The organism is Enterobacter cloacae complex sp. P42RS (assembly GCF_014930595.1).
Classification (GTDB): domain Bacteria; phylum Pseudomonadota; class Gammaproteobacteria; order Enterobacterales; family Enterobacteriaceae; genus Enterobacter; species Enterobacter bugandensis.
In genome coordinates, this window is sequence record NZ_JADBRK010000001.1 from 401,361 (window position 1) to 516,703 (window position 115,343).

Sequence of the window (115,343 nt, forward strand, 5' to 3'; positions counted from 1 at the left end):
CGTTCTCTCTTGCGCTGCGGCTGACCTTTTTTATCAGCCTCTCCACCATACTGGCCTGCTTCGCCTTTACCTGGTTCATGCTGCACTCCGTTGAGAAGCACTTTGCAGAGCAGGATATCAGCGACCTTCAGCAGATCAGCACCGCGATGCACCGCATTCTGCACTCACCGGCAGATCCCGACCAAAAGAAAATCAGTAAGATCAAAGAGTCGATCGCCAGCTACCGCAACGTGGCCGTCCTGCTTCTGGATCCGCAGGGCAATACCCTGTTCAGCTCGGCGCAAGGCGCGGCATTGCGCCCGGCGATGAACACAGCGAACTTTAGCGAACACCGTCAGGCACAGGATGTGTTTCTCTGGACGGTAGAAGACCCGGCCAACCCCATGCATGCCGGGTCTGACATGAAAATGGAAACGTACCGGATTATCGCCTCTTCGGGCACGGCGACGCTGCAGGGCAAAACCCAGGACTACGTCATGCTGATCGGGCTCTCCATTAATTTTCATCTCCACTATCTTGAGGCGCTGAAAAAAAACCTTCTGGCGATTGCAGCGGTTATCAGCCTGCTGATTATTCTTGTCATCCGCATCGCGGTGCGTCAGGGACATTTGCCCCTGCGTAACGTCAGCAACGCCATTAAAAACATCACCTCCGAAAACCTGGATGCACGACTGGAGCCGTCCCGCGTCCCCGTTGAGCTGGAACAGCTGGTCATCTCCTTCAACCAGATGATCGAGAAGATTGAAGATGTTTTTACCCGTCAGGCTAACTTTTCCGCCGATATCGCGCACGAAATCAGAACCCCCATCACCAATCTGGTGACGCAAACCGAAATCGCGCTGAGTCAGAACCGTTCTCCGAAGGAGCTGGAGGATGTGTTGTACTCCAGCCTGGAAGAGTACAACCGGATGACCCGCATGGTCAGCGACATGCTGTTCCTGGCACAGGCCGATAATAATCAGCTCATCCCGGATCGGGTGATGTTTGATTTAAGCGCCGAGGTCATGAAGGTGTTTGATTTCTTCGAGGCCTGGGCGGAAGAACGCCACATCACGCTGACATTCAACGGGATGCCCTGCCTGATAGAAGGCGATCCGCAGATGTTCAGAAGAGCCATCAATAATCTGTTATCTAACGCCCTGCGCTATACGCCAGCGGGCAAAACGGTGACGGTCTCACTGCGAAAACAGGATAATGACGTTGAGCTGGTGACAGAAAACCCCGGTACGCCGATCCCGCAGGCGCATTTGCCGAAGCTGTTTGACCGTTTTTATCGCGTCGATCCGTCCAGGCAGCGTAAAGGCGAAGGCAGCGGCATTGGGCTTGCCATCGTGAAGTCCATCGTCACGGCACACCACGGAAAAGTCCGCGTGGAATCGGATGCGGTGTCGACGCGCTTCATCCTCACCGTGCCGGGGAAAGTGCTCTGAGCGTCAGCAAACAGCGCGGCACACTTCAAGGACCTTTTCCCTGAGCCAGCGATGCGCCGGGTCCCGTTCCATGCGCGGATGCCACATCTGGGATACCGTAATAGTGCGGGTCTTAAAGGGCAGTTCAAAAGCGTGCACGCGCTCGGTCATCGCCTGATTGAGCAGGTATAACGCTGGCACCATGGCAATCAGATCGGAGGCCAGCGCCACGGATAACGCCGTCGGAAAGCCGGGCACCACGCTGGCGATCTTGCGTTTCATCCCCCGTTCTGCCAGCGCGTCATCGACAGCCCCATGTAACGATCCGTTCGGAGAGGCCACCACATGGCCCCAGGCGACATAGTCACTCAGGCTGACCTCCGGCTGCTCTGACAGGGGATGCCCCTTGCGCACCGCGCCAACAAACCGATCCTGAAAGAGCCTTTGCAGCCGTATTTCAGGCCCCATGTTGCCCTGCACGCCGATCTCCAGATCGACAAGTCCCTCACGCAAGTAGCGCGACGTTTTTTCCGGTTTTGGTGAGAAGCGGATGCACACCCCAGGCGCAACGCTCGCCACCGCTGCAATCAGCAGAGGCCCAAACGCCACTACAAAACCGTCGTTGGCCCGGATGGTGAACAGCCGCTCAAGATTTTCCACCTTCAGCGTGTCGGTGGAGGGCTGCAGCACCGCCCTCGCCTCATGCACGGCGCTTCTGGCCCGATCCCGGGTGGCTTCGGCCCAGGGCGTCAGCACCATCTGCCGACCGGCCCGCACCAGGATAGGATCGCCAGTCACCTCCCGCAGCCTGCTCAGGGTGCGGCTCATGGCGGAGGTGCTCAGGTTTAAGCGCCGCGCCGCGCCAGCCACGCTGGCTTCGGCCAGCAGAACGTCGAGCGCAACCAGAAGGTTAAAGTCAGGATCGGACACGATGGCTCCTCAGATAAGGCGTCTTATGCAACGATAAAGTGCAAGTACTGCGTCTTCCGCCCTGTATACCTCATGATTATAGTTTCGTCATCACTATTCTTATGCGGAGTAACGACGATGACGCTCTTTTCAAACCAGCCCGGCGATGAAGGCTTACCCGGTCATGAACGCGCCCGGGTGATGGCCGCCGTCATGACCACCACGCTGATGGGCGTCTTTGACGGCACCATGATCAACATCGCGCTGCCCTCCATGGCAAGGGCGATGCAGGTCCCCGCGAACGTTGCGGTGTGGTTTGCCAACGGTTATCTCCTATCGGCGGCAATGACGCTGGCCATCTTCGCGGCGCTGGCGGCGCGCGTGGGCTTTCGACCGGTTTTTCTTTCCGGGCTTGCCACCTTTACGCTCACCTCGCTCGGCTGCGCGCTGGCGAAAACGCCCGACATGCTGATCGGGATGCGTATTCTGCAGGGCATCGGCGGCGCGGCTACCCTGAGTATCGCCCCGGCGATCCTGCGTTCCGTTTTTCCGGGTCGACTGCTTGGCCGCATTCTGGGGCTGCACGCCCTGCTTATCGCCGCCAGCACGGCAATTGCCCCTGTGCTGGGCGGGACGATACTGGACGCGCTGAGCTGGCAGTGGCTGTTCGCCATTAACCTTGTTCCGGGCAGTATTGCCCTGTTGCTGGCATGGCGGGCGTTGCCGCGTCAGTCGGACGTTGACCGCTCCCCCTTTGATGCGCCGGGCGCCGTGCTCTCCGCCGTCCTGTTAGGTTCGGCGATCATGATGGCCGACAGCCTTCAGCACGTGACGGAGCACATTAACCGGCAGGCCGTCTGCTGGGGCGTTCTCGCGCTGGTCAGCGCCTTCGCCTTTACCTGGCGTATCCGGCGCGCGCAACATCCGTTACTGCCACCGGTGATGTTCAAAAACGGGCGCTTCACCCTTGCCGCGCTGACCTCGCTGGCCTCGTTTGTGAGCCAGGGGATCACGTTTGTCGCGCTGCCGTTCCTGTTTCAGGGCGTGTATGGCTACAGCCCGGTGGTGTCGGCGCTGCTGTTTACCCCGTGGCCGATTGGCATCGTGCTGATCGCGCCGCACGCGGGTCGCTGGGCGGATACGATCTCCGCGCCGCTGATCTCGACCCTCGGGCTGATCGTCTTTGTCGGTGGGTTGGTCCTGCTGGCCACGTTGCCGGAGAATCCTTCCGTGTGGAATATCTGTCTGCGCAGTCTGGTATGCGGTATTGGATTTGGCTGCTTCCAGAGCCCCAATAACCGGGAAATGCTCGCTAACGTCGCGCGGGAATATGCCAGCTATGCTTCCGGCGTGTTGTCGATTGTGAGGACATTCGGCCAGTGTCTCGGCGCCGCCGTGGTGGGGGTTCTGCTGGGAGCAGCGGCAGGATGGGACCATCAACATGCTATCCAGGTTGCACTGTGGCTAGCCGTCATCGCCTCGACGGGTTCGGTGGTATTCAGCCTGAGCAGGCTGCGCCCTGCGGTTCGGGCATCCGCGTAAATTGTTGCAGCGCCTCTCGGCGCTGCTCGTTTTTACGCCTACGCTGCAGGGCGTTCGTTCCACGCATCAGTGTACTGAATATTTCCGTCCAGAATTTTCCATGTGATTTTTGCATATCGCAAAGATACATTTTCCATGTGACCAGTACCGGGACAATCTCTTGTATCATGCATTATTGGAGTTATTGAAATGACCTTCACCCCTTCCATAAGGATATTGAAGTATTCCACTTCCTGACCAGCATCATTGATGTGGTAGAACTTTAATTCAGCACTATGAAGCGTTTGACCTGTAGCCACAGCTTTGTATAGATAGGGTGAAGATGAATCAATTGCTTTTGTGAGACTGAAAGCAGAGTGTTGCCTTGTACCTGTGAGTTTACCCGTTGCATCATCTGTTGGAATGCTCAGGTTATGAATCAGATCTCTGAGCTCTATACTTCCTTCACGGTCTGCAACATCAGAACCGCCACGGATCATTGCTCCGCCATCGTCTTTCAAAAAGAGGTGTACTGGTACAGCCATTTCTATAACTCCTTATGTTACTTAATCTCTTATTCCATTGGCTATGAGGTTAATTACAGGCATGATCGCTACACCATCTGCATAGAACAGATCAGAATTAGTGAATGAATAAACCTTGCCGGTGATTTTTACATTTACCGTGTTCCCATAAGCTGAAGCAGTAACATTGCTTGTATTGGCTTCAAGGAATGGTGATCGATCTTCAAGGGCTTTCATAATGTTCCCGCTGTTGTCTTTATCTAAATAGAAGCGGTAAACATCCGACACCGTAGCGCCTCCATCATCATACTTAGTTATGTACAGTGTGACGGAATCAGAGAGTTTCTGTTTGCTGACAAAACTATCGTGAGAAGGTGCGTTAAAATAGTATTGATATGTCAGAAACCCACAAACAACGAGCAATAGAATCGTTGTGAGTAAGCAATGAAGCCGTTTAATAACCGTATTTCTTTGCATATTCTATACCTTGCCTTATCCAAAACTGATCGTGAGGATCATCCCCATAAGGCGGTTTTTGATACCAGTGTCCCCATTTCTTTTTGGAGGTTTTAGCTCTTTCCTGCGCCCATCCAGCACCCATCAATAGCGTTTCTGATGGTATCCCGGCAGCATAGCCAGCCGAACCATAATTGAAGTTCCCAAAATTTGCTAACTCCGGGTGTCCTTGCTTGTAATCCCACGGCCCCTTATTTCTTACTTTTTGATAAAACCAAAGATAGGTCGTAGGGATAGCCATGTTTCTACTCATACCATGCGCTCTTGCAATCCTCATGTTTGCCAACACAAGTGCGATTCCTTCTTTAGGCAACAAAGGTATAACAGCCATATTAACCATCCATCCACTGTGGGTATTGGGTATGTGGCCGCGTATCGTACACTTTTGAGATGGTAAAAAAGATATCTGTTTCCAGAGAAATGACGGGAAAATATCCGACTAAGGTATTAATCGCATTAAAAACCAAAGAAATGTTGGCTGCGCCCGGCAAGGCCTACAGGCAAGCGTTGCACAATGTAGGCCGGGTAAGCGCAGCGCCACCCGGCAAGAAAGACGGCGCGTTTGTTTACTCCAGCGCCAGCAGCGCAAAACTCGCCAGCCAGTGCCCGCCGCTATAGTGGCTGCCGACCACATGCCCGACGCTTGCGGCCAGATGTTTCGTCACCGCCTCGCGCAATGCCGGTTGCGCCGGGTGGCTGGCTGGAAGCGCTTTCGCAATATGCTTCATACACCAGGCGCGGCTGAGGTTTAACCCATCCAGATGGGCAATTTTCGGGTCGGTACGGTCGCTCACTTCCGCCGGGTTCATCAGCGCCGCAATGGAGCCGATACTCGGCAGAAACGCGTCAAACCAGGCCGGGAAGTCTTCAGCCACCTTGCTCATCAGCAGCGCCTCCGTCAGCGCGCCGGAAATATACTCGTCTCCGCCGGGCTCATAATGAGCCGGATAGCGCGTGTCGGCGAGATAAAACCGCTCCGCCGCTGCCACAATCGCCTGTTCAAGCGCCTTGTCTCCGACTGCGCGACCGTAATCGAGCCCCAACGCGAGGGCAAACGCCGTGTTGTAGTGCGTTCCGACGCGGATCGGATAGGTTAGCTTGCAGAGGTAATCCACCAGCCGGTTGCGAATGTCCTGGGTGAGCGGCTCCAGCGTCTGGTACCAGACTGTGGCCTGCGGCAGCGACGATTGTTTCAGCTCCTGGGCCAGCGCCAGCAGCCATCCGTAGCCATACGGCCGCTCAAACGAGGCGCGAAACGGCGCGGTGAAATAGGCCAGCTCCTTCGCCACGTTCTCGTCGGTCAGATGCTCGTCGAAAAGCGCGACGATGTCATTCCGACACGGTAGATCAGGATAGAGGCGCACGCAGCGCAGCAGCAGCCAGTAGCCGTGCACCGCCGAGTGCCAGTCGAAACAGCCGTAGAAAATCGGGTGCAGCTCGCGAGGCGGCAGAACGTCATCGTCATCATTCAGCAGATGCATGATGTGGTTCGGGTATTCCTGGCGCAAATAGGTTAAAGGCATGCGGGCAAACGCGTCAGCCTGATGTTGCGTCAATTCCATAACAGCTCCTTAGCGAAACACGAGGAAATACATGAGGAACACGTTCACCACCAGCAGGGTTAACGCGGTCGGGATCTGGATCTTGATCACCTGATATTTGTCTTTCAGCTCCAGCAGCGCGGCGGGAACGATATTGAAGTTCGCGGCCATTGGCGTCATCAGCGTGCCGCAGTAGCCCGCGTACATGCCGATCGCCAGCAGCGGCGCCGGGTTGCCGTGATGCACGTTAATCAGGAACGGCAAGGCGATCCCCGCGCTCAGAACCGGGAAGGCCGCAAAGGCGTTACCCATGATCATGGTAAACAGCGCCATCCCCACGCAGTAAATGACCACCAGCATGAAGCGGCTGTCCGGGTTCACGAACAGGCTCACCACCTTCTGCACCGAATCACCGGTATTGGCCGCCACGAACACGCCGCCGAGCATGGCCAGCATCTGCGGCAGGATCACCGCCCAGCCGATGGTATCGACAAGACGACGGGACTGGCGAATGGCGTGCAGCGGCGTGCCTTTGGTCAGCCACCAGCCGGTGAGGATCGCCGCGACGCAGGCCACGCACAGCGCCGCCAGAGTGAGCTGTTTCTGGTCGAGAAGGTAAACACCGCCAATCGACACCCCCTTCAGGAACAGCGTCCCGATTACCGTCACCACCGGGATCATCAGTGCGGGCAGGAACAGCCAGTTTTTAAGGCGGTTTGACGAGGCAATGCGCTCCTCGTCGGAGGCCATTTTATAGTGGCCTTTCCCGACCAGGCCAAAACCCGCCAACAGCGCGATAGCGATAACGCAACCGCCAACGATCCGGTACGCCAGCGATTTGCCCAACTCCTGAACCATCAGGTCACCGAACAGGAAGATCCCGCCGAATAAAAACCAGAACAGCGCGGTGGTAAAACGCTTCGGATTAGCGCGGTCGCGCAGGGTCATGACAACCAGCAGCATCACAACAAAACCGATCAGGTAATACACGCGGTTAATGGTAATAAGCGTCATCATTGCGCGGCCCCCTGCGTACCCTGCTCTGCACGCCAGGCCATGACGTCGCGGCGGATGCTGGCATCCAGGCGCAGCAGGCGCGTCATATGAATAATCAATGCCGCAATGGCGGTGGGAATGGCCCACAGGCCGATGTGCAGCGGCTCGATCCCTTCGATCCCGTTTTCCTTCAGAAACGCGTCAATCAGCAGCACCGCACCGAAGGCGATAAAGATATCTTCCCCAAAGAAGACCGCAATGTTGTCGCACGCCGCGGCATGGGCCTTGATTTTGTCGCGAATGTGCTGCGGCAGTTCGCCGTATTCGTTCAGCGCTGCCCCTTCGGCCATCGGGGCCAGCAGCGGGCGTACCGTCTGGGCATGGCCGCCCAGCGACATCAGCCCCAGCGCGGCGGTGCCTTCACGCGCCACGAAGTAGAGCATCAGAATACGCGCCGAGGTGGCGCTGGCGATCTTCGCCACCCAGGCCTGGGCGCGCTCTTTAAGCCCGTAATATTCCAGCAGACCAATTACCGGCAGGATCAGGATGAAGGTCGCCAGCGATCGGCTATTGACGAACTTCTCGCCAAAGGTCTCCAGCAGCATCCCGAAATCCATCCCGACCAGCAGGCCCGTCGCCAGACCCGCCACCACGACGACCAGCAGCGGGTTGAAGCGCAGTGCAAAACCAATGACCACGATCGGTATCCCGATCAGCGGCAACAGCGTAGTACCGTCCATAACGTTTACCCTATCGAAAGTGAGCGTTGCGCGCCGACGGCTATTTTTTTAATTTGCGGCGAGCGATGTTGTGTTTTTCGCCAGGCTTCACAAAACCTGCGCTAAAAAGCTATATCTGAACCTCAAAAACATGTAAACAAATTATCAATAAAATGTTCTTATTTTATCGACGAGTTTACATTTCTGGCTAAGGAACGTTATGACCTCGAAAAAGAGTGCTTCACCAGATTGCAACGATATCAACGATGGCCGGATCGTCTCCTCCCGCCATCTGGTGTCGGAGCGCTGCGCGGAACTGTCAGAGCTGGAGTACGCGCTGATCATGACCGGCAACGCGTTTAACAAGTGGATGGTGCGCTGCATGGCCGCAGCCGGAGAGCCGGATATGGGCGCTTTTGACGTCTCGCTGCTGCATCACGTGAACCACCGCGACCGCAAGAAAAAGCTGGCCGATATCTGCTTTGTTCTCAACGTGGAAGATACGCATGTAGTGACCTATGCCCTGAAAAAGCTGGTTAAAGCGGGCTACGTGACGAGCGAGAAAGCGGGTAAAGAGCTCTTTTTCTCCACCACGGAGGAAGGGAAAGCGTTGTGCATGAAGTACCGGGACGTGCGCGAAGCGTGTCTGATCGCCATTCATGCGGAGAGCGGCATTTCCGGGAAATCCATCGGCGAAACCGCGCAGCTGCTACGCGCGATCTCCTCCCTGTATGACACCGCCGCCCGCGCGGCGGCATCACTCTGAATTACGGACGTCTGAACAGGGTAATGCTGCGTCCGGCCAGTTCGTACTCTACGGTTTCGGTGAACGCTGTCCCGGCGGCAGCGTCATCCGCCGTAGACAGCTCCAGCACCCATCCCCCTTCGCCAAACTGCGGGATCTGGAACGGCACGGTGCCTTCAAACGGATTGAATAGCATCAGCACGTCGTGCCAGATGCCGTCCTCCTGCTGAAGATCCGGCCTGCTGATTGAGACCCCGAGCGTTGAGCCTTCATCCCACTGCTCGGCCTGCTGCGGACCGCCTCCGGCATTGAACCAGCGGATCTCCAGCCCGTCGCGCCAGCTCTCACGACGCAGCAACGGCTGCTGCGCGCGCAGGGCAATGAGCCGGCGGGTGAACTCGCGCAGCGCCGTGTCGTTTTCGGACAGCCCCTTCCAGTCGATCCATGAGATCTCGCTGTCCTGGCAGTAGCCGTTGTTGTTGCCCTTCTGCGTACGGCCAAACTCGTCCCCCGCCAGCAGCATCGGTGTACCGTGGGAGAAAAGCAGCGTGGTCAGGAAATTACGCTTCTGCCGTTCGCGGGTGGCGATAATGTCCGGGTTCTCCGTCGGCCCTTCTTCGCCATAGTTGTACGACCGGTTATCGTTATGCCCGTCGTTATTGTCCTCGCCGTTGTCGGCATTGTGCTTCTCGTTGTACGACACCAGGTCATTCAGCGTAAAGCCGTCGTGGGCGGTGATAAAGTTGACGCTGGCCCACGGGCGTCGCCCGCGCAGGTCGTACAGATCCCCGGAGCCCAGCAGACGCGCGGCAAAGTCCGACGAGACGTTGTCCCCCTTCCAGTACTCGCGCACGGTATCGCGGTATTTGTCGTTCCACTCTCCCCAGCCTGGCGGGAAGCCACCGACCTGATAGCCGCCGGGGCCAATATCCCAGGGCTCGCCAATCAGCTTGAGCTTAGAGAGCACCGGATCCTGGGTAACGGCGTCGAAAAAGCCCCCGCGCGGATCGAACCCCTCAGGTTCGCGGCCCAGAATCGTCCCCAGGTCGAAACGAAAACCGTCAATGTGCATGGATTCGGCCCAGTAGCGCAAGGAATCCATCACCATCTGCAGCACGCGCGGGTGCGAGGTATTCACAGTGTTCCCCGTCCCAGTATCGTTAATGTAATACCGGTGCTGGTCCGGCAGCGTGCGGTAGTAGCTGTAGTTATCAATGCCCTTGAATGAAAGCGTTGGCCCCAGCTCGTTACCTTCCGCCGTGTGGTTGTAGACCACGTCCAGAATCACCTCAATGCCCGCGTCATGATAGGCGCGCACCATGTCGCGAAAGCCCTGGATCCCCGCCGGGCCATAGTAGCGCGACGCCGGAGCAAAAAAGCCGAGCGTGTTATAGCCCCAGAAGTTCTTCAGGCCACGGTCGAGCAGATGCTGGTCGTCCGGGAACCAGTGAACGGGCAGCAGCTCCACTGAGGTAATACCGAGGCTTTTGATGTAGTCGACCGAGGCTTTGTGTCCCATCCCCTCGAACGTCCCGCGCAGCTCGGGCGGGATGGCCGGGTTCATCTGGGTAAAGCCCTTCACGTGGCTTTCATAGACGACGGTATGTGGCCAGGGCACGTTTGGCCGGTTGTTGTCCTGCCAGTCGAAAGCGTTCGGGTCGATAACCTTGCATTTCGGCGTGAACGGCGCGCTGTCCCGCGTATCGAAGCTAAGATCAAGTTCGTCATGCCCCAACTCATAGCCGAAATGGGCGTCGTTCCAGTCGATATCGCCCACCAGTTCACGGGCATACGGGTCAATAAGCAGCTTATGCGGGTTAAAGCGGTGACCGTTTTCCGGATCGTAGGGGCCGTAGACGCGATAGCCATACAGCGCACCGGGTTTCAGGTCAGGCACATAGCCGTGCCAGACCTCATGGGTATACTCCGGCAGCTCCAGCCGGGCGATTTCTGTTTTCCCGGACGGGTCAAACAGACAGAGCTCCACCCGCTCCGCGTGCGCGGAGAACAGCGCGAAGTTAACGCCCTTCCCGTCATAATTCGCCCCCAACTGCTGGCCATGACCGGCCCGAATTTCAAACGTAGTTTCCTTTGCCATTTTCGTTCTCCACGATTATTCGCAGGTAAGCAGAACCAGTACACATCCCTTTTCTGACGTTAAACCCAGCGTCTCTTGCAGAATGCGGCTTTCACCGCTGAAGAGATCCCGATAGCGCTTCCCGGCCAGTTCGTCGGGTATCGCTACCGTGGTATTGACCCACAGCTGATGATTATCGGTGATGCCAAAAACCAGACGCGGCACGGCAACGATCAGCGCCTCCTCGTCTTTAACGCGAGCATAGACAATCAGGTTCTCCTCGCGCTCGCCGGAAACTTTGAGCGGCAGCCAGTCGCCGTAGCGGAAAAGCGCGTCGTAATGCGGTCGAAGCCGCAGCAGCGTGGCGGTGACAAACTGCTTTACCCTGCCGTCCCGCCAGCACGCCGGGTGTTCAAACACTGAAGCATCCGCCGCACTGAGGTTTTGCACCAGCGCGTTGAAGTCCGGCTCCCGCCGGTTATCCGGGTCGACGAGGCTAAAGTTGAGCGCCTCGCTGCCCTGATAGATATCCGGCACGCCGGGCGCCGTCAGCTTGATGACCGTCTGGCTGAGGCTGTTCATCAGCCCGGCGCGGATAAAGGGCTGCATCGCCTCGCTGAAATCGTGCAGGAACGGGGCGTTATCCGGTGAAAGCAGATGCCGCGCATAGCTCAGCAGCACGCTCTCATAGCTCTCGTTGCTGTCGATCCAGTCGGTACGCTGCTTTGCCTCGCGAAGCGCTTTCTCAAGGAAGCCGAGGAAACGCGTCTCCAGCGATGCAAGCCCTTCGGCATCGTCAGGCGACAGCGTGGCGGGCCAGACGCCCGCCAGCGCCTGATAGATCATCCAGGTATCGGCGGCGTTCGGCGCGGTGCCGTCGTTGAGAAAACGCACCTGGGTCTGGTTCATCTGCCGCCAGCGGGCGAGATTTTCTCCCCAGCGTTCCGGCGCCTCCGTCAGGGTGTAGAGCCGCGCCCGGGCGTCTTCTCCGCGCTTGGTATCGTGCGTGGAGGTGCCCAGCAGCGCGTCGGGCTGACGGGCGAGACAAATGCGCATCTCCTGGTGAAAGCGGGATAACGAGAACGCGCGCGGCGTCGGGTCAGCGCCCACTTCATTGAGCGCAAGCTCAAGGTTCAGACGGAAAAACAGCGTATCTTCCACCGACTTCGCCATCAGCGGCCCGGTCAGCTGCTGGAAGCGAGTTCTGAAAAGCGCGGCGCAGTCGCGGCAATCTTCCGGCAGATCGCCGGTAAGAATGCGCACAATCAGGCTCAGGGCCGCTTCGGAGGTATTTACGCCAGCGACCACGCGGCTAAGCAGCGCCACGTCAGGCGGGGTTAATCCCTCGCGAGTGCCGTAGGTGCGGTACACCGGAAAAGCGATAAGCAACTCGCGCAGCGCGTGGCGGATCTCCTCGCGCGGTAGCGCAACGTCATTGCGGCGGGCCAGATCGTCCGCAAGATTTAGCAGCGTGGTGAACTCGCCCTCAAAATTACGATCGGTCATCAGACCCTTGGCATCGCGCAGTTCGGCGTGGCGATCGACCGTGACGCCCAGCGTCTCGTCGTGGATTGTCTCCAGGCGCGAGAGGTTATCGTCGTCGACCAGCACCTCTGCCAGCGAGGCGATAAACTCGTAGCCGGTGGTGCCGGAAACCGGCCAGTCGGTAGGGAGCTGCTCTCCCTTCGCGAGAATTTTTTCGACCGTGATGTAACAGTCAGGTCCAGCTGCCTGCCGCAGCTTCTGCAAATAACCCAGCGGATCGGCCAGGCCGTCAATATGGTCAATGCGCAGGCCGTCAACCACGCCCGCGTGAACCAGCTCAAGAATGAGACGGTGCGTATCGTCGAAGACCGCCTCGTCTTCAACCCGTACGCCTACAAGACCGGTGATCTCGAAGAAGCGCCGCCATGAGAGCTGCTTCGGCGCTTCCCGCCAGGACATCAGCCGCCAGCTCTGCGCCTCATGCAGTTCGGCGATGCTTTTATCCTCGCTGTACGTGCCCGGATTAAGCGGGTACGCCGTGTCGTAATAGACCAGAGAGGCTTTATTCGTGACAGGGTCACGTTTTAACGTAATGGCACCCTTCTCCAGCTCCGCATCAAAGGTGTCGCCGAGAAATGGCAGCGTAAGCGGGCGCGACGCGTCGATATCGAAATAGCGGAAATAGCGGCTCTGCTGGCCATATTCAATCACGTCCCGCCACCAGGCGTTTTCCAGCGAGGTGGACATATGGTTCGGGACAATATCCAGAATCAGCCCCATGCCGGCCTGCCTGAGCGCCGCGGCCATGCGGTCAAACCCTTCCCGACCGCCAATCGCGGGGTCAATTTCATTCGGGTTGGTCACGTCATAACCGTGGGTGGAACCCGTTGTGGCGGTAAACACGGGCGAGGCGTAGAGGTGGCTGATGCCGAGGTCTTTCAGATACGGCACCAGCTCGACAGCGCGGTCAAACGTCATGCCGTTGCGGAACTGAATACGGTACGTGGCGAAAGGGATCATAACGATGCGTCTCCATCAGCAAAGCGAACGACAATACTGTTCGGCGGCAAAACGTCGTTTACCTCCGGCCAGGCGAAGCGCGTCTCCCCTGCAAGCGCGGGCAAGTCGACAGGCTTAGGGCCGATATTGAGCGCCAGAGAGAGCGTCCCGGACGGGAAGCGCCAGCTCACCGCCACCATGCCGGGCGCGGTCTCGATCGCCTTGCCTTCAACGATGCCGCCCTGATGCAGAAGCGGAACGATATAGCGATGGCGCAACGTCAGCAGGTGGCGGGTGAAGCGCAGCCACGTTTTCCCTTCGTCGGTAGCAATCTTATGCCAGTCGAGCTTTGAGCGAACGAAGGTGTTAACGTCGTTCGGGTCCGGGACGGCTTCATCGTGCCCGGCGTGGCCGGTAAACTCTTTCGCGCGCCCTTCCCGCACTGCTTTTGCCAGGTCGCCGTGAAAATCGGTGAAGAACAGGAACGGATGCGTTTCACCGAACTCCTCGCCCATAAACAGCAGCGGGATATGGGGAGAGAGCAGCAGCGCGGCAAGCAGCACCCGCGTTTTATCAGCCCCCGCGAGGGTGATGAGCCGTTCGCCCTGGGCGCGATTGCCGGTCTGATCGTGGTTTTGAATGAAATCGACGAAGAACTGCGGCGGCTGGGTACGGCACTCCACCCCGCGAGATTCCCCGGTTTGCAGCGAAATCTCGCCCTGGTAGACAAACCCTTCCGCCAGCGCACGGGCGAACTTTTTCTCCGGCTCATACGCAAAATCCTGGTAGTAGGCGTGCGTTTCGCCGGTGGCAAACACGTGGGCAGCATTGTGGAAGTCATCATTCCACTCGGCGGTGAACAGCGGCGTGTTGCCCTGTTCATCGCGCGGATGCAGGAAAATCACGTTGCGGCTGTCTTCCGTGGTCAGGTGAACGTGACGGTGCGGGATCGCCTCGCGGATCTTCGCGGCAATCTCCTCCAGAATGTGCGTCCCGGAGCTGTCTTTAATCTGGTCGATGGCATCAAAGCGCAGGCCGTCCAGACGGTACTCCGTCAGCCAGTAGAGCGGTGCGTCGGTGATGTACTGCCTCACCGGCTCGCGCTCGTAAGCGATGCCGTTGCCCCACGGCGTCATTCGATCCGCATCAAAAAACGCGGGCGACAGCAGAGGGAGATAGTTCCCCTCCGGGCCGAAGTGGTTGAGCACGATATCCAGCACCACGGAAAGCCCCAGCCCGTGCGCGGCGTCGATAAACGCGTGAAAATCCTCCGGCGTACCATAGGCAGCGTGCGGGGCATACAGCAGCACGCCGTCGTAGCCCCACCCGCGGGTTCCGCCAAACTGGGAAACGGGCATCACTTCAAGCTGGGTGATACCGAGCTCCGCCAGATAGGGCAGCTTGTCGATGGCCGCCCGGAAGGTGCCCTCCGGGGTAAAGGTGCCGACGTGCAGCTCGTAAATGACCGTCTCTTCCCACGGCCGCCCTGCCCAGTCCCGGTTAACCGGCTGAAAGCGTCGGGAATCGATAACAACCGATGGCCCGTTAACGTCGCCCTTTTGCGCGCGCGATGCCGGGTCGGGTACCGACATGCCGTCCTGCAGGACAAACTGATATTCTGCACCGTGCCTGACGCCGGGGACGTCCGCCTGAAACCAGCCGTTGCCGGTTGGCGTCATCGGCACGTCGGTGGCGGCCAGACGTAGCGTAAGTTCTTTCTGTCCTTCTGCCCAGACGCGAAAGCGTACCACGTCATCGGAAATAAACTCAGCACCCCACTGCTTTTGAAATGTCCTGAATTCCATTCATTGTCCTCGAATGACCCACATTTTACGCGGAACGAAGTACAAGCTTAGTTCAGGATCTCAAGTGCGTGAGCTCAGCGGATTTAACCGCGTCGTCTATTCTGTATTAAATAACTCACTACCGGGAATACTATGCAGATTCGAAAAGGATTAAATACGGACCTCGTCCGTCTTGAATGTTGTGACTTTTCTTTCACCATTAGCCACATTGCGCGAGAGCCCTTTATCCATTGTGATTTGCATATTGAAGCCGTCGCCGAACCCTGGATAAAAACCTACGAACTCGACATCCAAACGCTTGAAAACCATTGCGTTAATCCGGACGCCATATTTCTTGTTGCGGAAACCGATGACGGTGAATTAGCCGGATTTATTACCGCGTCAATCGGCTGGAATAAATTTATTTCAGTGGATTATATTGCCGTTGATCGCACCAGACGCAGAACCGGCGCTGCGCAAAAATTAATGGCTGCCGCGCACGTGTGGGCCCGCAGCGTAAACGCGCCGGGATTACGGCTTGAAACACAAAATGTGAACGTCTCCGCCTGTCTGTTTTACCGTAACTACGGGTTCACCCTGGGCGGGTACGATCGGTATCTCTACAACGCCTTACCGGAAAAAGACGAGGTCGCCTTGTTCTGGTATTACATGCTGGTGTAGCGACGCTGCCTTCATATTTCTGTCATTGAACTTCATTACGCTTTCGGGATTTTAACCACGGTGTTGAGGAAAGAAGTGTGAATTCAATGGCTAAGGCATTACTGCTGGCATTACCCGTTTTGAGTGCAGCGGCGACGGCCGCTGAGCGCGAGCTGTGTGAACCCAAAGCGTACGAAATGGCGCTGCGCTATCAGCAGAAATCGGCAGAGATTCTGGCCCTTCAGCTGCAGACGTATCGGTTTGCCACCGAGCGTTTCAACGAAAAATTAAAAGATCTGAAAACACCTGAAAATTACGCCGTGGTGATGGACCTGGATGAAACGGTGCTGGATAACACCCCTCTGCTGGTGCGCGACATGGCGCAGTGTCACGACTATACGAAATGGGATACCTGGAGCGACTGGGAAAAACAGGGAAAACCCGGCTTAATTCCGGGAGCTAAGGCGTTTCTTGATCATGTGAATCAAAGCAAGGTCCGTATCTACTATGTCTCGGACCGTATGCAGGAAAACAAAGCCGACACGCTGAAGACGTTAAACGCTCTCGGCCTGCCGCAGGTGTCTGACGAAAGCGTGCTGCTGGATACGGTCAGCAAGGAAGAGCGCCGTCAGAGCATCCTCAAAAAGCAGCAGATCGTGATGCTGTTCGGCGACAGCCTGCCGGATTTCGCCGTGCAGTTTAAAAACAAAAAGCCGAGCGAACAGCAGCGTGAACTGGTTGAGGCCAGCGCGGAACACTTCGGCAACGACTGGATTATGCTCCCAAATGCCGCTTATGGTGCCTGGTCCAGGGCCACGCTGGATAGCTGGAACGCACCGCTGAAAAAATAACGCTTTACGGGCCGGGAAAGGCTTCACCACCACCCGGCTGTTGCGCTGTGCTATTTATCTCGTTTATAGGTCCTATCATTTCTGAGCAGGTTCTTATAATTTTACGGAGCAGTAAGATGAGCACTTTCAAAGGAGACTCGTATGCTTACCGTGAAAAAACTTGCTATTTCCACGCTGATTTCCAGTTCATTGCTGTTCTACCCTGCGCTGCAGGCCTCGGCAGAAACGCCGCAGCACGTCGTTAAACAACCGGCGGGCGGTTACAGCGTGCAGGTCGGTGACGTTCTGGTAACGTCGTTTACGGACGGGACCGTTGCGCAGGATCTGCACAAGCTGCTGCGCCGGACAACGCCGCAAAACATTGATGCACTGCTCGCGAAAAACTTTCAGACCAACCCGGCGGAAGTGTCCATCAACGCCTTCCTGATTGCGATGCCCGGACACAAAATCCTGGTGGATACCGGTTCCGGGCAGCTCTTTGGCCCCGGCAACGGCGGACGTCTGATTGAGAGCCTCGCCACCCAGGGAATCAAACCCGAGCACATCACTGAAGTTCTGCTGACCCACGCCCATTCCGACCACGCGGGCGGCCTGGTGAAAGACGGCAAGGTGGTGTTCAGCAACGCGCGCGTTTTCGTTGGCAAACCGGACATCGACTTTTTCTTTAACGACGACAATCAGAAGAAAACCGGCTACGGCAAGAACTACTTCGATGTCGCACAGAAGACCTTAAAACCCTATCTTGACGCGGGTAAAGTGGTGCCGTTTAGCGGCACATCGGAGATTCTTCCGGGGCTGACCGGCACGGTTCATCCCGGACACACGCCGGGATCGGCCTTCTACACGCTGACAAGTAAAGGCGAGAAGATCACCTTTGTCGGCGACATCATTCACGCAGCGGCGGTCCAGTTCCCGCAGCCTGCGGTGACCATCACCTACGATGAAGATGAGAACAAAGCGGCAAGCGTACGCGAGCATGCGTTCGCTGACTTTGTGAAAAATAAAGACCTTATTGCCGCGCCCCATCTGCCTTTCCCGGGCATCGGCTATGTGACGAAAGGTGAGAAAGGCGGCTATGCCTGGGTCCCTGTCACCTATACCAACCGGGACGCCAGCGGCGCGAAGTAGAGTGATGTCGCGTATATCTGACATGGACATCGACCTGCTCCTGGCGCTGGACGCCCTGCTTCAGGACAGCAACATCACTCATGCGGCCACGCGGCTGGGCATCAGCCAGCCCGCGCTCTCTGCCCGCCTGGCGCGTCTGCGCACGCTCTTTGGCGAACCGCTGTTTATTCCCTCCCCACATGGACGTGGGGTGTTACCCACACCGAGAGCGGAGGCGTTGAGGCCACAGGTTGAAAGCGTGCTACGCGGCATCCGCGCGATGTTCGCCCCCACCACGTTTGAGGCGCACACCAGCAGCCGGACCTTTGTTATCGCGCTGCATGAAAACCCAGCGCTAATGCTCGGCACCGCGCTGCTTAACCAGGTGAGTTCCGATGCCCCCGGCATCCGCCTGCGCTTCGCCCTGCCGGAGATGGTAGACCTGCCGCAGCAGCTGGAAAACGGTGATGTGGATCTCTACATCGGCGTGAGCGCGGGCGCTCATGACGGCTGGGTGAGACGCAAACTTCTCGAAGACGCGTTTGCCACCGCCCAGCGCAAAGCTCATCCGCGTGGAACAGGTCCGTTAGATTTGGAAAGTTACTGCGCGCTTTCCCATCTGGTGGTGTCGTCGGCGGGAGATCCCTTTACCGGATTTGTCGACCAAACCCTCGCCGGGCTGGGCTATCAGCGACACGTTGCCATGTCCACCCAGAGCTACGCTATGGCGCCTGCGCTGGTTGCCGGTACCGACCTGGTATGTACCCTGCCGGAACGGATGCTGAAGCAGTTTGCCAGCACGCTGGATATTTTCCCACCTCCGCTGCCGCTCCAGCCCATTACCATCAACATGTACTGGCACCCGAAAAACAGCCAGGATCCGGCGAACGCCTGGCTGCGCGGGCAGCTGCTGCGGGCCGCCGGACGTCAGGTGTGATCGAGCGTGACCAGAAACTTTTTAAGCACTTCTGAACGAATAATCCGGTGGCAAACCAGGGTGAGTTCGCTCTCCCGCAGCCGGTCGAGGATGTCCACGTAGACGACATTCTCAACGCTCACTGCCTTTGCCGACGCGGGCAGCAACGCCAGCCCAAATCCGGCCGCAACAAGGCTTATCACCGTGGGCACGTCGGTCGCATTTTGCACCACGTCCGGCTGAAAGCCCGCCCCGCTGCAGGCGTCATAGAAGTACTGCTCCAGCCCCATTCCCTCCGGATCGCGCAGCGAGATCCATTTTTCGTCTTTCACCGACGAAAGCGTCAGCGCGGACGATCCGGCGAGCGGATGCTGACGAGAGAGCGCCAGCACCGTTTTCTCCGAGGTGAACGGCCGGCTTTGCAGATCGTCCGGCAGCGACGGCAGCGGCGCGCGGATGATGGCCACGTCCAGCTGGTTGCTCTGCACGGCGGCGTAGAGCGTCTGCACATTTCCCGTCATCAGAGACATGGTAATGGCTGGCCAGCGGCTGTGCATCTGGCGCAGCGCGGCGGGTAGCCTGCCGTCAAACATCGCACTCGACACGCACCCCAGGTTTAACTCCCCCTGCTCGCCCCGTGCCGTTTGTCTTGCATCCAGCACCGCCTGCTCGGTCAACGAGATGGCAAGCCGGGCTTTGACCAGAAACGCTTCGCCCGCGGGCGTCAGGGTTAAGCGGCGGTTCGCCCGGCTGAAAAGCGTGACGCCTAAACGTTCTTCCAGCGCCTTTATCTGCTGGCTCAGCGCCGGTTGGGCGATGTTCAGACGCTCGGCGGCCCGGTGCATGTGGAGCTCTTCGGCAACGACAATGAAGTGGCGCATCTGACGAAACTGCACGAGACGCCTCCCTGTATTGATATAAATTTACTTATCAATTTAACAGAAATGATGAAATTGATGCTATTGGTCTTTGCCATAAAAATGGAGGTATTCAACCGAGGGAGGAAAATATGGAAAACCAAGTCAACGATCTCCGCAGCGCCATCGCCTTACTGCAGCGCCACGAAGGGCAGTATATTGAAACCGATCATCCGGTCGATCCCAACGCGGAACTGGCGGGTGTCTATCGCCATATCGGCGCAGGTGGCACGGTCAAACGTCCGACCCGCACGGGTCCGGCCATGATGTTCAACAGCGTTAAGGGCTATCCGGGCTCCCGCATTCTGGTGGGCATGCACGCCAGCCGCGAGCGCGCGGCGCTGCTGTTAGGTTGCGAACCGTCTGAACTGGCAAAACACGTTGGCCATGCGGTGAAAAAGCCGGTCGCACCGGTTGTCGTTCCGGCCTCGCAGGCCCCCTGCCAGGAACAGGTCTTCTACGCTGACGATCCTGACTTCGATCTTCGCAAATTGCTTCCGGCACCGACCAATACGCCAATTGATGCCGGTCCGTTTTTCTGCCTGGGGCTGGTGCTGGCAAGCGATCCGGAAGACAGCTCGCTGACGGATGTCACCATTCACCGCCTCTGCGTGCAGGAGCGCGACGAGCTTTCCATGTTCCTCGCCGCCGGGCGACATATCGAAGTCTTCCGTAAAAAAGCGGAGGATGCCGGAAAACCGCTGCCGGTGACGATCAACATGGGTCTCGACCCCGCCATCTATATCGGCGCATGCTTTGAGGCCCCTACCACGCCGTTTGGCTACAACGAGCTGGGCGTCGCCGGGGCGCTGCGCCAGCAGCCGGTCGAGCTGGTGCAGGGCGTGGCGGTCAAAGAGAAAGCCATCGCACGGGCGGAAATCATCATCGAAGGCGAACTGCTTCCGGGCGTGCGCGTAAGAGAGGATCAGCATACCAACACTGGCCACGCGATGCCGGAGTTCCCGGGCTACTGCGGTGAGGCGAATCCCTCCCTGCCGGTGATCAAAGTGAAAGCCGTGACCATGCGCAACCACGCGATCCTGCAGACGCTGGTGGGACCGGGGGAAGAACATACCACGCTGGCCGGACTGCCGACCGAGGCCAGCATCCGTAATGCCGTTGAAGAGGCAATTCCGGGCTTCCTGCAAAACGTCTATGCCCATACCGCGGGCGGCGGTAAGTTCCTCGGCATATTGCAGGTGAAAAAACGCCAGCCGTCAGACGAAGGACGCCAGGGCCAGGCGGCGCTCATCGCCTTAGCCACCTATTCGGAGCTGAAAAACATTATTCTTGTCGACGAAGATGTGGATATTTTCGACAGCGACGACATCCTGTGGGCGATGACGACGCGCATGCAGGGCGATGTGAGCATCACCAATATTCCGGGGATCCGCGGCCACCAGCTGGATCCGTCCCAGTCGCCGGATTACAGCACCTCGATTCGCGGCAACGGCATTTCCTGCAAGACGATCTTCGACTGCACGGTGCCGTGGGCGCTGAAGGACCGCTTCGAGCGCGCGCCGTTTATGGAAGTGGATCCACGTCCGTGGGCGCCGGAGCTGTTCTAATCACTTTGTAGTCAAAGGCCGCGTTGATGTGCGCCCTTTGGCTACACCCATTTCAGTTACGGATCAGGGTTTCATTTTATTCTGCTTTTGTTTCTTCTCCCAGGGGTCGTCGTAACCGGACAATGGTGCTTTACGCACAAGTCCACCCCATGGCGACCTATGCTTCCTTACAGATTCGGACAATGCTTTTTCTAACCGTTCGTCTTCCTGACAAAAATCATTTGCCATCCCCGACAACCCGAGATACTCTGAGAAGAGATGTAAGGTTTCTTCATAAGGAAGTTTCTTCTTCAGCAAAGGGGTTAAAAATGACATAAACTTGCGCGATGAGTTAGTACGCTTAAAAAAATGAGATAATTCCTTTTCAATTTCCTCAGTTGCGGGGAATTCATTATTTTCAATTAGCGCACTGTCAATTATCTCTTTCAGAGCCAAATACACCCCAACATTACTCACTGAAATTTTATTTAAGTTAAGGTACTTTTCCGGAATGCCGAGTTGAATACCATCAAAATGATGGGTGCTGATAAAAATCCATTCTTCCATGCCAGCCACTTTAAATATCCCCGCAGGATTTTCCTCTACGAGAGTATCAAAAAGATTGATTAATGCTATTTTAGTGAGAAGAACACATACAGCATGATTAAGTATAATTGACTGGGGATACACTGGGTCAGGATCCACAACGTTAATCGAAATCTCTTTTCCTGTATCCATAGAGGCATGCGTACAGACGAAGGTACTTACAGGGATACGTTGTTTACCTTTCCAGCCAACCTCAGTCACGCTTTCAAGCTGTGCAATACCCTCTTCTATCCTTTGCCATCTGCTGGAGCTTTCACCTCCCTTGCTTTCAAAAGTATGCCACTTTCCCTGTGTTGTCTCGATAAGGTAATCAGGAGTAGTCTTCATGTCCTTTTTTCGCGTAAAGCTTAGTGAAGCTTTTTCCGCAAGTCCTGCATGAATAAAATTTTTTATTTTTTCATGTCTGGAGTTTAACCAGAAAGTTGCAGATTGATAACAAAAAAATCCGCCAATGATAAAGGAAATAGTAGACTTTTCTGAACTTTCTACACACTGATAGAAATTCTTAACTTTAAAAGCGCGGCTATTACTAATACCAATACAAGCACTGGCCAATTTCAACCTCGCAATGGTATATCGCCCAATATTTCTTCGGATTTGCGCATTTAATAAACTTTCCGCAGTCCAGTTTATACATTGTGAATATCCACACTCTAGCGCCCCAGGAATAGCATAAAGGTGAGTTTTGGCGACAAGAGTATCTTCAAGTAACAACATGTTCTTTAGCGGGACATAATCAATACAGACTTCACTGTATGACGGGTTATTTTTCTTTTTTGTATAACCTTCGTGTTGACAGAGTGAATTATACAACTTAATTTTTTCTATTTTGTCGTTCCTGATCTGGACAAGCCCAGGCGAAACCTTCTTATATGTAAATTTATTGCCGTTGTTGCTCATAATCGTTTTTCTCGTGAAAGGTTAGAATCTTTGAACGTTTAGCTCCTGACGCTATTATACGTACATGCGCAACACACTTAACGCATAAATAAGGGGGTTTACTTTTTCACAGTCACCTGGATGCATATCCCATCTGGATTGCATTGCCGCTTCCCCTGCTTTCTTGTACCCTTTCACCGGTAAACCCACCCCCACTAAAACTGAGACCTTCGACACCTATGACTGCACACATTTCCAAAGATCCTTTACATGGCGTAACGCTGGAGATGATGGTCAACGCCCTGGTGGCGAAGTATGGCTGGAGCGAATTGGGCGACCGCATCAAAATTAACTGTTTCAGAAAAGATCCCAGCGTTAAATCGAGCCTGAAATTCCTGCGCCGCACCCCGTGGGCGCGCGCGGAAGTTGAAGCCCTGTATCTGGACTCCCTCAACGATGAGGAAAGCGCAGAACAGGCGGCGCCCGCCTTTAATCCCTGGGCTAACAGTCGGATTATCAAGAGCTAATACGCAAATGACGCGACACGTAAAACGGAACGGTGCGCTGGCTGCCTGCGCGCTTTTACTTGTAAGCTGCTCCTCAAAACCACCTAAATCATTGGTTACCCCTCTTCCCACCGCCAGCAAACCGACGCAGCAGGCAAACGAGCCGATGCGCGGGGTCTGGCTGGCGACCGTCTCTCGTCTCGACTGGCCGCCGGTGGCCTCGGTGAACGGCCGCAGCGCCGACCAGCGCATCTCCATGCAAAAGCAGGCGCTGATCGGCAAGCTCGACAACCTTAAGCGCCTCGGGATTAACACCGTATTTTTCCAGGTGAAGCCGGACAGCACCGCGCTCTGGTCATCAAAAATTCTGCCGTGGTCAGATATGCTGACGGGCAACATCGGCGAATATCCGGGTTACGACCCGCTGCAGTTTATGCTGGATGAAGCGCACAAGCGCGGCATGAAGGTTCATGCCTGGTTCAACCCTTACCGCGTGTCGACCAATACTAAGCCCTCAACCATCGCCGCCCTGAACCGGACTTCATATCTGACCCCGTCCAGCGTTTATGTTCAGCACCCGGAATGGGTACGCGTCTCCGGAGATCGTTTTGTTCTCGACCCGGGCATTCCCGAAGTGCGCGACTGGATAACCAAAGTGGTGACCGAAGTGGTGGCAAACTACCCGGTAGACGGCGTGCAGTTTGATGATTACTTTTACGCTGAATCGCCGGGATCCGCGCTCAACGACGCGCAAACCTGGCGGCAGTACGGCCAAGGATTTGCCTCAAAAGCCGACTGGCGCAGACACAATACGCAGCAGCTGATCGTGCAGGTCTCCCGCGCGATCAAGCAGACCAGGCCCAACGTGGAGTTTGGCGTCAGCCCGGCGGGCGTGTGGCGGAACCGCTCCTTTGACCCGGCGGGTTCGGACACGCGCGGCGCCGCGGCCTACGATGAATCCTACGCCGATACGCGTCAGTGGGTGCAGCAGGGCCTGCTGGACTACATTGCCCCGCAGATATACTGGCCCTTCTCCCGGGACGCCGCGCGCTACGACGTGCTGACCAAATGGTGGGCCGACGTCGTCAAGCCGACCCACACCCGCCTGTATATCGGTATCGCGTTTTACAAGGTGGGCGAACCGTCGAAAAATGAGCCGGACTGGACGGTACAGGGCGGCGTGCCGGAGCTAAAAAAACAGCTCGACCTTAACGATTCGCTGCCTAACGTGAACGGCACCATCCTGTTCCGGGAAGATTACCTGAACCAGCCGCAGACCCAGCAGGCGGTGAACTACCTCAAAGGACGCTGGGGTAGCTAAGTGACTATCAGGCAGAAACACCCCGTTTCTGCCTGATTTCTTACGGCTTCGGCCCGAACATTGCCTCAAGCTGCTGCGCGTCCGGCATACCGACCACCTGCTGCAGCTCGTTTTCCGCATTCAGATAGTAAATGGCCGGCGTGGCGTTTGCGCCCAGGCTGTCCATCAGCGCCTGATGCTTTTGCAGGATCGCTACCGTTTCGCGGGAAGCGTCCCCTTCAGGTTTTGGCAATTTTTTCCCACCGGAAAGCTCGTATTCGCGCCAGGCCGAAACCGGATCTTTCGCATTCAGGATCGCAGAGGCGTTACGCCCGCTGTTGGGGTTAAGAAACGCCACCAGCAGCGTGTTGAGCTGAACCTTGCCCGCCTTCACCCACGGCTGCGCTTCAGACCAGAACTGCTTGCAGTACGGGCAGAACGGATCGGCGAAGACGAAGACCTTACGCGGAGCGTTATCTGCCCCTTCCTTCAGGGGATGCGCCGCGTTGAGGTTCTTCCACATCTCGCGCCCCATCGGAGCGTAGATCTCTTTCTGGAAATAGCCTTCGCTGAGGTTTTTTCCTTTTTCATCGTACAGATAGCCCGAGATGACGTGCTTGCCGTCCGGCGTTAAAAACAGCGTCACGCCCATGTCCTGATATTGCCCCAGCCAGGCCGGTGCGCCGCCGGGGGCATCCAGTTTCTTAATGATTTTGATCTGCTGCTGCTCGCTGAACTGCTTCACCACATCCGGTATGGCATCAGCGGCCTGGGCCAGCCCTGAGGTCGCCAGCGCCGAAAGTAACAGTAATTTTTTCATTTCCCTCTCCGGTTTGTCGGGGGCATTCCGCCCCCTTCAGGTTAGCGGTTTTTCAGTGCGTCACTGACCATTTCGTCGAACTGTTCAAAAGGAACCCAGCCGGGCAGCAGCCCTTCGCCGATAAGCGTGGCGGGCGTGCCCTGAATTCCCATTTTTTCCGCGACGATCAGGCTGCGTTTGATCGACACCATGCTCTCGTCATCCGGCGCGCTGACGCTCACCCCCGCGCGCTTTTGCGCCTCCTGAATGCTGGCGTCATCGTGGTATCCCTTTTTGGCCATCAGGGTATGGTTAAATTTCATAAACTGCTCGGGATGCGCGCGCCAGACGGTTAACGCGTCGCGCGCGGCGGTCAGCGAACTTTCCGAGCGGAAAGGTAAAAACTTAAAGACCACCGCCACATCAGGATGTTTTTCGACGATCTTCTCCAGGTAAGGATCGAATTTCTTACAGTACGGGCAGTTATAGTCGGTAAACACCACCAGGGTAAGCTTTGGATTTTTCGCGCCAATACGCGGCGAATCCGGATCGTTAAACAGGAAATCAGCGATCATCTTCTGCGCGCGCTGTTCCTGGTCCGGCGTCAGCGGTTGGGCTGCCATGACCTGAGCCGAGGCCAGCAGGAGCATAAGCGTAATAAAGAATTTTTTCATAATGCATCAGCCTTTTGCGTTGTTCAGGGTGGTGACCAGGGTGCGCTTGTCCAGCAGCGGCGAGAGGATGTCCCCCTCAGGCGTGCCAGGGCCATAGACCTCATTAAAGGGAATGGCGTAGCGGTTTCGCTTCGCGAGAAACTCTGCGATCAGCGCGGAGGGCTGGCTCCAGTCTCCGCGCAGGGCCACCACGTCCGGCTGGCTCAGCGCGGCAATAACGTCCGGCTGACGCAGTACCCGGTGCTCGTTAACTTTGCAGGTCACGCACCAGTCCGCCGAGATATCCACAAACACCCGTTTCCCCTGCGCCAGCGCCTGCTCAATGGCCTCCTCGCTGAGCGGCTGCCACGGGATGGTCTGTGCGACGCTTTGCGTGGTGGCGTCAGACGGTGTGTTGAGCAACCCGCGCAGCTGATACCCGCCGAACACCGACAGCGCGATGACCACGACCAAGATTAACGGCGAGGAGGTTTGCCCCTTCTTCGCGAACAGCGCCAGCGCGATAGCGATCAGCACCAGCATCACGATCTGGCTGACCGCCTCACCGAGATGCAGGCTCAGCAGCGTGACCAGCCAGAGGCTGGAGGCCAGCATCATCAGGCCCAGGATCGTTTTGAGCGTGTTCATCCAGCGGCCGGGTTTTGGCAGCAGCATGGCCGTTTTCGGCACCAGGGCAACGAACAGCCACGGCAGGCTCATGCCCACGCCCAGCATCAGGAAGATCAGCCACAGGGCGTGCAGCGGCGCGCCAAGGGCAAAGGCAACCGCCGTGCCGAGGAACGGCGCGGAGCACGGCGTGGCAAGCAGCGTGGCGAACATCCCTTCGCAGAAGCTGCCGCCAAGCCCTGTGCCCCCTGCCGTTGCCAGCCGCCCGGCGGCAGCTGAAGGCAGCAGCATCTCAAACGCCCCTAACAGGTTCAGCGCAAAGAGGAAGGTCACGGCAACCATCAGGCCGATAAACCACGGGTTCTGGAACTGAATGCCCCACCCCAGCGACGCCCCGGTCAGCTTAAGCGCGGTCACCATCGCGGCGAGCAGCGCAAAGGAGGTGAGGATCCCGGCGCTGGTGGCCAGGAAGCGCAGCCGGATGGCGCGCCTGTCCGATCCCGCCTGCAGGATGCTGTTAAGCTTCATGCCCATTACCGGCAGCACGCAGGGCATCAGGTTCAGGATCAATCCGCCCAGCAGGGCAAAAAGTACCATTTTACCCGTTCCTTCAGGCGCGGAAGGCTCTGCGGGAGTTGCCCCAACGGTCATGGTGGTTTGCTGCGCGTTACCGCCATTGGTCAGCACAAACGACAGCCTCTTGCCTTCCAGCGAGGCGGGTTTATCGCCCCATTCGTCGGTCATGGGTACCGTCACACGAAGCGTGTTGCCGTCATGCTTAATGGCCGGCTCGCCGGGGAGAATGTCACCCTCCAGCGGGTCAAAGTAGATCCCCGGATTGTCCCACTTCCCGTCCGTCGTACCGGTAATCACCAGCTTGTCGCCGGATAGCCATGCGGAAAGATCTGCGGATACGCCTGACGTACCGGGCACGGCGCGCATCGCTTGCTCGAACTCGCTACGGAAGCCCTCATCCACCGGCTGGGTAAAATCGAGATGCAGCGGGTAGTCCGTCAGCAGGCAGACGTTGCTGCAGGTGGAGAGCGTGAGCGTTCCATTGAGCGCGTCGTTCTTCACCCCGTCGAGAACGATCGGAATCGTGACCTTATCGTGATACCCCTGCGTCGTCATGCCGGAGATATCGAAGCGCGACGGAACCGGCCAGGACCAGCTGTCCGTTACGCCGTCCGGCCAGCTGATTTTTGGCGCGACGCCGCCCTCGCCCGGCGATCGCCAGTAGGTTTTCCAGCCGGGCTTTAGCTCAACGGTGAGCAGGCCTTTAACGTGCGTTTGTTCCCTCTCCGCCTGAAAGCGGATGCGGGCGTGATCGTTTTGTGGGGAGACCAGCCAGCCGGTGTCTGCCGCATGGGCAACGCCGATGCAGGACAGCCACAGGAGGACGAATCCCCTGAAGAGGTTAACCATGTATTACTCCGTGAACAGTGAAAAATTATCGTGTGGTGACGATGATTTTCATTCACGGAAAACGCAGTTTTTAAGGTGTATTCGGGGAGGCGGTGCCTGAACGGGCTGTTCCGCGGGAGCATAGGCCCGCCCTTGCGTCAGCAGCTGTAACAGCGCGAAGAAGATAATGATAGCCGGCAGCGCGCCGTCGAAGAACAGCGGCTGGGCACAAAGAAGCGACTGGGCGCCCAGTTGGCAGGGCGATGGCCCGGACTGCTCGGTGCTGCTTTGGGTTGGGGCATCTGCACTCAGTGAAATCTGCGGATCCAGTCCCTGTAAAAAATGGTTGAGCATCACCGCACGCTGCACGAGGCAAATCGCCATCGCGAGACAGGTGACGATCAGAAGCCATTTTCCGAGGAGCTGACGGTTGCGCATAATATTCCAGAGTAGCAAGACGCCCCGATCATAAACGATAGTGATGAATCTACAAGTGCCGGAAGTGTAAGGTTTTGTCTGTCGCCGCTATTCCCCCGTCAGCGCGTCGTAGATATCCCGCAGCCGCGTGCGCAGAAACAGCACCGCCTTGTGCTTGCGGGATAGAAGCGCCTGCTCGCTGGCCCCTGTCTCCTCTGCCAGCATTTTAATGCTGTACCCGTGCAGCTCGGTCTTTTCAAACACCTCCCGCTGCGGCGGCGACAGTTCAGACAGCGCCTGCCCCAGCTCTTCCCACAGCAGCGTTTTGAGATACTCCTCCTCCGGCGTTTGCGGTACGCCGAACAGGGTTTCGGCCAGCTCGTCCTCGGGAAAACCCTCTTCGTCTTCGCCCGTAAAATAGCCGGAGAGCGGCACCTCGCGCTTTTTACGCGCCCGGTCTGTCATCTCGTTACGCGCCGCGCGGAACAGCCAGGCCGCGACGTTTTCGACCGGCTGCTCCACTTTCATCAGCTGATACGTGACTTCCTGCAAAATGTCGTCGGCATCATCGCGAACGGACGTCCGTCCGCGAATGAAGGCTTTCAGCCGGGCGCGGCAGGCGTTGAGCGCCGACATCAGCATGGATCCGCCCGCCTCCCCGGCTTTCATTTCGCTCACTCTGCTTCCGGGGTTTTGGGCGCGGCGTCATCGCGCTTATCGTCACGATGGCCGTGCCAGCCGCAGTGACCGCGACCGTGACGACCAAAGCCTTCGCGACGCTGCTGAATAAACGCCTCGCGCTGCTCGGGCGTCATGTTCATCCAGCGCTCGTGCATCCGCCGGTGCGCGCCAAACATCCCCGGGCGGAAACCTAATCCGCCAAACAGAATGCGGCTCAGCACCAGAATGCCCAGCGCCTGCCAGAATCCGATGGCCTTCACGCCGAGGATCGCCGGAAGCAAGGCATTCCACAGGGACATCACCAGCAGGCCGAGCACGATGAAAATCACCGCGCCGATGATTAAACCCTTGCCCATACGGTGGCGACCGAATCCGCGCCCGTGACCTCTGCCGTGCATTTCAAAATCTCTCATGGTGTTTACCTCGTTTACAGTAACTGATTATGGCTTGTGGTGAGGTAGACGGATGAGGGAAGGAAATATTGCTGGGGTGAATATAAAATTTTCGAGTGATACGAAATTTACGTGACGTACAAATTGTAGAACCTTGCAAAACCCGTGCAAGAAGATGGGGTCTTGTCGATGGGACCTGTTCCTTGATTTCTTCCAAAATATCATGTTCTATGACTAATGACCTTAGTCGCAGGATTAACGCAAGTGCTAGGATTCATGCGAGTTAATGCGCTAGGATACAACTATGCAAGAAGGACGGTCAGTCCACTTTTTTTTCAAATCACAGTGATTTAGTATCGTTCGCATGTTCAATGCTGCAGCAGATAAGGAATGTTATGAGCAATGCAATTGAAGATATCATAATGATATCAAGAAGACTTGATCTAGCCGATGCAAATGAAGCTGAAACACGACTCAAGGTCATCGATAAAATTCTTTTTGACGTTCTAAAATGGGAATTAGACGATGTTACTGTTGAGGAAAGAGTAAGTGAAGATGGGACTACCACATATTCAGATTATGTAGTAAGAACGGCAAGTACAGCATTCATAATAGAAGCAAAAAAAATCGGTGTGCCTTTTGCTACTCAGCAATATGACAGAAGATTGAAGTTATCAAATAACGCTCTTATTGGTCCGTTCGGTGATGCTATAGTTCAAGCAAGGGATTACTGCAGAAAACTAAGCATACAATTCGCAGTAGTAACCAATGGCGTACAATGGATAATTTTCCCAGCAAATAGAACCGATCAAGTTGCGTTTAACTCTTCCTACGCCAGAGTTTTCAATAGTTTGCAAAGTGCATTAAGGGACGACTTCACCGAGTTCTATGATCTACTATCTCGAAAAGCAGTTATAAACTCAAGTTTAGAATTGTATCTTTTAGGCAACATTGAAGATCAAATTGAAGAAAGAAGATTAAAAAATGTTATTAGAAAAAATAACACTTATGATGGGCGAAACCCTATCTATCCTTTAATTGAACAAGCTATAACAACAGCTTTTTCTGACTCTATTACCGATATTGAACCTTCTCTTTTCGAAAAATGTTATGTCAACTCACCTGATCGTATGAAATTCGACAGAAGAATTAACATGAACATATCTAAAAGCCAGCATCTTTTTAATACACAGCCGGTAAGGCCGATGCAAAAAAGAGATGCAAATGTTTTCAGAGATGCTTTATCTAAAGCTCATAAGAACTCCAACCCTTTAGCAATTGTCATTCTTGGAACTGTTGGCGCAGGAAAGACAACTTTTTTACACTATACAAGAAACATTTCTGCTGCAGCAGTATTTGAAAAGAAAAACGGGAGCCCATATCCTCATTGGATAAGAGTTGATTTTCTTGCTCATACAAACGATGAAACTTCAATAGATTTCATCTACAAAACGATGAAAGAATACATTATTGAAGACCCATATTTTTCTGATTTTAAATTATGTGTAGAGCATGCTTATAAAAAAGAAATCGATGCAATTAAAAAAGGACCAGCCTTCTTAATAGCCAATAATAAAGAGGCAATAGACAAAGTAATTACTGATAAATTACAAGAGGATTACAACAAAACAAAACCTTACATTGATAATTTATTTTCCTACGCAACACGGCACGCACCTGTATTTTTAGTTGTTGATAATGTCGACCAATTAGATCAAAAAACTCAATCACAAATATTCACTGATTGCGTCGCGTTTTCAAAAAGACTGAAAATAAATTTAGTTATTTCTTTAAGAAATTCAACATATGTTGAACATCGAAACTCTGCTGCATTCAATGCTTATGATTTTGATCCTATTTTAATCGAACCACCACAGGTTGAGGCTGTTTTATCTAAAAGATTCTTCTTGGCTAAAAATATGGCTCAAGGTCAAAGCGGAGATTTTGAAGCGGAAAACGGCATGAGGGTCCATGTAAGTAATAATGCAGATATAATTTCTCTTGTTCAAAGTTCTGTGTTAGGTACAGAAGTTGGGAGTTTACTCGAAGTGCTTGCTGCAGGTGATATTCGTAATGCTTTAAGGATGACACGAGAATTTCTTGAACATGGTTACACTAACGTCGGTAAAGCATGGCAAACCTACAAAAGCACAGGAAATTATGTACTACCACGGCACGAAGCTCTTAGAGCTATACTCTTAGGGAATCAAGCATTATATTCTGAAGACTATTCCCTTGTAGGTAATCCTTTTGATGCCAGAAAAGGTAAAACCAACTTACAGTTATTAAGATTATTCATACTCTCAGCGCTTGTTCAATATAGCAGTGAAGCTTCATTCCAATACATTGATGGTTCTGAGATGAAAAAACATTTAAGAAGCGTAGGTATTGGTGACGACATATCAATCGCAGTTTTAAAGGATTTGTGTAGGCTGCGATTTGTAAACACGGCTTCACACGATGAAGCTGCTTTTAGTTCCAGTTTCTATCCAACACGACTAGGCGGATATATTACCAGAGACCTCATCTCAAATTTCATGTTCGTAGAATCTCTAATGGTTGATACATTTATCGCAGATGATGCAAGCTGGGAAGAATTAAAAAGGCTTGAAAGGGCTATAGCTAACAGCTCAAGTGATGTTGTGAATCGTATAAAATTAAGAATTGAGAGGGCAACACTTTTCTTTGATTATATGGTTAAGCTGTATTCTCCCTTACAAGAAGAAGCAAACAGGCGCGCTTTGCCAAAGGAATGGCGAGTTAATCCACTGACAGCAGTAAGAAGTACATTTATAGAGAATTTAAATAAGGCATTAGCTTCGGCAGAAAGAAATTACGGGCGTTAAGAAAAAAGCCACACTTTCGCGTGGCGAATAGTAATTTAAATGGAGCAAGTCATACAAAGATTATTCATATGAATGCTAGTAGTAAAAAGTAAGCCTTATCTGACACATCTTCCCTGTTACATCCACCACAAAAAAAGGCCCCCTGAGGGGCCTTACACCATCTATCAAGCCTGCACCGGCAACCTAAAACTCGCAATACTCCGTGAAAGCTGCTGCGCCTGCTCCTCCAGCGAGGCAGCTGCCGCCGCGGACTGCTGCACCAGCGCGGCGTTCTGCTGGGTCACGCCATCCATCTCGGTTACCGCCTGCCCGACCTGGCCGATCCCGCGGCTCTGCTCTTCAGAGGCGACGGAGATTTGCTCCATCAGCGTATTCACCTTATTCACCGACGAAATAATCGAATCAATCACCTCGCCCGAGCGGCTCACCAGCTCCGCACCGTTTTTGACGCTTGAGACCGACTGCGCAATCAGGCTCTCGATGTCTTTAGCCGCCACCGCGCTTTTCTGCGCGAGAGTGCGCACTTCGCTGGCCACCACTGCAAAACCGCGGCCCTGCGTACCGGCGCGCGCCGCTTCAACCGCCGCGTTAAGTGCCAGAATGTTGGTCTGGAAGGCGATGCTGTTGATCACGCTGGTAATGTCTTCGATGCGCTTCGAGTTCGCCGCGATGGTGTTCATCGTTTCGATGACTTCACGGGTCACCGCTTCCCCGGTGTGGGCATTATTCACCGCGTCCTGCACCAGTTTTCCGGCCTGATAGACATTATCGGTATTGTTCGCCACCGTCGCGCTCAGCTCCTCCATGCTCGCCGCCGTCTGGGTCAACGCGGAAGCCTGCTGCTCGGTACGAGAAGCCAGATCGATATTTCCGGCGGCAATCTCCTGCGCCGCGTGCGTCACGGTATGGCTCGCATCGCGCACCTGGGCGATGGTCGCCAGCAGTGCCTGACGCATCTGCTCCATCGAACCCATCAGGTGGTCGATTTCGTTGCTTGAACTCCCCTTCACAGGCACCGGAACATCCAGCTTGCCCGCTGCAATCTGGCTGCAGTGCTCGCGCGCCAGGTTGACCGGGGCAAAGACAAAGCGCTTCATGAAGAAGCTGACTGCAACGATCACCACCACAAACAGGCTGGCAATAACGGCAATCATCACCAGGCCGGAGACGAAATTGCTGCTCGCATCCTCGTTCAGGCTTTTAGCGTATTTCTGGTGGACCGAAAGCACCTGGTCGAGCACGATTTCGTACTGACGATCGAGACGGGAAACTTCCGGGATCAGCGCGTCAAATTTGGCGACATCGTGCGCCGCAGCGGCATCGATCAGCGGCGCCAGCCCCTGGTTGCGATAGTTTTGCCAGGCGTCCTGATAGGCACTCACCATCGGTGCTTCATCCGTCAGACGCGGCGAAGCCATAAACGCCGCAAAGGCATTGTCCGCTTTGGTCAGCGCCTCTTTCACTGCGGCAAGCTTTGCAGACTCGTCCGCCGCGTTGCCCGCTTCCACCATCTTCACGTACTCCATCACGCGCACGCGCAGCGTACGGCTGTGGTTGATGGGGTCAATAATCGACAGCACCACCTGGATCTCTTTGTTTACGTTATCCAGCGAGTTATTACTTTTAATGATGAGGCCAACGCTCGTCACGGTGCTGACGATAAAGAACAAAAGCAGCGAGAACAGGACAATCAGGGACGACTTTTTCAACGACATAAACCAATACCTCAAGGAGAATTATTCCTTATGGTTATCGGCGCTTCCAAAACTTAAATTAATTAAAGTTATTGATGTATCGAACGACGCTATACCCCTGACTTATAGCGCCGCTGCAGGGTGGCATCCAGCTTGCGCTGCAATGGCTGCGGCGTCTCCCCTTCGATCAATTTGCCAATCAGATCAAAGCAGTGCCACGCCAGCTGGCGGTTGTCCTGACGAATGGTATCCACCGGGATCGTCAGTGAATCGTAGAGATAGTGATCGTCAAAGCTGGCTAATCTGATATCGCTTTGCAACAGGTTATGCTGGCCCATATAGCGCAGCACCCCTTCCAGCAGCCCGCAGGCGGCGGTGAAAAGCGCTTTTGGCGGACGCCCCAGGCGGGCGCAAAGTTCGGCAAACATCTCGTACCCGGAGCTCGGGTGGTAGTTACCGTGAATGATCCACTCGGGGCGAAGCTCCACGCCGGCCTCTCGCAGACCTTGCTTAAAACCGTCCAGACGGTCGCGCGTCGGAGACAGGCGCGGCTGGCCGCCGAGGAAGTAGAATTCATCCGGATGCTGGCGCGCAATGTCCGCTACCAGCGCCGCTGTCGGGGAAATGGAGTCGGTGATCACCAGCGGCAGCGCGCTGTCGTTCATGTGCCGGTCAAAAAGCACCACGGGCAGCTGCTCACTCAGTTTCAGGTAGTCCGCATCGGTCAGCATGCTGGAGGCCACAATCAGCCCGTCCACCTGACGCGCCACCATGTTGTTCACCACCACCGTCTCCTGCCCTGGGTTTTCATCGCTGCAGGAGATAAGCAGCTGAACGCCGGCCTCGCGGCACAGCGTCTCCAGCTCGTGAGAAAAGACGGCGAAACCGTAGTTGGTAATCTCGGGAACGACAAGACCAATGGTGTGGCTGCGGTTATCGCGCAGCGAGCGGGCGTGAATGCTGGGCTGATAGTGGTGCTCTTTTGCAATCGCCAGCACGCGCTCGCGCGTCTCTTCCGCCACGCGAAGCTCTTTGCTGCGCCCGTTCAGGACCAGGCTGGCGGTGGCTTTTGACACACCCGCCAGCTCCGCGATGTCTTTAATGGTGACGCGTTTTGTTTTTCTCACAACGACTTAGATCCGGCTGCCAAAACCCTCATTCTATCATGCAGGCGCGCAGCGACCAGTAGCGTAATGTGATGTCGGACGCACCTTCGAATCGCACCCGGGCCGGATGGTCAGGAAAATAGCGGCTGCTCATCACCCCTTCACCGTGATTGATGAAAATTTCAACGCTGGAGCAGTCGCACAGAACGCGTAAATGACGAACCTCACCCTGCCAGTAGCGGGTCAATGTTTCACCGGTTTTCAGGCTCGCGCGTTCAAGGCGTAAACCCTGCTCATCGACCGTGAGGCGCAGCGCGCCTGCGAAATCGACATTCACCTGCGATGCGCCCAGCTCAAACTCCAGGCGCGTCGCGTCCAGTTCCGGCGCCTCGCTGGCGCGCCCCTGCCAGCGCTGCTCATCTTCACGCAGCGCCGCCAGCTCGCGCGCCGGGGTCTGCCAGAGCCTGCCGTCGCGATAGCTGAGTTCGCGCGGGCAGGTCATCTGGTGCATCCAGCCGTGCGCCCGCGTCGGCTGAAGCATCTCTTCCCCGTCCGGTACGCCCATCCAGCCGATCAGAATGCGGCGTCCATCCTCCGCCAGCGTGGTTTGCGGCGCGTAAAACTCAAAGCCCGCGTCCAGCTCGTGAAGCTCGCCGTGATCGAATGCGGCGCTGGCATAGTCAAATGCCCCGCTCATCCAGGTGGCCGGATAGGTATTGAGGTAGCGATGCGGCTCGCGCGCCATCCCCTGCGGGCAGCAGATCAGGACGTGCGTTCCGTCGAGGGCGAACAGGTCCGGGCACTCCCACATATACCCCGCTTCCGTCAGGCCGTTGACGCCGTGACCAGCGATCTCCCCGCAGGACGTCCAGGCATGCAAATCGGCTGATTTAAACAGCAGCACCTTGCCGCGCTTTTGCACATCCTGCGCACCCAGCACCATGTACCACTCCCCGTCGTGCTGCCATACCTTCGGGTCACGCACGTGGCCGGTGTAGCCTTCCGGCAGTGCCAGCACCGGCCCCAGCTTCGTAAAGATTCCGTCCGGCTGCTCCACGGCGAGGCACTGCCAGGCGGTGCGGCTGCCGTCATCAAACTTAACGTTGCCGGTGTAGCACAGTGTGAGGACACCGTGGTTGTCCACGGCGCTACCGGAGTAGCAGCCGTTGCGGTCATACTCTTCGTCGGGCATAAGCGCCAGCGGCTCATGCTGCCAGTGCACCAGGTCCGCAGAGCTCCAGTGCCCCCAGCATTTAAAGCGATGCTCGCAGGCCAGCGGGTTCCACTGATAAAACAGGTGGTAGCGTCCGGCAAACCAGATAAACCCGTTCGGGTCGTTCATCAGCCCCGTCACCGGCGCGGGGTGCCACTGCGGGTAATGGCTGTCCGCCTGCGCGCGCGGCTGCCCTTTCATAACGGCCTGCAGGATCGCAGGCCAGCGGGAAAGTTGCGTCATTATTCAGAGTCCGTTTTATATTTCAGCAGCAGCGAGACGGTAAACGCCACGCCGAAGGCAATCACCATGCCGATAATATAGTTAAGGAGCGAGCTGGCCTGAACGATAGCCATGCCCGGAATAGCGGTCAGCCCGACGGCGGTCATGTAGACATGCACTGACACCACCCAGGCTCCGCCCGCTGCGCCGCCGATCAGCGCCGCGATAAACGGCTTCACGAAGCGCAGGTTGATACCAAAAATGGCCGCTTCGGTAATGCCCAGCATCGCAGAAAACGCCGACGGTAAGGTAATGGCTTTGATTTTGGCGTCTTTGGTTTTAAACCACACCGCCAGACAAGCGCCGCCCTGCGCCACGTTCGCCATGGCCCAGATCGGCAGCAGGAAGTTTACGCCAATCGACGGGTTACCCAGCAGCCCGGCTTCAATCGCGTGGAAGCTGTGGTGAATACCGGTGATCACAATCACCGAGTACAGCCCACCGAACAGCAGCCCGGCCAGCCAGCCCGCGTGTTCAATCAGCGTGCTCAGAATAAAGGAGATGCCGTCGCCCAGCGCGCGCCCTGCCGGGCCGATAATCAGCAAGGCGATGAAGCCAGAGATAACGACGGTAAGGAACGGCGTCAAAATCAGATCCAGCGCGTCCGGGATCGCGCGGCGCAGGTTTTTCTCGACGATGCTCATAAACCAGACGGCCAGCAGCACCGGGAATACCGTGCCCTGGTAGCCAATCATCGCGATCTCAAGGCCGAAGAAGTTCATGGTGTGGAAGCCGGAGGCCACGCCCCAGGCGTTGGTCAGCGCCGGGTGGGTCAGAATGCCGCCCAGCGTCGCGCCCAGATACGGGTTCCCGCCAAATTCCCGCGCCGCGGTAAAGCCGATCAGAATTGGCAGAATGATAAACGCCGCCGAGCTGCACATGTCCAGCATGATGTAGAGGGCGTTATCCGCATTGACCCAGCCGTAGGTTTTCACCATGCCGAGCAGGCCCATCAGCAGGCCGGACGCCACAATGGCGGGAATGATCGGGACAAAGATATTGGAAAGCAAACGCGCAATGCGCTGGAACGGGTTCAGCTTGCGCGCCGCGATATCCGCCGCTTCAGACTTGCTGGACTCGCTAATCCCCGCCGCCTGAATAAACGCGGCGTAGACCTTATTCACCACGCCCGTGCCGAAAATGACCTGCATCTGCCCGGCGTTATGAAAACAGCCCTTCACGCCCTCGACCTTGCCAATCGCCTGCCGATCGGCAAGCGCGTCGTCGACCAGCACCAGACGAAGACGCGTAGCGCAGTGCGCGGCGCTGGCGATATTTTCCTTGCCGCCCAGCAGCGGAATAAGCTCGCGGGCGATTTGATTAACATCCATAGATACCTCTGCCTGACTTCTTTTTATGATGTGCGAAACGCCCCCGCCAGGCGGGAGCGTGATGGGTTAAAACCAGGTTTCCATCTGGACCCCAAAGTTCCATTCCCCGCCGGCGTTGAAGCCGCTGCTGCCAAAGGCATCATCGCTGGCGTAATTATCCAGTTTGCTGCTCCAGTCCATCCAGGTGGCAAACAGGCGCAGCTCCGGGCGGCTGAAGAAATCGCCGATTTTGCTCGCTTTTAAGGTTGGCGCAAAGGTCAGCTTGTAGAAACTGCCGTTAACGGCGTTCCGGTCCTTATAGCCTTCCGGATGTAAATCCATGTACTGATAGCTTCCCTCAAACGCCAGCGCGAAGTTCTGGGTCACCTCTTTAATCAGGCGGGTGTTGAGCGTCACCCACTCATAGCTGTCGCCCTTGACGTAGCGATCTTTGCTGCTCTGCGCCAGCACGGCAGGCGCGATACTCCAGCCACCGCCAACAGGCGTGACACCGTAACTTGCGAAGCGCCAGGTATCGGCATCAGACAGCAGCGCCCCGTCGGAACCGATGCTCTTAACTTCTGCGCCCAGGCCGTGACCGTACAGCAGCGCCGTTTTGGCACTCCCTTCCCGCAGGCCGTAGAAGCTCTCGTTGTGCAGCCCCACCAGGGCATGAACGCCGTTATTGGCCGCGTCGGTTTTGATGAGATCGCCGTTAGCGTCTTTACGGTCGTCGTTATCCTTCGCCCGCAGGCCGCTCACCATTATCTGCAGCGGCCCGGCGAAGTGGTTCATGCTGAGGATGTAGTTCTGAACGTTATTGTCGGTCTGCTCCACGCTGCCGAAGTTGCGGCCGTAGATCGAGAAGTTGCTGCGCAGCGAGTCGTTCCACTTCACGTCGTAGACACCGCCGCCGGTACCGGCCAGGAATACCACGTCGGAATCCAGCCAGTGAATGTCAAAGTTGTCGCGGTCGAAGCGTTTACCCGCCCAAAAGGTGCTGCCCTTCAGCGCGCCGGTAAAATCAGGCAGGTTACCCAGCTCCGCAAAGGCCTGGCGAATATTGAGATCGCTGGTATCGGCTGACCAGTCGTTATAGGTTCGCTGACCGTCGGCCAGCATCGCCTTGAAGCGCGTGGTCGCCCCGTTATCCAGGGTTTGCTTGTGCTCCAGGTTCAGCTCGACGTAGGTGTCGGCTTCGTTACCCAGACGCCCTACCGCACCGCCGGTTTCCCCGGCTGGCGTCAGGTACGGGCCGCTTTTGCTGCTGGAGGCCGCGTCGTTCATCAGCAGGCCGGAACGGGCGTAGCCGTGGAACTCAAATCCGCTGCTCTGATCCGCTTTTTTCTCCAACGCGGTGGTACGCTGCGCCACCGCCTGGGTTGTGGTTTGCGTCTGCTGCTGGGCGGCGACCAGCTGCTGCGTTTTTTGTTCGGCTTCGGTGGCGCGTTTTTCGGCGACCTGCGCACGCGCTTCAGCAGCCTGAAGGCGCTGCTCCATCGCGGCAAGGCGCGCTTCGATACTCGTCATATCCGTCTGGGCAAAAACAGAGGTACTGCCGGCCAGCATGCCTATCATCACGGCAAGTCTGCGTTTTTTATACATTTTGTCGCATCCCTAAAAGTATTAATCGAACGTGCTAAATTGCTAAACCGGTTTAGGCTGCTGATACTAAACCTGGGAATTTTGGATCGGCAATCTTTTTTGCTAAACCGTTTTAGTAAGTGTGATCGAGGCGACAATTCAGGCCGCCGGACGGCGGCCAGTGAAGGAAGGATTACAGATCGTGCTGCCAGGGTAACGCGGTCATCGCCCCCTTTGCCGTGGTGGCTAACGCGCCACAGCGCTGGGCTAAGGCGATTGCCGGGACCAGATCCTGACCGGCGGCCAGCCCGTAGAGCAGCCCGGCGACGAAGGCATCGCCCGCGCCAGTGGTATCGACACATTGCACAGGGGTAGCCGGATAGTGTTTCACCGCGCCCTCATGCCAGGCGATAACGCCCTCTTTTCCCTGGGTGACCAGCACCAGGCGCGCCGGGCAGCGCTGCATCAGCGTGTTCAGACCTTCTCGTACATCCGCATCGCCGGTTAAAAATGCCAGTTCCTCAACGGAGAGCTTGACCACGTCGGCGCTTTGCAGGGCCTGTTCCAGGCAGCGACGCAGCGCGTTCTCATCCGGCCAGAGATCCGGGCGAATATTGGGGTCGAAGCTCACGTTACCGCCCGCCTTCCGGATGGCGTCCATCGCCTGAAAGGTCGCCGAGCGGCTCGGCTCTGCGCTTAGCGCGATGGAACAGACGTGCAGCCACTCGCCCGCGCTGAACGTCGGCAGGTCAGCGGGTTCAAGAAACAGATCGGCGCTCGGGCGCACCATGAAGGTAAACGAGCGTTCGCCGTGGTCGTCCAGATCCACCACCACCGTAGAGGTGCGGTGCGCCGGGTCAAGGCGCATATGCTTCACGTCGACCCGCTCGTCAGCGAGCGTTTTCGCCATAAAGCGCCCGAAAGGATCGTCCCCAACCCTGCCGATAAACGCGCTTTTGCCCCCCAGCCGGGCAATGCCCACCGCGACGTTTGCCGGTGCACCGCCGGGGCACTGCAGTAATTTCCCTTCGCCATCGGGCAATAAATCCACCACCGCATCGCCAAGTACCCAGATTTTTTCCATGTGACCCTCTTAGCTAAACTATGTTAAACCGTTTTAGCTATTTAAGCACAGGCAGGGAAAAGGGGAAATAACGCGGGAGGAAAATTGCCTAACGCTTCAGATGCGGCCAGCGAATATCGCCAACGCCGTTAAGCTGCGGACGGGCAAACAGGAAGCCCTGGAAGCGGCGGATCCCGGCAGATTCTAGCCAGCACCACTCCTCTATTTTCTCGATCCCTTCGGCCACCAGGGTAATTTCAAGATCGGAGCAGCAGCTGATGATGGAGCGCACAATCGCCTGCTTCGGGCCGCTGAGATGGATATCGCTGATGATTTCGCGGTCGATTTTGATTTTATCCGGCTGGAAGCGGGTCAACAGCGAAAGACCGGCATAACCCGAGCCAAAATCATCGATCGCCAGGCCTACCCCCTCACCGCGAAGCCGCTTGATGGCGCTGTTAAACTGGTTGAACCCGGAGATCATCTCGTTTTCAGTAACTTCAATGACCACCTGCTCCGGCTGAAGGCCATGCTTTTTAATCTCATCGACCAGAAATTCCACCGCGCCAGGGACATTCACCAGCGACATGGGCAGCAGGTTTACCGCGATTTTATGGCTTCCAATGCCCAGCTTTTCCGCCAGCGCGAAGGCATACGCTTTCGTCTGGAGATCGACTTCATAGATTTTCGCCGGGTCCAGGGAGCTGAAGAAATGTTCCGGGCTGCCGCCGTCATTGCTACGGATAAGCGCCTCAAGGGAGCTGATTTTCCCTTCCGAGGGCTCGACAATTGGCTGCAGCGCAAACTGGCAGGTTTGCCCGGCAATCAGGCCAAGATGTTCGCCAAAGGGTAGCGCTTCGGTCGAGAGCGTCCATTTGTCCGAGGTGTAACGCGTCCCCGACGGGGCCGGACGTTTACCGGTTATAAAGGTCTGAATAAATTTGAACACCCGATCGTCGGAGGTCAGATAGCTGTCCAGCTTGCTGTAGCGCAGCACCGACTGCAGCACCTCTTTCGGCGACTGCGTTTGCAGGTCGAACAGCAGCATCCCGACGTTTTCGAAGCGTCTGCGCGGACCATAGTCCCGCAGCAGTTCTACCACCCCGCTGTGCCGCTTGTCCTCACGGATGGTATGGAACAGTTTGACCACACTCTCTTCCGACCCTTCGAGGATCTGCAGAACCTCATTCCCATTAGCCAGGAGGACGCCGGTAATATCCAGTTTTGTGTTGCGGCCCCTGGCGCGCTCCACCAGCTCCCGCAGCTCGGTGGACGGGCGGGATAAATTCAACTGGCTTCGGTAGATCAGTGTCGTGAGCACAAAAAGGGGTTCCAATGAGAAAGAGAGGTGCCTTGAAGCTACTATGTAACATACTTAATCAATGCGACCTAACATATTCACGCCACAAGGGAACGTTACTTTTCCCCATCGCCAATCCTGCTGTCGATCCTCTCCTGCATATAGTCGTAAAACGGGTTCGAGGTGACCCGCATCAGCGCCTCTTTACCGACGCTCAATACGGACGTTTCTCCCCACAGCGCAATCGTCCCCAGGCTTATCCCGTAGCGGTTTTTCACCCCAGGTTCGCGGCCATAGAGATCGTCATCCGGCGGGAACGGCACGGCAACGTGCGACAGCGAATAGACATCCTGCGGCCAGGTCTGCACAAGCGGCACAACCGTCTCCCGCGTGCTGCCTGCTGGCGTTGTTTTCGCCACCGTCGAGAAACTGTGTACGTCCGCATTGGTAATAATCGTGACACTGTAACGTCTCTGCGCAACCGGCAGCAGCGCCGAGGTTGCCGTCCACGACGACGGTTTGAACAGCGGACGGAAGCTGGCCGCCTGATTGATATCAAACACCACCAGCTCGCTGCCGTTTGCCGGAAGCTGGTCAAACAGGCCGGTCACCACCGCGCGGGTGCTAACCGTGGAGTCCATTACCGACTGGAATGCAAGTACCGGGGGCAAATTCACCAGCCTGTTCTCCCGCGCCTCACGGCCAATCTGCTCCTGCAGGGCCTTCGTCAGCAGCCACGACTGGCGGGCGGCGTTCACCGGGAACGAGTTGTATTTATACGGGTTATATTCCGGAGAGATATTAAGCCACGCCGCTTTGGCAAACGCCGGCAGCAGCGCTGGTAGCCCTGCAAAACCGGCAAAACGCGCAAAGGCCGTTACGCCGATCATTGGTGAGAGCAGGATTACCTGCTGCGGTCGACGAAGCGCAGAGGAATCCAGCGCATCGAGAGCATATTTCATCGCCAGCGCCCCGCCGTTGGAGTACCCCACCAGATGCAGCGGCACGTTATTCCCCGTCAGGCGCGTGGCTTCCCGCACGGCAAGACGCGTCGCCGCGAGCCACATCTCCCAGTCAACGTCGGTTAGCGCGCCGGGCGCGGTGCCGTGTCCGGGCAGGCGCGGAACCACGGCCACGAAACCATGCTGTTGATAATTTTCGGCAAGGTGCCTGACGCTGTAAGGCGAGTCAGTCAGTCCGTGCAGCAATACCACCGCGCCACGAGGTTTTCCTGCTGGCATCAGCACAAACGAACGGTTGGCATCGGGCGTGAACTGTCCCGGCCAAACCAGGCTCTGGCGATAATAGCGGTTTAGCGGCGTTTGTTCCTCGCCCGCTGTTTTCGCCGTCACCGCCCTATCAAGCTCGGCGAAAATGGCGTTTTCCCGGGCAACATACCCGGCAAAGTTGGTGTTATCGAGTTCACGCACGGACATCTCGTTCGCCCGCCAGGTGTGCCAGAGGTGCAGGTCCGGCCCCTGCTGCGAGAGATAGACCCGCACCGCCAACAGGACGACCAGGACGATCCCCACGACCATCCCTGTTTTCTTTGCAAGCGCCGTCAGGCGCACGCTGATTCGCCAGGGCAAATTCGCCATGCCGGGATCCCTTTTGTGTTCACTGTCCTTTTATCTTATCAAAAATGTGAACGGACTGACGTATTCATCAAATTCATACCTGCCGCGTCAGCCGCTGCACCAAAAGTGAACTACGCTGCACAAATGTTGATCATTGGTTAACTAAATATTGCGTGAAATTAACAGCACGGCGGGTTTTTTACCTCACCGTGAACATGGCACGCGTCGTGCATTGTTAACCCGGTAACACAAATCCAGCTTTTGACAGCCAGTTAACAGCGAGGCGGTATGACGACGAAACCCGAGATGTTGAGCCGTATCGAAGCGACGTTCAGCCAGCTCACTCCCAGCGAAAAGCGGGTCGGGAGCTGGCTGCTGGCGCACGCCGCACAAATCCCGTTTGAAACCGCGGAAAGCGTCGGTCTGGCGAGCGGGACCAGCGGGATCACCGTCGGACGCTTCCTGCGCAAGCTGGGGTATCGCAACCTGGAAGATGTCAAAAAGAGCCTGCGCGATCCGTATCAGCCCTGGGGCATGAACGAGCGGCTGGACTCCTGGCAGCAGCAGCGTCCCCTGCCCAACCGCCTTCAGCATGCCCTCTCGCTGGAGGTGGACGCCATTACGCAGGTGTATCAGCTGGCGCAAACGGACGCCTTCCGTCAGGTGGTGCACAACCTGGCCCACGCCGACGCGGTGTTTGTGCTGGGGATCCAATCCACGCGCGGGATCGCCAACGCCTTCTTCAGCCATCTCGAGTACCTTCGCCCGCGCGTGAGCTATTCCGAAGGCGCGTCCGGCAGCTGGGTGGAATCCCTCAACTCCGGGTTTTCGCACCCTTACGTTGTGCTGACCGATACGCGAACCTACTCCACGATGGCCCGCCAGTACTGCCGCGTGGCGAGCGAAAAAGGGATCCCGCTGGCCTTAATCACCGACATCTGGTGCCCGTGGGCGCGGGATTACCCGATGGATTTACTGCAGGTGAAAACCGATACCGGTCATTTCTGGGATTCGCTTGCCCCCGTGAGCTGTCTGTTCAACCTACTGCTGTCGGGCGTGGTGGAAGCGCTGGGCGATGCGCTCCCGGCGCGCCTGGCGGTAAACCGACAATTACAACAAGAGTTTGGTCAATTCGAACGCTAAAGGAGCGGAGCTATGCCCGATGAGAGTGAACTGATTGACGTGGCGAAGACGTTTCCCACGCTGCATATCGATCTGAAGTACGCCACCGCCGACAACATCACCGGCAGGCCGATCTATCAGGAGGCGCTGTGCCTGCTGCATACCGACGCCGCCACCGCGCTGGCAAAAGCCATCAGCATTGCCGCCCTGGCCGGGCTGAAGCTGGTGGTGTACGACGCATACCGGCCGCAGCAGGCGCAGGCCCAGCTGTGGGACGCCTGCCCGAACCCGGAGTATGTGGTCGACGTGGCAATTGGCTCCAATCACAGCCGCGGTACGGCCATCGACGTCACGCTGATGGACGAGCATAACAGCGTGCTGGATATGGGCGCCGGTTTTGACGAAATGCATGACCGTTCGCATCCCTATCACCCCTCCGTACCCCCGCACGCCCAGCGCAACCGTCTGCTGCTGAACGCCATCATGTTCGGCGGCGGTTTTGTGGGGATTAGCAGCGAATGGTGGCACTTCGAACTGCCGAACGCCGCCAGCTACCCGCTGCTTGAAGACCGTTTTGCCTGTTTTCCCCTGACGCACACCTCTCTTTAACCTGGAGCACTGCCATGAAAACATCGCTTCTCACGACCCTGATTGCCGCCACGCTGGCGTTGAGCGCCCCGCTGGCGCTGGCCGCCGTCCCGAAAGACATGCTGGCGATCGGTAAAGCCGCCGACCCGCAAACGCTCGACCCTGCCATCACCATCGATAACAACGACTGGACCGTCACCTATCCGTCCTACCAGCGTCTGGTCAAGTACAAGCCCGGCTCTACCGAGGTGGAGGGCGATCTGTCGACGGGCTGGAAGGCGTCCGACGACCAGAAAGAGTGGACCTTTACCCTGGCGGATAACGCCAAATTCTCCGACGGCACGCCGGTCACCTCCGAAGCGGTCAAGCTCTCCTTTGAGCGCCTGCTGAAGCTCGGCCAGGGGCCGTCTGAAGCCTTCCCGAAAGATCTGAAAATTGATGCCGTCGATGACCACACGGTGAAATTCATCCTCAGCCAGCCGTTCGCGCCTTTCCTCTACACGCTGGCAAACGACGGGGCGTCCATCATTAACCCGGCGGTGCTGAAGGCCAATGCCGCGGACGACGCGCGCGGTTTTCTGGCGCAAAACACCGCCGGTTCCGGGCCGTTTATGCTGAAGAGCTGGCAGAAAGGTCAGCAGCTGATCCTGGTGCCGAACCCTCACTGGCCGGGCGACAAGCCGCACTTTAAGCGCGTCTCGGTGAAAATTATCGGCGAGAGCGCTTCGCGCCGACTGCAGCTTTCCCGCGGTGACCTGGACATTGCCGACTCTCTGCCGGTCGATCAGCTGGCGGCCCTGAAGCAGGAAGGCAAAGTCGCCGTCGCGGAATACCCCTCCCTGCGCGTGACCTATCTCTATCTCAACAACAGCAAAGCGCCGCTCAATCAGGTGGATTTACGCCGGGCCATCTCCTGGGCGACGGACTATCAGGGAATGGTAAAAGGCATTCTGAGCGGCAACGGCAAGCAGATGCGCGGCCCGATCCCGGAAGGCATGTGGGGCTTTGACGCCGCGGCAATGCAGTACAGCTTCGACGAGGCCAAAGCCAAAGCGGCGCTGGAGAAGGTCAAAGACAAACCCGCCAGCCTGACCTTCCTTTACTCGGACAACGATCCGAACTGGGAGCCTATCGCCCTCTCCACTCAGGCGAGCCTCGGCAAGATCGGCATTAACGTCAAGCTGGAAAAACTGGCCAATGCCACCATGCGCGACCGCGTCGGCAAAGGCGATTACGACATTGCCATCGGCAACTGGAGCCCGGACTTTGCCGACCCGTACATGTTCATGAACTACTGGTTCGAATCGGACAAAAAAGGGCTGCCGGGCAACCGCTCGTTCTATGAGAACAAAGAGGTGGATTCGCTGCTGCAGGCCGCGCTGAAAACCACTGACCAGGCGGAACGCACCAAAGATTACCAGCAGGCGCAAAAGGTGGTGATTGACGAAGCGGCCTACGTCTATCTGTTCCAGAAGAACTACCAGCTGGCGATGAACAAAGAGGTCAAAGGCTTCACCTTTAATCCTATGCTCGAGCAGGTGTTCAACATCGCCACCATGAGTAAATAACGGTTCTCGCCGGGGGAAAGCGTATGACGTTCTGGAGCATCGTGCGCCAGCGCTGCTGGGGGTTACTCCTGGTGGTGGCCGGTGTCTGTATTATTACCTTTATTATTTCACACATGATCCCCGGCGACCCGGCGCGTCTGCTGGCGGGCGATCGCGCCAGCGACGAAATCGTGCAGAACATTCGCCAGCAGCTGGGGCTGGATCGGCCGCTGTATGTGCAGTTTGGCCGCTACGTGGACGCCCTGGCCCACGGTGATTTAGGCACCTCCATCCGTACCGGACGCCCGGTTGCGGAAGACCTGAAGGCCTTTTTCCCCGCCACGCTGGAGCTGGCCTTTTGTTCTTTGCTGCTGGCGCTGGTTATCGGCGTGCCGCTGGGGATCTTGTCGGCGGTGTACCGCAACCGCTGGCTGGATCACCTGGTGCGTTTAATGGCGATGACCGGGATTTCCACGCCTGCATTCTGGCTTGGGCTGGGCGTGATTGTCCTGTTCTACGGGCATCTGCAGATTCTGCCGGGCGGCGGCAGGCTGGACGACTGGCTCGATCCGCCGACGCACGTCACCGGGTTTTATCTGCTGGACGCCCTGCTGGAAGGCAACGGTGAGGTCTTTTTCAACGCGCTGCAGCACCTGATTTTACCCTCGCTGACGCTGGCGTTTGTTCACCTGGGCATCGTGGCGCGCCAGGTGCGCTCGGCGATGCTGGAGCAGCTTAGCGAGGACTACATCCGCACCGCACGCGCCAGCGGGCTGCCCGGCTGGTACATCGTCCTGCGCTACGCCCTGCCGAATGCGATGATCCCGTCCATTACCGTGCTCGGACTGGCGCTGGGCGACCTGCTTTACGGCGCCGTCCTGACCGAAACCGTCTTTGCCTGGCCGGGTATGGGCGCCTGGGTGGTGACGTCCATTCAGGCGCTGGACTTCCCGGCGGTGATGGGCTTTGCCGTCGTCGTTTCGCTGGCCTACGTGCTGGTTAATCTGGTGGTCGATCTGCTTTACCTGTGGATTGACCCGCGAATCGGGCGCGGAGGTGCCGAATGATGTTAACGCAGGAAACACCCGTCCCGGTGAAAACCGCCAGACAACGCATCAACTGGGCAAAGCTGTTCTGGATGCTGCGCCAAAGCCCGCTCACGATTGTCGGCGGCGTCATTATGATCGCGATGCTTTTGCTGATGGTGACCTCGCCGTGGATAGTGCCGCATGACCCGAACGCGCTGGATCTCACCGCCCGCCTGCAGGCACCTTCTGCGCAACACTGGTTTGGCACCGATGAGGTGGGACGCGACCTGTTCAGCCGCGTGCTGACGGGCAGCCAGCAGTCGATTACCGCCGGGCTGGCGGTGGTGGTGATTGCGGGCGGCATTGGCTCGCTCCTGGGCTGTTTTTCCGGCGTACTGGGCGGGCGCGGCGACGCCGTCATCATGCGGGTGATGGACATTATGCTCTCCATTCCTTCTCTGGTGCTGACCATGGCGCTGGCCGCCGCGCTCGGTCCGAGCCTGTTTAACGCCATGCTGGCGATTGCGATTGTCCGCATACCGTTCTACGTGCGGCTGGCGCGCGGGCAAACCCTGGTGGTGCGTCAGTTCACCTACGTTCAGGCCGCCCGCACCTTTGGCGCCTCCCGCTGGCATTTGATCCGCTGGCACATCCTGCGCAACGCCCTGCCGCCGCTGATCGTGCAGGCATCGCTGGATATTGGCAGCGCCATTCTGATGGCCGCCACGCTGGGGTTTATTGGCCTGGGCGCGCAGCAGCCCACCGCCGAATGGGGCGCGATGGTGGCCGTGGGCCGTAACTACGTCCTGGACCAGTGGTGGTACTGCGCCTTTCCAGGTGCGGCGATTTTGATTACCGCCGTGGGCTTTAATCTGTTTGGCGACGGTATCCGCGATCTGCTGGATCCGAAGTCAGGAGGCAAACAGTAATGACCGAACCGGTACTCAATATTGAAGACCTGCATCTGAGCTTCCCGGTTTTTCGCGGGGAGGTCCACGCCCTGAACCACGTTTCGCTTGAGATCGGCAGGGGCGAAATTGTCGGCGTGGTGGGCGAATCAGGGTCGGGCAAATCCGTTACCGCCATGCTCGCCATGCGGCTGCTGCCGGAAGGCAGCTACCGTATTCATCACGGTCAGGTGAGATTACTCGGTGAAAACGTCCTGACGGCATCCGAGAAACAGCTTCGCCAGTGGCGCGGTGCTAAAGTGGCGATGATTTTTCAGGAGCCCATGACCGCCCTCAACCCGACGCGGCGGATTGGCAAACAGATGGTGGAGGTGATCCGCCAGCATCAGCCGCTTTCCCGGCGCGAGGCGCAGCAGAAGGCGATCGCCCTGTTGGAAGAGATGCAAATTCCGGACGCGAAGGAGGTCATGGCGCGTTATCCGTTTGAACTCTCCGGCGGCATGCGCCAGCGGGTGATGATCGCCCTTGCCTTCTCCTGCGAGCCGGAGCTGATCATCGCCGACGAGCCGACCACCGCGCTGGACGTGACCGTCCAGCTCCAGGTGCTGCGTTTACTGAAGCATAAGGCGAAGGCCAGCGGCACCTCGGTGCTGTTTATCAGCCATGATATGGCCGTAGTGTCCCAGCTCTGCGACAGAATGTACGTAATGTATGCGGGCAGCGTGATAGAGAGCGGTGCCACGCAAACGCTGATCCACCGCCCTGTGCATCCCTATTCTATCGGCCTGCTGCGGTGCGCGCCGGAAAACGGCCAGCCGCGCGATCTGCTGCCCGCCATTCCCGGAACGGTGCCCAACCTCAGCCAGCCTCCGCAGGGGTGCGCTTTCCGCGAGCGCTGCTTTACCGCGGGGGCAAAATGCAGCGAAACGCCGCGCCTGCAGCCGCATGGCGCAGAGGGCCAACTGGCTGCCTGCTGGTATCCACAACGGGAGAAACACCATGTCTGATGTACTGCTGGAACTGGATAGCGTGCACGTGAACTTTGCGGCGCGCAAAAACTGGCTGGGCCGCGTGACGGAACGGGTCCATGCGCTCAACGGGCTGGATCTCCAGATCCGTCGGGGCGAAACGCTGGGCGTTGTCGGGGAATCCGGCTGTGGGAAAAGCACGCTGGCGCAGCTGCTGATGGGGATGCTTAAACCCAGCGCCGGCGCATGCCAGCGTGCCCACCATGCCGGTGGCATGCAGATGGTGTTTCAGGATCCGCTCTCCTCGCTCGACCCTCGATTGCCGGTCTGGCGCATCATTACCGAGCCGGTGTGGGTGCAAAAACGCAGCAGCGAGCGCGAGCGCCGTCAGCTGGCGGCGGATCTGGCGCTGCAGGTGGGCATTCGCCCGGAATATCTCGACCGCCTTCCACACGCCTTCTCCGGCGGGCAGCGCCAGCGCATTGCCATCGCCCGGGCGCTTTCGTCCGACCCGGATATCATCGTGCTCGATGAACCCACCAGCGCGCTGGATATCTCCGTGCAGGCGCAAATCCTCAACCTGCTGGTAACGCTACAGCAGCAGCGTAATCTGACCTACGTACTGATCTCGCATAACGTCTCGGTGGTCAGACACATGAGTGACCGCGTGGCGGTGATGTATCTCGGACAGATTGTGGAGCTGGGCAGCGCCGCGCAGGTACTTGGCGAGCCGCGCCACCCCTATACCCGCCTGCTGCTCGATTCGGTTCCCCGCACCGGAGAGCCGCTGGATGAAACGCTGGCGTTACGCAAAACGGAGCTTCCCGGCAACCGTCACCTGCCCGAAGGCTGTTTTTTCCGCGACCGCTGCCCGATGGCCGCGCAGGGGTGCGAACGTCCTCAGCCGCTACAGCCCTCTCGCGAGGGCCGTCACGTTCGCTGCTGGCGCAGCCTGGGTTAAATTTGCGCCATCCCGCCGTCCACAAACAGCTCGGTGGCGTTGATAAAGCTGGCCGCGTCGGAGGCCAGAAACGCCACCGCTTTACCCACCTCGCCCGGCGCACCTAAACGTCCGAGCGGCACCTGCGCGGCCAGCGCGTCGTACAGCCCCTGACGATGTTCTTCCGGCACCAGATCGCCGAGACCAGGGGTTTTGATCGGACCCGGGCTCACCACGTTGACGCGGATCCCACGGCCCTGCAAATCCAGCGCCCAGGAGCGGGCAAAGTTGCGCACGGCGGCCTTGCTGGCGCTGTAGACGCTAAAGTTTGCCGTCCCCTTAACCGACACCGTCGAGCCGGTCAGAATGATCGACGAGCCTGTTGATAACAGCGGCAGCGCCTTCTGCACCGTGAACAGCACCCCGCGGACGTTGGTGCCGAAAATCCGGTCAAACTGCTCTTCGGTTATCGCGCCCAGCGGCAGCATATCGCCGCCACCCGCATTGGCGAACAGAATATCGAGACGGCCTTCTTCTTTTGCTATCCGGGCATAAACCGCATCCAGATCGGCAAGCTTAGAGACGTCCGCGCGAATGCCCACTGCGTCAGAAGCAATCTCTTCTACCGCGGCGTCAAGTTCGGCCTGACGACGCCCGGTGATGTACACCTTCGCGCCCTGTGCCGCCAGCTCCTGCGCCGTGGCAAGACCAATACCGGTGCTGCCGCCGGTGACCAGTGCAATTTTTCCTGAGAGAGTCGTGTTCATGTCATTTACCTTTTTGTGTTTGCGTTGGACAGACTTTATCCCTTGCGGCATTTATGAAAAATGGGCAAAAATGAAAATGACTATTCACCTATGGAAATAATCAGAGGTCATCATGGATCAGCTAATGGCGATGCGCGCCTTCACGCGGGTGGTGGAATCCGGCAATTTTACCCGCGCGGCGGACTCGCTGAATATGCCGATCGCCACGCTGAGCAAACTGGTTAAATCCCTTGAGGCGCACCTGGCGATACGTCTCCTTCACCGGACGACTCGTCGGGTGGTCACGACGCCTGAAGGGCTGGAATACTATGAAAAAGCGCGCCGGGTGCTGATTGATATCGAAGATATCGACACCTCGTTTCGCGTTTCCCGCGCGACGCCCAAGGGACATTTGCGGGTTGACGTGGGCGGTTCCACCGCACGGGACGTGCTCATCCCCCTGCTGCCGGATTTTATGCAGCGCTACCCGGATATCCGTATCGATCTTGGCGTGGCCGATCGTCCGGTCGATCTTATCAGCGGTAACGTAGACTGCGTGATCCGCGGCGGCCCGCTGAACGATTCAACACTTATCGCACGTCATCTCGGTGACGCTCAGATGGTCACCTGCGCGACGCCGGGTTACCTTAAAAACCACGGCGTTCCGGCCTATCCGCAGGAGCTGCGCAACGGCCACAAGCTTGTTAGTTATCTCTCTCCCGTCACCGGGCGGCCGTTTCCGTTTCGCTTCCTGCAGAACGGCGAGGCGCTGGAAATCACTCTTCCGCACTATCTCGGCGTCAATGAAAGTAACGCTCATCTGGCGGCAGCCGCGGCGGGTCTGGGGATCGTTCAAACCTTTGAGTATTCAGCAAAGACCTATTTGCAGGCGGGAGCGCTGGTGGCGATTCTGGGTGACTGGCAGCCTGCCGCGTACCCGTTTCACGTGGTCTACCCGCAGAACCGGCATTTGACGCACAGACTGAAGGTGTTTATCGCCTGGCTGGCGGAGGTATTCCCCGCCGCGCTGAAAGGATAGCCGGGCGCAAACCCGGCGGGAAGTTAATTTAGCTTATAGTCCAGGGTGATCTCGGCTTTCAGAAGCTGTGAAACCGGGCAGCCCGCTTTGGCTTTCTGAATAATGCCGTCAAACTGCTGTGGCGCAATGCCCGGTACGGTGACCTTACTTTGCAGCGCAACCTTAGTGATGGCAAAGCCGCCGTCGGTTTTATCCAGAGAGACATCCGCGGTCGTATCAATCGAATCAGCGGTATAGCCCGCTTCACCCAGCATCAGCGACAGCGCCATGGAAAAACAAGCCGCATGTGCCGCGCCGATCAGCTCTTCCGGGTTGGTCCCCTTTTCACCCTCAAAGCGGGTGTTAAAGCCGTAAGGCTGTTGGTTGAGAACACCGCTCTCGGTGGAAACCGTTCCTTTCCCGCGCTTAATGTCGCCAGACCAGTGTGCCGAACCGTGCTTATGAATCGTCATTCTTGCTCTCCTTTTGGCTTACAAAGGGTTAAGTATAGACTACACATCTGACACGCCCTGGAACACAGACGATTCCGTGTCTTTCACCTGCTGTACCGACAACAAGGATAATGATATGACGCTAAAAATCAGGATGGCCGTCGCGGTAGCCACGCTGGCTCTCTCTCTTTCTTCACTGGCCAAAACGCCGGAAAACTTTATCTATACCAGCTCAGGCGACCTCGACGCGGCGCTCCCGCTGGTTGCGCGTGGCGACATCGGCGGCGTGCAGATCGTGTACAACTGGCGCCAGCTTGAACCCGAGAAGGACAGCTATGACTTCTCGCGGATTGAGCAGGATCTGGCGCGTCTTAAGGCCGCCCGGAAAAAACTCTTTATTCAGATCCAGGATCGTTTCTTTGAGCCGGACGCCCGCTACGTCCCGGACTATCTGATGCACGATAAGCAATACAGCGGCGGGATTGCGCCGCAGTTTGATAACCCCGGCGAGGGCAAGCCTGTCGGCGCGGGATGGGTAGCGCGTCAGTGGGACCCCACGGTGCGCCAGCGCTACCAGGCACTGCTGGCAGCGCTCGCAAAACGCTTTGATGGCGAGGTGTATGGCGTAAACCTGCCTGAAACCGCGATTGATATTGACGAGAAAAATCCGCCAGCGGGCTTCACCTGCGATAGCTATTTCGCGGGTGAGATGGAAAATTTGGCCTTTGCGCGCAAGGTTTTTCAGAAATCACATGTGGTGCAGTACGTGAACTTCTGGCCGTGCGAGTGGGATAACGACCACAACTATATGGGACGTCTTTTTGCGTATGCCATCGCCAACAATATCGGCCTGGGCGGGCCGGACATTGTGCCCAACCGCAAGGCGCACATGAAGAATGCCTATCCCTTCTTCCATAAAAATAAACAGGCGCTGCCGCTCATCGCCATGGCGGTTCAGGAGCCGACTCTGACCTATAAGGATCCTCAGACCGGAAAACCGTTCACCAAAGCCGAGTTTGTCCGCTTCGGCGAAAATTATCTCGGGGCCAATATTATTTTCTGGAGCACGGCCTCTCCCTGGCTAAAGGCAAAATAATCGCCCCTCAGGCAAGGTGGCGGGACAGTTCGTCAAGAAACACGCGCAGCGCGGCAGGCTGGTATTCCCGTGACTGATAAATGCCGTGGATGGCAAGCGGTTTCGGCTCCAGCGACGCCAGTACCGGCACCAGTAATCCCTGCTCAAGCGCGGCGCGCGCTTCGCGCTCCGGCAGCATGGCGATGCCGCAGTGCTCGATCGCCGCGTTCATGAGCAGTGAAGAGATACTGGCGCTCAGGTTGCCGCTGACGGCCACGCTCAGGCTTTCCCCTTCCGGGGTCAGGAAGTGCCAGGACTGCCCCGCGAAAAAGCTGTAGTGCAGGCAGTTATGCTGCGCCAGTTCTTCGGGGCTGACGGGCGTGCCGTGCTGTGCCAGATACGCCGGCGAGGCGCAGAGCACCGATCGACACTCCCCCAGCCGGCGGGCGATCATGCCGGGCTCCGGGTTATCGGTAATGCGCACCGCGACGTCAATGCGCTCTCCCACCAGGCTGACCGGATGGTTGTTCACGTCCAGCTCAATGCGCAGCTGCGGGTAGCGCGAGAGCAGGCCGGGCAGGACCGGCGCAATCAGGTGCATGGCGGTAAAGTGCGCGCAGGCTACCCGTAGCGTGCCGGACGGCAGATCTTTTTCCGACTGACCTTCGATTTCCTGCGAGATCTGCGAGAGCGTCCGCGTTTTTTGCAGCACCTTTTCCCCTGCCGCCGTCAGCGTCAGCTTGCGCGTGGAGCGGTTTACCAGCCGCGTCCCCGCCCACTTCTCCATTTGTTCAAGGTAACGGCTCACCATCGGCCGGGAAATGCCCAGCGCGCGGGCCGCCGCGCTCAGGCTTCCCAGCTCGCATATCCGGTTATAGACCTGAGCGGCAATAACGCGATCCATATAAGCTCCATCTGCTCGATTTATGAAACTAAGCATGTCTTGTTTCAGGAATTCTGGCAAATGAGAATATCCGTACAATAGAAACATTCCTGAACAACAGAGACAACAGCATGAAACTCACTCATATTGCCCTGCTTTCCACCCTTTTCGCTCCGGCCGTTTTTGCAGCGCCGTTGACGATTGATACCTATAACCCGCAGGAAAAAGGCATTTTCGCGGTCTCCTCCACGCTCGTTTCCGGCCCGAAAGAGGCGGTGCTGTTTGACGCGCAGTTCAGCGTGAAGGATGGCGAAGCGCTGGTAGAGAAAATTCGCCGCAGCGGTAAAACGCTGAATAAGATTGTGATCACCTCCGGCGATCCGGATTTCTATTTTGGCCTGCAGCCGCTGGTGAAAGCCTTCCCGAATGCCAAAGTGGTGGCCACGCAGCAGGTGGTTGACCATATTAAGGCCACCAAAGACGCCAAGCTCGCCTTCTGGGGCCCGCAGATGAAAGACGGCGCGCCAACGGAACTGGTGGTGCCGCAGGTGCTCGCCTCCACCACCTTTATGATTGACGGGGAAAAGGTCGATATCGAGCAGCCGGACAGCTATGCGGCCTACGTGTGGATCCCGTCCGTGAAAACCATCCTCGGCGGCACCGGGGTCTCCTGGGGGATTCACGTCTGGACGGCTGATACCCAGACGCCGGCTCGCCGGCAGCAGTGGCAGCAGACTCTGGACAACATGGCCGCGCACAAGCCGGAACGCGTGATACCGGGCCACTACCTGGGCACGCCACCGTCCGGAACCGGGGCTATTGATTTTACCCGTGGCTATCTGCAGCATTTTGAACAGGCGTTGTCGGCACATAAAAACTCTGCGGGCGTCATCGGTGCACTGAAAAAACAGTATCCGGGTCTGGCAGAAGAGAGCTCTCTGGAATTAAGCGCCAAAGTGAATACCGGCGAAATGAAGTGGTAATTTAAAAACGGCTCCTGCTATATTCCCGCGATAGCAGGAGATCCGCCATAATATCCGCACTGCCTCACGCCAATATATCCCTCCGTTTTAAAAGCGCATAAAAGCATGCACTTATGTCATTTTTATTTCTAAGATGAATCTGAGACACAACCGGGAAAATATTTGCCATTCTGTTTATGAATTAAATTTTTTGCGAGCCGTACCATTAAACAGACAACGACACGGAGGCAGCATGTTTACTTATTACCCGGCTAATACCACAGCAGCACAACCTGAACTCGTTAACGCGATTGCGCAGGGTCTTCACGCCGAGCACGGTGCTGTGACTGAAGATGACATTTTAATGGAACTGACCAAGTGGGTGGAATCCACGGATAATGACATCCTCAGTGACATCTACCAGCAGACCATTAACTACGTCGTCAGCGGGCAAAACGCACCTTTGTAAAAACCTGCTAAGCTGGATCTGCAACCTAAGGGGTTACATTTCGTTTGCGAAAGCAAACTGGTCCTTAAAACTATCAACAGGATTGAGGAGTTAACATGAAATCGAACCGTCAGGCACGCCACATTCTGGGACTGAACTACAAGCTTTCAAATCAGCGCAAAGTGGTGATTGAAGGCGACCACGAAACGCAAGTCACTCACGCCACCGGCAGAAAACGCCACGCGGGCAAGTAAGTTCCAGACTGAGATCCAGAACACCATCGGCAAAACCGATGGTGTTTTTGTTTATGTGTTGCGGTAATTAATATTTAGCTCCTTTATAATACCGCCCGACCGCACCCCGTAGCACAGGCCAGAAAGATGACAAACAGCAGTGTCAGGGACGGATCTTCAAAAAAAGAGTGAGTGACATGGACAACAAACTGAAAAAACATCGTTCCTTATATATCCCTTATGCCGGCCCGGTTTTACTCGAATTCCCCCTGCTCAACAAAGGCAGCGCCTTCAGCATGGAAGAGCGCAGCAGCTTTAACCTGCTTGGCCTGCTGCCGGAAGTGGTTGAAACCATTGAAGAGCAGGCAGAGCGCGCGTGGATCCAGTATCAGGGCTTCAAAACCGAGATCGACAAACACATCTACCTGCGCAACATCCAGGACACCAACGAAACCCTCTTCTATCGCCTGGTGCAAAACCATCTCGAAGAGATGATGCCGGTGATCTACACCCCAACGGTGGGTGCGGCGTGCGAACGCTTCTCTGAGATCTACCGTCGCTCACGCGGCGTCTTTATCTCTTATCAGAACCGTCACAACATGGACGACATTCTGCAGAACGTGCCGAACCACAATATTAAAGTGATTGTGGTGACGGACGGGGAACGTATTCTCGGCCTCGGCGACCAGGGCATTGGCGGGATGGGGATCCCAATCGGTAAACTCTCTCTCTACACCGCCTGCGGCGGCATCAGCCCGGCGTACACCCTGCCGGTGGTGCTGGATGTCGGCACCAACAACCAGCAACTGTTGAACGATCCGCTGTACATGGGCTGGCGTCATCCGCGTATTACCGACGACGAGTACTATCAGTTTGTCGACGATTTCATTCAGGCCGTGAAGCACCGCTGGCCGGACGTTCTGCTGCAGTTTGAAGACTTTGCGCAGAAAAACGCGATGCCGCTGCTGAACCGCTATCGCGATGAGATCTGCTCCTTTAACGACGACATCCAGGGCACCGCAGCGGTGACCGTGGGCACGCTTATCGCCGCCAGCCGCGCGGCCGGCAGCCAGCTGAGCTACCAGAAAATCGTCTTCCTGGGCGCAGGCTCTGCGGGCTGCGGCATCGCCGAGCAGATTATTGCCCAGACGCAGCGCGAAGGCTTAAGCGAAGAGCTGGCCCGCTCCCGCGTCTTTATGGTGGACCGTTTCGGCCTGCTGACCGACGGCATGCCGAACCTGCTGCCGTTCCAGACCAAGCTGGTGCAGAAGCGCGAGAACCTGAAGAACTGGGACACCGACAACGAAGTGCTCTCCCTGCTGGACGTGGTGCGCAACGTGAAGCCGGATATTCTGATCGGCGTTTCCGGGCAAACCGGTCTCTTCACCGAAGAGATTATTCGCGAGATGCACAAGCACTGCGAGCGCCCTATCGTGATGCCGCTTTCTAACCCGACCTCCCGCGTGGAAGCGACGCCGCAGGACATCATCGCCTGGACCGAAGGTAACGCGCTGGTTGCCACCGGCAGCCCGTTCGATCCGGTGGTATGGAAGGATAAAACCTATCCGATCGCCCAGTGCAACAACTCCTATATCTTCCCGGGCATTGGTCTGGGCGTGATCGCCTCCGGCGCGTCCCGCATTACCGATGAGATGCTGATGTCAGCGAGCGAAACCCTTGCGGGCTATTCGCCGCTGGTCAACAACGGCGAAGGGCTGGTGCTGCCGGAACTGAAGGACATTCACAAGGTGTCGCGCGCTATCGCGTTTGCGGTGGGTAAAATGGCGCAGCAGCAGGGCGTGGCGGTGAAAACCTCTGCCGACGCACTGCAGCAGGCTATTGATGATAACTTCTGGATGCCTGAATACCGCAGCTATCGCCGTACCTCGATTTAATTGGCTCCGACCCTTCCCTCTCCTCAAAAGGGAGAGGGAACGTGAACACCCTCCTCCCTTTATTTTCTTTGCCGCTTCTACAGTATTCCCCTGACCATTATTTAAAAAATCAATATTCCGACAACAATTCATATCTCATTGAAATATAAATATTTTGCATAACATTTTTTCCCTATTAAACAGTTTCTTTTAAAGGTTTAGTAACGTTCCATATCACTAAATTCATTAATTGAAAAAGGAGTTTTGAAATGGCAATTCCGGCTTACCTTTGGCTTAAAGATGACGGCGGCGCAGATATCAAAGGCGCTGTTGATGTACAAGATCGCGAGGGAAGTATCGAGATATTAGGGTTCGGTCATGGACTGTATCTGCCAACAGATAACATGACAGGAAAAATAACGGGTACGCGCGTTCATAGTGCGCTGGTATTTGAAAAGGAGTTTGACAGTTCTAGCCCTTACTTATACAAGGCCGTGGCAAAAGGCCAAACGCTGAAAAGTGCCGAGTTTAAGTGGTACAAGATCGACGACGCGGGTCAGGAAGTCGAATACTTCAACATGTACCTGGAGAACGTAAAAGTTGTCTCAATATGCCCCTTGATGCATGACGTAAAAAACTCGGCAATGGAAAAACATAATCATCTAGAAAATGTTTCCCTGCGTTATGAGAAAATCACGTGGCAACATTGCGACGGTAATATCATCTTTGCAGACTCATGGAATGACCGTTCATGAATCTCCTGCAATGCTATTTCCACCTCAACGGCGGTAAGTACGCAACACTGTCTGTGCCCGGAGTGGGCTTTTTCCCAGCATTTTCGGGGAATGGCAATGCAACAAATCGTCCCGAAAGCGCGTCTCTACCCGACATAGGCCCTCTCCCTCCGGGCCGATATTACATACTATTACGTGGATTAGGTGGTTGGTATACTCAAACAAAGGACAGTGTAAATGCATTTTTCACGGGTTCCAATCGGAGCGAGTGGTTTGCTTTATATCGCGATGACGGATTGATAAATGATGAGACTTTTGTGAACGGTATAAGGCGAGGAGAATTCAGATTGCACCCTATCGGACCATCTGGATTAAGTAAGGGATGTATCACGCTTTACAGTCAGAGCGATTTTAAGGTTCTGGCATCAGCCTTGCTACGAACGGGAGGGCTGCAACTGGGAAACTATATGATTGCTCATGGCGTTGTGCAGGTTTATTAATGAAGGTGATACTACTGGCACTGCTATGGTGTACGGCAGTGTTTCTTTCGTTACTCACACTATATAAAGTTATTCCACCGGAAGCGCAGTACTCTATTGCGGAGCATTTTAAAATATATGGCGACGAATTGATCATGGATTTCGTTCTGTACCTTTTTTTAGGTGTTTCCGCATTCAGTGCGTCAGTTCTCACACTAGCCCTGTATGTTCTTATACGGAAAAAATAATTCTGGGCAGCACTGCTGCCCCTCTGTTTGGTATATGCAGGAAAACGTTGTATAGTGATAGTCACCTACAAACTCATAACATATAAGGAGGCCAATTATGCTGTATCGTGAAATTTTCAATGTTTCACATACATTTGGTGATCGCACCAGCTCAAGCGTTATCGGTATCGTGCTGCGATAACTTCTGCTTGAGCGAAGACACCAACCCCTGAAATCCCTTCTCTCGGGCTTACTGAGTTATCGTCAGCGATGTTTGACGAGGCATAAACATGCCTGTAACTCTTGGGTAAGCAACAATGAGCACTTTACTCACTGCACAATCTTTACGCGTTGATACGGCGTTTGGCACGCTCTTCGACTCACTCTCCTTTACGCTGAAAAAAGGCGACCGCATCGGCCTGCTGGGCGACAACGGCTGCGGCAAAAGTACGCTTTTAAAGGCGCTGGACGGAACAGATATCCCAGCCGCCGGAGCGGTAGCGCTGGCCGGGCACTGCCTGATGGCGCGCGTGGAGCAACATCTCCCGGACGCCATTTTCCCGCTGACCATGCTGGATGCCGTACTCGCGCAACTGCCTTTAGCTGAGCACGACAGCCTGCGCTGGAAAGCTGAAACGCTGCTGGCGAGCATGGGCTTCACGCCGCAGGATATGACGCTGCAATCCGCCACCCTGAGCGGCGGACAGCACACCCGCCTGTTGCTGGCGCGGGCGTTGATTCACGAGCCGGATCTGCTCCTGCTGGATGAACCCAGCAACCACCTGGATCTGCCGACCATGCTCTGGCTGGAACACTTTTTACAGAACTGGTCAGGCAGCTTCGTGCTGGTTTCGCACGACAGACAGCTGCTGGATGCCGTCACAAACGGCAGCTGGATCCTGCGTGATAAGACGCTGCACTACTTTGCCCTTCCCTGTACGGCCGCCCGTAAAGCGCTTGCAGCAAAAGACGAAAGCGATGCGCAGCGCCACAAGGCGGAGCAAAAGGAGATCGACCGCGTGACCGCCAGCGCCAAACGTCTGGCGACCTGGGGTAAGGTTTATGACAACGAAGACCTGGCCCGCAAAGCCAAGCAGATGGAAAAACAGGTCGAACGACTCAAAGAAAGCCAGACCGCGCTCACGGCGGGCAGTCCATGGACGCTAACCCTGCGCGGCGACGCGCTGCGGGCGGACCGTCTGCTGGAGATGGAAAACCTCAGCGTCCCGCCTGCGCCCGGGCTACCGCCGCTGTTTAACATCGAAACGGCGCGGCTGAAAAGCGGCGATCGCGTGGCAATTGTCGGTCGTAACGGCTGCGGTAAATCGTCGCTGATGAAGCTTATCTGGCGACATTTTGTGGATGAACCGACGGACAGCGGGCTGAAAATCCATCCGCGCGTCTCGCCGGGCTACTACGACCAGACGCTGCATCAGCTGCCTGATGACGCCACGCTGCTCGACGCGCTGGAACCTTTCGCTCCCGACCCGCAAAACAGGAAGATGGCGCTCATCAGCGCCGGGTTCCCGTGGGCGAGACACGGGCAAAAAGTCAGCACGCTCAGCGGCGGCGAGCGCTCTCGCCTGCTGTTCGTCGGGCTGACGCTTGCCCGATATAGCCTGCTGATGCTGGATGAGCCCACCAACCATCTCGACATGGAAGGCAAAGAGGCACTGGCGGAAACGCTGCAACAGTTCGAAGGCGGCGTGCTGCTGGTCAGCCACGATCGCCAGTTAATTAGCCAAAGCTGTAACCGCTTCTGGCTGATTGAGGACGGCTGGCTGAGCGAGTGGCACGATGCTGAAGCCGTGTTTGACCGGCTGCGTGAAAGCGCGGGGCTGGGGACATCAGCCGCGCCCGTCGTCACCGCTGGGGAGGTTCAACCCTCGCCGTACGACGATCTGCTGGAGCGGCTGATCGCGCTGGAAACGCTGCTGGAAGACGATCTGGCGCGTAAGCCGAAACATCAGAAGCCGCAGCTGCAGGCGCAATGGCGTAGAGAAATTGAGGAGATTGAAGCCCAGCTGTAAATCTGCGCCCGGCGAGCACCTCGCCGGGCCAGCATTTTCCCCCTTAATTATTAGAGGATCGCCGTATTCTTAATCTGAAATCGAATCAAATGATGACATTATGTTGCCGCAGCCTTGCATTACCAGGCTAATGTATTAATCCTTAAGGGGTACTACACCTGCTATGCAGATTCTTATCATGAACAAGGAGATACACATGAAGGCTGCTGTTGTTACTCAGGATCATCAGGTCAATGTCACTGAAAAAACCTTACGCCCGCTTAAGCACGGAGAAGCCCTGCTGAAAATGGAGTGCTGTGGTGTATGCCATACCGACCTCCACGTGAAGAACGGTGATTTTGGCGATAAAACCGGGGTAATCCTGGGCCATGAAGGTATTGGTATCGTGAAAGAAGTCGGCCCTGGCGTGACGTCGCTGAAAGTCGGCGACCGTGCAAGCGTGGCCTGGTTCTTTGAAGGATGCGGTCACTGCGAATACTGTAATACCGGTAACGAAACCCTGTGCCGTGACGTGAAAAACGCCGGTTACTCCGTTGACGGCGGCATGGCGGAAGAGTGCATCGTCACCGCGGATTACGCGGTAAAAGTGCCGGATGGTCTGGATTCGGCGGCGGCCAGCAGCATCACCTGCGCCGGTGTCACCACCTACAAAGCGGTGAAAATCTCCGGTATAAAACCGGGCCAGTGGATCGCGATTTACGGTCTGGGCGGGCTGGGCAACCTCGCGCTGCAGTACGCCAAAAACGTGTTTAATGCCAAAGTCATCGCTCTGGACGTTAACGATGAACAGCTGAAGCTGGCCGCGAGCATGGGTGCGGATTTAACCATCAACTCACGCAGCGAAGATGCCGCTAAGATTGTGCAGGAAAAAACCGGCGGCGCGCATGCCGCAGTCGTCACCGCCGTCGCAAAAGCGGCCTTCAACTCGGCGGTAGATGCCGTGCGTGCCGGTGGCCGCGTGGTCGCCGTTGGCCTGCCGCCGGAAGCGATGAGCCTGGACATTCCGCGTCTGGTGCTGGACGGTATACAGGTGGTGGGTTCGCTGGTTGGCACCCGTCAGGATCTGCAGGAAGCCTTCCAGTTTGCGGCCGAGGGCAAAGTGGTGCCGAAAGTGACGATGCGTCCTATCGAGGACATCAACGCCATCTTTAAAGAGATGGAACAGGGCCAGATCCGTGGCCGTATGGTGATCGACTTACGCTCGTAAACACCTTTTGCCGGGTAGTGGCTACGCCTTACCCGGCTCATTGCTACGACGAACGACGAACTGAAATCCACTCCTGAACCTCAATCTGGAAGGTGTCCGGCGCTTTTCGGTACATTTTACGCGCCAGGTCGAGAATAGTATGACGCGCGAGCTCCTCTTCCATCCGCTGCTGCGCGCTGTCCATGACTGAACGTACTCCGCACGGGCCGTCGCAGACCCAGGCAGGCGGTGCTTCATCAAACACGGCCAGCCGCTGGCGCACTTCACGACATTCGAACATGTTTTTCTCGCCGTCAATGGCATGCGCCACATCCAGCACGCTGATCAGCTCCGCCGGACGCGCCAGCTTAAAGCCCCCGCCCTTGCCTTCCGTACTGATGACCAGCCCGGCACGTGACAGGCGTGTGAAGATTTTGCCGAGGTAGTCATACGGCACGCCCTGCAAGGCAGCCATCTCCCGGACGCTCATCTCACGCTCGTTGCCCTTCGCATCCACCATACACATCAGGCTGTGAATGCCGTATTCCACACCGGAACTGTAAAACGCCATGGTTAACTCCGAATTAGTGTTCGGAGCATTATAACGATTTTTAACTCAGAAAGAAGTTGTCGGAGTTAACTCCGACAAGTATAGTGGCAGTTATGTCAGGCATGAAGCCTGGCGGGAGAAAGGATCGAATATGAAAAAGCAGATTTTAATCGTAGGCAGTGGTTTTGCGGGTATGTGGGCAGCCGTGAGCGCGGCACGCCTCTCTGAGCAGCAGGGTAATAACAGTCTGGAAATTGCGGTTCTGGCCCCCTTACCCGAACTCCGCGTTCGGCCACGCTTCTATGAGGAGAAGGTTTCAACGCTGGTCGCCCCGTTGACTGACCTGTTTGCCGAGCTTGATATCACATTCATCGCCGGACACGCGAAACAAATTGATACCACGGCAAAAACCGTTTTATACCGGATGTCCAATGGCGCGCATGCTACGGCTTCCTACGATAGGCTGATCCTCGCTACGGGCAGCCAGACCAAACGCCCACCGATTGCCGGCCTGGCTGACTACGCCTTTGACATCGACCAGCTGGAATCCGCACAGGTATTTGAGCGTCACCTTGATTCACTGGCGTTACGTCCCTCCACGCTCGAGCGCAACACCGTGGTAGTCTGCGGAGGCGGCTTTACCGGCATCGAGCTGGCAACGGAGCTACCTGCCCGACTCCGTGCCCGTTTTGGCGACAATACAGAGATTAAAATAGTCGTAGTTGAGAGAGGGCCAGTTATTGGCGGCCGTTATAGCGACGCATTGCGTAAAACAATTGCAGAGGCGAGTGAGGCGCTGGGCGTCGAGGCAAATCCCCTCAGCCTGCAGATAGACGGTGAACGCGATAGCCAGGGCCGCCTGGTTGTGACAGAGACGTTGCAGGTTCCCGCACATCCTGACGTCTATGCCACCGGCGATATGGCTCACGCCAAAACAGACGATGCGGGCAACACGGCGCTGATGACCTGCCAGCACGCGATCCAGCTAGGGAAATTTGCCGGTCATAACGCTGCCGCCAGCCTGCTGAACGTTACTCCTTACCCTTATCGTCAGGTGAACTATGTTACCTGCCTGGATTTAGGCGCGTGGGGTGCGGTTTATACCGAGGGCTGGGATCAGGCCGTCAAATCCGTCCGCGACGAGGCGAAGAAGATCAAAATCGCCATCACTAATGAGCTGATCTATCCGCCATTAGCAGACAAAACGGTCGCGTTTGCCGCCGCGGACCCGCTGGCGAAATTCGTTTAGGCCCCCGCCATCGCCCCGCTAACGGGGCGTTTTTATTTTCAGTTTCCGGCAATCCTTATCTTAATTCCTTTGTTCCCTTGTTTTCCCCCGCGCCCGATGATGAATCCGACGCTAACAAGAAGATAACAAAGGAATTCACCATGCAAACCCCATTTCGTCTGCCGCTGCTGACGGCGCTGATTCTGACGACAACCGCAGCCTGGTCCGCCGATACGCCGGTCAAAGGCGGCACGCTGATTTATCTGGAACAACAGGCGCACACCAACCTCTATCCGCCTGCCGGCGGCTTCTACCCGAACGGCGGCATTCTGAACCAGATCACCGACAAACTGACGTGGCAAAACCCAAAGACGCTGCAGGTCGAACCGTGGGTGGCCGAAAGCTGGACCACCAACGCTGATAAAACCGAATACACCTTCAAAATTCGCCCGGGGATCACTTTCTCCGACGGCACGCCGCTGGATGCCAACGCCGTAGCAAAAAACTTTGACACCTACGGTTTGGGCAACAAGGCGCAGCGCCTGCCGGTGTCAGAAGTGATCAATAACTACGATCGCAGCGAAGTGGTCGACCCGCTGACCGTGAAGTTTTACTTCAAAAAACCGTCGCCGGGGTTCCTGCAGGGCACCGCCACGATTGGGTCGGGTCTGGTCTCGCTCAGCACGCTGAAGCGCAACTTTGAAGAGCTGGGGGATGCCCGGCATATCATTGGCTCCGGCCCGTTTGTGGTGAAGGACGAGAAGCTCGGCCGCGAAGTGACGCTCGAAGCCCGCAAAGACTACCAGTGGGGACCCAAAAATCTGGCGCAACAGGGTCCAGCCAATCTGGACGGCATCAAGTTTATCGTGACCCAGGAGGACAGCGTGCGCGTCGGCGCCCTGCTGGCCGGTCAGGCCGACTTTATTCGTCAGGTGCAGGCGTATGACGAAAAGCAGGCGACAGACCAGGGCTATAAAATCTACGCTGCCCCAACGCGCGGGGTGAACGACAGCATCAGCTTCCGCCCGGATAACCCGCTGGTCTCCGATATTCGCGTGCGCCAGGCGCTGCTGCATGCCACGAATGCAAAGCAGGTGGTCGAGACTCTCTTCTCGGCCAACTATCCGCAGGCGAAGTCGGTGATTGCCGATTCCGCCGCAGGCTTTGTCGATCTCAGCGACAAATTGACCTTTGATCCGGCAAAAGCCAACCAGCTGCTGGACGAGGCGGGCTGGAAAGCGGGCAGCGACGGGATCCGCGCCAAAGACGGCCAGCGGCTGGCGCTGACGGTATATGAATCTCTGCCGCAGCCGCAAAACAAAGAGGTGCTGCAGCTGGTTGCTCAGCAGTGGCGTCAGGTGGGCGTAGTGCTGAGCGTGAAAGCCGGTGACGCAGGCAGCCGCACGCTGGATAACCTTGATCCACAGAAAACCCCGTTAACCGTCTCCGAAGTGGGCCGCGCCGATCCAGACGTGGTGAAAAGCATGTTCTACCCCGCGAACCGCGACGCGCTGCTGCAAAAGGGCGGCTCCAGCGACAAGGTCAAAAGCTTCCGTGACGACAAGCTGAATGCGCTGCTGGTAAATATCTCCTCAGAGGTCGATCCACAAAAACGCCTGCAGCTGACCGGCGATGCTCAGCGCTACCTGCTGGATAACGCCTACGTCATTCCGATTTTCGAGGAGCCACAGGTCTTTGCCGGTGCGCCGTGGCTAAAAGGCGTCAATTTTGAAGCGGTCGGCCGCCCGTCGTTCTACGGCGCGTGGATTGAGAAACACTGAGGAGCTGACGATGCGCCACGCACTTCTTCAACGTCTTGGGCACGGGCTGCTGGTGCTGTGGGCCGCCTTTACCCTCTCGTTCGTGTTGCTCCAGGTGCTGCCTGGCGACGCGGTGCTGATTAAATTTCAGAACCCGGACCTGGGCCTAAGCCCGGCGCAAATCGAGGAGATGCGCGTGGCCTACGGCGCGGACAGCCCGCTGTGGCAGCAATACGGCCACACGCTGCTGGCGATGCTGCGCGGGGATTTCGGCTACTCGTTACAGGCAGGGGTGCCGGTCAGCGAGCTGATTGCCAGCAATCTGCCGGATACCCTGAGCCTCGCCCTGCCCGCCTTTGTACTCGCGGTCCTGCTGGCGTTTGCGCTGGCCTTTGCGTCGCGTCTGCCGGGTCTGCGCTGGCTGAGTAATACCCTCCAGTCTCTGCCGGTTCTGTTTATCTCCTTACCCACGTTCTGGCTGGGGATTGCCCTCATTCAGCTTTTTTCTTTTCAGTTGCGGCTGATCCCGGTGATTAATCCGACGCCGCTGCAGGGGCTGATCCTGCCGATCGTGACCGTCGCGATCCCGATCTCCGCCCCGCTGGCACAAATTCTGATGCGCAGCCTGGACCAGGTGGCGACGCAGCCGTTTGTCGCCGTCGCCCGCGCCAAAGGGCTGAGTGAAACCGCCGTCCTGTGGCGCCACGTCACCGGCAACGCGCTGCTGCCGGTACTCAATATTGCCGGGCTGCTGCTGGGCGAACTGATTGCCGGAGCGCTGATCACCGAAACCGTATTTGGCCGCAGCGGGCTCGGGCAGCTGACCCAGCAGGCGGTGAACAACCAGGACATCGCCGTGCTTCAGGCGGTGGTGATGATTTCCGCTCTCGGCTTTGTCCTGATCAATCTGCTGGTGGACCTGCTGATGCCGCTGCTGGATCCCCGTCTGCAAACCGTTACCGGAGGTGCATCATGAGCCTGGTCGATTACGCTGCCGCCGCGCGAAAACGCGTTCCCGGCTGGCAGGGCGTCGCGTGGCAGCCGGGACTGTGGCTGGCATGGGCGGTGATTATTCTCGCGATTTTTGCTGCCGTAGCCCCCGGCCTGTTAACTCACTACAGCCCGGTTGAGGGCATCGCCGGGGCACAACGTCTGGCCCCGCAGGCGGGTCACTGGCTCGGCACCGATCAGCTTGGCCGCGATGTTTACACCCGCATTGTGTATGGTGCGTCCCACTCCCTGAGCGCAGCGCTCGCTGCCGTCACGATGGGGCTGGTGGTGGGCACCGGTCTGGGGGTGATCGCCGGCGCGTTCGCTGGACGCGTCGAATCTTTCCTGATGCGTTTTGTCGATGTGCTGTTGTCCATTCCGTCTCTGCTGCTCTCGCTGACGGTCATTATTCTGCTCGGGTTTGGCACCGTTAACGCCGCCATTGCCGTCGGCGTGGCCTCCATCGCCAGCTTCGCCCGCCTCGCGCGCGGTGAAGTGGTGCGCATCCGCCATACGGATTATGTCGAGGCGGCGTTTGGCAGCGGCGGGACGTTCCTGGCGGTCCTGTGGCGACACATCCTGCCCAACGCCTTAACCGCCGTTCTCGCCTTTGCCACACTGCAGTTTGGTCAGGCCATTCTGGCCCTCTCCACGCTTAGCTTTCTCGGCTACGGCACCCCGCCGCCCGTGCCGGAATGGGGCTTATTGATTGCCGAAGGCCGTAACTATCTCTCTACCGCCTGGTGGTTAACTACCTTCCCCGGCGTGGTCGTCATCGCCGTCGTGCTTGCCACCAACCGTATCAGCCAGCAGTTCAGCGGAGGCCTGAAATGACCGTACTCTCGGTAGAAAACCTGACCATCAGCTACCGTACCGCGCGCCAGTGGCGCGAGGTGGTGCATAACGTCAGCTTCACCCTCCGGCGGGGGGAAATGCTGGCCTTTGTCGGTGAATCCGGCTCAGGCAAAACCACCACGGCACAGGCGATTATCGGTCTGCTGGCGGATAACGCCCGACGCGATGCAGGGAAAATCGTGCTCAACGGCGAGGAGATTAGCCGGTGGTCAGCGAAGCGTCTCGATACCCTTCGCGGCGCGCGAATCAGCCTGGTTCCGCAGGATCCGGGTAATTCACTCAACCCGGTGAAGACGATCGGCGTACAGGTCGGGGAAATTATTCAGCAGCACCAAAAGGTAACGGCACTCCAGCGCGACGAGCAGGTGCTCGCCCTGCTGAAAAAGGTCGGCCTGAGCCATCCCGAACAGCGCATGAAGCAGTATCCGCATCAGCTCTCCGGCGGGATGAAACAGCGCGTGCTGATTGCCATCGCCATTGCCCTGCGCCCGGACGTGATCGTTGCCGATGAGCCCACCAGCGCGCTGGACGTGACGGTGCAAAAACGCATTCTCGATCTGCTGGATATCCTGCGCCGGGAATCGGGTACTGCGGTTCTGTTTGTCACTCACGATCTGGCGCTGGCTGCCCAGCGCGCGGACAGGCTGCTGGTGTTTCGCAACGGTGAGGTTCAGGAGCACGGCGACACCGCCGACATTGTCCGCACGCCGCAGCACGCCTATACCCGCCAGCTGTTGAGCGATCTCCAGGGCCAGCGCCTGACCATTGCCCCGGTAGCTGGCCTTCCGCTGGCGTCACCGGCCATTCGCGCCCGCGCCATCAGCAAACGGTTCTCGCTGGGCAAAGGTCATCACCTTCAGGCGCTGGATCGGGTGACATTTGACGTCAGGCGCGGCAGCACGCATGCGCTGGTCGGTGAATCCGGCTCCGGGAAAACCACCCTCGCCCGTATTTTGCTGGGTTTTGAACAGGCGGACAGCGGACAGGTCATTATTGATGATATTGATGCCACCGACCTCAGCCGCGAGGCCCGTCGTCAGCTGCGCCAGAAGATCCAGTTTGTCTACCAGAACCCGTTCGCCTCTCTCGATCCGCGTCAAACTCTGTTTGACATCATCGAAGAGCCGCTGAAGAACTTTGCTCGCCTCAGCAAGGCGGAGCGCAAGCTCCGGGTGGAGACCGTGGCGCAGCGGGTTGCCCTGCCCGTCGAACTCCTGACCCGCACCGCAAGGGAGCTCTCAGGCGGGCAGCGCCAGCGCGTAGCTATCGCCCGGGCGCTGATTCTGGAGCCGACAATTCTGGTGCTGGACGAAGCTACCTCCGCGCTGGACGTCACCGTACAGGCGCAGATTCTGGCACTGCTTCAGCAGCTGCAGCAGCAACTGGGATTGACCTACCTCTTTATCACGCACGATCTTTCTATCGTCCGCCGGATCGCCCACAGCGTCACGGTGCTGCGCAGCGGCCAGGTGGTCGAACACGGTGACGTCGAGACCTTATTCACGTCGCCGCAGAACGACTATACCCGCGAGCTGATTGCCGCCATTCCCCATTTTTCACCCGCTACGGAGGAGTTCGCATGACGCGAAAACGCCTGGGATTTTTCACCCGCCTGCTTGACGACGCCACGCCGAAGGAACGCTATCGTCTGGCAACCGAACAGATCCGCCACGCCGAACGCCACGGTTTTGACAGCGCCTGGATCGCGCAGCACCACTTCCACGAAAGTGAAGGCGGCCTGCCGTCGCCGCTGCTGTTTCTGGCCCACGTTGCGGCGCATACCGAAACCATCCGCCTGGGCACGGCCATCATTACCCTGCCGATGGAAAACCCGCTGCGCGTGGCGGAAGATGCGGCGGTGCTGGATTTACTCGCCGATGGTCGTCTCGAAGTCGGTTTTGGTTCGGGCGGCACGCCGACCTCTTTCCTGCCGTTCGGACTGACGTTTGAACAGCGCGGCGCGGCCTTTGCTGACCATTTGCATATGATCCAGAGCGCCTGGCGCGGGGATTCGCTCACCCATCCGGATAACCACCTTTATCCGCCAGCGCCACAGCTGGCTGAACGGATCTGGATTGCCACCTTTTCCGTCGACGGTGCCGTTCGCGCCGCGCGGGCCGGACACGGTTTGATGCTCTCCCGCACGCAGCCGCGCCCGGTAGACCAGTTTGATTTGACGCTCGACGCGATCCAGAACCCGATTGTGGATGCCTACCTTGAGGCTCTGCCTGCGGGCATTGCACCGCGCATTCTGGCCTCCCGTACGGCGTTCGTCGCCGACAGCGATGACTACGCGCTGAAGGTCGCCACGCCGGGTCTCACCAGGCAGGCCCAGCAGCATCGCGCTGCCGGACACGCGGTTAAAGGTGACACTGTCACAGATTTTCGTCGCCAGTTCGACGCCCATATCGGCTCGCCAGAGACGGTGCTGCATTCGCTGCAGGCTGATTCCGTTCTCCGGCGCGCCACGGACATCTCATTCCAGGTCCATTCGGTTGAGCCCACCCATCGCGACACGCTGCGCTCCATCGAACTGATCGCCGAACGGATTGCCCCCCACATACTTTGAGGAGACACCTATGTCATTAAGTCACGACATTCTCGCCGAGCTGGCGGAAATTAAACCCGGTTCCCCTCTGGCAGAGGCGCGCGCCACGCGGGACGCCGCCACGCGCCACGCACAGGGCAGCTACGAAATCTTATTTACCCAGCAGGATAGCGATTTTGCGCTGGACGAGCGCTTCGCCGTCGCGGCAAAAGTCGCCAGGTGGCACAACGCGGAGGCGCTGGCCGCGCACTATGCGGGGTTTGGCCTGGCCGACCCAACATCCGAACGCCTGACCCCGGCGCTGCACTTCGCGCGCCTGCTGACGTTCTCTCCCGTCGAAGCCACGCCGTCCGCGTTGACGGCGCTGACCCGGGCGGGCTGGAGCAAGGGAGGCATTGTTACCCTGGCGCAGCTTGTTGCGTTTGTCAGCTTTCAGAGCCGACTCGTCGCCGGGCTGCGGCTGCTAAATGACAAGCCGGTGGTGGCAAGCGATGCGCCGGTGGCGGCAGGCATCTGGCATACAACCGCAACCACGGTCTCCGGGAAGACGGCTCCCGTCGCGTTCACCCAGCAGGAGCTGGGCTGGGAGCCGTGGATCGACGCCAAACCGCTGGCGGACTTCCGTGATGACGAGGTTGCCGTTCTGGCGAAATTTGGCCATACCGATTCCGACTACTTCCGCCTGCTGGGGCGCAACCTGCCGGTGCTTGAACAGCGCACGCTAACGGATAAAGGAATTTTTTATACGCCGGGGGGATTGCCGCGCGCCGAACGCGAGCTGGCCGCAACGGTAGCCAGTAAAATTAACGGCTGCATCTACTGCGCCTCTGTCCATGCGCGCAAAGCCAGCCAGCTGTCAAAGGATGACGCGGCGGTAGAGGCCCTGCTGGCCGTACGTCCGGGACGCTCCCTGAGCGAGGGGCAATCTGCGCGCTGGCAGGCGGAAATTAATTTTGCGGCAGCGCTGTCGGTTACCCCGCCTGCCGCCACGCCGCTGCACCTCGCTGCTCTGGAAAAAGAGGGGCTTGATACCCTGGCGCAGCTTGACCTGGTGCAGTCCGCTGCGTTCTTCGCCTGGGCCAACCGCCTGATGCTGACGCTGGGTGAGCCCTGGCTTGCCTGAATGCAATCAGGCTAGCGCGCGAGCGTTAGCCTGAGCCTGTCTGGCCCGCAGGTAACCGTAGATCAACAGCGCGCTCATGGCCGAGAACGAGAGGAGCGCCGCAGGCAGCGTGACGTAGCGCCAGCTAAAGCCGAGGGTAATCATCATCCCACCAAAGTACGCCCCGATCGCGCTGCCGAGATTAAACGCCATCTGCCCTCCGGCTGCCCCCAGCATCTCACCGCCCTTCGCATTTTGCAGAAGCAAAATTTGCAGCGGTGCAGAGAGCGCAAACAGCCCGGCACAGCAGATAAAGCCCATTACCAGCGAGGCCGTTTTCAGTTCGCCCAGGGCGAAAAGCAGCAGCAGCGAGGCGACAATCACCATATCGGTGATGGCCGCAATGCGCAGCGGGCTAAAGCGCCCCGACAGTTTGCCGCTCAGCAGATTGCCCAACACCATGCCAAGGCCCATCAGCATCATGATGGCCGTCATCATCCCTTCGGAAAAGCCAGAAACGTTGACCATAAACGGCTTAACGAAGCTGAACCACGCGAACACGCCAGCATTGCCAAACATGGTGGCGGCAAAAATCAGCCAGGGTTCCGGTTTCTTCAGGAACTGAAACTGCTCGGACAATTTGATTTCTGATTTGTCATGGATGTCCGGCACCCAGAGCAGCACCGAGAGGATCACCAGCGCATCGAACAGGGCTATCAGGAAAAAGGTATAACGCCAACTGAACTGGTGCCCCAGCCAGGTGCCGAGCGGGACGCCCACCAGGTTGGCCACGGTCATCCCGGCGATCATCCCGGCCACCGCGACCGTCACCCTACCGGGTGGCGCAATTTTAGAGAGGATAATCGCCCCGACGCCGAAAATCGCGCCGTGCGGAAAACCGGAAATCAAGCGCCCCAACGCCAGCCAGAAATATGACGTTGAAAACGTAAACAGGGCATTTCCGACTGCGCACATGGCAACCAGAAACAGCAGCGTCGTTTTTAACGAGAACTTGCAGGAGAACAGCGCCACAATCGGCGCGCCAATCACCACGCCGAAGGCATAAAACGAGATCATATTCCCGGCGGAAGGAATCGAAATGCCGGTGTCGTGCGCCAGCTCGGTTAACACCCCCATAATGCCAAATTCAGCCATACCCAGGCCAAATGTGCCAAGCGCCAACGAAAATATTGTCTTTTTCATGCCTCAACCACCGGTTAATCATTCGCGAGGGCATTATTAAATAATCTTGTATGGTGAGCCAGTTCAAATCAGCTGGCTGACACGTTAATCCATTAATTCAGGTGGATTACACTTCATAGTGCGGCCTCGCTTTTTCCACGCCGGACAACCTGAGGATGACAATCATGGGAAGCAAAAAGAAAACCCCTGTCGCTGTTGATGTCGTATCGAATGACCCCTTAAGACCAAAGAGTATGAAAAAGAGCTCCGCCGCCTGCACGTCGAACTGGTTAAGCTCCAGCAGTGGGTCGTCGCCAAAGGATTGAAGGTGTGCATTGTTTTTGAGGGACGCGACGGCGCCGGCAAAGGCGGCACCATTAAAGCGATCACCGAGCGCGTCAGCCCCCGCGTGTTTCGCGTTGTTGCGCTTCCTGCCCCAACGGATAAAGAGAAAAGCCAGCTCTACTTCCAGCGCTATGTGCCTCACCTGCCCTCGGCGGGTGAAATCGTGATCTTCGATCGCAGCTGGTATAACCGCGCGGGCGTGGAGCGGGTGATGGGGTTCTGCACGGAGGAACAGGCGGAGAAATTTTTAGACGGCGCGCCGGTTATGGAAAAAGCGATGGTCGATGCCGGAATTATCCTGCTGAAGTACTGGCTGGAGGTGACGCCGAAAGAGCAGGAGCGGCGCCTGCGCGACCGCATCAACGATGGGCCTAAGATCTGGAAGCTGTCGCCGATGGATATTAAATCCTTTAACCTCTGGGACGAATACACCCGCGCGCGCGACGCCATGTTTGAAGCCACCGATACAGCCTGGGCACCGTGGTTTGTCGCCCGTTCTGAAGATAAAAAACGCGTGCGTCTGAATATTATTTCGCATCTACTTTCGCAGATCCCGTATAAAGAAATTCACGTCGACAAGGTGGATTTACCGAAGCGCAAAATCGGCAAAGTCAAACCCACGAAATACCCGTTCCGGTATGTGGAAGAGCGGTTTTGATTTGAAGAGTAGGCTCGCGCAAGCGCAGCGCCGCCGGGCAGAGCCGACGGCGCAGGTCTTACTTCATCCCTTCCGTACTTTCCTGTTTCGCCTCCAGCCGTTCCACATCACGATACCAGCGCGGGTGATGTTTCTGCGCCCAGCGGCGGCTCACCTTCCCTTCAATCATCCCTTTGATCGACCCTTTAACCCAGAACGCCATATACATATGGATCAGGATGGCATGAATCAGGATGATGGCAGACGTCGCGTGAATTAGCAGCGCGTAACGCACCACCTGGATCGGGAAGTACTGTGCAAAATACGGACGCCAGATCATCACGCCGGTCACCAGCAGCACAAAAATCATGCTCATGATGGTCCAGAACATCATCTTCTGTCCGGCATTGTATTTCCCCACCTTCGCGACTTTATGCTCGTTACCCTTCAGGACTTCGACAATCCCTTTCACCCACGGGATGTCCTGCTTGTCCGGAATATTGTGATGGACAAAGCGCACGAACATAAACATCAGCACCACGAAAATCAGCACGCCGAAGAACGGATGCAGAATGCGCCCCATCTGCGGCGTCCCGAAGGTTTCCGTAAGCCACTGTAGCGTCGGGAAAAAGAACGAAATTCCGGATACCGCCACCAGGAAGAAGCAAATGACCACCGTCCAGTGACAGGCGCGATCGACAAATTTGGTGCGCACTATCATTTTCGACTTACTCATGATGCTCCTCCTCGTCGTCATCCACCTCTTTATTCGGGCCGATACCGATGTAGTGATAGATCAGCCCCGCAAAGGTGGCGATAAAGCCCGCCGCAGAGAGCGGTTTAAGCGCCCCTTTCCACAGGTTAATGGAGGTATCGATCGCCGGATCTTTCGGCAGGTTGTGATACAGCTCCGGCTGGTCGTTGTGATGCAGCACGTACATCACGTGCGTGCCGCCCACGCCCTGCGGGTTGTAAATGCCCGCCTTGTCGTAGCCGCGCGCTTTCAGCTTCTCCACGCGCTCTTGCGCCACGTCGAGCATCTCTTTTTTGGTGCCGAAGTGGATCGCACCGGTCGGACAGGTCTTCACGCACGCAGGCTCCTGCCCGACGCTGACGCGGTCCACGCACAGGGTGCATTTGTATACCCGGTTATCCTCTTTATTGAGGCGTGGGATATTAAATGGACAGCCCGCGATGCAGTAGCCGCAGCCGATGCAGTTATCCTGCTGGAAGTCGACGATCCCGTTGGCGTACTGAATTATCGCACCGGCAGACGGACACGCCTTCAGGCAGCCCGGATCTTCACAGTGCATACAGCCGTCCTTGCGGATCAGCCACTCCAGCCTGCCGTTCTGGTCGGTTTCGCTAAAGCGCATCACCGTCCAGGATTTGGCGCTCAGATCCGCCGGGTTATCGTAGAACCCGACGCAGTGCCCCACCTCGTCGCGGATATCGTTCCACTCCGAACAGGCCACCTGGCAGGCCTTACAGCCCACGCAGGAGGAGACGTCGATAAGCTTGGCGACCTCTGCCTTATAGTCCCGCGCGCGAGGCGCGGGGGTAATCGGGTTAGTCGCGGAGCGTTTAATAATGTCTTGTGTTTCCATCGCCATTTAATCGCTCCTTACGCTTTCTCGATGTTGACCAGAAACGCTTTGTACTCCGGCGTTTGCGAGTTGGAATCGCCGACGTTTGGCGTCAGGGTGTTGGCGATATAGCCTTTCTGCGCCACCCCTTCAAAGCCCCAGTGCAGCGGAATACCGATGGTTTCCACCTGTTGGCCGTGCACGTTCAGACTTTGCAAACGACGGGTCACCACCGCCACGGCGCGAATAAAGCCGCGCTTGCTGCTAACCTTCACGCGATCGCCATTGGCAATGCCTTTCGCCTTAGCCAGCGTTTCGCTTATCTCCACAAACTGTTCCGGCTGCGCGATGGCATTAAGCCGCGCGTGCTTGGTCCAGGTGTGGAAATGCTCGGTCAGGCGGTAGGTCGTCCCCACGTACGGGAATTTGTCCTTTTTGCCTAAGCGCAGCACGTCCTCTTCGTAGATGCGCACCACCGGGCTTGAGACCACATTCGGGTGCAGCGGGTTGGTCCCCAGCGGCGTTTCCATCGGCTCGTAGTGTTCCGGGAATGGCCCTTCTGCCAGCTTGTTGAGGGCGAACAGGCGCCCCAGCCCTTCCGGCTGCATGATGAATGGCCCGGTGTTGCTGCCCGGCGCGGCGGTGTTGTAATCCGGAATGTCGTTCCCCGTCCACTTCGCCCCGTTCCACTGGATCAGCATCCGTTTCGGATCCCACGGCTTGCCGTTCACGTCGGCGGACGCGCGGTTGTACAGCACGCGACGGTTCAGCGGCCACGCCCATGCCCAGCCCAGCGTGTTGCCCAGGCCTGACGGGTCAGCGTTATCGCGGTTCGCCATCTGGTTACCCTGCTCCGTCCAGCTGCCGGTGTAGATCCAGCAGGACGATGCCGTGGTACCGTCGTCACGCAGCAGCGCAAAGCTGTTCAGCAGCTGGCCTTTTTTCGCCACCAGGCTGCCGTTGGCGTCGTAGAGATCCGCCAGCGCCACGCCGTTGTTCTCTTTCGCGACTTCCTCAGACTCAGGACGATCCGGCTGCTTGTAGTGCCAGCTCATCTTCAGCAGCGGCTCCGCGCCTTTGCCGCCTTCGGTGCGGTACATTTCGCGCAGACGATGATAAATGCCGGCCAGAATTTCGCCGTCGTTACGCGCTTCGCCCGGTGCATCCTGCCCTTTCCAGTGCCACTGCAGCCAGCGGCCGGAGTTGGCAATAGAGCCGTCCTCTTCCGCAAAGCAGGTGGAGGGCAGGCGGAACACTTCGGTCTGAATCGACGCCGGATCGACATCGTTGGATTCCCCGTGGTTCTGCCAGAAGGTGGAGGTCTCGGTCACCAGCGGATCGATAACCACCATGTACTTCAGCTTGCTCAGGCTGCGCACGACTTTGTTTTTATCCGGGAATGACGCCACCGGGTTAAAGCCCTGGCAGATATAACCGGTGACGTCGCCCTTATCCATCATGTTGAAATACTTGATGACGTCGTAAGCCTGATCCCACTTGGGCAGCCACTCAAAGCCCCAGTCATTCTCCTTCTGCGCCGCGTCGCCGTAGAAGGATTTCATCAGGCTGACGTAGAACTTCGGATAGTTGCTCCAGTAGTTCACCTGGTCCGGCAGCGTTGCTTTTGGCGTATTAGCTTCAAGATACGCTTGCAGACTGGCCTGCTTTTCCGACGGCAGCGTCAGGTAGCCCGGCAGGCTGGTGGAGAGCAGACCGAGATCGGTTAAGCCCTGAATGTTAGAGTGGCCTCGAAGAGCGTTCACGCCGCCACCGGCCATCCCCATGTTGCCGAGCAGCAGCTGGATCATCGCCATGGTACGGATGTTCTGCGCGCCCACGGTGTGCTGCGTCCAGCCCAGCGCATACAGGAACGTGGTGGTTCTGTCAGCGGCGCTGGTGGAGGCCAGCACCTCGCACACCTTCAGGAAGTCCGTTTTCGGCGTGCCGCAGATGTTCTCCACCACGTCCGGCGTATAGCGGGAAACGTGCTGCTTCAGCAGGTTCCACACGCAGCGCGGATGCGTGAGCGTTTCATCCCGCATCGCATAGCCGTTTTCATCGAACTGATAGTTCCAGGACGTCTTGTCGTACTGACGTTTTTCAGCGTCATAGCCGCTGAACAGCCCGTCATCGAAGGCAAAATCATCCCGCACCAGCAGGTTCGCGTTGGTGTAATGCTTAACGTAGTCCGCGTTAATTTTGTTGTTTTCGATCAAGTACAGCAGAACCCCGGAGAGGAACGTAATGTCCGTACCGGAGCGGATCGGCGCATAGATATCCGCCACCGATGCCGTACGCGTAAAGCGCGGATCGACGACGATGAGCGTCGCATCGTTGTTGTTTTTCGCTTCCATCGCCCAGCGGAATCCCACCGGATGGGCTTCAGCGGCGTTACCGCCCATCACCACCACGACGTTTGCGTTTTTAATATCAACCCAGTGGTTGGTCATCGCACCGCGACCAAATGTTGGAGCAAGACTTGCTACCGTTGGTCCGTGTCAGACGCGCGCCTGGTTGTCTACCGCCAGCATGCCGAGAGAGCGCACAAATTTTTGCGTCAGCATGCCGGTTTCATTGCTTGCCGCAGATGCACACAGCATCCCGGTAGAGAGCCAGCGGTTGACCGTCACGCCCTGCTCGTTCTTTTCAATAAAGTTGGCGTCACGGTCAGCTTTCATCAGTTTTGCAATACGGGAGAACGCCTCATCCCAGGAGATGCGCTGCCATTTGTCGGCGCCCGGCGCGCGGTATTCCGGGTAGCGGAGGCGGTTTTCGCTGTGGACATAGTCCAGCAGTCCCGCCCCTTTAGGGCACAGCGCCCCACGGCTCACCGGATGATCCGGATCCCCTTCAATATGGTAAATCGCTTCTCTGGCGTTCTTCGCACCATCGCCCAGGCTATACATCAATAGCCCACAACCCACGGAGCAGTATGTGCAGGTGTTACGGATCTCTTTCGCACGCAGCAGCTTATAGTTGCGTGCCTGAGCCAGCGCCATTTTGGGAGCAAATCCCAGCATTGCGGCTGTGGTTCCGGCCATACCGCCCGCGCAGATTTTGAAAAATTGTCTGCGGCTGACGTCCATTGTTGTCCTCGTTATCTGATAAGACTTCGCGCCGCAAACTAACATCAAAACCCCTGTTTTTTTTGCGTCAAATCAAGGTCGCCTGACGTCGCCCCCTTAATAGTCACCGCTGCCGCGTTTGAATAATCCTTAAGGGTTAAACACGTGGGAGAATAATTCGCGACAGGGTCAGAATTAATGCTATACATTTCCCCTTTGATTTTATTAGCGATGAAAACGTAATGGACAGAAAGAGAGCAACGCTCACGGGGCTGGCGGCGATACTGCTATGGAGCACAATGGTTGGCCTGATTCGCAGCGTAAGCGAGGGGCTGGGGCCCGTCGGCGGCGCGGCGATGATTTACACCCTCAGCGGGTTATTGTGCCTGGTAACGGTAGGATTTCCTGATATTAAACGTTTCTCACCCGGGTATCTTATTGCAGGCAGCGTACTGTTTGTCAGTTACGAAATTTGTCTGGCGCTGTCGTTAGGCTATGCCGCCACGCGAGCGCAGGCCATAGAAGTCGGTATGGTTAATTATCTCTGGCCGAGCCTGACGATCGTCTTTGCTATTTTATTCAACGGACAGAAATCAACGCTGTGGGTCGTCCCCGGTTTAGCTATCGCTCTGCTCGGCGTGTGTTGGGTATTAGGAGGTGAGCAAGGATTACACATTGATGAAATAATCCGCAATGTCGTCTCTAATCCCCTTAGCTATACGCTTGCTTTTGCCGGAGCATTTATCTGGGCCGCCTACTGCACCGTAACCGCCAAATTTGCCAAAGGGCAAAACGGTATTACCCTCTTTGTTTTGCTCACTGCGCTGAGCCTGTGGGTGAAATATACTATTAGCGATCAGCCAGAAATGGTGTTCAGCTTTCCGGTTATCGTGAAGCTCGTTATGTGCGGCATTGCGCTTGGGTTTGGCTATGCGGCATGGAATATTGGCATTCTGCACGGTAACGTCACGGTGCTGGCTGCCGTATCCTATTTTACTCCCGTGCTCTCTGCCGCGCTTGCAGCCGTGCTGCTAAGCTCACCCCTCTCTTTTTCGTTCTGGCAGGGCGCGCTGATGGTCTGCGCCGGGTCATTGCTCTGCTGGTACGCTACACGAAAATAGGGTTCAGATTTATGCCGGGTTCGATTAAATCCGGCATAAAAATTAACATAAATTTAATATGTGATCACATCGTAATATATTAATCAGAACATTAGTGCATTTGTTGATGTTCTGTTTATATTAGCTTCCTTCGTCAATTCCCCCGGCATCAAATTGACATAACCTGACACCGCTGCGTAACTACTTCCCTGCGAATATTACCGCTCTTAATAACACGAAATGCAATAATATTCGCCATCATGGTTGCCAAAAAATAAACTCATACTGATTAAATAATCGCCACAACATTTTATTCAGGCGTCATTAACCCGATCTCGATCACACTAAATGAAATTATTACTCATATTTTGAAACTTATTATTGAAAGACAACTACAAGATTTTTAAAAATAGCACGCCGTTGACGAACAGCCTCGTTTAGAAATCGTTCGCGATGGTTCAGGAAATACTGAAAAAAATTATAAGGAATATTTAAGATGAAACTTAAATTAGTTGCAGTGGCAGTCACTTCCATGTTGGCAGCAGGCGTTGTAAACGCAGCTGAGATTTATAACAAAGACGGTAACAAGCTGGATCTGTACGGTAAAGTGACAGGTCTGCACTATTTCTCTGATGACGCAGGCGCAGACGGTGATAAAACCTACATGCGTATCGGCTTCAAGGGTGAAACCCAGGTTAACGACCAGCTGTCCGGTTACGGCCAGTGGGAATACCAGATTCAGGGTAACAAGGACGAAGGCGACAACCAGTCCTGGACCCGTGTGGCCTTCGCAGGTCTGAAGTTCGCTGAAGCCGGTTCATTCGATTACGGTCGTAACTACGGCGTGATTTACGACGTGACCTCCTGGACCGACGTTCTGCCAGAATTCGGCGGTGACACCTACGGTGCCGACAACTTCCTGCAGTCTCGTGCAAACGGCGTGGCAACTTACCGTAACCAGGACTTCTTCGGTCTGGTTGACGGCCTGAACTTTGCCCTGCAGTACCAGGGTAAAAATGGCAGCGTAAGCGGTGAAAACACTAACGGCCGCAGCCTGCTGAACCAGAACGGCGACGGCTACGGCGCGTCTCTGACTTACGATCTGGGTGAAGGCTTCAGCGTCGGTGGTGCAATGTCCTCTTCCCGTCGTACCGCTGACCAGAATGCAGCTGGCGTATACGGTGAAGGCGACCGCGCTGAAGTGTACAGCGGCGGCGTGAAGTACGACGCGAACAACGTTTACCTCGCGGCGCAGTACTCTCAGACCTATAACGCAACCCGTTTCGGCACATCTAACGGTAACCGCAGCGACATCTACGGCTTTGCAAACAAGGCGCAAAACTTCGAAGTTGTGGCTCAGTATCAGTTCGACTTTGGCCTGCGTCCATCCATCGCTTACCTGCAGTCTAAAGGCAAAGACATCGAGAACTTCGGCGACCAGGATCTGGTTAAATACATTGATGTCGGCACCACCTACTATTTTAACAAAAACATGTCCACCTACGTGGATTACAAAATCAACCTGCTCGACGACAACCAGTTCACTCGCCAGGCAGGTATCGGTACCGACAACATCGTGGCGCTGGGTCTGACCTACCAGTTCTAAAATCTTGTCTGTCCAAAAGCCAGCGTGACACGCTGGCTTTTTTATCTTCCGCATTTACCCGACGGACAACTCCCCGCCTGCCGCCCGACGCAGCCAGGTTTGCAGCAGCTTGCCGTCTTCGGTCATCTCTGAATCTGAACGCACGCAGAGGTAATAATCGCGCCCGTCATCAATCGGTAAGTCAAATATCTTGACCAGCTCGCCGCTCTCAAGATATGGCGCAATCAGCGGCTCACGCATGAGCGCACATCCCAGCCCTGCCTGAACGCCCGCCAGCGTCAACAGCCCGTCTTCAAACAGCGGGCCGCTGCGCCGGAGTGGACGTTTTACCCCCTGCAACAAAAACCACTGCGTCCAGCTCGTACGCTCTTCATCGTGCAGCAACGGCATTTGCAGCAGCTGTTCAGGCGTGTCGATATGGCCATGAACGCGCAAAAACGCGCGGCTGCACACCGGCACCATCTGGCCGGAAATCAGCTTTTCACTCTGATACCCCGCCCACTGCCCGTTACCAAAACGAATCGACATATCCGACGCGTCGCTCAGATAGTTACGGTGATTGGCATACACCACGTTGATCTCGGTTTGGGGATTGGCGCGCATGAACGCAGGCAAGCGCGGGATAAACCAACCCATACCAAAAAGCGGAATCAGGCTGATGGTGACCTGACGCGTTTGCGCCTGCTCCGCCAGGTGCTCCGTCGCCTGGCGCAACACGTTAAAGGCCGCACGGATCGAGCGGTAATATTCCCGCCCGTGCTGGCTCAGCACCAGCCTGCGTCCCTGACGTTCCGTGAGCGGCATTTGCAGGTATCCTTCGAGCACCTTGAGCTGATGGCTGACGGCCGACGGAGAGATATCCAGCTCCTGCGCGGCCAGCGTGACGCTCCCCAGCCTGGCGATGGCCTCGAATGCACGTACGGCCCGAAGCGGCGGATCGTTTGCCAGGCGGCTCTCTGCAAACGCCGTCAGGCTCGCCAATTGTTCTGTTTTATTCATATGTTGATTTCTTTAGGCTTTTCACCCAAAAGCAGGCTTTAACTATTTTCATTTAAATCATAAACATAAAACAATATTTATTTATCATAAGAAATAATAGATGCGTATTTTACAATTTAATTCATTTATTGGATGGTAGCCGCAGAACGAGCACTTTGCGGGTACAAACGTTGGATACACTCATACAACAACTGATCAACGGTGTGATGCTGGGAAGCATCTACGCGCTGATCGCGCTGGGCTATACCATGGTGTATGGCATTTTGCGCATTATTAACTTTGCCCACGGGGATATTCTGATGGTCGGCGCGCTCACCACGCTCTCCGCCATTAACGCCCTGAATAGCACCTTCCCGCATATGCCGCTGCTCTTGCAGCTCGGCGTTGCCCTGATGATTGCCATGGCCGTGTGCGCCCTGCTGGCCATGGCCGTGGAGCGATTTGCCTACCGTCGACTGCGCAACGCCCCGCGGCTCGCGCCGCTGATCTCGGGTATCGGCGTCTCCGTCCTGCTGCAAACCGTGGCGATGATTATCTGGACGCGCAACCCGCTGATGTTCCCGCAGATCCTGCCCATGGATCCGATTACCGTGACGTCAGGCAGTGAAATGCACCCGCCCGCCATCGTGACCGTTACCGGTATTGTCACCGTGGCGCTGGCGCTGGCGGTGATGACCGGGCTCTGGCTGCTGGTGGAATACACCCGCCTGGGGCGCGGCATGCGCGCCGTGGCGGAAAATCCGCGCGTGGCCACGCTGATGGGGGTTAACCCAAACGCCATTATTACCCTGACGTTTGCGATTGGCGGGGCGTTTGCCGCGCTGGCAGGCGTAATGATGGCCAGCAACTACGGTAACGCCAGCTTCTCGATGGGCTTTTTACCCGGGATCAAGGCCTTTACCGCCGCAGTGCTTGGGGGCATTGGTAACATTCGGGGTGCCATGATTGGCGGCATCCTGCTCGGCATTATCGAAGCGCTGGGCGCAGGCTACCTGGGTGAACTGACCCACGGTGTATTTGGCAGCAACTATCAGGATGTCTTTGCCTTTATGGTGCTGATCCTGGTGCTGGTCTTCCGTCCGGCTGGCCTGCTGGGCGAGCGCGTAGCGCACAGGGCGTAAGGAATACCATGACAACACTTCAAATTCAGGCCCCGGCGGCGACGCGCAAATTCTGGTCAGGCATGAGCCTGTTCTGCCTAGCGCTGCTGATAGCGCCCGTGGTGGCCACGCAGCTCGGCGGCAACTACTGGGTGCGCGTTATCGACTTCGCCCTGCTCTACATCATGCTGGCGCTCGGGCTCAATATTGTGGTCGGCTATACCGGCCTGCTGGACATGGGCTTTATCGCCTTTTACGCCGTCGGCGCCTACCTCGCCGCACTGATGGCTTCTCCACACCTGCTGGAGGTGTTTCCGATCCTCGCAGTCTGGTTCCCGGACGGGCTGCACACCTCGTATCTGCTCATTATTCCGCTGGCGGCCCTCGTGGCGGCAGTCTGCGGGATTTTACTCGGTGCGCCCACGCTGAAGCTGCGCGGGGACTACCTGGCGATAGTGACCCTCGGCTTTGGCGAAATTATCCGCATCCTGATGCGCAACCTCGACCGTCCGGTAAACATCACCAACGGCGCAAAGGGCATTACCGGGGTAGATACGCTGAACCTGTTCGGCCTGAAGTTTAGCGGCGTCTACCACTGGTTTGGTTTCAAAGTGCCCGCCCTGTGGCTGTGGTACTACCTGCTGATGCTGGTGATTGTAGCGATTATTTTTGTCTGCCTGCGCCTGCAGCATTCCCGTATTGGCCGCGCCTGGCACGCCATCCGTGAGGATGAAGATGTGGCCCGCGCGATGGGCATCAACGTGCGTAACTATAAGCTGCTCGCCTTTGCGATGGGCGCTTCCTTTGGCGGCATAGCAGGTGCGCTTTTCGGCGCGTTTCAGGGCTTTGTCTCCCCGGAATCCTTCACGCTGCAGGAGTCCATTGCCGTACTGGCGATGGTGGTGCTGGGCGGTATGGGGCACATACCGGGCGTGATCCTGGGCGCGGTACTGCTTACCGCCCTGCCGGAACTGCTGCGCAGCCAGGCAGCGCCGGTTCAGCAGGCGCTGTTCGGTACGGTACTGATTGACCCGGAAGTGCTGCGCCAGCTGTTTTACGGTATGGCACTGGTGCTGGTCATGCTGGTGCGCCCGTCAGGCCTCTGGCCGGTACGCCACAAGGAGGTGAAGGCATGAGCCTGTTAACCGTACGCAACATGTCAAAACGCTTCGGCGGGCTGACTGCCGTAGATGACGTTTCGATTACCGTGAACAGGGGGGAAATCTACGGGCTGATTGGCCCCAACGGCGCGGGAAAAACCACCTGCTTTAACCTGATCACCGGGCTTTATCCGGCGGACAGCGGTGAGTTTTCGATTGCCGATAAGCCCTACTTCCCAAAACACATAGAGAAAGTCACCGCCGCCGGGATTGCCCGCACCTTCCAGAACGTGCGCCTCTTCAACGAGATGTCGGTGCTGGAAAACGTTATGGTGGGCCGCCACGTGCGCACCCGTAACGGCCTGTGGGCCGCGCTGAGCCGCCATAAACGCGCCCGCGAGGAAGAGAAGCAGACCCGCGAGCTGGCCTGGCACTGGCTGGACTATACCGGCATTGCGCAGTTCGCCCACTATCGCGCCTGCGATCTGGCCTATGGTCATCAGCGTCGCCTTGAAATCGCCCGCGCGCTGGCGACGGATCCGATGCTGCTGGCGCTGGACGAGCCCGCCGCAGGAATGAACGCGGCGGAAAAAGTGGCGCTCGGTGAGTTGCTCATCCGCATCCGCGATGACGGCAAAACCCTGCTGATGATTGAACATGACGTCAAGCTGGTGATGGGCATCTGCGATCGCCTGACGGTGCTTGATTACGGTAAAACGCTCGCCAGCGGTACGTCGGAAAGCGTGCGGCGCGACCCGGCAGTGATCGCCGCCTGGCTTGGAGGTAACGCCCATGACTGAACTGCTGAAGGTAGAACGTCTGGACGTGCATTACGGCGGCATTCAGGCCGTACGCGATGTCTCCTTTACCCTGCACGAGGGCGAACAGGCTACGCTGATCGGCGCTAACGGCGCGGGGAAAAGCTCCACCGTGCGCGCTATTACCGGGTTGGAAAGCTTTAGCGGCAGTATTGAATTCAGCGGTAAGCCGGTCCGTAAACAGAGCCCGGAGACCCTGCTTCGCGACGGGCTGGTCATGGTCCCGGAGGGCCGCGGGATCTTCTCCCGCATGACGGTACTGGAAAACCTGCAGATGGGCGCCTGGCTAAGGCGTGACACTGTCACCGTTAAGCGCGAGATGAACGAGATTTTCGAACGTTTCCCGCGTCTGGGCGAGCGCCAGCATCAGCTTGCCGGGCTGCTGTCCGGCGGCGAGCAACAGCTGCTGGCCCTTAACCGCGCCCTTCTCAGCCGCCCGCGCCTGCTGATCCTCGACGAGCCGTCGATGGGCCTTGCCCCGAAGATGGTCGAGAACATATTTGCCGTTATTGCCGGGCTGCGCGAGCGCGGCGTCGCCCTGCTGCTGATCGAACAAAACGCCCGGCTCGCGCTGGAAGTGACCGACAGCGCGTGGGTGATGGACAGCGGCAGCATTGTTCATCATGGCGAATCGACAGCGCTGCTTAACGACGACCAGATTGCACACATTTATTTGGGCGAAATGCCCGTTTAACCACACCAGCCAACATCAGGGAAATACAATGAAAACAGTAAAAATCAGTGCGCTCAGCGCCGCTATTCTGCTCGGCGGTCTTGCCTCAACGTCCTCGTGGGCCGCCGACGGCGAAACCGTGGTTATCGGTCTGGCAGGCCCGCTCACCGGCCCGTCAGCACGTATCGGGAAAGATCTGGAGAACGGCGCGCAGCTGGCCATCGACGACATTAACAAGCAGCAGCCGACCATCGGCGGCAAAGCGGTCACCTTCAAACTGCAGTCCGAAGACGATCAGTCTGACCCGCGCACTGCCGTAGCCGTCGCGCAGCGTCTGGTGGACAGCGATGTGGCGGGCGTGGTCGGCCACTGGAACACCGGCACCAGCATTCCAGCGGCCCGCGTTTATCACGATGCGGGCATCGCCCAGGTAGCACAGGTCGCGACCGGTCACGCCTATACGCAACAAGGTTTTGATACCAGCTTCCGCGTGATGGGACACGACGATGACGGCGGCCAGCTCGCAGGTCAGTACGCGGTTAACACCCTGAAAGCCAAACGCATTGCGGTGATCGACGACCGTACCGCCTTCGGTCAGGGCCTGGCGGACCAGTTTATTAAATCGCTGGAAGCCCAGGGCGTGAAAATTGTCGACCGTCAGTACGTGGATGACAAAACGGTCGATTTCAGCGCCGTGCTGACCGCCATCCGCAGTAAAAACGCCGATCTGATCTTCTTCGGCGGCGTCGACAGCCAGGCCGCACCGCTGGCTCGCCGCATTAAACAGCTGGGCATGAATGCCACGCTGATGGGCGCAGGCGGATTCGTCAGCCAGACGTTCCTGAAGCTGGCGCAGAAAGAAGGCGAAGGCGTTGTGGCGCTGGAGCCGGGCCTGCCCGTTGACCAGATGCCGGGTGGAAAGGCATTCGAACAGGCCTACCAGGCCCGCTACCACACCCATATCGAACTGCACGCCCCGTTCGCCTATGACGCCACCCGCGTGCTGGTTGCGGCGATGGAAAAAGCAGACTCCGTTGAGCCATCAGACTATCTGCCCGCCCTGCGCGCCATCAGCTATTCCGGCGTTACCGGACAGATCGCGTTTGATAAAGAGGGCAACCTGAAATCGCCGTCGTTCACGGTCTATAAGGTTGTCGACGGCAAATGGCAGCCGCAGACCGTGCTGGGCGGCGCAAAAGCGAAGTAACGCAGCGAGGCAATGTGATGAGTGATAATAATGAGCTGGGCATTCTCGCCCGCCGCAAAATTGAAGCTGAAATTATTAAGCCAATTTATGAAATCCTGGTGCGCGAGATAGGGAAAGCCCGCGCCCAGGCGGTGATTGGCGAGGCCATTGAGCAGGCCGCGATTGACGCTGGTAAAGGGTTTGCCAGCAAAGAACCCAACGGCGCGAACATCAAGAGCTTTATCGCCCTGCAGTATCTGTGGGAGAAAGATAACGCCCTGGACGTGAAGGTGATCGACGCTGACGACCAGCAGTACAACTACAACGTGACCCGCTGTCGCTACGCGGAGATGTACCACGAGATGGGGCTGGGCGAGATCGGTCATCTGCTCTCCTGCGCGCGCGATGAAAAATTCATCGTTGGCTATGCGCCGGACGTAGAGCTAACCCGCACCACGACCATTATGCAGGGCGGTGCGTGCTGTGATTTCCGCTACCGCAGCGGTAAGGACAAGCCATGATCCGCGTCAACGCCGAACGGCTGTGGTCAACGCTTGAGATGATGGCGCAGATCGGCGGCACGCCCGCCGGTGGCGTCACCCGTCTGGCACTGAGCGAGGAAGATCGTATTGCGCGTAACCTGCTGCGCGACTGGGCGCTGGACGCCGGTTTTACCTGTGACGTCGACAGCATGGGCAATATGTTTATCCGCCGCGCCGGGAAAAACCCAAAACTCGCGCCGGTCATGACCGGTTCGCACGTGGATACCCAGCCGCTGGGAGGGAACTACGACGGGGTTTACGGCGTGCTGGCCGGGCTGGAGCTGCTGCGCACCCTCAATGACCATCACATTGAGACGGAACGTGACGTTGTGCTGGTCAACTGGACCAACGAAGAAGGCGCGCGCTTTGCGCCAGCCATGCTCGCTTCAGGGGTCTGGACGGGGCAATTTAGCGAAGCGTACGCCCATTCCCGCGCGGATAGCGACGGTATCAGCGTGGGTGAAGCGCTGGAAAGCATCGGCTACCGGGGTGAAGCCCCTGCCCGCGCGTTTCCGGTTCACGCCTGCTACGAGCTGCACATCGAACAGGGCCCGATTCTGGAAGATGAAGCCCTGGATATCGGGTTAGTCCGCGCGGCAATGGGCCAGCGCTGGTTTACCCTGACGCTGGACGGGTTTGCCGCCCACGCGGGCACCACGCCGATGCACAGCCGCCGAGACGCGCTGACCGCGTTCTCGGAGCTGGCGCTGAAGGTGGAGGAGATTGGCTATCGGCACGCGCCGGACGGACGTGCGACGATCGGTATGGCGCAGGTTACGCCAAACTCGCGCAACGTCGTGCCGTCTCGGGTGGTCTGCAGCGTGGAGTTTCGCCATCCGGCGCTGACGGCACTGGAAGCCATGGAGGCGGCGCTGCATAAGGTGGCTGAAAGCCTGAGCCTGCGCGGCGTGGCGGCTCTTGTTGAGCGCATTTTTGACTACGCGCCCATCGCGTTTGATGCCGAATGTCTGGCCCGCACGGAGAAGGCCGTGGCGGAACTGGGCTACTCGGCGAAACCGATGGTCTCGGGGGCGGGACATGACGCCTGCTATGTCAGCAAGATTGCCCCTGCCAGCATGATTTTTATCCCCTGCGTGAAGGGCATCAGCCATAACGAAGCGGAAAGGATCCTGCCGGAGTGGTCGGAGAAAGGGGCGAACGTGCTGTTGCACAGCGTCCTGTCCGCGGCCCAGGAAAAATAAACCGGGTGGCGCGGCTCGGACAACCGCGCCCGTAGGCCCGGTAAGCGCAGCGCCACCGGGCGTGTTTTACGGCTTCGGCACCTTCGCCAGGCTAAACCAGATCCCCACTGCCAGCAACAGCAGCATTCCGCCCGCACTCCCCAGCGCCACGCTGTGGGAGGTAATAAACGCACTTTTCGCCGCCTCAATCACTGGCTCCGCGAGGGACGGCGTCAGTTCCTGCGCCACCTTCATCGCTTCACCAATCGATGACGAGGCTTTATCGACGAGCGAGGCATTCAGCCCCTGCGGCAGGTCAATGGACGCCGAGAAGCTGCGGGTCAACAGCAGACCAAAAATAGCGATCCCCAGCCCGGCGCCAAGTTCATAGGACATGGTTTCAATCGCTCCTGCGGCAGCTGCTTTCTCCTTCGGCGCGGCAGCCATAATGGCGGAGGTCGAGGCCAGCAGCGCGCTGGCGGCGCTGAAGCCCAACAGCACCATCAGGCTCCACGCCTGCCACTGCTGCGTGCTGAAATCGAGCATCGAGAGGCCGATGAAACTGACCGCGCTGAGCCCCATGCCACCCGCAGCGACAATGCGCAGCCCAAGACGCCCCACCAGTACCCCGGCGATCGGCCCGCTAAACCCGCTCGCTACCATGACCGGAAGCATAAACATGCCCGCTTCAAATGGCGTAAAGCCGTGAACGAATTGCAATTCCTGCGCCATCAGCAGCTCAAACCCGACCAGGGCAATCATGGCGGTCATCGCCATTACCACGCCGCTCAGAATGATGCGATGGCAGAACAGGCGCATATCGATCATCGGCACGCGGGCGCGCAGCTGAATACGCACGAAGATAAACAGCAGCACCGAGCCGGTCACCAGCGCGGAGGCAACCAGCCACGGCGACAGGACGCCTTTGAGCGCGGTTTTGGCACTGTAGACCAGCAGCAAAATCGCCACAATCAGCATGATGGCATGACTGATATTCAGCGGCTGCTCCGGTCGGCCCTGCTGACGGGGCACAAAACGCGCGGCCAGCGACACCACTACCAGCACAATCGGCACGTTGATTAAAAACACCGATCCCCAGTAAAAATGCTCAAGCAGCATACCGCCAATCAGCGGACCAAACGCCGCCCCGCCGGAACCCACTGCCGCCCAGACGCCGAGCGCGATATTGCGATCTTTCGCGTCGGTAAACAGCGTGCGGATCCCCGCAAGCGTAGCCGGAATGATCATTGCTGCACCGATCGCCAGCGAGGCGCGCGCCGCTATCAGCCAACCTGCCGACGGTGCAAACGCGGCCGCCAGGGACGACAGGCCAAACAGCGTGCTGCCGATCATCAGCAAGCGTTTAAAGCCAATGCGGTCACCCAGGGCACCCATCGGCAGCACCATCCCCGCCATCACCAGCGAGTAAATATCAATGATCCACAACAATTCGTTTCCGCTGGCACCCAGCGTCATGCTCAATGTCGGCGCCGCCACGTGCAGCACCGTCGCGTCGATCGCGACCGGGATATAGACCAGCACGATAATCACTAACGCTAACCACTGACGAAACATAAATTTCCTTTTCATTTTAAACATGGACACATGTCCAGGATGCGATCCTACGTAAAGTTGAACGAGTGTCCAGCTTTTTGTTACACTCGTTTCATTCCCATTGAGAGTGAGTAAACATGCGATATCTGAGCAAGGATGAACGGCGGGAAGCAATCTTACAGGCCGCCATGCGCGTGGCGCTCGCCGAGGGGCTGGCGGCGATGACGGTGCGGCGCATTGCAACTGAAGCGGGCGTTGCTACCGGGCAGGTTCATCACCACTTTGCCTCCGGCGGTGAGTTAAAATCGCTGGCATTCGTTCGCCTGATCCGCGAGCTATTAGATGCCGACGTGGCGGATGAACGTGCCACCTGGCGAGAGCGGTTGCACAGCATGCTCGGCAGCGACGATGGTAAGTTTGAGCCTTATATCCGACTGTGGCGGGAAGCCCAAATTCTCGCCAGCCGTGATCCCGAGATCAAAGCGGCTTATGTCCTCACCATGGAGATGTGGCATCAGGAAACCGTGGCGATTATCCGCGCCGGGGCTGATGCCAACGCGTTCACACTTACCGATCGGGCGGAAAATATCGCATGGCGTTTAATAGGGCTGGTTTGTGGCCTGGATGGGATCACCGTATTAAATATGCCTGAAATGGACGATGCGGCATTTAATAAACATCTCGACAAACTTATCACGCTGGAATTGTTTTAATACTCCTTCCGGAGTATAAATTCCGCAAAATGTTACAATTAGTAACACATTAAGCGAGCCCTTATTTTCATTCTAATCTCGGGGGTTCGCTTTTTTATCTATCCTTTCAGATGTATCCCAAAGCATCCCAAAAAACCAATAACACTTCTTTACTCATCTTTTTGTTTTTACTTCATTTTTCTCTCAAACATGGTAAGTAAGAGGGCGATATGTCGCAACAAAGTGATAAAAGTAATCCTCATCTGTTGAGTAACTGGAAACCTGAAAACGCGCAATTTTGGGAGAATAAAGGAAAACATATCGCACGAAGAAACCTATGGATTTCTGTAGCTTGCCTGCTATTAGCGTTTTGCGTGTGGATGTTATTCAGCGCCGTTGCGGTCAATCTGAATAAAGTCGGATTTAATTTCACCACCGATCAGCTTTTTATGCTAACGGCATTACCTTCTCTCTCCGGCGCGATATTGCGCGTCCCCTACTCGTTTATGGTGCCAATATTTGGCGGACGCTACTGGACGGTATTGAGCACCGTTATCCTGATTATCCCCTGCGTCTGGCTGGGGATAGCCATTCAGGACACCGCGACACCTTACTGGGTCTTTATCGTGATTGCCCTGCTCTGCGGTTTTGCCGGGGCCAACTTTGCCTCCAGCATGGGCAACATCAGCTTCTTCTTCCCCAAGGCAAAACAGGGCAGCGCGCTGGGCATCAACGGCGGGCTGGGAAATCTGGGCGTCAGCGTGATGCAGCTGGTTGCTCCGCTGGTGATTTTCCTGCCAATGTTTACCTTCCTCGGCGTGCACGGCGTACCGCAGGAGGACGGCTCAACGATGTGGCTGGCCAATGCGGCCTGGGTCTGGGCGCCGCTGCTGCTGCTGGCAACCCTTGCGGCGTTTTTTGGCATGAACGATATCGCCAGCTCTAAGGCCTCTATCGCCAGCCAGCTGCCGGTACTGAAGCGCTTTCACCTCTGGCTGCTGAGCCTGCTTTATCTTGCTACCTTCGGCTCGTTTATCGGCTTCTCGGCGGGCTTTGCCATGCTGTCGAAAACCCAGTTCCCGGACGTGAACATTCTGCACCTCGCCTTCTTCGGCCCACTTATCGGTGCGCTGGCGCGTTCAGCGGGCGGGATGATCTCTGACAGGCTGGGCGGCGTGCGCGTCACGCTGATTAACTTCGTCTTTATGGCTATCTTCAGCGCCCTGATCTTCCTGACGCTCCCCGGCTCTGGCTCCGGCAGCTTTATCGCCTTCTACCTGGTCTTTATGGGCCTGTTCCTCACCGCCGGGCTGGGCAGCGGTTCGACCTTCCAGATGATCGCGATTATCTTTCGCCAAATCACCCTCGACCGCGTCAAAAAGCAGGGCGGCACGGACGAGCAGGCGCAGCATGAAGCGGTGACGGAGACCGCCGCCGCGCTGGGCTTTATCTCCGCCATCGGTGCCGTTGGCGGGTTCTTTATCCCTAAGGCGTTCGGCACATCGCTGGCAATGACCGGTTCGCCGGTTGGGGCCATGAAGGTGTTCCTCGTGTTTTACATCGTCTGCGTGTTCGTCACCTGGCTGGTGTATGGCCGTAAATCCTCAAAAAAATAAAAACTACATCTTCGCCAGAGCGTGATGCATCGCACTCCGGCCATGCTATCGAAGCAGGAGAAATGTCATGAGCAAACTGTTGGACCGCTTCCGTTACTTCAAAACAAAAGGCGACAGTTTCGCCGATGGGCACGGGCAGGTGTATCACACCAACCGCGACTGGGAGGACAGCTACCGCCAGCGCTGGCAGTTCGACAAGATTGTGCGTTCCACCCACGGGGTAAACTGTACCGGCTCCTGTAGCTGGAAGATTTATGTCAAAAACGGCCTGGTGACCTGGGAAACCCAGCAGACCGACTATCCCCGCACCCGCCCTGACCTACCCAATCACGAGCCGCGCGGCTGCCCGCGAGGCGCAAGCTACTCCTGGTATCTCTATAGCGCCAACCGCCTTAAGTACCCGCTGGTGCGCCGCAGGCTGATTGAACTCTGGCGCGAAGCGCTGGCGCAGCATACCGATCCGGTGCTGGCCTGGGATGCCATCCAGAACGATCCGCAAAAGGCGCAAAGCTACAGGAAGGCGCGGGGTAAAGGCGGGTTTATCCGCTCAAACTGGAAAGAGCTGAACCAGCTGATCGCCGCCGCTAACGTCTGGACCATCAAAAACTACGGCCCGGACCGCGTGGCCGGTTTTTCGCCTATTCCGGCGATGTCGATGGTCTCCTACGCCGCCGGAACGCGCTATCTCTCCCTGCTGGGCGGCACCTGCCTGAGCTTCTACGACTGGTACTGCGACCTGCCGCCTGCGTCGCCGATGACCTGGGGCGAGCAGACCGACGTGCCGGAGTCCGCCGACTGGTACAACTCCAGCTATATCATTGCCTGGGGCTCGAACGTGCCGCAGACGCGTACTCCGGACGCCCACTTCTTTACCGAGGTGCGCTACAAAGGCACCAAGACCGTTGCGATTACGCCGGACTTCTCGGAGGTCGCCAAGCTCAGCGACCAGTGGCTGGCCCCCAAACAGGGCACCGACAGCGCCCTCGCCATGGCGATGGGCCACGTCATCCTCAAAGAGTTCCACCTCGATAACCCGAGCGATTACTTCCTTAACTACTGCCGCCGCTACACCGACATGCCGATGCTCGTTCTGCTGGACGAGCAGGCTGACGGTCGCGTGGTGCCGGGCCGGATGCTGCGCGCCTCCGATCTCGTCGACGGACTGGGGGAGGCCAATAACCCAGAGTGGAAGACCGTCGCCTTCGATATTGCCGGTAACCTGGTGGTGCCAAACGGCTCGATCGGCTTCCGCTGGGGGGAAAAAGGCAAATGGAACCTGGAGCCTCAGGCTGCGGGCCATGAAACAGAACTCACACTCTCCCTGCTGATTACCCACGACAGCGTGGCGGACGTCGCGTTCCCCTACTTTGGCGGCAACGAAAACCCGCATTTTCGTAGCGTGAAGCAGGAGCCGGTGCTGACGCGCCGCGTGCCGAGCAAAACCCTGACGCTCGCCGACGGCAGCCAGAAACGCGTGGTCAGCGTTTACGATCTGGTGCTGGCTAACTACGGTCTCGATCGCGGCCTGGAAGACAGTAACGCCGCAGACAGCTATGACCAGATCAAAGCCTACACGCCCGCCTGGGGCGAGCAGATCACCGGCGTGCCCGCGTACCTGATCGAAAAAATTGCCCGCGAGTTCGCCGACACGGCGCACAAAACGCACGGTCGCTCGATGATCATTCTGGGTGCCGGGGTGAACCACTGGTACCATATGGACATGAACTACCGCGGGATGATCAATATGCTGGTCTTCTGCGGCTGCGTCGGGCAGAGCGGCGGCGGCTGGTCCCACTATGTCGGCCAGGAGAAGCTGCGCCCGCAAACCGGCTGGCTGCCGCTGGCCTTCGCGCTGGACTGGAACCGCCCGCCGCGCCAGATGAACAGCACCTCGTTCTTCTACAACCACGCCAGCCAGTGGCGCTACGAGAAGCTCACTGCGCAGGAGCTGCTCTCCCCGCTGGCGGACGCGTCGAAGTTCACCGGACATCTGATCGACTTTAACGTTCGCGCCGAGCGCATGGGCTGGCTGCCGTCGGCCCCGCAGCTCAACCTCAACCCGCTGCACGTCAAGGCGCGTGCGGACGCGGCGGGCATGACGCCGCAGGAGTACACCGTTCAGGCGTTGAAATCGGGCGAAATCCGCTTCGCCTGCGAACAGCCGGACAACGGCAAGAACCACCCGCGCAACCTGTTCGTCTGGCGCTCTAACCTGCTCGGCTCGTCCGGGAAAGGCCACGAGTACATGCTGAAATACCTGCTCGGCACCGAGAGCGGCATTCAGGGTGAAGATTTAGGCTCAACGGATGACGTGAAGCCTGAAGAGGTGGAGTGGCAAACCGCCGCCATCGAGGGCAAACTCGACCTGCTGGTGACGCTCGATTTCCGCATGTCCAGCACCTGCCTGTTCTCCGATATCGTCCTGCCGACCGCCACCTGGTATGAAAAGGACGACATGAATACCTCGGACATGCACCCGTTTATTCATCCGCTTTCCGCCGCCGTTGACCCGGCGTGGGAATCGCGCAGCGACTGGGAGATCTACAAAGGCATCGCCAAAGTCTTCTCCGAGGTGTGCGTTGGCCATCTGGGCACAGAAACCGACGTGGTGCTCCAGCCGCTGCAGCATGACTCCCCGGCGGAGCTGTCGCAGCCGTTTGATATTCAGGACTGGCGCAAAGGGGAATGTGACCTGATCCCCGGCAAAACGGCGCCGAACATCGCGGTGGTGGAGCGTAACTACCCGGAAACTTACGAACGCTTCACCGCCCTCGGCCCGCTGATGGACAAGCTCGGCAACGGCGGGAAAGGCATTTCGTGGAACACGCAGAACGAGGTCGATTTCCTCGGCAAGCTGAACTACGTCAAGCTCGACGGCCCGGCGAAAGGCCGCCCGCGCATTGAAACCGCCATTGACGCCTCGGAGGTGATCCTCGCCCTCGCCCCGGAAACCAACGGACAGGTGGCGGTGAAGGCCTGGGAAGCGCTCGGGGAACTGACCGGGCGCGACCACACCCATCTGGCGCTGAACAAGGAAGACGAGAAAATCCGCTTCCGCGACATTCAGGCGCAGCCGCGCAAAATCATCTCCAGCCCGACGTGGTCCGGCCTTGAGAGCGAGCACGTCTCCTATAACGCGGGCTATACCAACGTCCACGAGCTGATTCCGTGGCGCACCCTTTCGGGCCGCCAGCAGCTGTATCAGGATCATCCGTGGATGCGCGCCTTCGGGGAGAGCCTGGTGGCCTATCGCCCACCGATTGATACCCGCAGCGTGACCCACATGCGCGAGATCCCGCCGAACGGCTTCCCGGAAAAAGCGCTGAACTTCCTGACGCCGCACCAGAAATGGGGCATCCACTCCACCTACAGCGAAAACCTGCTGATGCAGACCCTGTCGCGCGGGGGCCCCATCGTCTGGATCAGCGAAACCGACGCGCGCGAGCTAGGCATAGAGGACAACGACTGGATCGAAGCCTTCAACGCCAACGGCGCCCTCACCGCCCGCGCGGTGGTCAGCCAGCGCGTGCCGCCGGGCATGACCATGATGTACCACGCCCAGGAGCGCATCCTGAACATTCCGGGGTCAGAAGTGACCGGACGGCGCGGCGGGATCCACAACTCGGTCACCCGCGTCTGCCCAAAACCGACGCACATGATCGGCGGCTATGCACAACTGTCCTACAGCTTCAACTATTACGGCACCGTCGGCTCGAACCGCGACGAGTTCATCATGATCCGCAAAATGAAAAACATTAACTGGCTGGACGGCGAAGGTCGGGATCAGGTACAGGAGGCGAAAAAATGAAAATACGCTCACAGGTTGGCATGGTTCTGAATCTCGATAAATGCATCGGCTGCCACACCTGCTCGGTCACCTGCAAGAACGTCTGGACCGGGCGCGAAGGGATGGAGTATGCGTGGTTTAACAACGTCGAAACCAAGCCGGGCATCGGCTATCCGAAAAACTGGGAAGATCAGGAGGAGTGGCAAGGCGGCTGGATCCGCGGCATACACGGCAAGCTGACGCCGCGCCTCGGCGGCAAAATGGGCGTGCTGTCGAAGATTTTCGCCAACCCCGTCCTGCCGCAGATTGACGATTATTACGAACCCTTCACCTTTGACTATCAGGATCTGCACCGCGCGCCGGAGGGGGATCACCTCCCTACCGCCCGCCCCCGCTCGCTGATCGACGGCAAGCGGATGGACAAAATCGTCTGGGGGCCAAACTGGGAGGAACTGCTGGGCGGCGAGTTCGAAAAGCGCGCCCGCGACCGCAACTTCCAGAAGATCCAGAAGGAGATGTACGGCCAGTTTGAAAACACCTTCATGATGTATCTGCCGCGCCTGTGCGAGCACTGCCTGAACCCGAGCTGCGTGGCCACCTGCCCGAGCGGCGCGATTTACAAGCGCGAAGAGGACGGCATTGTGCTGATCGATCAGGATAAATGCCGCGGCTGGCGCCTGTGCATCAGCGGCTGCCCGTACAAGAAAATTTACTTCAACTGGAAAAGCGGCAAGTCAGAAAAATGCATCTTCTGCTATCCGCGCATTGAGTCCGGCCAGCCGACCGTTTGTTCGGAGACCTGCGTCGGGCGAATCCGTTATCTCGGCGTGCTGCTGTACGACGCGGACCGTATTGAAGAGGCCGCCAGCACCGAGCATGAAACCGATCTTTACGAGCGCCAGTGCGACGTGTTCCTCAACCCTAACGATCCGGCGGTGATTGAGGAAGCGCTGAAACAGGGCATTCCACAGAACGTGATTGATGCCGCCCAGCGTTCGCCGGTCTACAAGATGGCGATGGACTGGAAGCTGGCCCTGCCGCTGCATCCTGAATACCGCACCCTGCCGATGGTCTGGTACGTGCCGCCACTGTCGCCGATTCAGTCCTACGCGGATGCGGGCGGCCTGCCGCAGAGTGACGGCGTCCTGCCAGCCGTGGAAAGCCTGCGCATTCCAGTGCAGTACCTGGCAAACATGCTCAGCGCGGGCGATACCGGCCCGGTGCTGCGCGCCCTGAAGCGCATGATGGCGATGCGTCACTATAAACGCTCCCAGACCGTGGAAGGCGTGACCGATACCCGCGCCATTGAGGAAGTGGGCCTGACCGAAGCGCAGGTTGAAGAGATGTACCGCTATCTCGCCATCGCTAACTACGAAGACCGCTTCGTGATCCCGACCAGCCACCGCGAAATGGCGCGCGACGCCTTCCCGGAGAAAAACGGCTGCGGCTTCACCTTTGGCGACGGCTGCCACGGCTCCGACACCAAATTCAACCTCTTCAACAGCAGCCGCATCGACGCGATTAACATCACCGAGGTGCGCGAACACGGGGAGGGAGAATAATGCAGATCCTTAAAATCATCGCGCTGCTGATTGAGTATCCCGATGAGCTGCTGTGGGAAAACCGCGATGAGGCGCTTTCCCTGGTTGAGCAGGACGCGCCCATGCTGCTGCCGTTTGCCCGGCAGCACCTGAGCGCCCCGCAGCTGGATAAACAGGCCGAATGGTGCGAAGTGTTTGAACGCGGGCGCGCAACGTCGTTGCTGCTGTTCGAGCACGTTCACGCCGAGTCCCGCGATCGTGGTCAGGCGATGGTCGATCTGATGAGCCAGTATGAGAAAGCCGGGCTGGAGCTGGACTGCCGCGAGCTGCCCGACTATCTGCCGCTCTACCTGGAGTACCTCAGCCTCGTCACCGACGACGAGGCGCGTGAAGGATTGCAAAATGTCGCGCCGATCCTGGCGCTGATTGGTGGTCGCCTCAAGCAGCGCGGCGTGGCGCATTACCAGCTGTTTGACGCCCTGCTGACGATGGCCGGTACGCGGCTTTCCAGCGACAGCGTGGCGAAGCAGGTGTCCGGTGAAAAACGGGATGATACCCGTCAGGCGCTGGACGCCGTGTGGGAAGAGGAACAGGTGAAGTTTATCGAAGACAACGCCTCATCGTGCGACAGTTCGCCGATGCAGCAATATCAACGACGCTTTAGCCAGGACGTCGCGCCGCAGTACGTGGACGTCAGCGCCGGAGGCCCAAAATGACGCACTACCTGAACGTGTTTTTCTATGATATTTACCCGTATATCTGTGCTACCGTTTTTTTCCTCGGCAGCTGGCTGCGCTACGACTACGGGCAATACACCTGGCGGGCCTCATCGAGCCAGATGCTCAGCAAGCGCGGGATGAACTGGGCCTCTAACCTGTTTCATATCGGGATTCTGGGGATCTTCTTCGGGCACCTGTTCGGCATGTTAACCCCGCACTGGATGTACGCCTGGTTTTTACCCGTCGCGGTTAAACAGCAGTTGGCCATGATTGCGGGAGGCATTTGCGGCGTACTGACGCTGATTGGTGGGTCAATGCTGCTGATCCGCCGCCTCTTCAACCAGCGGGTACGCGCCACGTCCACCACGCCGGATATTATCATCATGAGTATCCTGCTGCTTCAGTGCATCCTGGGGCTGTCGACCATTCCTTTCTCCGCGCAATATCCTGACGGAAGCGAGATGATGAAGCTGGTCGGCTGGGCGCAGGGGATAGTGACGTTTAAGGGGGGCTCGTCGGAGATGTTGAGCGGCGTCGCGCCGATCTTCCGCGTGCATCTGGTGCTGGGGATGACGATCTTCCTCATCTTCCCGTTCACCCGTCTGGTGCACGTGTGGAGCGCACCGTTTGAGTATTTTACCCGTCGGTATCAGGTGGTGAGATCGCGCCGTTGATTTTGTCGGGTGCGGCTACGCCTTACCGGACCTACGTTCACACTCCCGTAGGTCCGGTAAGGCGTAGCCGCCACCGGGCTATTTCCCTGCCTGCGGATGCGTATCAAACCCCGCCATCACTGCCGTCAGCTCGGCCAGTGTAAAGCCGTGCTTCGGATCAGCAACGCCAAGGCCAAACCGCTCCTGCATCAGCTTATACAGCGCCTCCGCATCCGGCAAATGGATCTGCTCCTCCACGTGACCGTTCTGCCAGTGGGTAAAGTTGAAGTTAGTCAGCGTCAGCTTGCCGCCGTCCGGCAGGTGGCGACACATCAGCAGATGATGACGAAAATGGGACTGCGGCCAGTGCGCCGACCAGAAGTTCCCCATCACGTAATCGCTGAAATACTGCGTCGTCAGGTCAAAGTGGTACATCGACTGCCAGTGCTCGTGGTGACGGAACTGTAATACCCAGTCGTTACCCTCGCTCAGAAGACGGTACATGCCGTGAGGGGTTTCCTGTTCCTCGTTGGCGAGCAGGCGAATCGGCGCCGTCAGCGTCTGTCCACCAAACCCCACGTCGGCAATCCAGCGCTCGCCGTTCAGCTCAACCAGCAGCAGGCGGTGCGTGCGCGGCGGCATCTGCGACGGATTTGCCAGTACGACCCGCCCCAGCACGCTGCGCACGTTAAACCCGACTTCACGCAACACGCGCTCGAAAAGGCCGTTTTGCTCAAAGCAATATCCTCCGCGTCGCGCCGTCACCAGCTTGTCGACCAGACATTGATCGTCAAGATGGATTTCGCGCGGCAGGACGACATCAATATTTTCGAACGGGATCGCACAGTTGTGGTGTAAATGCAGCGCGCGCAGGGTGTCTATATCAACCCGTGTCGGTTGCGCCCACCCAATGCGGGCAAAATAGTCAGTCAGAAAGGGGGACATACATCATTTTCCTTTGATTGTGATGTTCTGTTTATAAACTAATTTTATGCACTCACTTTGATTTACGTGCTTTTTCGTCATACTCATCGTTACAGATGAGGAGATCCTATGAGCCACTTTCGCCCTGTTGAATTACGTCATGCCAGCCGTCTGCTGAACCACGGCCCTACCGTGCTGATCACCAGCCGCGATGAAACCCTGGACAGACGCAACGTGATGGCCGCCGCATGGTCAATGCCCGTTGAGTTTGAACCGCCGCGCATCGCGATTGTGGTGGACAAAAGTACCTGGTCACGTGAGCTGATTGAGCACAGCGGGAAGTTTGGCATCGTCATCCCCGGCGTGGCGGCAGCTAACTGGACATACGCTGTCGGCAGCGTCAGCGGGCGCGACGAGGACAAATTCAACTGCTACGGGATCCCGGTCGTGAACGGCCCTGAGCTCGGGCTGCCGGTGATTGAAGAAAAATGTCTGGCGTGGATGGAGTGCCGATTACTTCCCGTCACCTCTGCGGCAGAGAAATACGACACGCTGTTTGGAGAAGTGGTTTCAGCGGCAGCCGATGAGCGCGCGTTTGTCGCCGGGCGCTGGCAGTTTGACGGGGATAAGTTGAATACGCTGCATCATCTAGGGGCTGGGACATTTGTGGCGAGCGGGAAAATGGTGAAGGCGCTAGATTGATAAGATCAATCATATATCATTGAAATATTATGATTTTATATAACATTTAATGCTTACCCGCTGTTAGAAAAAAAGAGGATACTCGCTATGTTTTAGAACTAATGACGTAAATATAAAGCTTTAAAAGGGCCTTACAGCATGACAGCATCTGATTATTTAAGGATAAAATTTCAGAGTGACCACCATTTGGCCCTCACTATGGAGAACGCAATTGGCGGCATTTTGCAGTCGGCAAAAGGAGTTGCATCCGACATATATTCCGGTATTGAGCGAGTCAGTTGGTATTCTTCATGTTTTATTCCCAGGTACAATGATATCTGTCAGGAGTTACAAGCTGAAGAAATCAGAACGCTTTACTCAATAGAGTCGATATTCAAACACGCCGATGTTATTGCTCACGTATTTTATCTGTACCTGAAAACCGTATGTGATGACGTAAAGGATGGCAACCCAGAAGGTTCAGCCCGTAAACTCACAAAAAGAATTGCAGAATTCAGCTCTCACATCAACGTAGCGGGAGCTACACGCTATGCGTTTGCTACTGCCGCCTCGATCATGCTTTCTCACTCCAGCCTTATGTCCAAACTTGTTGTTGAACGCCTGTCTGCGAAATTGCCACAAGGGATCTTCGTCCTTCAATTTTATGGCATTCAACAAAAATGCGCACTCGCTGCCCGCCATTTGAAAGCGATTAACTCCGATTATTACTGGATTCTGTACCAGGCAAAACTGGAGATGCTCTATTATTTTTGCGAACCCATTCTTTCAAAATTATTTGAAAGAATGAAATTGAATTCCTTTTCAAGTCTGGATGATTTAGCCGATTTTATAGAAAGGGATTTAAATGTTTAAGAACCTAATCAGACTGTTATTAGAAAGCGTAGTCTTTCCTGCGCTTGTCATTGGTTTTGGCTTGCTATGGCTTCATCTTTTTCCGGAGCATTGCTTGTTATTGACATTGCTTACAATCTTCATTCTGGTTTGGTTATTTCCTCGATTAACTTCACTCATAACGAAAATGAAATAAAAGGATGTACTATGTCTAATCCAGCTTATATGTGGTTAACGGATGAAAATGGTTCACCCATGACGGGTTCATCGCTGGTCTCCGGACGTATCGGGGCTATTGAGCTAAAATCACTCACTCATAATGTCAATATTCCAGCCGATAGCAATACAGGTCGCCTGACGGGTACACGAATTCACGCACCGATTATGTTTCAGAAAGAGTTCGATCGGGTAACGCCTCTTTTATACAAAGCTTTAACTACCGGGGTCACGCTCAAATCAGCAATGATAAAAATGTACATGATTAACGAAACTGGAGTAGAAATCGAGTATTTTAACATTCTACTTGACAATGTTAAAATCACGTCAATAACACCTGATTTATACCCTGGCGTAGGCTCCGGCACTCACCTGGAAACAGTTCTTCTTCGATATGAAAGTATTACCTGAAAGCACTGTGAAGGTAATATCGTTTACAAAGATAGCTGGAACCATAGAGTGGTAGCATAAGCTATTGGCACTGCCTCAATGACAGCATCCTATTTCTTCCGCCTGGTATTTGATCAACCTCATTACGAACTGTTCAGGCACGACTAATGAAAATACTTTGCTTTCTTTTTTTTGCCCTGTCTCCGCTCGCGGTCGCTGAAAGCGTCAATGCCCCAGGGCTGGCAGCGCTAAAATTCAATCAGAGGTATATGGCTCAGCTAAATGAGGACAAACCGCCCGTTCTGAATCCAGATATCATGAATGAATACGTTGCCTCAGGGACAATTAATGCAATTAAAGAAATGTACTCAGGAGAAAGTAACGAAAAAGACATGCCCGATGCGGATATGTTCATCAAATCACAGGATTGGGATGAGGACTGGAATCAGATAACCATCCTGCACTCTGATTTTGACGCCGTTTGCACAAACGTTTATATCGCGTTTGGTAAGAAGCAAGATCACGTTGTTGCAGATTGTCTTATTGAAGAACAAGGGAAATGGAAAGTCCGCTCGGCAACGCTAATTAAGTAACATGGATAATCTCCGTGTCGTAAAAAAAGCACATGGTAGCCCACCGACTACCATGTGCAATTAATTAACTACTTCGCACGCCGCGCAATAATCTCATCCGCCACATTTCGCGGGGCTTCCGCAAAATGATGGAACTCCATCGTGTACGTCGCGCGTCCCTGGGACATCGAACGCAGCGTGGTGGCGTAACCAAACATCTCGGCCAGCGGCACATCGGCGCGGATAATCTGGCTTCCGTACTGCTCCGCCATTCCCTGCACCATGCCGCGTCGGGAAGAGAGATCGCCCATGATGTTCCCGGCGTACTCTTCCGGCGTTTCCACCTCCACGTGCATGATCGGCTCAAGGATCACCGGATCCGCCCTGCGAGCGCCCTCCTTGAAGCCGAGGATCGCCGCCATGCGGAACGCCATCTCCGAGGAGTCGACGTCGTGGTACGAACCAAAGGTCAGGGTCGCTTTGACATCCACCACCGGATAGCCCGCCAGCACGCCGCTGTTCATCGCTTCCCGCAGCCCTTTCTCCACGGACGGGATATACTCACGCGGCACCACGCCGCCCTTGGTGGCATCTTCAAATACAAAACCACTTCCGGGCTCCAGCGGCTCCAGGCTCAGGACCACATGACCGTACTGCCCTTTCCCACCGGACTGTCGGACAAATTTCCCTTCAATATCCTTCACCGCCTTGCGCAGGGTTTCCCGGTAGGTTACCTGCGGACGACCAATGTTCGCCTCGACGCCAAACTCACGCTTCATGCGGTCGACGATAATCTCGAGGTGTAACTCACCCATCCCGGAGATAATGGTCTGACCGGACTCCTCGTCAGTATGCAGGCGGAAAGACGGGTCTTCCGCCGCCAGACGCTGCAGCGCAATGCCCATTTTCTCCTGGTCTCCCTTGGTTTTCGGCTCAATTGCCAGCGAGATCACCGGGTCCGGGAACTCCATGCGCTCAAGCGTGATCACGGCGTTCGGATCGGTGAGCGTGTCACCGGTGGTCACGTCTTTTAACCCGACACAGGCCGCGATATCGCCCGCGCGCAGTTCATCCACCTCATGGCGATCGTTGGCATGCATCAGCACGATGCGCCCGATGCGCTCTTTCTTCTCTTTCACCGGGTTATAGACCGCGTCGCCTTTGCGCAGCACGCCAGAGTAGACCCGGATAAAGGTCAACTGCCCGACGTACGGGTCGCTCATCAGCTTGAACGCCAGCGCCGAGAACGGCTCATCATCACTCGGATGACGCTCCGCGTGCTGCCCTTTTTCATCCACGCCGTCAATGGCCGGCACGTCCAGCGGCGACGGCATCAGCTCAATCACCGCATCGAGCATGCGCTGAACGCCTTTATTTTTAAAGGCGCTGCCGCACAGCATCGGCTGGATTTCGCCCGAGATGGTGCGAATTCGCAGCCCTTTGATGATTTCCGCTTCCGTCAGGTCGCCCGTTTCCAGGTATTTGTCCATCAGTTCATCGCTGGCTTCCGCCGCCGCGGAGACCATTTTTTCCCGCCACTCCTGGGCGGTACTGACTAAATCGTCCGGCACGGGGGCATAGGTAAACACCATACCCTGCGTCGCATCGTCCCACAGAATGGTGCGCATCTTGATGAGATCGACCACGCCGGTGAAATGATCTTCGGCACCCACCGGGATGACAATCGGCACCGGATTGGCCTTCAGGCGCTCCTGCATCATCCGCACGACGCGGAAGAAATCGGCACCCGGGCGGTCCATTTTGTTGACGAAGGCCAGACGCGGTACGTGATATTTATTGGCCTGACGCCAGACGGTTTCCGACTGCGGCTGCACGCCACCCACGGAGTCATACACCATCACCGCGCCGTCGAGCACGCGCATGGAACGCTCCACCTCAATGGTGAAGTCCACGTGCCCCGGGGTGTCGATGATGTTAATCCGGTGCGGCTCAAAGCCTCTGTCCATGCCTGGCCAGAAGCAGCTGACCGCCGCGGACGTAATGGTGATCCCGCGCTCTTGCTCCTGCGCCATCCAGTCGGTGGTTGCCGCGCCATCGTGTACTTCACCCAGCTTGTGGCTCATCCCGGTATAAAACAGGATGCGCTCAGTGGTGGTGGTTTTACCGGCATCGATATGCGCGGAGATACCGATGTTGCGATAACGTTCGAGAGGAATGGGTCGGGGCATGATATTTCCTTAGTCACTATGACGTGTTTGTGACGACCGGGATGGTCGTGCATTGGTTCGTTTGCTATAATAGTCCTATTGTACGAGTATTATCGAACTATTTTTTAAGGGTTGACCTATTGTTGATATAGCTCAATCTGACATCACGCGCAGGAAAACGATGATCCCTAACCACCCAGAAACTGAACAAATACTGCTGGAAAATGTGCTGTTTGCCCTCGGCAACCCGCTCCGGCTATCGATTATTCGCCGGCTCGCCGATGGCAGCGAACTCAGCTGTAACGCACTGCGCCCGGAAGATGTGGTGAAGTCCACGATGACCCACCACTGGCGCGTGTTGCGCGACAGTGGGGTCATCTGGCAGCGTCCGCAGGGACGAGAAAATATGATTTCACTGCGTCGGGAGGATCTGGATGCCCGTTTTCCCGGGCTGATGGAAATACTGCTAAAGGCCAAAAGCGCTGCCGGAAACTAGCTCCAGCAGCCTTTTGCGTGGCGTTTTAGTGCTGCATGCCCGACTGCTGCGAGAATTCATCGTCGGTTAAGCCAGCCCGAGGGGGCGCGGAGATTTTTTTAGGGGCATATCTGTCCGGCACGCCCTCAGGACGCGTCTTGAAGCGACGGTGCAGCCACATATACTGCTCCGGCGCCATCAGCACCGCGCACTCGATCGCCCGGTTCATCTGGGTTGCGACAGACTCTTTATCCGCACCCTGCAATGACGCGCTGATATCTTCAAGAATAATCAGCTCGTACCCTGTACCGTCCTCTCTGCGGCGCGGCACAAACGGAATAACGGCAGGCTTAGCGCTTTTGACCAGCATATAGCTGCCCGCCGTCGTGGCGACATCCGGGACGGCGAAGAATGGCGCAAACACGCTGTTGGCTTTGCCATAGTCATGATCCGGCGCGTACCAGAGAATTTCATTCTGCTTCAGGGCACGGATCATGCCTTTTAAATCATGACGATCCAGCATGGTTTTATTAGAACGCAGACGGCCGCGCGTTTGTAGCCAGTCCAGGAGCGCATTATTGTTGGGACGATAAACCCCAATACCGGGGTTAAGCATGCCAAATATCCGCGCGCCCAGCTCAAGCGTCAGAAAATGCATGCCAACCAGCACCACGCCCTTCCCCTGCGCCCTGGCCTGCTCCATATGTTCGTAACCGCGCACGGTAAAGCATTTACGCACCCGCCATTCAGGCCAGAACCACGCCATGCCGGTTTCGATTACCCCCATTCCCACGGATTCAAAATTTCGCTGCAGCAAAGATTCACGCGCTTCTGCTTCCATCTGCGGAAAGCAAAGCTCCAGGTTGCGGCGGGCAATCTCGACACGGCGCGGTAAAAGGCGCATGGCTAACCGGCCCAGAGCGTGTCCGAGTTTGAACAACAGCGGGTAAGGCAGCAGCATGATAAGCCACAGGGCGGCGATGCCTGTCCAGCTTAGCCAGTATCGCGGGTGGAAAAAAGCAGGTGAAAACCGGGGTAATTTTGTCATGCGAAAATTATCCTTTAATGTGACTGTCCTTAATTGATTCTGTTGTCGATCTTTCCTAAGGATTGATGAAATGTCGGTCGTGAACGTTAAGTATAACGGATCAGATAAAACTTATTTTTATCGTTTTTTGCGAAAAGAAGGCGTAAGCGGCAGGAGAAACCGGGTAAGACGATGACCTCACCCGGCGAAAGATTACATTGAATACCCGGGCTTTTTAATCAACTCGTCCAGCTTCGGTCCGATTTCGGTATCCCAGACCTGTGCTTTCCAGTCTTCCGGGTTTACCTGGTTCAACGCCACCGATACTGAACTGTCTTTGCTGTTGAAATGGCGAATTATCACCTCGGCGATATCTGCCGCCAGCGCGGTTTTTTGCTCGTCGTAAAGATCGCGGGGAAAACATTTGATATCTACGTGTGGCATATGCAGGCTTCCTGTTATGTGTGAGCATTCCACGTTATCAGATAATTTTGTTTGCCTTTAACACCTCGTGCAGTTCCGGCAGTTGACACACGGTATCCGCAATCGCCGTAAGCTTCGGCGTATTTGTCGCAAACCACTCATGGCGAGGCCCCCAGGTGCGCGCCACCGCAACATACACATCCAGCAGCGTCAGCCGTTCACCCAGCGCAAACGGCGCGGCCTTAAGCTGATTTTCAAACCACAAATAGAGGGATTTCCGGTACTCAATGCAGTTTTTCTGCAGCTGTTCCGGCGCATCAGGCACCCAGCGTTCGGGATAATCGGCATAGGTAAAGGTGGGATAGACGTTCGCCACGAACCAGATGAGCAGACGCTGAAACTGCTGACGCTCGGCCTGCCCCACGGGCGGGGCGAGATCGGGACAACGGTCGAGCACCATCAGAGCAATCGCCGCCGTTTCGGTCATGATGGCGCCATTTTCCAGCTCCAGCGTCGGCACCTGGCACAGCGGGTTGAGTTTTTGCAGCAGTTCACGCTGCGGGCCGGGCTGGTCAAACCCGTCAACGTTCACAAATTGATAAGGAATATCAGCCAGGGTCAGCATCACTTCACTGATTGCCGAGCCCCAGCCGGGTACGCCATAGAGTTTCATCATGTTGCCCCCTCAGGAGTGAAAATCCTAAGTGTAGAGCACCATTAGTAGGTTATCCCAGGCGGGTTGACCTCCGATTGCGCCACCGCTTCGCCCTGTTCGCCCCAGCGCGCCAGCACCTTCTGGTAATCACCGCGCTCAATCGCCCCGTTCAGCGCGGCCTGCAGCGCGTACACCAGCCCATTGCCTTTTTTGGTCGTGGTGGCGACATAAGCTTTTTTCGGACCTAAACCGACCACGCGGGTTTTGCCGGTGAGCGCCGCTTTGTAAGCTGAAACCGACTGAGGGCCAAAGAACACGTCCGCCCTGCCGGACTGGATATAGAGATTGCCCGAGGCATCGTCGTGGAGATAGACCGGCAGCGCAGGCGCTCGCCCCGCCTTTTTATTCTCTTCGTTCCAGCCCAGCAGGATGCGCTCCTGATTGGTACCCGAGCCAACAATCACCTTTTTCCCGGCCAGATCTTCCGCGCTTTTGATTGATTGAATCTCGCTGGTGGACTTCACCGAAAACGCCAGCGAATCGACGCGGTAGGTCGCAAAATCAAACTTCTCTTTACGCTGTTCGGTCACCGCAATGTTCACCAGCGCCACGTCGTAGCGCCCGGAAGCGATCCCCAGCGGCCAGTCTTCCCACGCCGTTGGCACCAGCTTTAGCTTCAGCCCCAGGCAGCCCGCCAGCAGGCGGGCGATATCCGGGTCGCTGCCAATCCGCGTGCGGTTATCGCTGGCCAGCAGCGCCAGCGGCGGGGAGTTCAGCATCGAGACGGCGACCGTCAGCGTACCCGGCTCAACGAATTTATAACCGGCGGGGATCTTCGCCACGGCCTGCCGATCCACCGTCACCGGCAGCGGCTGCTCGTTGGCTTTCAGATCGATGCTGGCGTGGCTTGCCGTTGTGAAGACCAGCCCCGCCAGAAGTCCGTATTTCATCTGCGCTCCTTACAGCACTTTTGACAGGAACTGGCGCGTTCGCGCGTGCGACGGACGGTTCAATACCGCGTCGATGCTGCCCTGCTCCACGATTTTCCCGTCGACCATAAACACCACCTGATCCGCCACCTCGCGGGCAAAGCCGATCTCGTGGGTGACCACCACCAGCGTAGTGCCGGACCGGGCCAGTTTTTTGATCACGTCCAGCACCTCTCCCACCAGCTCCGGATCCAGCGCGGAAGTCGGCTCATCAAATAGCATCACGCGGGGGCGTAGCGCCAGCGCGCGGGCAATCGCAATGCGCTGCTGCTGCCCGCCGGAGAGATGGCGAGACCAGGCATCGGCCTTATCCCGCAGCCCGACCACATCCAGCAGGCTGTATGCCCTTTCCACCGCCTCTTTTTTGCTGAGCTTCTTATGCGCGATGGGCGCCTCAATCAGGTTTTCCAGCACCGTGAGGTGAGGAAAGAGATTGAAGTTCTGAAACACATAGCCCACGTTGACGCGCTGCTTGAGGATCTCTTTCTCCTTCAGCTCGTAGAGCTTGTCGCCCTGACGACGGTAGCCAATGTAGTCCCCGTCGATCTGAATAAAGCCTTCGTCGACGCGCTCCAGATGGTTAATGGTGCGCAGCAGCGTCGATTTACCCGAGCCTGAGGGCCCGAGAATGACCGTCACGGAACCGGGCGGGATCTCAAGCGAAACGTTGTCGAGCGCCTTATGGCGACCAAAATACTTGCTGACGCCGGTAATCGAGATATGTCCTTCAGGAGAGGCTTGCATGGATAGGCTCCTGTGCTGGCGTGGTGGTGACGGAACGGGTTCGACGGGCGGCACGGTTCTGATTAACCGCAGAGCGGCGTTCGCTGCGGGCGAGTGCGCGTTCAACACCGTACTGAATGGCCGACAAAACGGTGGTAATCACCAGGTACCAGGCGGCACCGACCATCAGCAGCGGGATCACCTCCTGGGTGCGGTTGTAGATCATCTGAATGGTATAGAACAGCTCCGGCATCGCCAGGACGTACACCATCGCCGTGCCCTTGGCGAGGCTGATAATTTCATTGAACCCCGACGGCAGAATGGTGCGCAACGCCTGAGGCAAAATGATGCGCACCGTGCGGCGCCAGGCCGGCAGGCCGAGCGCGGCGGCGGCCTCATATTGTCCGTGATCGACGCCGAGGAATCCACCGCGAATGATCTCGGCGGTATAGGCGCTCTGCACCAGCGTTAGCCCCACCACGGCGGTAGAGAACTGCCCCAGCACGTTGATGGTTTCAAAGCTGCCCCAGGTGATGCCGGTGAACGGCACGCCGAGCGAGAGCGTGTCGTAGAGATAGGAAAAGTTGTAGAGAATGATCAGCACCACGATCAGCGGCAGCGAGCGAAACAGCCAGATATAGCCCCACGCCAGGCTGCTCAGCAGCCACGACGAGGAGAGTCTCGCCAGCGCCAGCATGCCGCCCAATACCACGCTCAGTGCGGTACCGATCAGGGTAAGCAGCAGAGTCTGCCCTACGCCTTCGAGAATAACCGGGTCAAAGAACCAGCGGGCAAACACCGCCCACTCCCAGCGCGGGTTGAAAGCGACGGACTGGATCACGACCGCCAGGACAAACAGCGCCACCGCGGCGCCGACGGTCCGCAGCGGATAACGCGCCGGGACCACCTTAATGGTTTCAACGTTGCTCATCGTCGTTCCTCATGCGGTTTTACTGAACGCTTCGCGTACCAGCGTTTTAGTGAAGCGCAGCCGACCATCAAACGGCGGCTGGCTGTACTCTTCCGGATCCCGGTTCAGATCAAACTGTGGCTGGTAGCCCTGGCTGAGATAGAGCCTGACCGCTTCCGGCTGGCGAAAACCGGTTGTCAGGTAGATCTGGCTGTAACCTGCCAGCACCGCCCTGCGCTCCAGCTCCTGCACTACGCGTCCGGCAAGCCCCTGCTGACGCAGGGTTTTGTCCGTCCAGATGCGCTTGATTTCCGCGGTGCGTTCGTCGAAGGGTTTGTACGCACCGGTGGCGATGATTTTTCCGTCACGCTCCAGAACGATAAACAGCCCCTGCGGCGCTAAATACCACTCGGTGAGTTCCACTTCCGCGTCTTTAGAGAAGTAGTCACCGTAGCGGGCGGCATATTCACCGAACAGCCCCTCGATAATGGGCTGAAGTTCGGCATCTTCCGGTGAAACGTCACGAAATTGTTCACGCATAGCGCCTCCTTAATCACCCAGGCCATCAGGATTCACTTCTGACTGCGGAATACGCTCAACGCCTTCCCCCCAGCGGTTCAGCACTTTGTCGTAATCACCGTTTTTGATGACGCCGTTCAGCGCGGTTTGCACCGGCTCAACCAGCCCGCTGCCTTTCTTCAGCGTCACCGCAATGTGCGCCGCCTTCGGCCAGCCGCCGTCGACGCTGCCGACCAGTTTAGTTTTCCCGTTCAGCGCCGCCTTCCATGCGCCAATCACGTTCGGGCCAAAGTAGGCATCCGCGCGCCCGGACTGGAGCGCCAGCGTTTGCGCCGCATCGTCTTTGGTGTAGATCGGGGTAAACGGTTTCAGCCCCTTCTTCAGGTTTTCAGCATTCCATGCCAGCAGGATGGCCTCCTGATTGGTCCCGGAACCAACGATAATCCGCAGCCCGGCGATGTCCTCAGCCTTCTGAAGCGATTCGATCGGGCTGGTCGATTTCACGTAGAAACCGAGGGAGTCCTTACGGTAGGTGGCGAAATCAAACTTCTCTTTGCGCGCTTTGGTAACGGTAATGTTGCTGATGGCGGCATCATATTTCCCGGACGCCACGCCCAGCGGCCAGTCTTCCCACGACGTTGGCACCACGTTCAATTCAAGCCCGAGGCTGTCGGCCACCAGACGGGCGACGTCAACTTCACTCCCGAGCAGCGTTTTGTTGTCGTCGGAAAATACCGTCAGCGGCGGTTGATTGAGGCCCGCCACCGCCACGGTAAATTTCCCCGGCACGGCGAAGCGATAATCTTTCGGCAGCTGCGCCACTGCATCGCTGTTTTTGGCGGTATTGATCGGCGTTTTATTGGCCTCGATGCTCACGCCGGTGCCGTTAATGTTCACATTCTCTGCCCAGACGGCAGGGGTAAAGGCCAGCGCGAGCGCCAGAATAAGCGATGTTTTCTGCATAGCGGAGTTCTCTTTTATTGTTGTGTGAACTGGTTTTTCGGTTGGTCTAAGCCAAGGCTTTCGCGCAGCGTGGTTCCCGGGTAGTCGGTGCGGAACAGGCCGCGGGCCTGTAAAACGGGCACCACCTGGTCAACAAAGCGCGGAAAGGTATCCGGCGTACCGCCCTGGATGATGAAGCCGTCTGCGGCATAGCCTTCAAACCAGGCCTGCAGACCGTCGGCGACCTCCTCCGGCGTGCCGGAAAAGCGCGGGCGCGGCGATGCGGCCTCAAGCGCCACCTGGCGCAGGGTTAAGTTGCGCTCGCGGGCATTTCGCTTAATTTCATCGGTGGTGCTGCGGAAGCTGTTTTTGCCTAAGTCACCGATATCCGGGAACGGCTCGTCGAGCGGGTATTGGCTGAAATCGTGATGTTCAAAATAGCGCCCGAGGTAATTGAGGGCATCGGTAACCGACACCAGCGCCGCCGTGGTTTGATACTGGTTTTCCACGTCATCGGCGTCTTTACCCACAATCACGCTGACGCCCTGGAAGATATGTAAATCTGACGCGCGGCGGCCGTTTGTTTCCAGCTGCTGCTTCACGTCGCGGTAAAACGCTTTTGCCTCGTCGAGCGTTTCGTGATGAGTGAAAATGGCGTCGGCATGTTTTGCCGCCAGCTTTTTCCCGTCGTCCGAGGCGCCCGCCTGAAAAACAATCGGACGCCCTTGCGGGGTGCGACCAATATTCAGCGGACCGGCGACCTGGAAGAAGTCACCGTGGTGATCGAGGGTATGCAGCCTGGCCGGGTCAAAAAACTGACCGCTCTCTTTGTTGCGGATAAACGCGTCGCCTTCCCAGGAGTCCCACAGCCCTTTCACCACGTCGAGATACTCATCCGCAATGCGATAGCGCAGCGCATGCTCGGGGTGTTTTTCGCGAGAGAAGTTCTTTGCCGACCCTTCCAGCGGCGAAGTCACCACGTTCCAGCCCGCACGTCCGTTGCTCAGATGATCGAGGCTGGCGAACTGGCGCGCCGTGGTAAAGGGTTCGCTGTAGGAGGTGGATAACGTTCCCACCAGCCCCAGACGCGTGGTGATGCTTGCCAGCGCGGATAATACCGTTAACGGCTCAAAGCGGTTTAAAAAATGCGGAATGGATTTCTCATTTATATAAAGACCGTCGGCAACGAATAAAAAATCGAGTTTGCCCTCCTCCGCTTTTAACGCCGTCTCTTTTACAAATTCAAAATTAATGCTGGCATCCGCGACCGCCGCCGGATGACGCCAGGCGGACATATTGCCCGATGCACCATGCAAAATGGTCCCAAGCCGCAGTTGACGATGTGCAGACATATTTACCTCTCCAGAATTAAACGTGTTGCAGGGCTTTTTCCGCCAGCTGTGCAAAATAGCGGGCTGCGGGCTCAATCAGGGCTTCGTCAGGATTAAACGCCGGGTGGTGTAAACCATACGGGCTGTTGCTGCCGATGCTGACAAACGCGCCGGGAACAGACTGCAGGTAGACCGCAAAATCTTCCCCGCCCATATGCAGTTCCGCGTGCCGGGTTTCATAACCGGCCTCACGCGCGACCGAGGTGGCGAAGTCGGCCCAGCGCTCGTCGTTCACCAGCGCAGTGGGCCCGGCATACCAGGTGATGTCGATCTGCGCGCTGAAGGCGCTGGCAAACCCGGCGGCAATTTCACCCACGCGGGCCTTCACGTTCTGCTGCACTTCCGTGCGATGGGTACGCAGCGTGCCTTCCAGCTCGACGCTTTCCGGCAGCACGTTCCAGGTGTTACCCCCTGCGATGCGGGTGACGCTCAGCACCACCGAGTCCAGCGTATTGACGTTGCGGCTGGCGACGCTTTGCAGCGCCGTCACCAGCTGGCTCGCCAGCACAATGGCGTCGTTGCCTTCGTGCGGGCGGGCCGCATGTGCGCCCTTACCGGTAATGCGAATCACGAAGCGATCGACGTTGGCGTAGAACGGCCCGCCGCGGGTGGCGAACTCACCCACCGGCAGGCCAGGCTCGTTGTGCATACCGAAAATCGCGCTGACATCGCGCAGGGCACCGGCGCGCACCATGCTCTTCGCACCGCCAAAGTTCTCTTCGGCAGGCTGAAACAGGATGCGTACCCGGCCGTTAAGCGAGGCCTCCCGCTCTTTCAGCTTTAACGCGGCGCCGAGGATGACGCTGGTGTGGATATCGTGTCCGCAGGCGTGCATCACCCCGGCATGCTGTGAGCTAAACGGCACGCCGCTGCGCTCCTCAATTGGCAGGGCATCAATGTCTGCCCGCAGCGCAATCAGCTTGCTACCGGTTCCGATTTCAGCCACCAGACCGGTCGGCAGATCGTAAGGCTGTGGGGGAATACCGGCATTCGTCAGCCACTGGCGCAGGCGCGCGGTGGTCTCCACTTCCTGGCCGGACAGCTCCGGGTTCCGGTGCAGCTCACGACGCCAGGCAATCAGTTGTTCGCCGAAGCTCATACGGTGACCTCCCTGTTAAGACGCGCCTCGGCCAGCAGACGCAGAGACGCGACGCGCGTTGCCCCCTCCGCGACCGGCGTGTCGATGATAAATTCGTCAATGCCCCACTGTTCGTGCAGCGCGTTAAGCTGTTCCAGCACCGACTCAGCCGTGCCCGCCAGCAGCGACTGGGCCCGACGGGCAATGCGCACCGGCTCGCTCCCCGCCTGACGGGCAAAGGCGTAGGCCTGCTCCTCGCTGGCGACGGTTACGCGCTGGCCGTTTGCCAGCTCAACGCCCCACACTTCGACCTTCTGCGCCAGCGCGTCCGCTTCGGCCAGGGTCGGCGCGACAACCGCCTGCACCGCCACAATCACCTCCCGCGCGCTGTTCTTCCGCCAGATCGATACCACCTCGCGCAGCAGCTCCGGATCGCCGTTCAGGTGTGCGGCAAAGACGAAGTGCCAGTCGAGCGATGCGGCGAGCAGCGCGCTTTCGGGGCTGGCCCCCAGCAGGAAACCTTGTGCAGGGACCGGCGGCAACGGCGTGGCACGAACGGCCTCTTCCGCCGACTGGTTTTCAGGACGGATCCAGCGATCGAGCTGCGTCAGCTGTTCGGCAAAGCTGCCCTTTTCCTGCTGATTCAGGCCCTGCTGAAGCGCGCGGGTTGAGAGCGGCAAACCGCCGGGGGCTTTCCCGACGCCCAGATCCACGCGACCCGGCGCCAGCGCGGCCAGAACGTTAAAGTTTTCAGCGACTTTATAGGGGCTGTAGTGTTGAAGC

At 57.2% G+C, this 115,343-nt stretch carries 102 protein-coding genes and 2 pseudogenes (2 of these 104 cut by a window edge); 56 read left to right on the forward strand and 48 right to left on the reverse strand.

The features are described 5' to 3' along the window. On the forward strand, window positions 1–1,430 hold the 3' portion of the coding sequence (locus tag IM314_RS01850; RefSeq protein ID WP_193358235.1) for a Cu(+)/Ag(+) sensor histidine kinase. 25 nt of this gene lie to the left of the window's left edge; 1,430 of the gene's 1,455 nt are visible here — the last part of the coding sequence; its start codon lies off the left edge, out of view; the stop codon is at window positions 1,428–1,430. Between the two features lie 3 nt (window positions 1,431–1,433). Here IM314_RS01850 and IM314_RS01855 read toward each other — a convergent pair whose 3' ends face one another. After that, window positions 1,434–2,339 (reverse strand): LysR family transcriptional regulator, encoded by a 906-nt coding sequence (locus tag IM314_RS01855; protein ID WP_193358234.1) that lies wholly within the window; start codon window positions 2,337–2,339, stop codon window positions 1,434–1,436. 117 nt (window positions 2,340–2,456) lie between these two features. Here IM314_RS01855 and IM314_RS01860 point away from each other — a divergent pair, with 117 nt between their 5' ends. Next, on the forward strand, window positions 2,457–3,860 hold the full coding sequence (locus IM314_RS01860) for an MFS transporter (protein WP_193358233.1): 1,404 nt from the start codon (window positions 2,457–2,459) through the stop codon (window positions 3,858–3,860). Between the two features lie 38 nt (window positions 3,861–3,898). Here the strand turns inward: IM314_RS01860 and IM314_RS01865 are convergent, their stop codons facing one another. The 6 genes from IM314_RS01865 to IM314_RS01890 form a co-directional block, all read right to left on the reverse strand. After that, a complete protein-coding gene (locus tag IM314_RS01865; RefSeq protein WP_045354100.1) occupies window positions 3,899–4,384 on the reverse strand; it encodes a type VI secretion system tube protein TssD in 486 nt (161 codons plus the stop codon). Between the two features lie 21 nt (window positions 4,385–4,405). Continuing rightward, window positions 4,406–4,840: a hypothetical protein gene (locus IM314_RS01870; protein ID WP_048958227.1), complete on the reverse strand. Its 435-nt coding sequence runs from the start codon at window positions 4,838–4,840 to the stop codon at window positions 4,406–4,408. Beyond that, window positions 4,818–5,210 (reverse strand): polymorphic toxin type 44 domain-containing protein, encoded by a 393-nt coding sequence (locus tag IM314_RS01875; RefSeq protein WP_032623152.1) that lies wholly within the window; start codon window positions 5,208–5,210, stop codon window positions 4,818–4,820. Before IM314_RS01875 ends, IM314_RS01870 begins: the two co-directional genes overlap by 23 nt. A gap of 235 nt (window positions 5,211–5,445) precedes the next feature. Continuing rightward, window positions 5,446–6,441, reverse strand: a complete 996-nt coding sequence (locus tag IM314_RS01880) for a DUF2891 domain-containing protein (RefSeq protein ID WP_193358232.1) — start codon at window positions 6,439–6,441, stop codon at window positions 5,446–5,448. Window positions 6,442–6,450: 9 nt separating this feature from the next. Beyond that, window positions 6,451–7,437 (reverse strand): DUF979 domain-containing protein, encoded by a 987-nt coding sequence (locus IM314_RS01885; protein WP_041909955.1) that lies wholly within the window; start codon window positions 7,435–7,437, stop codon window positions 6,451–6,453. Continuing rightward, a complete protein-coding gene (locus tag IM314_RS01890; RefSeq protein ID WP_028013182.1) occupies window positions 7,434–8,156 on the reverse strand; it encodes a DUF969 domain-containing protein in 723 nt (240 codons plus the stop codon). Before IM314_RS01890 ends, IM314_RS01885 begins: the two co-directional genes overlap by 4 nt. A gap of 199 nt (window positions 8,157–8,355) precedes the next feature. On the opposite strand from IM314_RS01890, the gene IM314_RS01895 reads away from it, so the two are divergent. Further along, window positions 8,356–8,901, forward strand: coding sequence for a winged helix DNA-binding protein (locus IM314_RS01895; protein ID WP_041909953.1), 546 nt, complete (start codon window positions 8,356–8,358; stop codon window positions 8,899–8,901). Window position 8,902: 1 nt separating this feature from the next. Here the strand turns inward: IM314_RS01895 and glgX are convergent, their stop codons facing one another. From glgX to treZ, 3 genes are read right to left on the reverse strand one after another with little or no spacing between them, the layout of a single operon-like run. Next, window positions 8,903–10,978 carry a glycogen debranching protein GlgX gene (glgX, locus tag IM314_RS01900; RefSeq protein ID WP_193358231.1) on the reverse strand — a complete coding sequence of 692 codons (2,076 nt, stop codon included), beginning with the start codon at window positions 10,976–10,978 and terminating at the stop codon, window positions 8,903–8,905. Between the two features lie 15 nt (window positions 10,979–10,993). Beyond that, window positions 10,994–13,462: a malto-oligosyltrehalose synthase gene (gene treY, locus IM314_RS01905; protein WP_193358230.1), complete on the reverse strand. Its 2,469-nt coding sequence runs from the start codon at window positions 13,460–13,462 to the stop codon at window positions 10,994–10,996. Then, entirely contained in the window at window positions 13,459–15,246 is a 1,788-nt protein-coding gene (gene treZ / locus IM314_RS01910) for a malto-oligosyltrehalose trehalohydrolase (RefSeq protein ID WP_193358229.1), read from the reverse strand. Before treZ ends, treY begins: the two co-directional genes overlap by 4 nt. A 132-nt stretch (window positions 15,247–15,378) precedes the next feature. Between treZ and IM314_RS01915 the strand changes: the two genes are divergently transcribed. The 4 genes from IM314_RS01915 (at window position 15,379) to IM314_RS01930 (ending at window position 18,780) form a co-directional block, all read left to right on the forward strand. Further along, entirely contained in the window at window positions 15,379–15,906 is a 528-nt protein-coding gene (locus IM314_RS01915; RefSeq protein ID WP_041909946.1) for an N-acetyltransferase, read from the forward strand. An 86-nt stretch (window positions 15,907–15,992) separates the two neighbouring features. Next, window positions 15,993–16,736 carry a 5'-nucleotidase, lipoprotein e(P4) family gene (locus tag IM314_RS01920; RefSeq protein WP_227008531.1) on the forward strand — a complete coding sequence of 248 codons (744 nt, stop codon included), beginning with the start codon at window positions 15,993–15,995 and terminating at the stop codon, window positions 16,734–16,736. Between the two features lie 141 nt (window positions 16,737–16,877). After that, window positions 16,878–17,864, forward strand: coding sequence for an MBL fold metallo-hydrolase (locus IM314_RS01925; RefSeq protein WP_193358228.1), 987 nt, complete (start codon window positions 16,878–16,880; stop codon window positions 17,862–17,864). A 4-nt stretch (window positions 17,865–17,868) separates the two neighbouring features. Continuing rightward, entirely contained in the window at window positions 17,869–18,780 is a 912-nt protein-coding gene (locus IM314_RS01930) for a LysR family transcriptional regulator (RefSeq protein WP_193358227.1), read from the forward strand. Here IM314_RS01930 and IM314_RS01935 read toward each other — a convergent pair. After that, window positions 18,771–19,655 carry a LysR substrate-binding domain-containing protein gene (locus IM314_RS01935; protein ID WP_041909939.1) on the reverse strand — a complete coding sequence of 295 codons (885 nt, stop codon included), beginning with the start codon at window positions 19,653–19,655 and terminating at the stop codon, window positions 18,771–18,773. The two genes, IM314_RS01930 and IM314_RS01935, sit on opposite strands and share 10 nt — an antisense overlap. Before the next feature lie 113 nt (window positions 19,656–19,768). On the opposite strand from IM314_RS01935, the gene IM314_RS01940 reads away from it, so the two are divergent. After that, window positions 19,769–21,244, forward strand: a complete 1,476-nt coding sequence (locus IM314_RS01940) for a UbiD family decarboxylase (protein WP_153655854.1) — start codon at window positions 19,769–19,771, stop codon at window positions 21,242–21,244. A 63-nt stretch (window positions 21,245–21,307) separates the two neighbouring features. On the opposite strand, the gene IM314_RS01945 is transcribed toward IM314_RS01940, so the two are convergent. Next, window positions 21,308–22,729: a hypothetical protein gene (locus IM314_RS01945; protein ID WP_193358226.1), complete on the reverse strand. Its 1,422-nt coding sequence runs from the start codon at window positions 22,727–22,729 to the stop codon at window positions 21,308–21,310. A 218-nt stretch (window positions 22,730–22,947) separates the two neighbouring features. Here IM314_RS01945 and IM314_RS01950 point away from each other — a divergent pair, with 218 nt between their 5' ends. Together IM314_RS01950 and IM314_RS01955 are read left to right on the forward strand one after the other, a co-directional pair. Beyond that, window positions 22,948–23,235 (forward strand): VF530 family DNA-binding protein, encoded by a 288-nt coding sequence (locus IM314_RS01950; protein ID WP_041909918.1) that lies wholly within the window; start codon window positions 22,948–22,950, stop codon window positions 23,233–23,235. 7 nt (window positions 23,236–23,242) lie between these two features. Continuing rightward, complete coding sequence (locus tag IM314_RS01955) at window positions 23,243–24,535, forward strand: glycoside hydrolase family 10 protein (RefSeq protein WP_193358225.1); 1,293 nt, start codon at window positions 23,243–23,245, stop codon at window positions 24,533–24,535. A 40-nt stretch (window positions 24,536–24,575) separates the two neighbouring features. On the opposite strand, the gene dsbG is transcribed toward IM314_RS01955, so the two are convergent. The 6 genes from dsbG to IM314_RS01985 form a co-directional block, all read right to left on the reverse strand. Beyond that, complete coding sequence (gene dsbG, locus IM314_RS01960) at window positions 24,576–25,334, reverse strand: thiol:disulfide interchange protein DsbG (RefSeq protein ID WP_193358224.1); 759 nt, start codon at window positions 25,332–25,334, stop codon at window positions 24,576–24,578. A gap of 41 nt (window positions 25,335–25,375) precedes the next feature. Beyond that, a complete protein-coding gene (locus IM314_RS01965) occupies window positions 25,376–25,987 on the reverse strand; it encodes a DsbA family protein (RefSeq protein WP_048959688.1) in 612 nt (203 codons plus the stop codon). Window positions 25,988–25,993: 6 nt separating this feature from the next. Further along, entirely contained in the window at window positions 25,994–28,018 is a 2,025-nt protein-coding gene (locus IM314_RS01970) for a protein-disulfide reductase DsbD (RefSeq protein WP_193358223.1), read from the reverse strand. 48 nt (window positions 28,019–28,066) lie between these two features. After that, a complete protein-coding gene (locus tag IM314_RS01975) occupies window positions 28,067–28,435 on the reverse strand; it encodes a hypothetical protein (protein WP_193358222.1) in 369 nt (122 codons plus the stop codon). Window positions 28,436–28,522: 87 nt separating this feature from the next. Continuing rightward, window positions 28,523–29,083 carry an RNA polymerase sigma factor gene (locus IM314_RS01980; protein WP_060571876.1) on the reverse strand — a complete coding sequence of 187 codons (561 nt, stop codon included), beginning with the start codon at window positions 29,081–29,083 and terminating at the stop codon, window positions 28,523–28,525. Window positions 29,084–29,088: 5 nt separating this feature from the next. Next, entirely contained in the window at window positions 29,089–29,508 is a 420-nt protein-coding gene (locus IM314_RS01985) for a hypothetical protein (RefSeq protein WP_047365118.1), read from the reverse strand. 374 nt (window positions 29,509–29,882) lie between these two features. On the opposite strand from IM314_RS01985, the gene IM314_RS01990 reads away from it, so the two are divergent. Beyond that, window positions 29,883–32,333: a P-loop NTPase fold protein gene (locus IM314_RS01990; RefSeq protein ID WP_193358221.1), complete on the forward strand. Its 2,451-nt coding sequence runs from the start codon at window positions 29,883–29,885 to the stop codon at window positions 32,331–32,333. 164 nt (window positions 32,334–32,497) lie between these two features. Here IM314_RS01990 and IM314_RS01995 read toward each other — a convergent pair whose 3' ends face one another. The 8 genes from IM314_RS01995 to IM314_RS02030 form a co-directional block, all read right to left on the reverse strand. Then, complete coding sequence (locus tag IM314_RS01995; protein ID WP_193358220.1) at window positions 32,498–34,048, reverse strand: methyl-accepting chemotaxis protein; 1,551 nt, start codon at window positions 34,046–34,048, stop codon at window positions 32,498–32,500. 89 nt (window positions 34,049–34,137) lie between these two features. Further along, entirely contained in the window at window positions 34,138–35,154 is a 1,017-nt protein-coding gene (locus tag IM314_RS02000; RefSeq protein WP_047365115.1) for a LacI family DNA-binding transcriptional regulator, read from the reverse strand. Window positions 35,155–35,182: 28 nt separating this feature from the next. Next, window positions 35,183–36,589: a sucrose-6-phosphate hydrolase gene (locus IM314_RS02005; RefSeq protein ID WP_193358219.1), complete on the reverse strand. Its 1,407-nt coding sequence runs from the start codon at window positions 36,587–36,589 to the stop codon at window positions 35,183–35,185. Beyond that, window positions 36,589–37,959, reverse strand: coding sequence for a sucrose-specific PTS transporter subunit IIBC (locus tag IM314_RS02010; RefSeq protein WP_028013216.1), 1,371 nt, complete (start codon window positions 37,957–37,959; stop codon window positions 36,589–36,591). The genes IM314_RS02005 and IM314_RS02010 overlap by 1 nt, the downstream gene beginning before the upstream one ends. A gap of 66 nt (window positions 37,960–38,025) precedes the next feature. Next, on the reverse strand, window positions 38,026–39,543 hold the full coding sequence (locus IM314_RS02015) for a carbohydrate porin (protein ID WP_193358218.1): 1,518 nt from the start codon (window positions 39,541–39,543) through the stop codon (window positions 38,026–38,028). A 172-nt stretch (window positions 39,544–39,715) separates the two neighbouring features. Then, entirely contained in the window at window positions 39,716–40,606 is an 891-nt protein-coding gene (locus IM314_RS02020; protein WP_193358217.1) for an aminoimidazole riboside kinase, read from the reverse strand. An 88-nt stretch (window positions 40,607–40,694) separates the two neighbouring features. Beyond that, window positions 40,695–41,906, reverse strand: coding sequence for a diguanylate phosphodiesterase (locus IM314_RS02025; RefSeq protein ID WP_041909895.1), 1,212 nt, complete (start codon window positions 41,904–41,906; stop codon window positions 40,695–40,697). Between the two features lie 95 nt (window positions 41,907–42,001). After that, complete coding sequence (locus IM314_RS02030; RefSeq protein ID WP_193358216.1) at window positions 42,002–43,483, reverse strand: carboxylesterase; 1,482 nt, start codon at window positions 43,481–43,483, stop codon at window positions 42,002–42,004. A gap of 267 nt (window positions 43,484–43,750) precedes the next feature. Between IM314_RS02030 and IM314_RS02035 the strand changes: the two genes are divergently transcribed. Genes IM314_RS02035 through IM314_RS02065 form a run of 7 tightly spaced genes read left to right on the forward strand, consistent with a single transcriptional unit; the run spans window position 43,751 to window position 50,584 of the window. Next, the gene (locus tag IM314_RS02035) at window positions 43,751–44,605 is read left to right on the forward strand and encodes a MurR/RpiR family transcriptional regulator (protein WP_045630451.1); all 855 of its coding nucleotides are present in this window, start codon (window positions 43,751–43,753) and stop codon (window positions 44,603–44,605) included. A gap of 12 nt (window positions 44,606–44,617) precedes the next feature. Further along, window positions 44,618–45,193 (forward strand): D-alanyl-D-alanine dipeptidase, encoded by a 576-nt coding sequence (ddpX, locus tag IM314_RS02040; protein WP_048959010.1) that lies wholly within the window; start codon window positions 44,618–44,620, stop codon window positions 45,191–45,193. Window positions 45,194–45,207: 14 nt separating this feature from the next. Further along, entirely contained in the window at window positions 45,208–46,740 is a 1,533-nt protein-coding gene (locus IM314_RS02045; RefSeq protein WP_193358215.1) for an ABC transporter substrate-binding protein, read from the forward strand. Window positions 46,741–46,763: 23 nt separating this feature from the next. After that, a complete protein-coding gene (locus IM314_RS02050) occupies window positions 46,764–47,786 on the forward strand; it encodes an ABC transporter permease (protein ID WP_041909885.1) in 1,023 nt (340 codons plus the stop codon). Next, window positions 47,783–48,676 (forward strand): D,D-dipeptide ABC transporter permease, encoded by an 894-nt coding sequence (gene ddpC, locus IM314_RS02055; RefSeq protein WP_045630454.1) that lies wholly within the window; start codon window positions 47,783–47,785, stop codon window positions 48,674–48,676. The genes IM314_RS02050 and ddpC overlap by 4 nt, the downstream gene beginning before the upstream one ends. Then, window positions 48,676–49,662 carry an ABC transporter ATP-binding protein gene (locus IM314_RS02060; RefSeq protein WP_193358214.1) on the forward strand — a complete coding sequence of 329 codons (987 nt, stop codon included), beginning with the start codon at window positions 48,676–48,678 and terminating at the stop codon, window positions 49,660–49,662. The genes ddpC and IM314_RS02060 overlap by 1 nt, the downstream gene beginning before the upstream one ends. Further along, complete coding sequence (locus IM314_RS02065) at window positions 49,655–50,584, forward strand: ABC transporter ATP-binding protein (protein WP_041909880.1); 930 nt, start codon at window positions 49,655–49,657, stop codon at window positions 50,582–50,584. Before IM314_RS02060 ends, IM314_RS02065 begins: the two co-directional genes overlap by 8 nt. Here IM314_RS02065 and IM314_RS02070 read toward each other — a convergent pair. Further along, window positions 50,581–51,330, reverse strand: a complete 750-nt coding sequence (locus IM314_RS02070) for an SDR family NAD(P)-dependent oxidoreductase (RefSeq protein ID WP_153655840.1) — start codon at window positions 51,328–51,330, stop codon at window positions 50,581–50,583. The genes IM314_RS02065 and IM314_RS02070 overlap by 4 nt on opposite strands. Window positions 51,331–51,442: 112 nt before the next feature. On the opposite strand from IM314_RS02070, the gene IM314_RS02075 reads away from it, so the two are divergent. Continuing rightward, complete coding sequence (locus IM314_RS02075) at window positions 51,443–52,348, forward strand: LysR family transcriptional regulator (RefSeq protein WP_193358213.1); 906 nt, start codon at window positions 51,443–51,445, stop codon at window positions 52,346–52,348. Between the two features lie 23 nt (window positions 52,349–52,371). Here IM314_RS02075 and IM314_RS02080 read toward each other — a convergent pair whose 3' ends face one another. After that, a complete protein-coding gene (locus IM314_RS02080; RefSeq protein WP_028013230.1) occupies window positions 52,372–52,800 on the reverse strand; it encodes an OsmC family protein in 429 nt (142 codons plus the stop codon). A gap of 115 nt (window positions 52,801–52,915) precedes the next feature. On the opposite strand from IM314_RS02080, the gene IM314_RS02085 reads away from it, so the two are divergent. Next, window positions 52,916–53,875 (forward strand): hypothetical protein, encoded by a 960-nt coding sequence (locus tag IM314_RS02085; RefSeq protein WP_041909874.1) that lies wholly within the window; start codon window positions 52,916–52,918, stop codon window positions 53,873–53,875. 7 nt (window positions 53,876–53,882) lie between these two features. Here the strand turns inward: IM314_RS02085 and IM314_RS02090 are convergent, their stop codons facing one another. Further along, window positions 53,883–54,758, reverse strand: a complete 876-nt coding sequence (locus tag IM314_RS02090) for a LysR family transcriptional regulator (RefSeq protein WP_047365094.1) — start codon at window positions 54,756–54,758, stop codon at window positions 53,883–53,885. Window positions 54,759–54,868: 110 nt separating this feature from the next. On the opposite strand from IM314_RS02090, the gene IM314_RS02095 reads away from it, so the two are divergent. From IM314_RS02095 to adhP, 8 genes are all read left to right on the forward strand, one after another. After that, window positions 54,869–55,720, forward strand: a complete 852-nt coding sequence (locus IM314_RS02095; protein ID WP_193030711.1) for a Vmh family MBL fold metallo-hydrolase — start codon at window positions 54,869–54,871, stop codon at window positions 55,718–55,720. Window positions 55,721–55,952: 232 nt separating this feature from the next. Then, window positions 55,953–56,168, forward strand: a complete 216-nt coding sequence (gene bdm / locus IM314_RS02100) for a biofilm-dependent modulation protein (protein WP_023335793.1) — start codon at window positions 55,953–55,955, stop codon at window positions 56,166–56,168. A 95-nt stretch (window positions 56,169–56,263) separates the two neighbouring features. Beyond that, window positions 56,264–56,401, forward strand: a complete 138-nt coding sequence (sra, locus tag IM314_RS02105; protein WP_008501714.1) for a stationary-phase-induced ribosome-associated protein — start codon at window positions 56,264–56,266, stop codon at window positions 56,399–56,401. A 176-nt stretch (window positions 56,402–56,577) separates the two neighbouring features. Then, a complete protein-coding gene (locus IM314_RS02110; RefSeq protein ID WP_028013235.1) occupies window positions 56,578–58,275 on the forward strand; it encodes an NAD-dependent malic enzyme in 1,698 nt (565 codons plus the stop codon). 248 nt (window positions 58,276–58,523) lie between these two features. Continuing rightward, a complete protein-coding gene (locus IM314_RS02115; protein ID WP_041909869.1) occupies window positions 58,524–59,009 on the forward strand; it encodes an Hcp family type VI secretion system effector in 486 nt (161 codons plus the stop codon). Then, entirely contained in the window at window positions 59,006–59,488 is a 483-nt protein-coding gene (locus IM314_RS02120; RefSeq protein ID WP_071993720.1) for a DUF2778 domain-containing protein, read from the forward strand. The genes IM314_RS02115 and IM314_RS02120 overlap by 4 nt, the downstream gene beginning before the upstream one ends. A gap of 523 nt (window positions 59,489–60,011) precedes the next feature. Next, complete coding sequence (locus IM314_RS02125; protein WP_193358212.1) at window positions 60,012–61,724, forward strand: ABC-F family ATP-binding cassette domain-containing protein; 1,713 nt, start codon at window positions 60,012–60,014, stop codon at window positions 61,722–61,724. 196 nt (window positions 61,725–61,920) lie between these two features. Further along, on the forward strand, window positions 61,921–62,931 hold the full coding sequence (gene adhP / locus IM314_RS02130; RefSeq protein WP_041909867.1) for an alcohol dehydrogenase AdhP: 1,011 nt from the start codon (window positions 61,921–61,923) through the stop codon (window positions 62,929–62,931). A gap of 43 nt (window positions 62,932–62,974) precedes the next feature. On the opposite strand, the gene IM314_RS02135 is transcribed toward adhP, so the two are convergent. After that, window positions 62,975–63,481, reverse strand: a complete 507-nt coding sequence (locus tag IM314_RS02135; RefSeq protein WP_028013240.1) for an Rrf2 family transcriptional regulator — start codon at window positions 63,479–63,481, stop codon at window positions 62,975–62,977. A 130-nt stretch (window positions 63,482–63,611) separates the two neighbouring features. Between IM314_RS02135 and IM314_RS02140 the strand changes: the two genes are divergently transcribed. From IM314_RS02140 to IM314_RS02170, 7 genes are all read left to right on the forward strand, one after another. After that, window positions 63,612–64,709, forward strand: a complete 1,098-nt coding sequence (locus IM314_RS02140) for an NAD(P)/FAD-dependent oxidoreductase (RefSeq protein WP_193358211.1) — start codon at window positions 63,612–63,614, stop codon at window positions 64,707–64,709. A gap of 140 nt (window positions 64,710–64,849) precedes the next feature. Next, window positions 64,850–66,469: a TIGR04028 family ABC transporter substrate-binding protein gene (locus IM314_RS02145; protein ID WP_193358210.1), complete on the forward strand. Its 1,620-nt coding sequence runs from the start codon at window positions 64,850–64,852 to the stop codon at window positions 66,467–66,469. A gap of 10 nt (window positions 66,470–66,479) precedes the next feature. After that, entirely contained in the window at window positions 66,480–67,424 is a 945-nt protein-coding gene (locus tag IM314_RS02150) for an ABC transporter permease (RefSeq protein ID WP_045260582.1), read from the forward strand. Beyond that, window positions 67,421–68,272, forward strand: a complete 852-nt coding sequence (locus tag IM314_RS02155) for an ABC transporter permease (protein WP_060571794.1) — start codon at window positions 67,421–67,423, stop codon at window positions 68,270–68,272. Before IM314_RS02150 ends, IM314_RS02155 begins: the two co-directional genes overlap by 4 nt. After that, entirely contained in the window at window positions 68,269–69,876 is a 1,608-nt protein-coding gene (locus IM314_RS02160) for an ABC transporter ATP-binding protein (RefSeq protein WP_193358209.1), read from the forward strand. Before IM314_RS02155 ends, IM314_RS02160 begins: the two co-directional genes overlap by 4 nt. After that, window positions 69,873–70,862 carry a putative FMN-dependent luciferase-like monooxygenase gene (locus tag IM314_RS02165; protein WP_193358208.1) on the forward strand — a complete coding sequence of 330 codons (990 nt, stop codon included), beginning with the start codon at window positions 69,873–69,875 and terminating at the stop codon, window positions 70,860–70,862. The genes IM314_RS02160 and IM314_RS02165 overlap by 4 nt, the downstream gene beginning before the upstream one ends. Window positions 70,863–70,872: 10 nt before the next feature. Then, window positions 70,873–71,964, forward strand: coding sequence for an alkylhydroperoxidase domain protein (locus tag IM314_RS02170; protein ID WP_041909852.1), 1,092 nt, complete (start codon window positions 70,873–70,875; stop codon window positions 71,962–71,964). A 6-nt stretch (window positions 71,965–71,970) separates the two neighbouring features. Here IM314_RS02170 and araJ read toward each other — a convergent pair whose 3' ends face one another. Next, window positions 71,971–73,146, reverse strand: a complete 1,176-nt coding sequence (gene araJ, locus IM314_RS02175) for an MFS transporter AraJ (RefSeq protein WP_060571792.1) — start codon at window positions 73,144–73,146, stop codon at window positions 71,971–71,973. A gap of 164 nt (window positions 73,147–73,310) precedes the next feature. Here araJ and ppk2 point away from each other — a divergent pair. Next, window positions 73,311–74,128: pseudogene (gene ppk2 / locus IM314_RS02180) on the forward strand (polyphosphate kinase 2). Between the two features lie 58 nt (window positions 74,129–74,186). Here the strand turns inward: ppk2 and fdnI are convergent. The 3 genes from fdnI to fdnG are packed head-to-tail and all read right to left on the reverse strand — an operon-like array spanning window position 74,187 to window position 78,779. Beyond that, the gene (fdnI, locus tag IM314_RS02185; protein WP_028013252.1) at window positions 74,187–74,843 is read right to left on the reverse strand and encodes a formate dehydrogenase-N subunit gamma; all 657 of its coding nucleotides are present in this window, start codon (window positions 74,841–74,843) and stop codon (window positions 74,187–74,189) included. Beyond that, window positions 74,836–75,720, reverse strand: coding sequence for a formate dehydrogenase subunit beta (gene fdxH / locus IM314_RS02190; protein WP_060571791.1), 885 nt, complete (start codon window positions 75,718–75,720; stop codon window positions 74,836–74,838). Before fdxH ends, fdnI begins: the two co-directional genes overlap by 8 nt. Window positions 75,721–75,731: 11 nt before the next feature. Further along, window positions 75,732–78,779 carry a formate dehydrogenase-N subunit alpha gene (gene fdnG, locus IM314_RS02195; protein ID WP_193358207.1) on the reverse strand — a complete coding sequence of 1,016 codons (3,048 nt, stop codon included), beginning with the start codon at window positions 78,777–78,779 and terminating at the stop codon, window positions 75,732–75,734. A gap of 221 nt (window positions 78,780–79,000) precedes the next feature. Between fdnG and yddG the strand changes: the two genes are divergently transcribed. Both yddG and IM314_RS02205 read left to right on the forward strand, forming a co-directional pair. Then, window positions 79,001–79,879, forward strand: coding sequence for an aromatic amino acid DMT transporter YddG (yddG, locus tag IM314_RS02200; protein ID WP_028013255.1), 879 nt, complete (start codon window positions 79,001–79,003; stop codon window positions 79,877–79,879). 475 nt (window positions 79,880–80,354) lie between these two features. Continuing rightward, complete coding sequence (locus IM314_RS02205; protein WP_028013256.1) at window positions 80,355–81,464, forward strand: porin OmpC; 1,110 nt, start codon at window positions 80,355–80,357, stop codon at window positions 81,462–81,464. Between the two features lie 54 nt (window positions 81,465–81,518). Here IM314_RS02205 and IM314_RS02210 read toward each other — a convergent pair whose 3' ends face one another. After that, on the reverse strand, window positions 81,519–82,463 hold the full coding sequence (locus IM314_RS02210; RefSeq protein ID WP_028013257.1) for a LysR substrate-binding domain-containing protein: 945 nt from the start codon (window positions 82,461–82,463) through the stop codon (window positions 81,519–81,521). 170 nt (window positions 82,464–82,633) lie between these two features. On the opposite strand from IM314_RS02210, the gene IM314_RS02215 reads away from it, so the two are divergent. From IM314_RS02215 to IM314_RS02245, 7 genes are read left to right on the forward strand one after another with little or no spacing between them, the layout of a single operon-like run. Then, window positions 82,634–83,584: a branched-chain amino acid ABC transporter permease gene (locus IM314_RS02215; protein ID WP_045260595.1), complete on the forward strand. Its 951-nt coding sequence runs from the start codon at window positions 82,634–82,636 to the stop codon at window positions 83,582–83,584. Between the two features lie 8 nt (window positions 83,585–83,592). Beyond that, window positions 83,593–84,699 carry a branched-chain amino acid ABC transporter permease gene (locus IM314_RS02220; protein WP_045630468.1) on the forward strand — a complete coding sequence of 369 codons (1,107 nt, stop codon included), beginning with the start codon at window positions 83,593–83,595 and terminating at the stop codon, window positions 84,697–84,699. Further along, window positions 84,696–85,463 (forward strand): ABC transporter ATP-binding protein, encoded by a 768-nt coding sequence (locus IM314_RS02225; RefSeq protein ID WP_193358206.1) that lies wholly within the window; start codon window positions 84,696–84,698, stop codon window positions 85,461–85,463. The genes IM314_RS02220 and IM314_RS02225 overlap by 4 nt, the downstream gene beginning before the upstream one ends. Further along, complete coding sequence (locus IM314_RS02230) at window positions 85,456–86,175, forward strand: ABC transporter ATP-binding protein (RefSeq protein WP_193358205.1); 720 nt, start codon at window positions 85,456–85,458, stop codon at window positions 86,173–86,175. The genes IM314_RS02225 and IM314_RS02230 overlap by 8 nt, the downstream gene beginning before the upstream one ends. Before the next feature lie 28 nt (window positions 86,176–86,203). After that, window positions 86,204–87,361 carry a branched-chain amino acid ABC transporter substrate-binding protein gene (locus IM314_RS02235; RefSeq protein ID WP_193358204.1) on the forward strand — a complete coding sequence of 386 codons (1,158 nt, stop codon included), beginning with the start codon at window positions 86,204–86,206 and terminating at the stop codon, window positions 87,359–87,361. A gap of 17 nt (window positions 87,362–87,378) precedes the next feature. Continuing rightward, a complete protein-coding gene (locus IM314_RS02240; RefSeq protein WP_028013263.1) occupies window positions 87,379–87,861 on the forward strand; it encodes an L-2-amino-thiazoline-4-carboxylic acid hydrolase in 483 nt (160 codons plus the stop codon). After that, a complete protein-coding gene (locus IM314_RS02245) occupies window positions 87,858–89,084 on the forward strand; it encodes a Zn-dependent hydrolase (protein WP_193358203.1) in 1,227 nt (408 codons plus the stop codon). The genes IM314_RS02240 and IM314_RS02245 overlap by 4 nt, the downstream gene beginning before the upstream one ends. 66 nt (window positions 89,085–89,150) lie before the next feature. Here the strand turns inward: IM314_RS02245 and IM314_RS02250 are convergent, their stop codons facing one another. Further along, entirely contained in the window at window positions 89,151–90,638 is a 1,488-nt protein-coding gene (locus tag IM314_RS02250; RefSeq protein ID WP_193358202.1) for an MFS transporter, read from the reverse strand. A 116-nt stretch (window positions 90,639–90,754) separates the two neighbouring features. On the opposite strand from IM314_RS02250, the gene IM314_RS02255 reads away from it, so the two are divergent. The 6 genes from IM314_RS02255 (at window position 90,755) to narI (ending at window position 99,646) form a co-directional block, all read left to right on the forward strand. Continuing rightward, entirely contained in the window at window positions 90,755–91,330 is a 576-nt protein-coding gene (locus IM314_RS02255; RefSeq protein ID WP_048958310.1) for a TetR family transcriptional regulator, read from the forward strand. 209 nt (window positions 91,331–91,539) lie between these two features. Then, window positions 91,540–92,925, forward strand: coding sequence for a NarK family nitrate/nitrite MFS transporter (locus tag IM314_RS02260; RefSeq protein ID WP_163332279.1), 1,386 nt, complete (start codon window positions 91,540–91,542; stop codon window positions 92,923–92,925). 67 nt (window positions 92,926–92,992) lie between these two features. Continuing rightward, complete coding sequence (locus IM314_RS02265) at window positions 92,993–96,733, forward strand: nitrate reductase subunit alpha (protein WP_193358201.1); 3,741 nt, start codon at window positions 92,993–92,995, stop codon at window positions 96,731–96,733. Then, window positions 96,730–98,274, forward strand: a complete 1,545-nt coding sequence (gene narH, locus IM314_RS02270; protein ID WP_008501747.1) for a nitrate reductase subunit beta — start codon at window positions 96,730–96,732, stop codon at window positions 98,272–98,274. Before IM314_RS02265 ends, narH begins: the two co-directional genes overlap by 4 nt. After that, a complete protein-coding gene (narW, locus tag IM314_RS02275; RefSeq protein WP_193358200.1) occupies window positions 98,274–98,969 on the forward strand; it encodes a nitrate reductase molybdenum cofactor assembly chaperone in 696 nt (231 codons plus the stop codon). Before narH ends, narW begins: the two co-directional genes overlap by 1 nt. Then, window positions 98,966–99,646, forward strand: a complete 681-nt coding sequence (gene narI / locus IM314_RS02280; protein ID WP_022648214.1) for a respiratory nitrate reductase subunit gamma — start codon at window positions 98,966–98,968, stop codon at window positions 99,644–99,646. The genes narW and narI overlap by 4 nt, the downstream gene beginning before the upstream one ends. Before the next feature lie 78 nt (window positions 99,647–99,724). Here the strand turns inward: narI and nhoA are convergent, their stop codons facing one another. After that, window positions 99,725–100,570 (reverse strand): N-hydroxyarylamine O-acetyltransferase, encoded by an 846-nt coding sequence (gene nhoA, locus IM314_RS02285; RefSeq protein ID WP_193358199.1) that lies wholly within the window; start codon window positions 100,568–100,570, stop codon window positions 99,725–99,727. Between the two features lie 108 nt (window positions 100,571–100,678). On the opposite strand from nhoA, the gene IM314_RS02290 reads away from it, so the two are divergent. The 4 genes from IM314_RS02290 (at window position 100,679) to IM314_RS02305 (ending at window position 103,281) form a co-directional block, all read left to right on the forward strand. After that, window positions 100,679–101,251, forward strand: coding sequence for a flavin reductase family protein (locus IM314_RS02290; RefSeq protein WP_028013271.1), 573 nt, complete (start codon window positions 100,679–100,681; stop codon window positions 101,249–101,251). A 138-nt stretch (window positions 101,252–101,389) separates the two neighbouring features. Beyond that, entirely contained in the window at window positions 101,390–102,103 is a 714-nt protein-coding gene (locus tag IM314_RS02295; protein WP_193358198.1) for a hypothetical protein, read from the forward strand. Window positions 102,104–102,289: 186 nt separating this feature from the next. Further along, entirely contained in the window at window positions 102,290–102,709 is a 420-nt protein-coding gene (locus IM314_RS02300) for a type VI secretion system tube protein TssD (RefSeq protein WP_193358357.1), read from the forward strand. A gap of 146 nt (window positions 102,710–102,855) precedes the next feature. Then, window positions 102,856–103,281 carry a DUF3828 domain-containing protein gene (locus IM314_RS02305; RefSeq protein WP_193358197.1) on the forward strand — a complete coding sequence of 142 codons (426 nt, stop codon included), beginning with the start codon at window positions 102,856–102,858 and terminating at the stop codon, window positions 103,279–103,281. 68 nt (window positions 103,282–103,349) lie between these two features. On the opposite strand, the gene fusA is transcribed toward IM314_RS02305, so the two are convergent. Beyond that, on the reverse strand, window positions 103,350–105,449 hold the full coding sequence (gene fusA / locus IM314_RS02310; RefSeq protein WP_041909807.1) for an elongation factor G: 2,100 nt from the start codon (window positions 105,447–105,449) through the stop codon (window positions 103,350–103,352). Window positions 105,450–105,609: 160 nt separating this feature from the next. On the opposite strand from fusA, the gene IM314_RS02315 reads away from it, so the two are divergent. Further along, complete coding sequence (locus tag IM314_RS02315; RefSeq protein ID WP_041909805.1) at window positions 105,610–105,924, forward strand: helix-turn-helix transcriptional regulator; 315 nt, start codon at window positions 105,610–105,612, stop codon at window positions 105,922–105,924. Between the two features lie 25 nt (window positions 105,925–105,949). On the opposite strand, the gene IM314_RS02320 is transcribed toward IM314_RS02315, so the two are convergent. From IM314_RS02320 to IM314_RS02370, 10 genes and pseudogenes are all read right to left on the reverse strand, one after another. After that, window positions 105,950–106,951 (reverse strand): Kdo(2)-lipid IV(A) acyltransferase, encoded by a 1,002-nt coding sequence (locus tag IM314_RS02320; RefSeq protein WP_193358196.1) that lies wholly within the window; start codon window positions 106,949–106,951, stop codon window positions 105,950–105,952. Window positions 106,952–107,143: 192 nt separating this feature from the next. Then, entirely contained in the window at window positions 107,144–107,374 is a 231-nt protein-coding gene (pptA, locus tag IM314_RS02325) for a tautomerase PptA (RefSeq protein ID WP_193358195.1), read from the reverse strand. Between the two features lie 37 nt (window positions 107,375–107,411). Then, on the reverse strand, window positions 107,412–108,029 hold the full coding sequence (locus tag IM314_RS02330; protein WP_163332274.1) for a glutathione S-transferase family protein: 618 nt from the start codon (window positions 108,027–108,029) through the stop codon (window positions 107,412–107,414). Between the two features lie 41 nt (window positions 108,030–108,070). After that, entirely contained in the window at window positions 108,071–108,958 is an 888-nt protein-coding gene (locus tag IM314_RS02335) for an ABC transporter substrate-binding protein (RefSeq protein WP_193358194.1), read from the reverse strand. A 9-nt stretch (window positions 108,959–108,967) separates the two neighbouring features. Then, entirely contained in the window at window positions 108,968–109,741 is a 774-nt protein-coding gene (locus IM314_RS02340; RefSeq protein ID WP_193358193.1) for an amino acid ABC transporter ATP-binding protein, read from the reverse strand. After that, entirely contained in the window at window positions 109,725–110,651 is a 927-nt protein-coding gene (locus IM314_RS02345) for an amino acid ABC transporter permease (RefSeq protein ID WP_028013278.1), read from the reverse strand. The genes IM314_RS02340 and IM314_RS02345 overlap by 17 nt, the downstream gene beginning before the upstream one ends. 9 nt (window positions 110,652–110,660) lie before the next feature. Then, the gene (locus IM314_RS02350; RefSeq protein ID WP_028013279.1) at window positions 110,661–111,170 is read right to left on the reverse strand and encodes a GNAT family N-acetyltransferase; all 510 of its coding nucleotides are present in this window, start codon (window positions 111,168–111,170) and stop codon (window positions 110,661–110,663) included. A gap of 9 nt (window positions 111,171–111,179) precedes the next feature. Then, a pseudogene (locus IM314_RS21895) lies at window positions 111,180–113,443 on the reverse strand (NtaA/DmoA family FMN-dependent monooxygenase). Window positions 113,444–113,459: 16 nt separating this feature from the next. After that, window positions 113,460–114,581 (reverse strand): amidohydrolase, encoded by a 1,122-nt coding sequence (locus IM314_RS02365; protein WP_028013282.1) that lies wholly within the window; start codon window positions 114,579–114,581, stop codon window positions 113,460–113,462. Beyond that, window positions 114,578–115,343, reverse strand: the 3' portion of a protein-coding gene (locus IM314_RS02370; protein ID WP_193358192.1) for an MsnO8 family LLM class oxidoreductase. 236 nt of this gene lie beyond the right edge of the window; 766 of the gene's 1,002 nt are visible here — the last part of the coding sequence; the start codon falls outside the window, past its right edge — the gene reads right to left on this strand; the stop codon is at window positions 114,578–114,580. The genes IM314_RS02365 and IM314_RS02370 overlap by 4 nt, the downstream gene beginning before the upstream one ends.

What these genes read in the sequence shown, in the direction of transcription:
- IM314_RS01985 (WP_047365118.1), bottom strand. Translation starts at nt 29,508, where the DNA reads ATGAGAGATTTTGAAATGCACGGCAGAGGTCACGGGCGCGGATTCGGT.
- IM314_RS02240 (WP_028013263.1), top strand. Translation starts at nt 87,379, where the DNA reads ATGAGTGATAATAATGAGCTGGGCATTCTCGCCCGCCGCAAAATTGAA.
- IM314_RS01990 (WP_193358221.1), top strand. Translation starts at nt 29,883, where the DNA reads ATGAGCAATGCAATTGAAGATATCATAATGATATCAAGAAGACTTGAT.
- IM314_RS02365 (WP_028013282.1), bottom strand. Translation starts at nt 114,581, where the DNA reads ATGAGCTTCGGCGAACAACTGATTGCCTGGCGTCGTGAGCTGCACCGG.
- IM314_RS01870 (WP_048958227.1), bottom strand. Translation starts at nt 4,840, where the DNA reads ATGCAAAGAAATACGGTTATTAAACGGCTTCATTGCTTACTCACAACG.
- IM314_RS02155 (WP_060571794.1), top strand. Translation starts at nt 67,421, where the DNA reads ATGAGCCTGGTCGATTACGCTGCCGCCGCGCGAAAACGCGTTCCCGGC.
- IM314_RS01885 (WP_041909955.1), bottom strand. Translation starts at nt 7,437, where the DNA reads ATGATGACGCTTATTACCATTAACCGCGTGTATTACCTGATCGGTTTT.
- adhP (WP_041909867.1), top strand. Translation starts at nt 61,921, where the DNA reads ATGAAGGCTGCTGTTGTTACTCAGGATCATCAGGTCAATGTCACTGAA.
- glgX (WP_193358231.1), bottom strand. Translation starts at nt 10,978, where the DNA reads ATGGCAAAGGAAACTACGTTTGAAATTCGGGCCGGTCATGGCCAGCAG.
- IM314_RS02010 (WP_028013216.1), bottom strand. Translation starts at nt 37,959, where the DNA reads ATGGATGTTAATCAAATCGCCCGCGAGCTTATTCCGCTGCTGGGCGGC.
- IM314_RS02020 (WP_193358217.1), bottom strand. Translation starts at nt 40,606, where the DNA reads ATGGAAAAAATCTGGGTACTTGGCGATGCGGTGGTGGATTTATTGCCC.
- IM314_RS02220 (WP_045630468.1), top strand. Translation starts at nt 83,593, where the DNA reads ATGACAACACTTCAAATTCAGGCCCCGGCGGCGACGCGCAAATTCTGG.
- IM314_RS01955 (WP_193358225.1), top strand. Translation starts at nt 23,243, where the DNA reads ATGACGCGACACGTAAAACGGAACGGTGCGCTGGCTGCCTGCGCGCTT.
- fusA (WP_041909807.1), bottom strand. Translation starts at nt 105,449, where the DNA reads ATGCCCCGACCCATTCCTCTCGAACGTTATCGCAACATCGGTATCTCC.
- IM314_RS02210 (WP_028013257.1), bottom strand. Translation starts at nt 82,463, where the DNA reads ATGAATAAAACAGAACAATTGGCGAGCCTGACGGCGTTTGCAGAGAGC.
- nhoA (WP_193358199.1), bottom strand. Translation starts at nt 100,570, where the DNA reads ATGTCCCCCTTTCTGACTGACTATTTTGCCCGCATTGGGTGGGCGCAA.
- sra (WP_008501714.1), top strand. Translation starts at nt 56,264, where the DNA reads ATGAAATCGAACCGTCAGGCACGCCACATTCTGGGACTGAACTACAAG.
- IM314_RS02125 (WP_193358212.1), top strand. Translation starts at nt 60,012, where the DNA reads ATGAGCACTTTACTCACTGCACAATCTTTACGCGTTGATACGGCGTTT.
- IM314_RS01945 (WP_193358226.1), bottom strand. Translation starts at nt 22,729, where the DNA reads ATGAGCAACAACGGCAATAAATTTACATATAAGAAGGTTTCGCCTGGG.
- IM314_RS02160 (WP_193358209.1), top strand. Translation starts at nt 68,269, where the DNA reads ATGACCGTACTCTCGGTAGAAAACCTGACCATCAGCTACCGTACCGCG.
- IM314_RS02265 (WP_193358201.1), top strand. Translation starts at nt 92,993, where the DNA reads ATGAGCAAACTGTTGGACCGCTTCCGTTACTTCAAAACAAAAGGCGAC.
- bdm (WP_023335793.1), top strand. Translation starts at nt 55,953, where the DNA reads ATGTTTACTTATTACCCGGCTAATACCACAGCAGCACAACCTGAACTC.
- IM314_RS02070 (WP_153655840.1), bottom strand. Translation starts at nt 51,330, where the DNA reads ATGAACACGACTCTCTCAGGAAAAATTGCACTGGTCACCGGCGGCAGC.
- IM314_RS02015 (WP_193358218.1), bottom strand. Translation starts at nt 39,543, where the DNA reads ATGTATAAAAAACGCAGACTTGCCGTGATGATAGGCATGCTGGCCGGC.
- IM314_RS02255 (WP_048958310.1), top strand. Translation starts at nt 90,755, where the DNA reads ATGCGATATCTGAGCAAGGATGAACGGCGGGAAGCAATCTTACAGGCC.
- IM314_RS02150 (WP_045260582.1), top strand. Translation starts at nt 66,480, where the DNA reads ATGCGCCACGCACTTCTTCAACGTCTTGGGCACGGGCTGCTGGTGCTG.
- IM314_RS02235 (WP_193358204.1), top strand. Translation starts at nt 86,204, where the DNA reads ATGAAAACAGTAAAAATCAGTGCGCTCAGCGCCGCTATTCTGCTCGGC.
- IM314_RS02290 (WP_028013271.1), top strand. Translation starts at nt 100,679, where the DNA reads ATGAGCCACTTTCGCCCTGTTGAATTACGTCATGCCAGCCGTCTGCTG.
- IM314_RS02345 (WP_028013278.1), bottom strand. Translation starts at nt 110,651, where the DNA reads ATGAGCAACGTTGAAACCATTAAGGTGGTCCCGGCGCGTTATCCGCTG.
- IM314_RS02005 (WP_193358219.1), bottom strand. Translation starts at nt 36,589, where the DNA reads ATGACGCAACTTTCCCGCTGGCCTGCGATCCTGCAGGCCGTTATGAAA.
- IM314_RS01920 (WP_227008531.1), top strand. Translation starts at nt 15,993, where the DNA reads ATGGCTAAGGCATTACTGCTGGCATTACCCGTTTTGAGTGCAGCGGCG.
- IM314_RS02250 (WP_193358202.1), bottom strand. Translation starts at nt 90,638, where the DNA reads ATGTTTCGTCAGTGGTTAGCGTTAGTGATTATCGTGCTGGTCTATATC.
- IM314_RS02120 (WP_071993720.1), top strand. Translation starts at nt 59,006, where the DNA reads ATGAATCTCCTGCAATGCTATTTCCACCTCAACGGCGGTAAGTACGCA.
- IM314_RS02140 (WP_193358211.1), top strand. Translation starts at nt 63,612, where the DNA reads ATGAAAAAGCAGATTTTAATCGTAGGCAGTGGTTTTGCGGGTATGTGG.
- IM314_RS02030 (WP_193358216.1), bottom strand. Translation starts at nt 43,483, where the DNA reads ATGGCGAATTTGCCCTGGCGAATCAGCGTGCGCCTGACGGCGCTTGCA.
- IM314_RS02045 (WP_193358215.1), top strand. Translation starts at nt 45,208, where the DNA reads ATGAAAACATCGCTTCTCACGACCCTGATTGCCGCCACGCTGGCGTTG.
- IM314_RS02035 (WP_045630451.1), top strand. Translation starts at nt 43,751, where the DNA reads ATGACGACGAAACCCGAGATGTTGAGCCGTATCGAAGCGACGTTCAGC.
- IM314_RS01980 (WP_060571876.1), bottom strand. Translation starts at nt 29,083, where the DNA reads ATGAAAGCCGGGGAGGCGGGCGGATCCATGCTGATGTCGGCGCTCAAC.
- IM314_RS01880 (WP_193358232.1), bottom strand. Translation starts at nt 6,441, where the DNA reads ATGGAATTGACGCAACATCAGGCTGACGCGTTTGCCCGCATGCCTTTA.
- IM314_RS02085 (WP_041909874.1), top strand. Translation starts at nt 52,916, where the DNA reads ATGACGCTAAAAATCAGGATGGCCGTCGCGGTAGCCACGCTGGCTCTC.
- pptA (WP_193358195.1), bottom strand. Translation starts at nt 107,374, where the DNA reads ATGCCACACGTAGATATCAAATGTTTTCCCCGCGATCTTTACGACGAG.
- IM314_RS01915 (WP_041909946.1), top strand. Translation starts at nt 15,379, where the DNA reads ATGCAGATTCGAAAAGGATTAAATACGGACCTCGTCCGTCTTGAATGT.
- IM314_RS01895 (WP_041909953.1), top strand. Translation starts at nt 8,356, where the DNA reads ATGACCTCGAAAAAGAGTGCTTCACCAGATTGCAACGATATCAACGAT.
- IM314_RS02300 (WP_193358357.1), top strand. Translation starts at nt 102,290, where the DNA reads ATGTCTAATCCAGCTTATATGTGGTTAACGGATGAAAATGGTTCACCC.
- IM314_RS02170 (WP_041909852.1), top strand. Translation starts at nt 70,873, where the DNA reads ATGTCATTAAGTCACGACATTCTCGCCGAGCTGGCGGAAATTAAACCC.
- IM314_RS02110 (WP_028013235.1), top strand. Translation starts at nt 56,578, where the DNA reads ATGGACAACAAACTGAAAAAACATCGTTCCTTATATATCCCTTATGCC.
- IM314_RS01970 (WP_193358223.1), bottom strand. Translation starts at nt 28,018, where the DNA reads ATGGTTAACCTCTTCAGGGGATTCGTCCTCCTGTGGCTGTCCTGCATC.
- IM314_RS02260 (WP_163332279.1), top strand. Translation starts at nt 91,540, where the DNA reads ATGTCGCAACAAAGTGATAAAAGTAATCCTCATCTGTTGAGTAACTGG.
- IM314_RS01995 (WP_193358220.1), bottom strand. Translation starts at nt 34,048, where the DNA reads ATGTCGTTGAAAAAGTCGTCCCTGATTGTCCTGTTCTCGCTGCTTTTG.
- dsbG (WP_193358224.1), bottom strand. Translation starts at nt 25,334, where the DNA reads ATGAAAAAATTACTGTTACTTTCGGCGCTGGCGACCTCAGGGCTGGCC.
- IM314_RS01975 (WP_193358222.1), bottom strand. Translation starts at nt 28,435, where the DNA reads ATGCGCAACCGTCAGCTCCTCGGAAAATGGCTTCTGATCGTCACCTGT.
- IM314_RS01860 (WP_193358233.1), top strand. Translation starts at nt 2,457, where the DNA reads ATGACGCTCTTTTCAAACCAGCCCGGCGATGAAGGCTTACCCGGTCAT.
- IM314_RS01950 (WP_041909918.1), top strand. Translation starts at nt 22,948, where the DNA reads ATGACTGCACACATTTCCAAAGATCCTTTACATGGCGTAACGCTGGAG.
- IM314_RS02350 (WP_028013279.1), bottom strand. Translation starts at nt 111,170, where the DNA reads ATGCGTGAACAATTTCGTGACGTTTCACCGGAAGATGCCGAACTTCAG.
- IM314_RS02075 (WP_193358213.1), top strand. Translation starts at nt 51,443, where the DNA reads ATGGATCAGCTAATGGCGATGCGCGCCTTCACGCGGGTGGTGGAATCC.
- IM314_RS02230 (WP_193358205.1), top strand. Translation starts at nt 85,456, where the DNA reads ATGACTGAACTGCTGAAGGTAGAACGTCTGGACGTGCATTACGGCGGC.
- IM314_RS02340 (WP_193358193.1), bottom strand. Translation starts at nt 109,741, where the DNA reads ATGCAAGCCTCTCCTGAAGGACATATCTCGATTACCGGCGTCAGCAAG.
- narW (WP_193358200.1), top strand. Translation starts at nt 98,274, where the DNA reads ATGCAGATCCTTAAAATCATCGCGCTGCTGATTGAGTATCCCGATGAG.
- IM314_RS02320 (WP_193358196.1), bottom strand. Translation starts at nt 106,951, where the DNA reads ATGACAAAATTACCCCGGTTTTCACCTGCTTTTTTCCACCCGCGATAC.
- IM314_RS02330 (WP_163332274.1), bottom strand. Translation starts at nt 108,029, where the DNA reads ATGATGAAACTCTATGGCGTACCCGGCTGGGGCTCGGCAATCAGTGAA.
- ddpC (WP_045630454.1), top strand. Translation starts at nt 47,783, where the DNA reads ATGATGTTAACGCAGGAAACACCCGTCCCGGTGAAAACCGCCAGACAA.
- IM314_RS02065 (WP_041909880.1), top strand. Translation starts at nt 49,655, where the DNA reads ATGTCTGATGTACTGCTGGAACTGGATAGCGTGCACGTGAACTTTGCG.
- IM314_RS02060 (WP_193358214.1), top strand. Translation starts at nt 48,676, where the DNA reads ATGACCGAACCGGTACTCAATATTGAAGACCTGCATCTGAGCTTCCCG.
- IM314_RS02295 (WP_193358198.1), top strand. Translation starts at nt 101,390, where the DNA reads ATGACAGCATCTGATTATTTAAGGATAAAATTTCAGAGTGACCACCAT.
- IM314_RS02115 (WP_041909869.1), top strand. Translation starts at nt 58,524, where the DNA reads ATGGCAATTCCGGCTTACCTTTGGCTTAAAGATGACGGCGGCGCAGAT.
- IM314_RS02095 (WP_193030711.1), top strand. Translation starts at nt 54,869, where the DNA reads ATGAAACTCACTCATATTGCCCTGCTTTCCACCCTTTTCGCTCCGGCC.
- IM314_RS01890 (WP_028013182.1), bottom strand. Translation starts at nt 8,156, where the DNA reads ATGGACGGTACTACGCTGTTGCCGCTGATCGGGATACCGATCGTGGTC.
- IM314_RS01925 (WP_193358228.1), top strand. Translation starts at nt 16,878, where the DNA reads ATGCTTACCGTGAAAAAACTTGCTATTTCCACGCTGATTTCCAGTTCA.
- narI (WP_022648214.1), top strand. Translation starts at nt 98,966, where the DNA reads ATGACGCACTACCTGAACGTGTTTTTCTATGATATTTACCCGTATATC.
- IM314_RS02165 (WP_193358208.1), top strand. Translation starts at nt 69,873, where the DNA reads ATGACGCGAAAACGCCTGGGATTTTTCACCCGCCTGCTTGACGACGCC.
- IM314_RS02205 (WP_028013256.1), top strand. Translation starts at nt 80,355, where the DNA reads ATGAAACTTAAATTAGTTGCAGTGGCAGTCACTTCCATGTTGGCAGCA.
- IM314_RS02145 (WP_193358210.1), top strand. Translation starts at nt 64,850, where the DNA reads ATGCAAACCCCATTTCGTCTGCCGCTGCTGACGGCGCTGATTCTGACG.
- IM314_RS01865 (WP_045354100.1), bottom strand. Translation starts at nt 4,384, where the DNA reads ATGGCTGTACCAGTACACCTCTTTTTGAAAGACGATGGCGGAGCAATG.
- IM314_RS02090 (WP_047365094.1), bottom strand. Translation starts at nt 54,758, where the DNA reads ATGGATCGCGTTATTGCCGCTCAGGTCTATAACCGGATATGCGAGCTG.
- IM314_RS02225 (WP_193358206.1), top strand. Translation starts at nt 84,696, where the DNA reads ATGAGCCTGTTAACCGTACGCAACATGTCAAAACGCTTCGGCGGGCTG.
- IM314_RS01940 (WP_153655854.1), top strand. Translation starts at nt 19,769, where the DNA reads ATGGAAAACCAAGTCAACGATCTCCGCAGCGCCATCGCCTTACTGCAG.
- IM314_RS02050 (WP_041909885.1), top strand. Translation starts at nt 46,764, where the DNA reads ATGACGTTCTGGAGCATCGTGCGCCAGCGCTGCTGGGGGTTACTCCTG.
- IM314_RS02315 (WP_041909805.1), top strand. Translation starts at nt 105,610, where the DNA reads ATGATCCCTAACCACCCAGAAACTGAACAAATACTGCTGGAAAATGTG.
- yddG (WP_028013255.1), top strand. Translation starts at nt 79,001, where the DNA reads ATGGACAGAAAGAGAGCAACGCTCACGGGGCTGGCGGCGATACTGCTA.
- fdnI (WP_028013252.1), bottom strand. Translation starts at nt 74,843, where the DNA reads ATGAGTAAGTCGAAAATGATAGTGCGCACCAAATTTGTCGATCGCGCC.
- fdxH (WP_060571791.1), bottom strand. Translation starts at nt 75,720, where the DNA reads ATGGCGATGGAAACACAAGACATTATTAAACGCTCCGCGACTAACCCG.
- IM314_RS01875 (WP_032623152.1), bottom strand. Translation starts at nt 5,210, where the DNA reads ATGGCTGTTATACCTTTGTTGCCTAAAGAAGGAATCGCACTTGTGTTG.
- IM314_RS02245 (WP_193358203.1), top strand. Translation starts at nt 87,858, where the DNA reads ATGATCCGCGTCAACGCCGAACGGCTGTGGTCAACGCTTGAGATGATG.
- IM314_RS01930 (WP_193358227.1), top strand. Translation starts at nt 17,869, where the DNA reads ATGTCGCGTATATCTGACATGGACATCGACCTGCTCCTGGCGCTGGAC.
- treY (WP_193358230.1), bottom strand. Translation starts at nt 13,462, where the DNA reads ATGATCCCTTTCGCCACGTACCGTATTCAGTTCCGCAACGGCATGACG.
- narH (WP_008501747.1), top strand. Translation starts at nt 96,730, where the DNA reads ATGAAAATACGCTCACAGGTTGGCATGGTTCTGAATCTCGATAAATGC.
- IM314_RS01965 (WP_048959688.1), bottom strand. Translation starts at nt 25,987, where the DNA reads ATGAAAAAATTCTTTATTACGCTTATGCTCCTGCTGGCCTCGGCTCAG.
- IM314_RS02080 (WP_028013230.1), bottom strand. Translation starts at nt 52,800, where the DNA reads ATGACGATTCATAAGCACGGTTCGGCACACTGGTCTGGCGACATTAAG.
- treZ (WP_193358229.1), bottom strand. Translation starts at nt 15,246, where the DNA reads ATGGAATTCAGGACATTTCAAAAGCAGTGGGGTGCTGAGTTTATTTCC.
- araJ (WP_060571792.1), bottom strand. Translation starts at nt 73,146, where the DNA reads ATGAAAAAGACAATATTTTCGTTGGCGCTTGGCACATTTGGCCTGGGT.
- IM314_RS02305 (WP_193358197.1), top strand. Translation starts at nt 102,856, where the DNA reads ATGAAAATACTTTGCTTTCTTTTTTTTGCCCTGTCTCCGCTCGCGGTC.
- ddpX (WP_048959010.1), top strand. Translation starts at nt 44,618, where the DNA reads ATGCCCGATGAGAGTGAACTGATTGACGTGGCGAAGACGTTTCCCACG.
- IM314_RS02335 (WP_193358194.1), bottom strand. Translation starts at nt 108,958, where the DNA reads ATGAAATACGGACTTCTGGCGGGGCTGGTCTTCACAACGGCAAGCCAC.
- IM314_RS02135 (WP_028013240.1), bottom strand. Translation starts at nt 63,481, where the DNA reads ATGGCGTTTTACAGTTCCGGTGTGGAATACGGCATTCACAGCCTGATG.